This is a genomic window from Bradyrhizobium sp. USDA 376, from assembly GCF_054063675.1.
In genome coordinates this window covers 2,869,059-2,983,387 of record NZ_JBSSGN010000001.1, presented here as the reverse complement: position 1 = coordinate 2,983,387, position 114,329 = coordinate 2,869,059, and the positions used below count along the sequence as shown (strand labels likewise).

Sequence of the window (114,329 nt, the reverse complement as noted above, 5' to 3'; positions counted from 1 at the left end):
GCCGTGATCAAGCAGGCCATGTGCGGCCGCGGTCATCCGTCACCTTGGCTGTTGGCCCTGCTCAAGCGCAAGCCGCCCAAGCTCGCAGCCGTGGCGCTCGCCAACAAGAATGCCCGCATCGCCTGGAAGCTGATGGTGACGGGGGAGAGATACGACGGCGCTCGGATGCGGGCTGCATCCGCGGCTGCCGCCTAAGACAGATCAGCCGATCGGGTTCGCCCGACCGGCCGAGCCGGAGCTGCAAGAGGAGTAGATGGTAGGATCGATCGATCCGAGGTGCGAGACATCCCGTGGGACCCATCGGCCGAACCCAGGTCGCGTGGTTGATTGGAGCTCGCGTCGCGGAAACCATCTTGGCCAGCGGTTCAAATCAACCGCACCAACAGGCCGGACATATGGATGCAAGCGATCCGATCAGACCGCCAAGCCTCTTGTGCCACGGGGGCCGTCCACATATGGGTCCCGGCCTTCGCCGGGACGACGCCGAATATGAGGCGATAGCATCAACCTCGACACGTCGTCCTGGACAAGCGTCGCGAAGCGGAGCGCTGATCCAGGACCCATTACCACAGGGCGGCGTTTGACGAAGATTTGCGGTTTCGAATTTTCGCCTAACCACTTCCTGGGGTAATGGGTCCTGGCTTTCGCCAGGACGACGGTGGAGAGCCTTCGGTTTTTCCATCGACCATGTGATTGAGCGTTCACACGCCGTGAGCGGCAGTCCCCGCAAAAATTGTCGGATACTTCATAGTTCCACGAATCCTGTTGCGCTAAGCCTCCAGTCGTCTACGTCTCAGACGGAGTTTCCCAAGGAGCGAGCGGCAGGACGTGACCGACCCAGCGATTACTCTCAGTCCGCCCTCGCGGTTCAGGCCCGCCCTCAAGCGTGCGCTGAATGACATATTGGGCGGCAGCGCCGCCAGCGTCCTGACCGTCACATTCGGGCTCTCCTACGCACTGCTGATCTTCGCCGGGCCGTTGTCCCCCTATCTGTCCTACGCGATCACGGCGACCTTCATCAGCTCCGCGGTGCTGGCCGCCATCGTCGCCCTCGGCAGCTCCCTGTCCTTCGCGGTCGCCGCCCCCGACAGCTCGACCGCGGCGGTGACGGGAATCCTGGCAGCCTCGCTGGTCGAACGGATCGAGGCGGCGAGCCCGGCGGCGCCGTTGCTGTCACCGGTCCTGATCACGCTCGGCCTGTCGACGGTGCTGACCGGCGTGGCGCTGTGCGGACTGGGCCTGACGCGGATGGGCCGCGCCATCCGCTACGTGCCCTACCCCGTGGTCGGCGGCTTCCTCGGCGCCACCGGGCTCCTGATCGTCATGGGTGCGATCCGGGTCATCACCGATCACCCGGTGCAATTTGCGACGCTGCTGCGCTTCACCAACGGCACCACGCTGCTGGAGCTCGGGGCCGCCTGCGCCATGGCGCTGGTGCTGTATCTGACCTGGCATCGCTCGCGCGGCCCGTTCGGGCTGCCGATCATCCTGGTCGGCGGCGTGCTCACGGCGCATCTGGCGTTCTGGATCACGGGCGTCCCGCTCAGTGAGGCCCGCACTCTGGGCTGGACCTTCCAGCCGCCGCCGCAGGCGGCCTTCATGGTGCCCTGGCACACTGACGGCCTCGTCCACTATCCCTGGTTCGCCGTGCCGGACCTGCTTGGCAACCTCGTCGCCGTGATTTTCGTCACCGCGTCGAGCACGCTGTTCAACACCACCGGCATCGAGGTCGCCGTCCATCGTGAAGCCAATCTGGAGCGCGAGCTGAACGTCACCGGCACCGCCAACATGGTGACCGGCGTGCTCGGCGGCTATGCCGGCTGCATCTCGGTCAGCCGCTCGATCCTGAACTTCAGCAGCGGCGGCCGTGGCCGCCTGTCCGGCCTCACGGTCGCGGCGATGTCGCTGCTGATGCTCGTGGTCGCGCCGCAGCTGCTCGGCTTCATTCCGAAATTCGTGCTCGGCGGCCTCTTGCTCTATCTCGGCGCCGACCAGCTGCACAAATGGATCATCGAGTCGCGCAAGCGGCTGTCGAAACTCGAATATCTCTCGCTGATCGCCATCATCGCGATCATCGTGGTCTGGGGTTTCGTGCCGGGCATCCTCATTGGCGTGATCATCGGCTGCGCCACGTTCGCTTTCAGCGCGGCACGGGTGGAGTCGATCAAGTACAGTTTCGACGGCTCGGAATATCGCTCCTCGCTCGACCGCTCGCGCGACGACCAGGAGGTGCTGCTGGCCCATGGCGGCAAGATCCAGGGCCTCAATCTCCAGAGCTATCTGTTCTTCGGCTCCGCCAACCGGCTCTACCAGCACGTCAAGCGGCTGCTCCATGAGCGCCCGGCGTGCCGCTATCTGCTGTTCGACTTCAAGCTCGTCACCGGCGTGGATTCGTCGGCCGCCTACAGCTTTGCGCAGATCAAGCGCAGCGCGGCCGATCTCGGTGTCGAGCTGATCCTGGTGCATCTGTCGGCGGCCGCCGAGAAGGTGCTGCGCTCCAGCGATTTCATCGGCGAAGGCGTCATCATCATCCCCGAGCTCGATCACGCGCTGGAATGGTGCGAGAACGAGATCATCTCGCAGCATCAGGGACTGGCGCAGGAAGAAGCCAGCCTGCGCGACTGGTTCGCGCGCATCCTCGACAACGAGGACGACGCCGACGAGCTGATCCGCCGCTGCCAGCGCATCGAGGTCGAGGCCGGCGAGATCATCGTGCAGGCCGGCGATCCCGCCGATTCCATGCATTTCATTCTCGACGGCCGCGTCGGCATCATGGTCCCCGCCGAAGACGACCGCACCACGCGCGTGCGCAGCCTCGGCCGCTACACAACGATCGGCGAGATGGGCCTGGTATCGAATACGCCGCGCAGCGCCACGATCCAGGCCGAGGTCGACAGCGTGCTCTACGTGCTCAACACGCATCAGTTCGACGCGATCAAGACCGAGGCCCCCGCGCTCAGCCACAAGCTGCTGACCTATTTCGTGTCGGTCATGGCCGAGCGGCTGACGTTCGCGAACCGGACGATCGCGGTGCTCAGGCGGTAACGGTTTGCGCGACCAAGCCCTATGATGAGGCAGTTGGCGTGACCCATTGCGGTGCGTTGGGACGATAGCTCCCGGCGCCGATTTCCAATATGATCCTGCGTATAATCGGCTCTCCGAGCACGACCGGGCGTGCTTCCGATGAAGCTTCTTCTATCGCAAACGCCAATGCCGCCGCTTGCGCTGAGCGCAAACGGCTTCGGTTGCACGCCGCTCCAGACCAGCGCGAGCAAGACTCCAGGGACCGCGCAGCGGCCCCTGGATCGCGAAAGCGCATTTGGAAGACAGCCATGGAGACGAAACATGACACGGACACGTGCGACAAGAATTGCAATAGCAGTCTCGACGTTCACCTGCGCGGCGTTGTTCTCCTTCGCCTGGTCTGAGGAGCACGGCGTCTCGATGTCGGTCGACAGTGCACAGGCGCGGGTCGGCCGCCCGCTGACTCCCGTGAGCGGTGCCGGCGTGGTGCGTCGACAGACACGGCGAGCCGCATACGGATACGGTGCCGCCGCAGTCGGGGCAGGTGCCGCAGCAGTCGGCACGGCCGCCGCGGTTGCCGCGACCTCACCTTACAGGGGATGGGGGACCGGAATGGGCTATTATGGCGGTGGCGGTCCTTACGCCGCTTACGCCTACTCGCCGGAGGACTGGCGCAAGCGAAACGGCATAGTCTGCACGCCCGGTACGATGACCAAGATGGAAGACGGCCGGATGTATCGCTGTCAGTAAAGTCGCAGACGCAGCAGCGGGAGGCGGCTTTCGAGCCGCCTCCTGCCGGTTAGACCCCCGCCATCATCACGCATTTGATCTCGACATATTCTTCCATGCCGTGCCGCGAGCCTCCGCGCGCATACCGTCTCGGCTCAGATGAGCTCCGCGGACCAGGGCTCATGACGCATTTCGAACGACTGTCCCTTCTTCGACAGCCGCGCGAACCCGGGGAAATTCAGGTGCATTCCGGCGACGAGTTCTCCGGTCGCGGACACTCTCTCCAACATTTTCTTTCGGCTTTCTGCGGCCGCCTGCGGATCCACGTCGAACGCGATCGTCACTTCGGGTCTGGGCACCTGGATGTCCGGATAATGAACGATGTCACCCCAGATGAGCAGGGACGCACTGCCGCCATCGATCCGATAGCCGCTATGCCCCGGGGTGTGGCCGGGTAGATGTTCGATCACGATGCCGGGCGCAACTTGCCCTGCGCTGACCGTCCGGCGCCGGGCGCCATATGCCTCGAATACGGTGCGGGCGGCGTGAAAGAACGGCTTGACCTGATCCGGGGCCTGATTGAGGTTCGCATCGTCCGTCCAGAAGGCGAATTCGGCGTCATGCATCACGATCTCTGCGCTCGGAAACTGCGGCGCCGACGGCAAGGCTCCGACGAGACCTCCGATGTGATCCGGATGCGAGCGGGTTCACGTTGGCAGCGGCAAGCGAGGTGTGCAGTCGCCCGCCCCAACCGTTGATGCCGCCGCCACCGCCATCCACCAATATGGTCCGGCCTTTTCCCTCGATCAGATAGGTGCTGACGGTCATCGCAGATGACGAGGGACGTCCCGCCGCCACCGTCATGCTCATCGCCTCATCGGGCCCTATGCCGGACAGAAGGTCGAACGGCACGGCTACGATGCCGTCAACGATAGCGGTGACGACATAGTCGCCGATCTTCCGCCGGTTCAGGCCGGGGGCCTGCCAGTTGTTCGAATTCGTCATTCCATCACCCTTGCCTGCGTTGCGCGTCTCAAACAGTGACGACGATCTTTCCGATCTGCTCGTTCGACTCCAGGAAGCGCGTCGCCTCCTGGATCTGTTCGAACTTGAAACTTCGGGAGATCAGCGGCGTCAGGCTCCCGGATGAAAGGCCATCCGAGATGAACTGCTTCGCCCGCGCCAGCGCGTCGTCGTCAGCCACGACTTCGTTGTACAAATATCCCTTGATCGTCAGGCTCTTCCCAAGCACGGCGAATTGGGGGAACGCGCCAATGTCCGGGCTCAAGGCGCCGTATTCGAGCAAGATTCCCCGATGAGACATCGCATTCGCCAACTGCTCGACGGCAGGACCGCCGACCGGATCGAATATGACGCGCGCTCCCTTGCCGTTCGTGATCTCCATGACCCGCGAGACGAGATCCTCCTCAGTGGTTGCGACGACGTGATGGGCACCTGCATCCAACAACGCCCTGCTCTTCGCGCTGGTCCGCGTCGTCGCGATAACCGTCGCTCCCACCGCACGCGCGATCTGAAACGCCGCGGTCCCGACGCTGCTGGATGCCGCCGTGACGACCAAATAGTCGCCCGCCTTCAAGTTCGCTTGCTCGATCAATGCGCCCCACGCGGTGACGTATTTCATCCACGACGCAGCGGCTTGCTCGAAGGTGAGGTTTTCGGGATGCACCACCAGATGGCGGGCCGGAATATTGATCACTTCGCCATAGGTACCCCATCGCCCCATGTCTTCCGTCGGAATGACGCTCACCGCTTGGCCCGGACGGAAATCGCTCACCGACGAGCCAACCGCTTTGACGACACCGGCGGCCTCGTAGCCCAAACGGCTGGGCAACTGCGCCTCTCGGACATAGGCGTTGCGGCGAAACATGATCTCGGCGCGATTGAGCCCGATGGCGCGCACGTCGATCTGGACTTCATCAGCCTCGGGAGCCGCGACATCGACATCCTCGATCTTGAGAACGTCGGGGTCACCATATTCGTGAAAGCGGACAATTCGAGCCATCTGCTGCCCTTCCGGATTATTCGGAGGAGTTGGCAAATAGCCTCACCCTTTGTTCGTTAGAAGCGGCGAAATTTGAACTTGATTGTTATTCTATGTGATAACAATTGGGCGACTTGATTGACCCGGACGGAGAAGACGCGTGGATTTTCTGCAGCAGCTGAGGGTCTTCGTGACCGTGGCGGAGAACAGGAGCTTCACGCGGGCGGCGGAGGCCCTGCGCGCGACCCGTCCAACGGTCACGAACGCCGTGAACGAACTGGAAGCGTCGATCGGCGCAAGGCTGCTACATCGAACGACCCGCCAGACCTCCCTGACGAGTGAAGGGCGGTTGTTCTATGATCGCGCGGTTGCAATATTGAACGAGGTCGGGCAAGCGCGGAACCTGTTTGGCGGCGTGGGCGATGCTCCGAAAGGACGCCTGCGCGTCGACATCCCCGTCGCGATCGCGAAACCGCTGATCATTCCCAATCTTCCGGACTTCCAGGCGAAATACCCGGATATCGATCTCATTCTTGGCGTCAGCGATCAGCCGGTCGATCTGATCGCTGAGGGTGTCGATTGTGTCTTAAGGATAGGCGACCTGCCGGTCAGCAGTCTCGTCGGGCGCGTTCTCGCCAGGATGGCCATGTTGATCTGTGCATCACCGGCTTACCTCGACAGGTACGGCATTCCGGAGAGTGTCGAGGACCTGCGTGGCCATCTCGCGGTCAACTATTTTTCAGGCCGGGGCCACATCGCCATCCCTTGGCGTCTCCCGCGGGGACCTGACGAGCGCGAACTGCGCCTTGAAACCGGCATCCTCGTGAACGACACGGAAGCCTTCGTTGCATGCGCTCTCGCCGGCATGGGGCTTATCCAGGTGCCCGGTTGCGTCGTCAAAGATTACTTGAACAGCGGAGAGCTCGTGCGGGTCCTTCCGAAATTGCGGCCGGTCCATCGCCCGCTGTCGATCATGTTTCCGGCACGCGAGCATTTGGCTCCTCAAGTGCGGGTCTTCATAGATTGGGCGAAGAGCATCGTCGTCGGTGTGGACAGTCCGTGGATCAGCTCACCCTGACGGCGCGCATCACCGGCGCGAGCAGGACGAAAGTTTGCTCCTGAGAGACCAGTGTGTCCGACGCTGTTGCGCGCATCTGCGCGTACACAGCACAATCACGTGACCGCGCCCGAGCGGACGCTTCTCAGCTGCAGTCCGATCGAGACACAAATTCAACCTCTGCGGGAGATTGCTTGACTCAGGCGAGTGGGGCCGCGATACTCGATCGGCCCTCTCTCGTTCCGGCTTACGGAGCCCCTATGGCTGAGCCCGTCGACACCGCACATGACGGAACCGCTCCGCCGAACGTTCAACCTATTTCGAATCCAGAAGAGACTGCTTCCAAGCCGGCGGCAGCAATCGCAGAGAGCAACGCGTCCTGGACGGCAGTCCTAAGCGCAATGCAATTGGCTGAACAGGCCGTTTCCGACGCCGTGCAGGGCATGGCGGACACCCGCGATCCATCCGCAACCTACGATCAAAAGTAGAGGTAGTCGTTATGGCATTTCCGACAGCAGTCAATTCAGAGATCACGGATTCCGTCACGCAAGCCAACGTTCAGGTCCTCGCCGACGCACCCGCGATCGCGATGGGGAATGTCTATATGGCCGTCGCCCAGGCCTTGGCGAATTCGGCCCACAACGCCACCAATGCGCAGCAACAGAACTTCGCGCTGGCCGAAGCAGTGACAGCGAAGTGCCTGCAAGCGCTGCTGGGCTCAGCCACGACGGCATAGTCGGATTCGCCACAGCTTCCAAACAAGGCCGCGAAGATCCACGATCCGCTACAGGAAGGTATGTTATGGCGTTTCCAACATCCGTAAACGATCAAGTGACTGATTCCGTCACCCAGGCGGACGTCCAGGTTCTCGGCGACGCGCCCGCAATGGCTATGGGAAGTGTCTACCAGGCCATCGCGCTGGCGCTCGCCAGCGCGGCCCAGAACGCCACGAATGCGCAGCAACAGAACTTTGCGCTCGCCCAGGCCGTGACCACGCGCTGCGTCCAGGTTCTCTTGGGCGCCGCCGCGCCTGCGAAATTGTAGACGGCTTCGACTTCGCCGCGGGTTCGTGTTCCAGGACGACCGTCGCCGCTCGACGGAGCGGATCACAGCCGGGCGCCCCGAATTTTCGAAGGACCCTCCGAGATGACCGATACTGCCGTAGCCTCCGACGCACCGCCCGGCGAATTGAACGATCAAATCAGGGATGCCGTCGAGCAGCTGAATGCGTCGCTTAAAGACATGGCTCCCAATGTCCCGGAAGCCATTGCCTTTCAGGCGATGGCGCATGCCGTGGCGCTTGCGCTGCAGAACACGGTTCTTCAGCAGCAGCACGACCACATGCTACGTAGTTCGCTGACGACAGCCGCCGCGGTATCACTCCTCGAAGGACGCCGCGACGAAGCGGAAGCCGTGCTGAAACTGGCCGACGAGAAGCTCGGAGGCCGGCTGAACCTCAGCGAGGAGATAGCGAAGGTCGGCGAGGTCCTGAAAAGCATCGGCGAGCAATTCAAGACGCATTGACGTCTTGATGTCCCGTCGCCCGGCAAACCCGGACGACGGGATGAGGCGGCCCTACACCCCCGCCATCATCACGTATTTGATCTCAACATATTCTTCCATGCCGTGACGCGAGCCTTCACGGCCGAGGCCGCTTTCCTTGACGCCGCCGAAGGGCGCGACTTCCGTCGTGATCAGGCCGGTGTTGACGCCGACCATGCCCGACTCCAGCGCTTCGGCAACGCGCCAGACGCGGCCGAGATCACGGGAGTAGAAGTAGGAGGCGAGACCGAAGGGCGAGGCGTTGCACATCGCGATGACGTCGGCCTCGTCCTTGAAGCGGATCACAGGCGCGAGCGGACCAAAAGTCTCTTCCTGCGAGACCAGCGAGTCCGGCTTGACGTCGGCGAGCACCGTCGGCTCGAAGAAGGAACGTCCGAGCTCGCTGCGCTTGCCGCCGGTCACGACCTTGGCGCCGCGCTTCACCGCATCCGCGATGTGGCGCTCGACCTTGTCGACGGCCTTCATGTTGATCAGCGGCCCCTGCGTGACGCCGCTCTCGGTGCCGTCGCCGATCTTCATCGCCGCGACCTTCTTCGACAGCTTTTGCACGAACTCGTCGTAGATCTTGTCCTGGGCGTAGATGCGGTTGGCGCAGACGCAGGTCTGGCCCATGTTGCGATACTTGGAGACGATCGCGCCTTCGACCGCGGCGTCGATATCGGCGTCGTCGAACACGATGAACGGCGCGTTGCCGCCGAGCTCGAGGCCAAGCCGCTTCACACCGACGGAGGCCTGCTGATAGAGGATCTTGCCGACCGCGGTCGAGCCGGTGAAGCCGACGAAGCGAACCGCGGGATGCTCGCACAGCACCTTGCCGATCGGCGGCGCGTCACCGGTGATGATGTTGAGCACGCCCTTGGGGATGCCGGCCTTCTCGGCGAGCACGGCCAGCGCCAGCGCCGACAGCGGCGTCTCGTTGGCGGGCTTGAGCACCACGGTGCAGCCGGCCGCAAGCGCCGGCGAGACCTTTCGCGTGATCATCGAGTTCGGGAAATTCCACGGCGTGATCGCGCCGCAGACGCCGATCGGCTGCTTGATCGCGAGCAGCCGCGCATCGGGCCGCTGGCTCGGGATGGTCTCGCCATAGACGCGGCGAGCCTCCTCGGCGAAGAATTCGATATAGGCGGCGCCGATGTCGACCTCACCGAGCGCCTCGGAGAGCGGCTTGCCCTGCTCGGAGGTGAGGATCAGCGCGAGGTCCTCGCGGTTGGCGGTAATCAGCTCGAACCATTTGCGCAAAATGTTGGAGCGCTGCTTGGCGGTGTGCTTGGCCCAGACCGGGAAGGCACGCTCGGCGGCTTCGACCGCTTTGGTGGTCTCGTCCGCGCCAAGCTGCGGCACCTTTGCGAGATCGACGCCGGTGGCGGGATTGTTCACCGCAAAGACCGGTGTGCCGACCCAGGCACCATCGATGTAGCAGGCCTCCTTCAGCAGCGAGGGGTCCTTCAACCGGTCGCGCAGGGTGGCGGTGGCTTGCGTGGCGCGGGCGGCGGCGGTCGGGGTCATGGCGTTCTCCCTGAGGGCGATCGGATTGGCCCGGAATATAGGGACAGGCGGCGCGCAATGCACCGCCCCGCAACGCACAGCTGATGGGAGCCAGGCTGGGAGCAGCGCGTCCTTACGCCGCGCCGCTCATATAGGTTTCACGCCGGCCGATCATGCGCTCGGCGGCCGCCTTGGCGTCGGCCTTGGAGGACGTCGCGCATGTCCGGTATTCGAGGTCGGGAACGTCGGAGGTGTCGCGGCGGCCGAACCAGGATTTCGAGCCGACCGGCAGCAGCGCCAGCGCCTGCGCCAGATTGTCCACCGCGCCGAAGGAATAGAGTGCGCCGGTGCCGGCGACACGGACTTCGTAAATGCCAGGCGAGATCGGCGCCTCCAGATTGTCGCCCCGCCCGGGACGTGGATAGCGCTTCCATTCACTCCAGGTCGAAATCATCAAAGCCCCCTCGCGGCTGATGGGCAGCCGCCAAATTTGCATCAAGTCTTAAGATCAGCCCCCGATTGGGCAGAGTGCTGAACGCCGCAACGCACAAAATGTTTCAAGTGCTTCCAAACACGCGAAACATATCGCCACGCCCCATCCATGGTCACGGCTCGTTGCAGTCATCCACCGCAGATTGTGACGGAGTGTTGCAGTCCAGCCGCCTTGTCGTCCTGCGTAGGGCGCGGGGCGTCAAGTCACGACATCGCGACCCGGCGCGAAGGTGGAGGCGCTTGCCGCGCACGACCTCCGGGAGGACAATCGATCACTTCCAACAATAATCAAACCGGAGGAAACGCGCATGCAAAGCCAAGCCCAGATCGACGAGATTCTGCGCAAGACCAGCGATGCCAAGGAGATTCCCGGCGTCGTCGCGATCGCCGCGAGCGGTAGCGACGTGCTGTATCAGGGCGCGTTCGGCAAACGCGACCTCTCCAAGCCGGACGCGATGACAGCGGACAGCGTGTTCTGGATCGCCTCGATGACGAAGGCGGTGACCTCGGCAGGTGCGATGCAGCTGGTCGAACAGGGCAAGCTGTCGCTGGATGCGCCGATCGGCGACGTGCTGCCCGATCTCGCCAAGCCGCAGGTGCTGGAAGGTTTTGATGCCAAGGGCGAGCCGAAGCTGCGACCGGCCAAGGGCGCGATCACGATGCGCCAACTGATGACCCACACCGCCGGTTTTGCCTACAATGTGTGGAACGGCGATCTCGCGGTCTATTTGGAGAAGACCGGGACCCCGAACATCTTCTCCTGCCAGGACATCGCGCTGAAGACGCCGATCATGTCTGATCCAGGTACGCGCTGGGAATATGGCATCAACATCGACTTCGTCGGCAAGGCAGTGGAAGCCGTCAGCGGCAAGCGGCTCGATGCCTATCTGCGCGACAATCTCTTCACCCCGCTCGGCATGAGCGACACCGGCTTCAAGATCACCGACAACATGCGCCAGCGGCTGGTCGCCACCCATGCTCGCGGCGAGGATGGATCGCTGGCGCCGATCCCGTTCGAGATCGAGCAGAATCCGGAATTTTGCATGGGTGGAGGCGGCCTTTACGGCACTGCCGGCGACTACATCAAGTTCACCCAGATGATCCTCAACAAGGGCCGCGGCAACGGCAACCAGGTGCTGAAGCCCGAGACGGTCGCGCTGATGGGCCAGAACCACATCGGCGATCTCACCATTGGCAAGATGACGACGGTTGCGCCCATGTACACCAACGATGTCGATCTCTTCCCTGACATCGTGAAGAAGTGGGGGCTGTCCTTCCTGATCAATACCGCCAAAACGCCGGAGGGCCGCAGTGCCGGCAGCCTCGCCTGGGCTGGTCTCGCCAACACCTATTTCTGGATCGACCCGGCGCGCGATGTTGCCGGCGTGATCCTGATGCAGGTGTTGCCGTTCGTCGACGCCAAGTGCATCGAGGCCTTCACGGGATTCGAGCGCGGGATCTATGCCGGGCTTGATGCGGGGAGCGGGCAGAAGGCGGCTTGAGGCGCTGAGCCTCACACTGCTCTCACGACACGACGACTGTCATCCCCCGCGCAGGCGGGGGATCCAGTTATTCCAGAGACGGTAGTGATAAATCGAGAAGCCGCGGAGTACTGGATCGCCCGGTCACGCCGGGCGATGACAGTGTGAATGACGCGCGCGCTTGCCTTAAACCGTCAGCCCGCGCTGGCCGGCGAGCTCCTTCAGCGACACCAGCGGCCGCGCGCCGATGTGCTGGATCACTTCGGCGGCCGCGAGCGCGCCGAGCTCGCCGCACTGCTTGTACGCAAGATTGCGCGCCAGACCATAGAGGAAACCGGCGGCGAACAGGTCGCCGGCGCCGGTGGTGTCGACGACCTTGTCGACCGGGAAGGCCGGCGCCGCGACGGCGTCTTCGGACGACACCACCATGCAGCCCTTCTCGCTGCGGGTGACGACGCCGAGATTAACGTCGTTGCGCAGCTGCTTCAGCGCGGTGTCGAAGTCCGAGGTCATGTAGAGCGAGTGCAGCTCGGACTCGTTGGCGAAGACGATGTCGACGGTGCCGTTGCGCATCAAGGAGAGAAACTCGTCGCGATAGCGATCGACGCAGAAGGAATCCGACAGCGTCAGCGCCACCTTGCGCCTGGCATCATGCGCGATCTTGGCCGCCTTGACGAAGGCATCCTTGGCGTTCTTGGGGTCCCAGAGATAGCCTTCGAGATAGACGATGCCGGCGGACGCGATCTCGGCCGGGTCGATGTCGGCGGGCGACAGATCCTGCGCGGCACCGAGATAGGTGTTCATGGTGCGCTCACCGTCACCGGTGACCAGAATGTAGGAGCAGCCGGTGGCGGGACCGTCCTTGGCGGCGGGCGTGTTGAAGGCGACGCCGGCTGAGCGGATGTCGTGGACGTAGAGCTTGCCGATCTGGTCGTCCTTGACCTTGCCGACATAAGCGGCGCGTGCCCCCAGGCTGCCGATGCCGACGATGGTGTTGGCGGCAGATCCCCCCGAGACTTCCGTTGCCGGGCCCATGTCCTTGTAAATGGCGGCGGCCCGCGCCTCGTCGATCAGGGACATGCTGCCCTTGGTCATGCCGTGCTTGGCCAAAAAGGCTTCGTCGGTCCTGACCAGCACGTCGAACAGCGCGTTGCCGATCCCGAGAACGTCATATTTCACGTCAGCCATTCACCTTGATCCTGTTTGGCGGATTGCGATCCCTGCGGAAATCCGCTTCCTGTCGGCCTGAAATCCAAGCTCGCGGCCTATCACGACCGGGCCTTCGCGGGCAAGCAACGGTATTATAACGACCGATGATCCGCTCCTTCCTGACAGTTTCGACGGGAACACTGGCCTCGCGCCTGCTGGGCTTTGCGCGCGATTCCATGATTGCCGCCCTGCTCGGCACCGGCGCGGTGGCCGATGCGTTTCTGGCGGCCTTCCAGCTCGTCAACGTGGTGCGACGGCTGCTCAGCGAGGGGGCACTCAATGCGGCCCTGATCCCGGCCTGGCTGCGCGTCCGTGACCGCGACGGCGAAGCAGCGGCATCCGCCCTTCGCGGGCCGCGTGCTCGGCACGGTCAGCGTCGGCCTGATTGCAATCTCCGCCGTGATTGCGCTCGTGATGCCGCTGATCATCACGATCATCGCGCCGGGCTTTCTCGGGAGCAGCACGCTCGATCTCGCCGTCGCGAATGCACGGCTGATGCTGCCCTATCTCGCCTTCGCCGGGCCCGTCACGGTGCTGATGGGACTGCTCAACGCGCAAGCGCGCTTTGCGCTGACCGCCTTCTCGCCGCTGCTGTTCAATATCGCGTTGATCGCCGCGATCGCCGCTCTCCTCGTCGGGCATGCCGACGCGACCTTCGCGGCATGGATGCTGGCGGCCACCGTCGGCATCGCCGGCCTGCTGCAACTGTTGATGCTGCTGTCGCAGCGGAGCGGACGCCTCGCGACGCCGTTGCGCGTGAGTTTCGACAAGGAGATGCGCGGCTTCTTCGCCAAGGCCGTTCCCGGCATGATCGCAAGCTCGGGCCCGCAATGGCTGATGGTCGCCGGCGCGATCATCGCCTCCGCCACGCCCTCTGCCGTCTCCTGGCTGTATTTCGCCAACCGCCTGATCGAGCTGCCGCTCGGCATCGTCGGCGTCGCCATGGGCACGGTGCTGGTGCCGGAGCTGACGCGCGCCGTCGGAAGCGGCGACCGCGAGGCGGTGGCGCATGCGGAGTCGCGCGCGCTGGAGCTTGCGACCGGGCTCGCGCTGCCGGCGACGCTCGGCCTGATCGTGCTGGCCGAGCCGATCGTGCGGCTGCTGTTCGAGCATGGCGCCTTCGGCGCGGACGACAGCACCGCAACGGCGCATGCATTGATGTTTCTGGCGCTCGGCCTGCCGGCCCACGTGCTGATCAAGGCACTGTCGCCGGCCTTCTATGCCCGCAGCGACACCATGACGCCGCTGCTGGCCACCGCCAAAGGTTTTGTGGTCGCGGTCGCGCTCGCCGTCCTGCTCGGCCATGTCTTCGGCGCCAGTGGGATCGCGGCGAGCATCGCGGCCGGCGCCTGGAGCAGCGCGATCTCACTGCTCCGGAAGGGCACCAGCGAGTTCGGCTTCTCGGTCGACGATGCCGCGCGAAAACGGCTGCCGCGGATCGTGCTCGCCGCGGCCGCGATGGGTGCCCTGCTCTGGCTGTCCGCGGATCTGATGCCCGCCGAGGCGCACGGCCTCATCCGCTTCATCGTGCTGGGCGTGCAGATCGGGGCTGGAATCGCCGTCTATGGCCTGCTGCTGCAAACGCTCGGCGCCACCTCCTGGCGCGAGGCCGCTGCCGCCTTGAAGCGGCCCGCCTAACCCGGCTCCGGCCTGCAGTTCATCGAATTACCCTTGACGGAGCAGCGCCGCTGTTGGAAACGACGGCCAAATACCTTTGGGAAGGCTGACCATGCCATTCGTTGAACGGGTCTTTTCGGGCGTCCAGCCGACGGGCAATCTGCACCTCGGCAATTATCTCGGCGCGATCGTCAACTTCGTGAAGATGCAGGAAACCCACAACTGCATCTATTGCGTCGTCGACATGCACGCGATCACGCAAGGCGTCGATGTCTGGGGCGGACCGGCCGAGCTCGCGCGCAACACCCGCGAGGTGACGGCGGCGTTCATCGCCAGCGGCATCGACCCGAAGAAGCACATCGTGTTCAACCAGAGCCAGGTCTCGGGACACGCCGAGCTCGCCTGGATCTTCAACTGCGTCGCGCGCATGGGCTGGCTTGGCCGCATGACCCAGTTCAAAGAAAAGGCCGGCAAGGACCGCGAGAACGCGTCCGTGGGTCTGTTCGACTATCCCGTGCTGATGGCCGCCGACATCCTGCTGTACCGCGCCACCCACGTTCCGGTCGGCGAGGACCAGAAGCAGCATCTCGAGCTCTCGCGCGACATCGCGCAGAAGTTCAACAACGACTTCGGCGATTCCATTCGCGCACAGGGCACCAATGACGGCCTGTTCTTCCCGCTGCCGGAGCCCTTGATCACGGGCCCGGCGACGCGCGTGATGAGCTTGCGCGACGGCACCAAGAAGATGTCGAAGTCGGATGCCTCCGACAATTCGCGCATCAACCTGACCGACGACGCCGACACCATCGCGCAGAAGATCCGCAAGGCGAAGACCGATCCGGAGCCGCTGCCGACGGAAGAGAAGGGCCTGGAAGCCCGCCCCGAGGCAGACAATCTCGTCGGCATCTTCGCCGCACTCTCCGGCCGCCCCAAGGCCGACGTGCTCAGGGATTTCGGCGGCGGCCAGTTCTCCAGCTTCAAGAACGCGCTGGCGGAGCTGTGCGTCACCAAGCTCGCGCCGATCGCCGGCGAGATGAAGCGCCTCGTCGCCGACCCCGGCCATATCGACTCGATCCTGAACGAGGGTTCCGACCGGGCCCGCGCCATCGCCGACGAGACCATGAAGCTGTCGAAGGACATCGTCGGCTTCATCCGCCGGCGCTAAGGGGCGCTTCGCGAGACCGGCCGGCGCCACCGCGCCGGCCGCTTCGGCTCTCCCAAACATTGCGGGAGTGTGGCAGCATGCCGGCCGTGCACACGCCGGGACATGCATGACCAGCAAGCGACTTTGCTTCGAGCCGGGTCACAAGCCCAAATGCCTCGTCGTCGTCGACGACAGCGCCGAATGGGATCGCGCGGTCTATTACGCCAGCCGCTGGGCGATCCGGGCCGGCGGCGGCGTGGTGATGCTGCGCATCATTGAGCCCGAGGAGCAGACCCAGGAATGGCTGGGTGTCGCCGACATCATGCGCGCCGAGGCGCAGGAGGCGGCGGAGGCCGCGCTCGACCGCGCCGCCGGCAGAGCCAACGGCATCGCGGCGATCACGCCGGAACGGGTGATCCGCGAAGGCGCGGCGATGGAACAGCTGCTGGCGGTGATCGACGAGGACCCCGATATCGCCATGCTGGTGCTCGCCGCCAATCCCGGCGCGGAGGGTCCGGGACCGCTGGTCGCGCTGCTCGCGCATGCGCTCGGCACGTTCCCGGTGCCGGTGACGATCATCTCCGGCGCGCTGAGCGACCAAAGCGTGGATTCGCTGTCGTAGGTGGCTTCTTACCCTCCCCTGGAGGGGGAGGGTCGGCTCATGTCGAGCGAAGCGAGATATGAGACGGGGTGGGGTGACGGTCTCTCCACCTCGAACACTGCCCGTGGGGAGAGATCACCCCACCCCGCTCGCGCTTCGTGCGATCGACCCTCCCCCTCCAGGGGAGGGTAAGGGGAGACCAACCCTCTGATTTTTATGGACTAATATCCCAGCTCCCCTTGACCGTGCGTTGGCCGTCGCCATCTGCTAGTGGAGAGAGCACGCGCCGGCCTTGAACCGGCGACGTCTGGAGAAAACCATGTTCATTCAAACCGAAGCCACTCCCAATCCCGCTACGCTAAAATTCATTCCCGGCCGCGTCGTCGTCGACGGCAGCCCGATGGAGTTTGCGAGCCGCGAATCGGCGGCGCGTTCGCCGCTGGCCGAGAAGCTGTTCGAGGTGCCCGGCGTCACCGGCGTGTTCTATGGATCGGACTTCATCACCGTGACCAAGGCGAGCGGTGAATGGCAGCAGCTCAAGCCTGCGATTCTCGGCGCCATCATGGAGCACTACATGTCCGGCGCGCCGCTGCTCGCCGGCGGCGAAGCACACGCCGATGTCGATCTCGACGACGAGGACGAGTTCTTCGACGAGGCCGATGCCGAGACGGTCGACATGATCAAGGATCTGATCGAGACCCGTGTGCGGCCGGCGGTCGCCAATGACGGCGGCGACATTACCTTCCGCGGCTTCAAGGACGGCATCGTCTATCTCAACATGAAGGGCGCCTGCTCGGGCTGCCCGTCATCGACCGCAACGCTCCAGCACGGTATCCAGAACCTGCTCAAGCACTTCGTGCCCGACGTGGTCGAAGTCCGGCCGATGTGACGACGAAGTCGTCATTCCGGGGCGGTCCGCAGGACCGAACTCCGGCGCGCGGTTGCGCGCCTGAGAATCTCGAGATTCCGGGTCTGGCGCACCATCCCGGAATGACGGTTGTCATAGGGTGGCATATTGGGGGCCTGCAAATCGTGCGTGATGAATGGCGGATAGGCGCTCGGTTCGCTAGACTGCTCTCCATTCACCACTCGCCATTCGCTATCCCATGCTGATCCTTGCCATCGATACTGCGCTCGAGGCGTGCGCGGCAGCCGTGCTCGACACCGACGCCGGCGAGCTCCTTGCGCAGGAGCAGCTTCTCATGAAGCGCGGTCACGCCGAGGCGCTGATGCCGATGATCGCGCGGGTGATGCAGTCTGCCAATCTCGCCTTCACCTCGCTCGACCGCGTCGCCGTCACAGTCGGCCCCGGCAGTTTCACCGGCCTCCGCGTCGGCATCTCGGCGGCGCGCGGCCTTGCGCTTGCGGCGAAACGGCCGGCGGTCGGACTGACGACGCTGTCGGCCTATGCCGCCACCGTCGTCGGCCAGAGCAAACCGGCGCCCGTGATCTCTGCAATCGACGCCCGGCACGATCACGTCTATTTCCAGATCGTCGCCGGCGACGGCAGCCAGCTGGTGCGGCCGGGAATCGCGCCCATCGACGAGGCGATCGCGGCCTCGCAATTCGGCGCGCCGCATCTGGTCGGCAATGCCGCGAACATCCTCGCCGATCGCTGGCCAAAGGATATGCCGCCGCCGGTCGCGGTCGACGCGCAGCCCGCGCCCGACATCGGCTGGGTCGCATGGCTTGGCGCTGCGGCCGATCCCGAAACGAATCCGGCGCGGCCGTTCTATCTGAAGGCGCCCGACGCAAAGCCGGCCGCAACTCCGCCGCTCGCACAAGCCGCAAGCTCATGATGAGATGGCTGTCGGAATGGTGGCGCGGCGGCACGGCCGCCGTCGAGCCGGCTTCGTTGCGCGATGCCGCGCGGCTGGCGCAGCTGCACGGCGCCTCCTTCGCGCATGGCTGGGGCGAAGGCGAGTTCGAGAGCATGATGAGCGAGCGCAACACGCTCGTGCATCGGCTGCGCCTCGGCCGCAAGATCATCGGCTTTGCCGTCTCGCGGATCGGCGCGGACGAGGCGGAGATCCTCTCGGTCGCGGTCGACCAGGCCCATCGCGGCCGCGGCCTGTCCCGCACGCTGCTGATGACCCATCTCGGCCATCTCGCGGGGCGCGGCGTACGCACGATATTTCTCGAAGTTGAGGAAAATAACCAGCCGGCGCGGCGACTGTACGACCGGGCCGGATTCATGGTGGTCGGACGCCGCGAACGCTACTATAAGCAGCCGAACGGGGAACAATTGAACGCCCTTCTGATGCGACGTGACTTGTCGTAACATCGATGGCAGAAAGCGCCCCGTCAGGCAGACAAATCATGACCGCACTGAAACCCTCTTCCGCATCCAAGGCGTCCGGCATCGAGGCGCGCTGTGCCGCCACCGGCATGCGCATGACCGAGCAGCGCCGCGTCATCGCCCGCGTGCTCGCGGAGGCAGTCGACCATCCCGACGTCGAGGAATTGTACCGGCGCTGCGTTGCCCGTCGACGACAAGATCTCGATCTCGACCGTGTATCGCACCGTCAAGCTGTTCGAGGATGCCGGTATCATCGAACGCCATGATTTTCGCGAGGGCCGCGCGCGCTACGAGACGATGCGCGACAGCCACCACGATCATCTCATCAATCTGCGCGACGGCAAGGTGATCGAATTCACCTCCGAAGAGATCGAGAAGCTTCAGGCGGAGATCGCCCGCAAGCTCGGCTACAAGCTGGTCGATCACCGGCTCGAGCTCTATTGCGTCCCGCTCGACGACGACAAGCCGACGTCTTAAGTTTCGTGCCGATAGACCTCATCATCTTCGATTGCGACGGCGTGCTCGTGGACAGCGAGGTGATCTCCTGTCGCGCGCATGCGGATGTGCTGACCCGGCACGGCTATCCGATCACGTCGGAGCAGGTGTCCGAGCGCTTCCTTGGCCGCTCTACAAAACAGGCCAACCTCGAGATCGAAACCGAACTCGGCCGCAAGCTGCCCGAGGCCTATCACGGCGATCTGCAGGACGAGCTGTTTCGCGCATTCGAAGCCGACCTCGAAGCCATCCGCGGCATCCACGACGTGCTCGACATCGTGACGCAGCGCGTCTGCGTTGCCTCGAGCGGCTCGCATTCACGCATGCGGGTGAGTCTCGGAAGCACGGGGCTCTATGAGCGCCTGACGCCGAACATCTTCTCGGCCTCGCAGGTGAAGAACGGCAAGCCGGCGCCGGACCTGTTCCAGTTCGCCGCCAGGGAAATGGGCGTGCCGCCCGAGCGCTGCGTCGTCATCGAGGACAGCCTGGCCGGCATCGCCGGGGCGCGGGCAGCCGGTATGATCGTGTTCGGCTTTTGCGGCGGCAGCCATTGCGCGGACGGCCATGCCGAGACCCTGCGGCAGGCGGGCGCCAACCTGACCTTTTCCGACATGCATGAGCTCCCGGAGCTGGTCCGGCGGGTCGAGGCAAAGGCCTTGGCGGGCTGATTCCATCCCCTCGCAGTCATTCCGGGGCACGCGCAGGCGCGCGTGAACCCGGAATCCAGAGGAATTAGCGCGAGATTCCGGGTTCGCGACTGCGTCGCGCCCCGGAATGACGGGGTTCAGCCCCCCATTTGCTGGATTTTCGCCCCTCCAACCTATATCTGAGGGCCGTCCTCCACCGCCATTTTCGGGTTCCATGACGCCGCCGCGCAAGCTGCACATCAAATCATATGGCTGCCAGATGAACGTCTACGATGCCCAGCGCATGGTGGATACGCTGGCTCCGGAAGGATTCGTCGAGACGGCGAGCGCGGAGGACGCCGACCTCGTCATCCTCAACACCTGCCATATCCGCGAGAAGGCCTCCGAAAAGGTCTATTCCGAGCTCGGGCGGCTGCGCGTCGCCAAGGACGAGGCCGCGCGCGGGGGCCGCGCGATGCAGATCGCGGTCGCCGGCTGCGTGGCGCAGGCCGAGGGCGAGGAGATCGTGCGCCGGGCGCCGGTGGTCGACGTCGTGGTGGGACCGCAGAGCTATCATCATCTGCCGGAGCTCTTGAAGCGTGCCGGCAACGAAGGCCGCGCCATCGAGACCGAATTTCCGGCCGAGGACAAGTTCGGCTTCCTGGCCCAGCCGAAGCCCGCCGCGATCCGCGCGCGCGGCATTTCCGCCTTCGTCACCGTGCAGGAAGGTTGCGACAAGTTCTGCACCTTCTGCGTCGTGCCCTATACGCGGGGCTCGGAAGTCTCTCGCCCCGTGGCGAAGATCGTCGACGACGTGAAGCGGCTCGCCGACAATGGCGTGCGCGAGCTCACCTTGATCGGGCAGAACGTGAACGCCTATCACGGCGAGGGGCCGGACGGAAAAACCTGGCCGCTCGGCCGGTTGCTCGAGCATCTGGCGGCGATTCCGGGGATCGCGCGGCTGCGCTATTCGACCAGCCACCCCCGCGACGTCGATGACAGCCTGATCGCGGCCCATCGCGATCTCGATGCCCTGATGCCGTTCGTGCACCTGCCGGTGCAGTCCGGCTCGGACCGGATTCTCGCCGCCATGAACCGGAAACATACCGCCGATGATTATCGGCGTGTCATCGACCGTTTCCGTACCGCGCGCCAAGACATTGCTTTTTCATCAGATTTTATCGTCGGCTTCCCCGGTGAAAACGAGCAAGATTTTCTCGCCACCCTCGCGCTTGTCACGCAAATCGGCTACGCTGCGGCTTATTCGTTCAAATACTCCGCCCGGCCGGGAACGCCGGCCGCGGACATGCAGGAGACGGTGTCCCCCGCCGAGATGGACCAGCGATTGGAGCGGCTCCAGGAACTGATCGACAGCCAGCAATCGGCCTTCAACAAGGCTGCGATTGGCTCAACGGTCGACGTGCTGTTCGAGCGTCCGGCGCGCAAGGATGGCCAGATCGTCGGCCGCACCGCTTTTCTCCAGCCCGCGCATGTGATGGCCTCGCCCGACATCATCGGACAAATCCTGCCTGTCAGGATCGACAGCCTCGAGCGCTACAGCTTTCTCGGCGAGCTCGCCACAACGCACACCGCGCGCGAGCCCGTTTTATCGCAAGCCACTGGAGCCTGAACCCTTGCCAAAAAGCGCATCGGATTCGTCTTCTATCGCTCCCAGCCGCAAATTTGACCGCGACATGCAAGTTCCGCCCGAAACCCAGGTCGTCATCGATTTCGACGACAACCGCGCCGCTTCCGCCCTGGTCGGCCCCTATGGCCAGAACCTTGCGCAGATCGAGCGACGCCTGGGCGTCATCGTCGATTCCAAGGGCAACCACATCACCATCGGCGGCACGCGGGACGGCTGCGACGCCGCGCGCCGTGTGCTGGAGATGCTCTACGCGCAGGCCCTGAAGGGGCAGGACCTCGACCAGGGCGAGGTCGAAGGCTCGATCCGCGCCGTGATCGCGCAGGGCTCGCTGTTCGAGTTCGATGCCAAGTCGGCGAAATCGACCTTCGACAGCATCAACCTGCGCAAGCGCCCGGTGCGCGCGCGTACCGCCGCGCAGGACTCCTACATCCGCGCGCTGAAGCGCCACGAGCTGGTGTTCGGCATCGGCCCCGCCGGTACCGGCAAGACCTGGCTCGCGGTCGCGCATGCCGCGCAGCTGTTCGAGCGCAAGGAGGTCGACAAGATCATCCTGTCGCGCCCGGCGGTGGAAGCCGGCGAGCGCCTCGGCTTCTTGCCCGGCGATCTCCGCGAGAAGGTCGATCCTTATCTCCGCCCGATCTACGACGCGCTCTACGACCTCATGGATGCGCGCATCGTCGAGCGCGCGCTGCAGACCGGCGAGATCGAGATCGCGCCGCTCGCCTTCATGCGCGGCCGCACGCTCACCAATGCCGCCATCATCCTGGACGAAGCGCAGAACACCACGTCGATGCAGATGAAGATGTTCCTGACGCGTTTGGGCGAGAACAGCCGCATGATCGTGACGGGCGATCCCTCGCAGATCGACCTGCCGAACGGCCAGACCTCGGGTCTTGCCGAGGCAACGCGCCTCCTGAGCGGCGTCGAGGGCATTGCACAAGTTCATTTCAAAGCCGAGGACGTGATCCGCCACGAGCTCGTGGCGCGGATCGTCGCCGCCTATGAAGGTTCGCCGCAGCGGCCGGCCGCCGATAAATCCTGACGGGACAACAACCGGATCATACGGACGCGGACACGGCGCCTTATCGTTCCGAACAAAGACAATGTCACATCCGAACCTTCCCATGACCGAGGTCCTCGTCGTCGCCGATTGCTGGCAGCGCGAGCCCGATTCCGAAGCCGTGATCCAGCGCGCGGTCGCCGCCGCCGCCGAGAGCGTCGACGAAGATGTTGCCGACGCGGAAGTGGCGGTGATGCTGACCGATGATGCCGGCATCCGCACCCTCAACAGCAACTGGCGCGGCATCGACAAGCCGACCAACGTGCTGTCGTTTCCCGCGCTCCAGCCGGAAGGCGAATGGAAGGAAGGCGATGCGCCGCGCATGCTCGGCGACATCGCGATCGCCTACGAGACCATGCGGCGCGAGGCGGACGAGGAGCACAAACCGTTCGACCATCATTTGAGCCACCTCGCCGTGCACGGCTTCCTGCACCTGATCGGCTACGACCACGAGAACGACGACGACGCCGAGGAGATGGAAGCGCTGGAAACTGAGATCCTCGCCCATCTCGGCATCCCCGACCCCTATGCCGACCGCCCGGGGACGCACTGAGATGCCCGACTCCGAGCCTACCCACGACAATCCTCGCAACACGCCCAACCTGCCGGCCGTGGTGACGCCCGGCGAGGTGCTGCGCCCGACCGCCGAAAGCTGGTTGCTGCGCGCGATCCGCACGCTGTTCGGCTGGAAGGCGGGATCGGTGCGCGACGATCTCCAGGTCGTGCTCGACGCCACGACGCCCGACGACACCGGCTTCTCCGCCGTCGAGCGCACCATGCTGCGCAACATCCTCGGCTTGCACGAGCGCCGCATCGCCGACGTCATGGTGCATCGCGCCGACATCATCGCGGTGAAGCGCGACATTCCGCTCGGCGAATTGATGGACCGCTTCGAGAGCGCCGGCCATTCCCGCCTCGTCGTCTACAACGAGACGCTCGACGATCCCGTCGGCATTGTCCACATCCGCGACCTGCTCGCCTTCATGACCGCGCGGGCGCGCGTGCCGGAAGCCACCAAGACCAAGCGCAAGAAACCGCTGCCGGCCGGCCTCGACCTGCGCGCGGTCGATCTCGCGATGCCGCTCGAGGACGCGCGCATCATCCGCAAGCTGCTCTACGTGCCGCCGTCGATGCGGGCGATCGACCTGCTCGCGCAGATGCAGGCGACGCGCATCCACCTTGCGCTGGTCGTCGACGAATATGGCGGCAGTGACGGACTGGTCTCGATCGAGGACATCGTCGAGCAGATCGTCGGCGAGATCGACGACGAGCACGACAGCGACGAGCCGCCCTCGATCGTGCGGCTGCCGGACAACGCCTTCATCGCCGACGCCCGCGCCAGCCTCGACGACGTCCGCACCGTGATCGGCGCGGACTTCGTCACCGGCGAGGCCGGTGAGGAGGTCGAGACGCTGGGCGGCTATCTCGTCAGCTTCGTCGGACGCCTGCCGGTGCGCGGCGAGGTGATCTCGGGTCCCGGCAATTACGAGGTCGAGGTGCTCGATGCCGATCCGCGCCGCGTCAAGCGGCTGCGCATCTCGACGCGGAAGGAACGTCCGGCGCCGCGTACCCAGCGCGAGAGCCGGCGCCGCGAGGCCGCGCCGGAGAGCAGCCCGCCGCCGGCCAGTGACACGCCGACCCCGCCGCCGAGCGACGGGACCGGCCCTCAGTGAGCGTGTTGCAGCGGCTTCGGCAGATCGCGCTTGCCATCATCCTCGCCTGGGGATGGAAGCGCGCCGTCATCGCCATGGCCGCCGGCGCGCTGTCGGTGCTGGCGCTGGCGCCGTTCAATTTCTTTCCAGTGCTGTTCGTCACCTTCCCGGTGCTGGTCTGGCTGATCGACGGCACCGGCGGCGGACGATATGGCGGCCTCCCCGCCGCGGCGCTGACCGGCTACTGGTTCGGGCTCGGCTATTTCGTCCCCGGCCTCTACTGGATCGGTTATGCCTTCTTCGTCGAAGCCGACATCTTCGCCTGGCTGACGCCGTTCGCCGTGCTGGGCCTGCCGGCCTATCTCTCCATCTTCACGGCGATCGGATTTGCGCTGGCGCGCCTGCTCTGGACCAAGAACGCCACGCGCGTGCTTGCGCTCGCGGCAAGCCTCACCATCGCCGAATGGCTGCGCGGTCACGCGCTGACCGGCTTTCCCTGGAACGCGTTCGGCTATGCGCTGTCCGAGCCGCTGCCGCTGGCGCAGACCGCCTCGCTGATCGGCCTGTGGGGCATGACCTTCCTGACGGTTGCGATCTTTGCCAGCCCTGCGACGCTGATCGACCGCACGTCCGATCGCCGCGTGGCGTGGCGCGCACCGGCCGCAGCGATCGCGCTTCTGATCGTCATGAGCATCTTCGGCGCGATCCGCCTGTCGCTGCATCCGACCACGATGGTGTCAGGCGCCAAGCTGCGCCTGATGCAACCGAACCTGCAGCAGGACGCGAAGTTCAACTACGCCGCCAAGGCGGAGGTGATGAAGAAATACCTCGCGCTGTCGGACCGCGCCTCCGGGCCGCAATCGACCGGCGTGCGCGATGCCACCATCCTGATCTGGCCGGAATCCGCCTTCCCGTTCTTCCTCACTCGCGAAGCCGACGCGATGGCGCAAATCGCCGATCTGTTGCCGAAGGGCACGGTGCTGATCACGGGTTCAGTGCGCGCGCCCGACCTGCCGCGTGGAACGCCGATCACGCGCGCCTACAATTCGATCTACGTGATCGATCACGACGGCAGCGTGCTCGCGGTCTACGACAAGCTGCATCTGGTGCCGTTCGGAGAATTTCTTCCCTATCAGGAGCTGATGGAGAAGCTCGGTTTCGAGCAGCTGACGCGTGTGCGCGGCGGCTTCATCGCCGGCAGCGTGCGGCATGCGCTGCCGGTCGCCGGCGCACCATCGGCGCTGCCGCTGATCTGCTATGAGGCCATCTTTCCCGGTGAGGTGGCAGGACGCAACGAACGTCCGGGTTGGATCGTCAACCTCACCAATGACGGCTGGTTCGGCATCTCGACTGGCCCCTATCAGCATCTGGAGCAGGCGCGCATGCGCGCGATCGAGCTCGGATTGCCGCTGGTCCGCTCCGCCAATACCGGCATCTCCGCGGTGATCGATCCGGTCGGACGAACCGTCGCCAGCCTCGGTCTCGGCATCGAAGGCATTTTGGATGCAAGCCTGCCCGTTGCAATACCGCCGACCGTCTACGCGCAACTGGGCGATGTGCCCGCGGCCATGCTCGTCGCGCTCGGCGTGATACTCGCAGTCCGCCGGCGTGTTGCCAAACGGCACCCCTGATCGCGCCGTCGCCAGCGAGGCGGCCGGAATCCTTTGACAACCGTAGTCCCACGGTTGACAGATTGCAGGCGGGTTCCTCATTCTGCACCCGCTGCGAAAGACAGTGGGCATTGCTAAATTTCTCCGCAATGTTTCCCAATAACAGGGTTTGATTTTTACGCTGCTGGCACCTGGGGCATTCTGGTCGATTGCGCTGAGGGTGGTGTTTGGAGGCTGAGGAAATGTCGAAAGCGCCCAACCCTGTTGACAAATATGTCGGCAGCCGCGTGCGCATGCGCCGCATCATGTTGGGCATGAGCCAGGAAAAGCTCGGTGAAGCTTTGGGCCTGACGTTCCAGCAGATCCAGAAATACGAGAAGGGCACGAACAGGGTCGGCGCGAGCCGCATCCAGCAAATTGCCGAGATTCTCCAGGTGCCGGTGTCGTTCCTGTTCGAGGGCGGCCCGAGCGGCGTGGCCGGCCCGGACGGCTTCGCTGAAGGTGCTTCGCCCTCTTATGTTTCCGACTTCCTCGCGACCTCCGAAGGTCTCGCTCTGACCAAGGCGTTCACCCGCATCACCGATTCGAAGATGCGCCGCTCGATCGTCGATCTCGTCGAGCAGATCGCGGCCCGCGAAGGCCCCGACAAGCGCTGAGGCGCCCCAGCCCGATCCGATTTGAGGCTGCGCCAAATCTGGCCTATGTCGTCATTTGCGGCCGCGCGTTGACGCGCTTCCTCCCGAATGATGCGATTCAAAGGCATAGATGCGCCCATGACGAACTCCAACTGGTTCGATACCCAAACTATTCTCGACGGCATCCGGCGCTGGGTGGAGATCGAGACGCCGACAGAGGCGCCTGAGCAGGTCAACAAACTCGTGTCGCTGGTCGCGGATCAACACCGCGATCTGCCCGTCACGCTCGAGCGCGTCGCCGGCGTCGACGGCTGCGGCGATCATCTGCTGGCCCGCTCGACCTGGGGGCGGGAGCAGCCGGGCATCCTGGTGCTGAGTCACCTCGATACGGTTCATCCGCTGGGCTTCATCGAGCGCCTGCCGTTCAAGGTCGAAGGCGACAGCGCGTTCGGTCCCGGCATCTACGACATGAAGGGCGGCGCCTACATCGCCCATCACGCCTTCGCCGCGCTCTGCGCCGACGGCAAGCGTCCGCCGCTCGGCATCACCCACATGTTCACCTCCGACGAGGAGATCGGCAGCCCCACCTCGCGCGCGTTGATCGAGCAGGAAGGACGCAAGGCCAAATACGTGCTGGTGACGGAGCCGGCGCGCGACGGCGGCAAGATCGTCACCGGACGCAAGGGCGTCGGACGCTTCGAGGTGTTCATCAAGGGCGTGCCGGCGCATGCCGGCTCGCGGCCCGAGGACGGCCGCAGCGCCATCCGCGAGCTCGCCAACATCATCCACGCACTGGAGGGAATGAACGACCTGAAGCGCGGCGTCACCGTCAATGTCGGCGTGGTGCGCGGCGGCACGCGCCCCAACGTGACACCGGAAGAGGCCTATGCCGAAATCGACCTGCGCGTTCCGAGCTTCACCGACGCGGACGAATTCGTCGGCAAGATCCTCGGGCTGAAATCGAAGACGGACGGCGTCACCGTCACGGTCACGGGCGAGCTCAATCGTCCGCCTTACGAGAAGGGCAATGCAGGCGCCTCGCTCTACGAGCATGCCAGGACGCTCGCCACCGAGATCGGCTTCGAGCTGATCGACACCTATACTGGCGGCGGCTCGGACGGCAATTTCACCGCTCCCCACACCGCCACGCTCGACGGGCTCGGCGTCGACGGCAAGGGCGCACACACCCATTATGAGCAGCTTTATGTCTCCTCGCTCGAACCGCGCGCGCGGCTGCTCTATCGCCTGTATCAGACGCTGCGATGAGCGAGCGCAAGTCAGATCCCGATCGCGACGACAGCGAGCGCGCCTTCTTCGGAAGGCGCAAGGGCCACAAGCTCAGGCAGCACCAGGCCGAGCTGATCGATCATCTGCTGCCGCATCTTGCGCTCGACATCGATCGTGAGGCGCCGGCGGATGCAAGCGAGATCTTCGATCCTGAAGCGGATGACGTGCGGCTCGAGATCGGCTTCGGCGGCGGCGAACATCTCGCGGCCGAGGCGCAGGCTTTCGCCACCACCGGCTTCATCGGCTGCGAGCCCTATGTCAACGGCATGGCAAAAATCCTCGCGCAGATCGAGGCGGCCAACATCGGCAACATCCGCCTGTTCGCCGGCGACGCCGCCGAGCTGGTGGCGTGGCTGCCGAAGGCCTCGCTGTCGCGGATCGACCTGATCCATCCGGATCCCTGGCCGAAGCGGCGGCACTGGAAGCGGCGCTTCGTCCAGGACAGGACGATCGCCGCAATGGCGCGCGTGCTGAAGCCGGGCGGCGAATTCCGCTTCGTTTGCGATATCGACGATTACTGCGCCTGGACGCTGTCGCATCTTGCGCGCTCGCCGGATTTCGTCTGGCTCGCGGAACGCGCCGACGATTTCCGGCAACCATGGGCCGGCTACACCATGACGCGCTACGGCCGGAAGGCGGCGCGCGAAGGCCGCAAGGCGGCTTACTTGCGGTTCAGGCGGAAATGATTTGTCGTTCCGGGGCGTGCGAAGCGCGAACCCAGAACCTCGAGGTTCTCAGGTGCGCAATTGCGCACCATAGTTCGATGCTGCGCATCGCCCCGGAACGACAGAATCTTAGATCGTCTGCCGGTTGCGCCAGAAATTGACGACGCGCTCGGCCGTCGTCGGCATCAGGCGCGTGAAGTTCACGCGCGCCTGCTCGAGATCGGCATCGGCCGGCATGCGATTCGGGCCGTACCACATCAGGATGAGCGCACGCACCGTGGGCCAGCCCAGATTCAGCAACCGCCCCAGGATCAGGATCGGATCATAACGGTCGCCCGCGATCAGACGGTCGAGGATCGAGATGCGGATGCCGGCCATCGCCGAGAGCGAGGCGATCGATTCCTCGTATTTGTGCGCCTTGGCGAAGCCAAGCAGCGCGCTCTCGCCGAGATGGCCCTCGCGATGCAAGGTGAGCACCGTGCGCTGGGCCGCGGAGAAATCGCGTCGCGGCCCCGGCGGCAGCGCAGCCTCTTCGATCGCCGCCATCGCACGCTTGATCTCGACCTGGCGCACAGGATTGACCACGGTGGAGAGACGGCGGCGGATGACGTCGAGCGTGCCATCGAGAAGCTGTTTCAGGTGCTCGCCGGAGAGATCGGTGCGCTGGCCGATCTTGAGCGTCAGCACGCCGTCCTGCGCGGAACGCTTGATTAGCTCGGAATAGCTGGCAGGCGAAAACACTGCACCGGCATTGCCCGCGGCGCGGCGCACGACATCGCGATCGCCGCGCTCGACCAGCACGTCGGTGACGACGGCCGGCAAGACGGGGCGTTCCGTCATCGCGAGCAGATGACCCTGCCCCTTCAGACGCGCGATCTCGACCAGCGCGGCCTCGTCGAGCACGGGCGAGCGGCGCAGCACGGGGCCTGCGACCATGATCTCGTTTTCGCGCGCCAGCTGATTCACCAGATGCGGCGGCGCATTGTTCAGGCGCGAGAAGCGCTCGGCGAGATCGACGCGCGAGGCAAGCTCGGCATGCGGGACAAGATCGATCAGGAGATTGTCGAAGAGATCGATGAGCTCGGGACGGAGTCTCGCGGGATCCTGGAAGTAAAGGTTGGCGATGGCGCGCGCGATCTCACCGCGACGGCGGGGGTCGCCGCGTTTGACGATATCGTCCAGTCCGGGAATGAGCGACGTGGCAGCGGTCATGAAAACACAAACTCGTACAGGGCACGCCGCGGGTGCGCCCTCGGTCCAAGCCGCCCCACAATCAAGGAATTTAGGCCTCGGAAATGAAGGAAGCGTTGCGCGGGGAGCCGCGAATCGGGCGCAAAAAGCCTCATCCGGCCTCCGATGGGCCTTGTCCGGGAGGGCGGAAAGGGCTATATCAGCGCCAATTCATCTTCTCATACGATCCGCGTAGTGAGAGTGGGCCCGAAAGGACCCGCTCTTTTTTATTACCTGAACGCGGGTTGGCGGAAGATCCGGCCCGACGCGCTGTCGGGAGAGTTCCGAAGCGGGCTTTGAAGTCTTAACCAAGCCTTAACCCAAGCGTTAACCAACGAGCGCCTTGACCGCTGATATGACCGAACCGAACACTGGTTCCACCGATGCCGAACTGCTGGCCGAGCCGAGGCTCGTAGTCGAGCCGGGCGTGGCGGCACGGGTGTCTGCGGTCGCGGCTCCCGTGCTCGAGGGCATGGGTTACCGCCTGGTCCGGATCCGCATCTCCGGGGAAGCCGGCTGTACCGTGCAGATCATGGCCGAACGGCCGGACGGTTCGATGCAGCTCGAGGATTGCGAGGCAATCTCGCGGGCGCTGTCGCCCGTGCTCGATGTCGCCGACCCCATCGACCGCGCCTACCGGCTGGAGATCTCCTCGCCGGGAATCGACCGCCCCCTGGTGCGGCGCTCCGACTTCGAGCGTTATTCCGGCCATCTGGTGAAGGTCGAGATGGCGGTCGCCCACGAGGGACGCAAGCGGTTCCGCGGCACGCTCGGTGCCGTCGAAGGCGACGGCGTCCATCTGCATCGCGACGACGTCAAGGCGGGTGACGATGCCGACGTTCTCCTGACCATGGAGGATATCGGCGAGGCCCGGCTGGTGCTGACCGACGAGCTGATCGCCGAATCCATGCGCCGCGGCAAGGCCGAAGAGCGCCAGATGCGCAGGGATCTCGGCCTCGCGCCGCCGCAGGCGCCGCACGCGAAAATCAGCGAAAAAACCACCAAGAACACCAAGCCGAAAAAGAAGCCGGCCCCGACCAATACCAAGAAACATCGCCTTGCCGCCGAACGCGCGCGGCGCGGCGAGATCGAGCCTGACCAAGGAGACTAGCCATGGCAGTCAGCGCCAATCGACTTGAATTGCTTCAGATCGCCGATGCCGTTGCCCGCGAGAAATCGATCGACCGCGGCATTGTCATCGCGGCGATGGAAGACGCCATCGCCAAGGCTGCGCGGGCCCGTTACGGCAGCGAGACTGACGTTCACGCCGAGATCGACCCCAAGAAGGGCGAGCTGCGGCTGTCGCGGCACATGCTGGTCGTCGACAAGGTCGAGAATCACTCCAACCAGATCTCGCTGGTGGACGCGCAGCGCGCCAATCCCGGTGCCCAGGTCGGCGACACCATCGCCGACACCCTGCCGCCGCTGGAATATGGCCGCATCGCCGCGCAGTCGGCCAAGCAGGTCATCGTGCAGAAGGTGCGCGAGGCCGAGCGCGACCGGCAGTACCAGGAATTCAAGGATCGCATCGGCGACATCGTCAACGGCGTCGTCAAGCGCGTCGAATATGGCAGCGTGATCGTCGATCTCGGCCGTGGTGAAGCCATCATCCGCCGCGACGAGATGCTGCCGCGCGAAGTGTTCCGCAACGGCGACCGCGTCCGCGCCTACATCTTCGACGTCCGCCGCGAAACCCGCGGCCCGCAGATCTTCCTGTCCCGCACCCATCCGCAGTTCATGGCGAAGCTGTTCGCGCAGGAAGTCCCCGAGATCTATGACGGCATCGTCGAGATCAAGGCGGTGGCCCGCGATCCCGGCTCGCGCGCGAAAATCGGCGTGATTTCCCGGGATTCCTCGGTGGATCCGGTTGGCGCCTGCGTCGGTATGCGCGGCTCGCGCGTGCAGGCCGTGGTGAACGAGCTGCAGGGCGAGAAGATCGACATCATTCCCTGGTCGCCCGACATCGCGACCTTCGTGGTCAACGCGCTGGCGCCGGCCGAAGTCTCCAAGGTCGTCATCGACGAAGACCGCGAACGCATCGAGGTCGTCGTCCCCGACACCAACAACCAGCTCTCGCTGGCGATCGGCCGCCGCGGCCAGAACGTGCGTCTGGCCTCGCAGCTCACCGGCTGGGACATCGACATCCTGACCGAGCAGGAGGAATCGGAGCGCCGCCAGGCCGACTTCGAGAATTCCACCCGCGTATTCATGGAATCGCTCAACGTCGATGAGGTGGTCGGCCAGCTGCTGGCGTCCGAAGGCTTCACCTCGGTCGAGGAACTCGCGATGGTGGACGTCAAGGAGCTCGCCGGCATCGAAGGTTTCGACGAGGAGACCGCGCAGGAGCTCCAGAACCGCGCCCGCGAATATCTTGAGCAGCAGGAAGCCGAGCTCGAGGCAAGGCGCAAGGAGCTCGGCGTCGAGGACGCCCTCAAGGACGTGCCCGGCGTCACCTCGAAGATGCTGGTGAAGTTCGGCGAGAACGACATCAAGACCGTCGACGACCTCGCCGGCTGCGCCACCGACGATCTGGTCGGCTGGACCGAGCGCAAGGAAGGCGGCGAGCAGACCAAATATCCGGGCGCGCTCGACGGTATCGACATCTCCCATGACGATGCCGAGGCGATGATCATGCAGGCCCGCGTCAAGGCCGGCTGGATCACCGAGGCCGATCTCGCCAAGCCCGCTGAAGAGGCTGAAGCGACCGAAGATCAGCCGGCTTAAGGGCGACGGAGGATGTCGCCCGGATGCTCGCCAGCACTGACAGCGAACTCGATCATGGGCCGCGGACCGAAAGGTCCGCGACCATGCGGATGTGCGCGGTCAGCCGGCAGGTCCGGCCGATCGACGAGCTGATCCGCTTCGTCGTCTCGCCACAAGGCGACATAGTTCCCGATCTCAAGCGCAAGCTGCCCGGACGCGGCATGTGGGTCACCGCCTCGCGCGAGGTGGTTGCGGAAGCCGTGCGGCGTCACCAATTTAACAAAGCCTTCAAGCGCGAGCTGCGCGTTCCCCAGACGCTTCCCGCCGACATTGAGGCGCTCCTCGTCAGGAGCGTGACGGAAGCCCTTGGGATCGCCGCCAAGGCGGGCCAGGTCGTGGCCGGCTTCGGCAAGGTCGAGAGCGCCCTGCGGGAAGGCACGGCCGAGGTCCTGATCCACGCCAGTGACGGGGCTGCGGACGGAATCCGCAAATTGGACATGCTGGCGCGTCAAAATGCCGGAAATCGCGGCGCCAAGCCGCAGATTCCCGTCGTCACCGCACTGAAATCGTTAGAATTGGATTTGGCACTGACCCGGTCAAATGTGATACATGCTGCGCTGCTCGCGGGCCCGGCGAGCAGGTCATTCCTGTCACGTAGCCAGATGCTGGTCCGATACCGGATGGCGGACGATGACAAGACTGCCGAAAAGCACGGCCAGGATTTCTGAGAGACACCGACGAACCGATCTGACGGTGCGGCAACGCACAACACTGATAAATCAGGATTAGGACTGCTGAATGGTTGATACCAAGACCCCTGGCGACAAGAAGCTGAGCGTTCCGAGCAAGACGCTATCGCTCAAGCCGCGCGTCGAAACGGGCACCGTGCGCCAGAGCTTCAGCCATGGCCGCAGCAAGCAGGTCGTGGTCGAGAAGCGCGGCAAGCGCCGGATCGACGGAACCCCTGAGCCGCAGGCTGCCGAGGTTGCGAAGCCCGCACCGGCCGCCCCAGCGCCTGCTCCGGCCCGTCCGGCACCGCCGCGCAATGCCGGCTCCGGCGTCGTGCTGCGCACGCTGACAGAGGACGAACGTTCCGCCCGCGCCAGCGCGCTGGCCGATGCCAAGGTGCGCGAAGTCGAAGAGCGCCGCCAGGCCGAGGAAGAGGCCCAGCGCCGCGCCGTCCGCGAAGCGGCCGAACGCGCCGAGCGCGAAGCCGCCGAATCCCGCCGCAAGGCCGAGGAAGAGCGCCACCGTCACGAGGACGAAGCCAAGCGCAAGGCCGAGACCGAGGCCAAGAAGCGTTTTGGCGAGGGCGAGCAGCCGCAATCTGCTCCGCGCCCTGCAACTGCGGCCCCGGCCGCTCCTGCGCCGCGGCCCGGCGCCCCCGCAGCGCGCCCCGGAACCACCACGACGGCTCGCCCGGGAACCACGACAGCACGCCCCGGAACGACCACGCCACGGCCGGCCGGCGGGCCGGTGGGCCGCGCGCCCGCGGTCGCGGCCGGACCCGACGAGGATGATGGTCCGCGCCAGATCCGTCGCGGTCCCGGCGGCGCCGCGCGTCCTGTGGTGGCCCCCAAGCCCACCCACAAGCCCGGCCCGCAGAAGGAACGCGGCCGCCTGACGGTCGTCACCGCGCTCAATGCCGACGAGGTCCGCGAGCGCTCGATCGCCTCGTTCCGCCGCCGCACCCAGCGCCTGAAGGGCCATGCCGCGAACGAGCCGAAGGAAAAGCTCATCCGCGAGGTGGTCATTCCGGAAGCGATCACCATCCAGGAGCTCGCCAACCGCATGGCTGAGCGCGCGGTCGACGTCATCCGCATGCTGATGAAGCAGGGCGCGATGCACAAGATCACCGACGTGATCGACGCCGACACCGCGCAGCTGATCGCCGAAGAGCTCGGTCACACCGTCAAGCGCGTTGCCGCGTCCGATGTTGAAGAAGGCCTGTTCGACGCCGTCGACGATTCCAACGACACCGAGACGCGTTCGCCCGTGGTGACCGTGATGGGTCACGTCGACCACGGCAAGACCTCGCTGCTCGACGCGCTTCGTCACGCCAACGTGGTGTCCGGCGAAGCCGGCGGCATCACCCAGCATATCGGCGCCTATCAGGTGACCTCGCCCGAAACCGGCAAGAAGATCACGTTCATCGACACGCCCGGCCACGCCGCGTTCACCGCGATGCGCGCCCGCGGCGCCAAGGTCACCGACATCGTCGTGCTGGTGGTCGCGGCCGATGACGGCGTGATGCCGCAGACGGTCGAAGCCATCAATCACGCCAAGGCGGCAGGCGTGCCGATCATCGTTGCCATCAACAAGATCGACAAGCCCGATGCCAAGCCCGAGCGCGTGCGCACCGAGCTGCTCCAGCATGAGGTGCAGGTCGAATCCTTCGGCGGCGAAGTCGTCGACGTCGAGGTGTCCGCCAAGAACAAGACCAATCTCGACAAGCTGCTCGAGATGATCGCGCTGCAGGCCGAAATCCTCGACCTGAAGACCAATTCGGAGCGCCCGGCGGAAGGCACCGTGATCGAAGCCAAGCTCGATCGCGGCCGTGGTCCGGTTGCCACCGTGCTGGTCCAGCGCGGCACGCTCCGTGTCGGCGACATCATCGTCGCCGGCGCCGAGATGGGCCGCGTCCGCGCACTGATCTCGGATCAGGGCGAGACCGTGCATGAGGCAGGTCCCTCGGTTCCGGTCGAGGTGCTCGGCTTCAACGGTCCGCCGGAAGCCGGCGATCGTCTCGCCGTGGTCGAGAACGAAGCCCGCGCCCGCCAGATCACCAGCTACCGCGCGCACCAGAAGCGCGAGAACGCGGCGGCCTCGATCTCCGGCATGCGCGGCTCGCTCGAGCAGATGATGTCGCAATTGAAGACGGCGGGCCGCAAGGAATTCCCGCTGATCGTTAAGGCCGACGTGCAAGGCTCGCTGGAAGCCATCCTCGGCTCGCTGGAGAAGCTCGGCACCGACGAAGTCGCCGCCCGCATCCTGCATGCCGGCGTCGGCGGTATCTCGGAATCCGACGTGACGCTCGCCGAAGGCTTCAACGCCGCGATCATCGGCTTCTCGGTTCGTGCCAACAAGGAAGCCGCCGCGGCCGCCAAGCGCAACGGCATCGAAATCCGCTACTACAACATCATCTACGACCTCGTGGACGACGTGAAGAAGGCCATGAGCGGCCTGCTCGCGCCGACCTTGCGCGAAACCATGCTGGGCAATGCCGAGATCCTGGAGATCTTCAACATCTCCAAGGTCGGCAAGGTCGCCGGCTGCCGCGTCACCGACGGCACCGTGGAACGCGGCGCCAATGTGCGCCTGATCCGCGACAACGTCGTCGTGCACGAAGGCAAGCTGTCGACGCTGAAGCGCTTCAAGGACGAAGTGAAGGAAGTCCAGTCCGGTCAGGAATGCGGCATGGCCTTCGAGAACTATCACGACATGCGTGCCGGTGACGTCATCGAGTGTTATCGCGTGGAGACGATCCAGCGCTCCCTGTAAGTCCAAATCTTACCGAAGCGCCCGGATCTTTTTGAGCTAAAATTGCGGGAGTGCGATGGCCGGATTTTTCCGGCCATCCACGCCTCATTCGTTTCAACAGGACAAATGACAATGCTCGTGTCCCAAACGCGGGCACGACGAGGTGATTTTCGACCATGCCACGGCACCATCAGAAAAAGAGTTCCGCGCCCGGCGGCTCGCAGCGACAGTTGCGCGTCGGCGAGCAGGTTCGCCATGCGATGGCCGAGATTCTGGCGCAAGGCAACGTGCATGATGCGGACCTCGAAGGTCACATCATCACCGTGCCGGAGGTACGGATGTCGCCTGACCTGAAGCTTGCGACAGTCTACGTGATGCCGCTTGGTGGCCGCGACACCGAGATCGTCATCGCTGCGCTCGAGCGCAACAAGAAATTCCTGCGCGGCGAAGTCGCGCGGCGCGTTAACCTGAAATTTGCACCTGACATTCGTTTCCGCGTCGACGAACGATTCGACGAAGCGGAACGGATCGAGAAGCTTTTGCGAACACCTGCGGTGCAGAAGGACCTGGAACAGGATCCGGATTCGGATCGGGAAGAAGAGCAATGACGATGGACCCGGCTCACGGCACGATCGACGGCAACGACGCCGATCAGCGCGATGTGCAGAAAAATAATTTTGCGGAGATGGGCGGCAATTCTCAGCCGCATCAGGAGCCGCGCCGCGTCAACAACGATCCGCGCGCCAAGCAACAGAAGGGCAACCAGGTTCGGCGCGACCGCCGCGACGTCCACGGCTGGGTCGTGCTCGACAAGCCGATCGGCATGACCTCGACGCAGGCGGTTGCCGTGCTCAAGCGCCTGTTCAACGCCAAGCGCGCGGGACATGCCGGCACGCTCGACCCGCTCGCCTCCGGCGGCCTGCCGATCGCGCTCGGAGAGGCCACCAAGACCGTTCCCTTTGTGATGGACGGCCGCAAGCGCTACCAGTTCACCGTGTGCTGGGGCGAGGAGCGCGACACCGACGACATCGAGGGCCGGGTGACCGCGACCTCCGACCAGCGCCCGACCCGGGAAGCCATCCTGGCCCTCCTGCCCCGCTTCACCGGGGTGATCGAGCAGATCCCGCCGCGCTATTCCGCCATCAAGGTCCAGGGCGAGCGCGCCTACGACCTCGCCCGCGACGGCGAGGTCGTGGAGCTGGCCCCCCGCCCGGTCGAGATTCACCATTTAACCCTTGTAGATCAACCAGATAACGACCGGGCCGTATTCGAGGCCGAGTGCGGCAAGGGCACCTATGTCCGGGCGCTCGCCCGCGATATGGGCCGGATTCTCGGCACTTACGGCCATATTTGCGCGCTCCGGCGGACCCTGGTGGGCCCATTTGGCGAAAACGACATGATTCCGCTGGATCAGCTGGAGGCTTTGTGCGATAGAGCCGCGTCCGGCGAGGGCAGCCTCGCCGACGCGCTTTTGCCCGTTGAGACCGCGCTGGACGACATCCCGGCACTGGCCGTCACTCGGGCTGATGCGGCAAGGCTCCATCGGGGCCAAGCCGTTTTGTTGCGCGGACGGGATGCGCCCACTTGTAGCGGCACAGTCTATGTCACGGTGGCAGGCCGTCTTTTGGCGCTTGCCGAAGTTGGCAATGGCGAAATCATCCCCAAGCGTGTGTTCAACCTGACCGGCCTGACTGCCAGCCCCGGTCGCAACGAGAGAAATTGACGATGTCGATTGCCGCAGAACGCAAAGCGGAAGTCATCAAGACGAATGCCACCAAGGCCGGCGACACCGGCTCGCCCGAGGTTCAGGTCGCGATCCTGTCGGAACGCATCAACAACCTCACCAACCATTTCAAGACCCACGTGAAGGACAACCATTCGCGTCGCGGCCTCTTGAAGCTGGTCTCGACCCGCCGCTCGCTCCTCGACTACCTGAAGAAGAAGGACGAGGCGCGTTACAAGGCGCTGCTCGAGAAGCACAACATTCGTCGCTAAGAGTTCTTGCGCGCGCCACTGGCGCGCGTTTTTGCGCGTGGTTTCGAGCGAAAGCGCTTATTTGAAGGTTTTTGATCGAGGCTGCGTGCGCGTCGGATGCGGGCCGTTGACGGCCATCATCCGGGGCATGACCGAAGACCACGGTTCGGTGTTCGCGTTCGTGCCGACTGACAGCCCAGCAGCAATCCGGCGGCTGGGCACAACGGGCAAGGCGCCCGTATGACCCGAAAGGATGGACGCCATCCGACATCCAAAAACCATGGCAGGATCGCAGGACGCTGATCACCCGCTCCGATCAGCGTCCCGCAATCTTGCGCATGGTTTTTGTTTTTCGAAGCGTCCCTTCTTTCGAGAACCCATGAAAGAAGACCTCTATGTTCACTAAGCATTCAGTCGAGATCGACTGGGGCGGACGCCCTCTCAAGCTCGAAACCGGCAAGATCGCCCGTCAGGCCGACGGCGCCGTCATCGCCACCTATGGCGAGACCGTGGTGCTCGCCACCGTCGTCGCCGCGAAGGCGCCGCGCGAAGGCGTCGACTTCCTGCCGCTGACCGTCGACTACCAGGAGAAGACCTACGCCGCGGGCCGCATTCCCGGCGGCTATTTCAAGCGCGAGGGCCGTCCGACCGAGAAGGAGACGCTGGTCTCCCGCCTGATCGACCGTCCGATCCGTCCGCTGTTCGTCGACGGCTGGCGCAACGAGACCCAGGTGATCGCCACCGTGCTGTCGCACGACATGGAGAACGATCCTGATATCGTCGCGCTGGTGGCATCGTCGGCTGCGCTGACGCTCTCCGGCGCGCCGTTCAAGGGCCCGATCGGCGCCGCGCGCGTCGGCTTCGCCAATGACGAGTTCATCCTCAACCCGACGCTCGACGAGATGGTCGACACCCAACTCGACCTGGTCGTCGCCGGCACCGCCGACGCCGTGCTGATGGTGGAATCGGAAGCCAAGGAGCTGAACGAGGACATCATGCTCGGCGCCGTGATGTTCGGTCACCGCCACTTCCAGCCGGTCATCAACGCGATCATCGAGCTCGCCGAGAAGGCCGCCAAGGAGCCGCGCGAAGTCACCGTGATCGACAACGCCGCGCTCGAGAAGGAAATGCTCGGCCTGGTCGAGCAGGAGCTGCGCGCCGCCTACGCCATTCCGGTCAAGCAGGATCGCTACGCCGCGGTCGGCAAGGTCAAGGAAAAGGTGATCGCTCACTATTTCCCCGAAGGGCAGGAGCCGAAGTACGACAAGCTGCGCATCAGCGCCGTGTTCAAGGAGCTCGAGGCGAAGATCGTTCGCTGGAACATCCTGGACACCGGCAAGCGCATCGACGGCCGTGACAGCAAGACCGTGCGCAACATCATCGCCGAAGTCGGCGTGCTGCCCCGCGCCCACGGCTCGGCGCTGTTCACCCGCGGTGAGACCCAGGGCTTGGTCGTGACCACGCTCGGCACCGGCGAGGACGAGCAGTACATCGACGCGCTGTCGGGAACGTACAAAGAGACGTTCCTGCTGCACTACAACTTCCCTCCCTACTCGGTCGGTGAGACCGGTCGCCTCGGCGGCACCAAGCGCCGCGAGATCGGCCACGGCAAGCTGGCCTGGCGCGCGATCCACCCGGTGCTGCCGCCGCATCACGAGTTCCCGTACACGATCCGCGTGGTCTCGGAGATCACCGAATCCAACGGCTCCTCGTCGATGGCTTCGGTCTGCGGCGCCTCGCTCGCGCTGATGGACGCCGGCGTGCCGATGAAGCGGCCGACCGCGGGCATCGCGATGGGCCTGATCCTCGAAGACAAGCGCTACGCGGTGCTCTCGGACATTCTCGGTGACGAGGATCATCTCGGCGACATGGACTTCAAGGTCGCCGGCACCGAGCAGGGCATCACCTCGCTCCAGATGGACATCAAGATCGAGGGCATCACCGAGGAGATCATGAAGGTCGCCCTCGGCCAGGCCAAGGAAGGCCGCATCCACATCCTCGGCGAGATGGCCAAGGCGCTCACCAACGCCCGCGCCGAGCTCGGCGAATACGCGCCGCGCATCGAGACCTTCAAGATCCCGACCGACAAGATCCGCGAAGTGATCGGCACCGGCGGCAAGGTGATCCGCGAGATCGTCGAGAAGACCGGCGCCAAGGTCAACATCGAGGACGACGGCACCGTGAAGGTCGCCTCCTCTGACGGCGAGGCGATGAAGGCCGCGATCAAGTGGATCAAGTCGATCGCGTCCGAGCCGGAAGTCGGCCAGATCTATGACGGCACCGTCGTCAAGGTGATGGAGTTCGGCGCCTTCGTGAACTTCTTCGGCTCCAAGGACGGCCTCGTCCACATCAGCCAGCTCGCTTCGGCGCGCGTGCAGAAGACCTCCGACGTCGTCAAGGAAGGCGACAAGGTCAAGGTCAAGCTGCTCGGCTTCGACGATCGCGGCAAGACCCGCCTGTCGATGAAGGTGGTCGACCAGACCACCGGCGAAGACCTCGAGGCCAAGGACAAGGCCGCCGAGGGCGAGAAGGCTCCGCGCGAAGCGGCCGGCGAGTAAACCTCGCTACACTGCCAGCAACACGAAAGGGCGGCCGAAAGGCCGCCCTTTTTGTTTGTGGTCGCTCCGGGCGATATGCGCTCCCTCTCCCGCTTGCGGGAGAGGGCTGGGGAGAGGGTGCTTCCGCGACGAAGAACCCCCAAGAGGAGAAAGCCCTCACCCGGATCGCTGCGCGATCCGACCTCTCCCGCAAGCGGGAGAGGTGAACCGGCCTCACGCCGCGATGTCGTAGCGGTCGAGGTTCATCACCTTGGTCCAGGCCTTGGCGAAGTCCTTGACGAACTTCTCCTTGGAGTCCGAGGTCGCATAGACCTCGGCGAAGGCGCGGAGCTGCGAGTGCGCGCCGAAAATGAGATCGGCGCGGGTGCCGGTCCACTTCACCGCGTTGGTCTTGCGGTCGCGTGCCTCGTAGGTGCCGTCGGAAGCCGGTGTCCACTGCGCACTCATGTCGAGCAGGTTGACGAAGAAGTCGTTGTTCAGCGTGCCCACCTTCGCGGTGAGGACGCCATGCTTCGAGCCGTTCGCATTGGCGCCGAGCACACGCAGGCCGCCGACCAGCACGGTCAATTCAGGCCCGGTGAGCTTGAGCAGCTTCGCGCGATCGATCAGGGCTTCTTCCTGCTGCAGGAACTGATGCTTCTTGCCGATGTAGTTGCGGAAGCCATCGGCCCGGGGCTCGAGCGGCGCGAAGGACTCCGCGTCGGTCTGCTCCTGCGAAGCATCCATGCGGCCCGGCGTGAAGCCGACCTTCACGTCGACGCCGGCATCCTTGGCGGCCTTCTCGACCGCGGCGGTGCCGCCGAGCACGATCAGGTCCGCGAGCGAGACCTTCTTCGCACCGGTGCTGAACTCCTTCTGGATCGCTTCGAGCTTGCCCAGCACCTTGCCGAGCTGAGCCGGCTGGTTCACCTCCCAGTCCTTCTGCGGAGCAAGGCGGATGCGCGCACCATTGGCGCCGCCGCGCTTGTCCGAGCCGCGGAACGTCGAGGCCGACGCCCAGGCGGTCGAGACCAGCTCGGACACCGAGAGGCCCGAAGCCAGGATCTTCGTCTTCAGCGAGGCGATATCCTGGTCGCTGACCAGCTCGTGGTTCACGGCCGGAATCCGATCCTGCCAGATCAGCGCTTCCTTCGGCACCAGCGGGCCGAGATAACGCTGGATCGGCCCCATGTCGCGATGGGTCAGCTTGAACCAGGCGCGGGCGAAGGCGTCCGCGAACTGGGCCGGATTCTCCAGGAAGCGGCGCGAGATCTTCTCGTAGGCCGGATCCATGCGCAGCGACAGGTCGGTCGTCAGCATGGTCGGCCGGTGCTTCTTCGACTTGTCGAAGGCATCGGGAATGATCGCGTCGGCACCCTTGGCCGTCCACTGGTTCGCACCGCCCGGGCTCTTCGTCAGCTCCCATTCGTACTTGAACAGGTTCTCGAAGAAGTTGTTGCTCCACTTCGTCGGCGTCGTCGTCCACGTCACCTCGAGACCGCTGGTGATGGAATCACCCGCGAGGCCCGATGCGTGCTTGCTCTTCCAGCCGAGGCCCTGATCTTCCAGCGCGCCCGCTTCCGGCTCAGGCCCGACCAGCGAGGGATCACCCGCGCCGTGGGTCTTGCCGAAAGTGTGACCACCGGCGATCAGTGCGACGGTCTCTTCGTCGTTCATCGCCATGCGGGCGAAGGTCTCGCGGATGTCCTTGGCCGCGGCGAGCGGATCCGGCTTGCCGTTCGGGCCTTCCGGGTTGACGTAGATAAGGCCCATCTGCACGGCGCCGAGCGGCTCGGCCAGCTGGCGCTCACCACTGTAGCGCTCATCGCCGAGCCAGGTGCCTTCCGGACCCCAATAGAGCTCTTCCGGCTCCCAGACGTCGGCGCGGCCACCGGCGAAACCGAAGGTCTTGAAGCCCATCGATTCCAGCGCGACGTTGCCGGCGAGCACCATCAGATCGGCCCAGGAGAGCTTGCGGCCGTATTTCTGCTTGATCGGCCAGAGCAGACGGCGGGCCTTGTCGAGATTGGCGTTGTCGGGCCAGCTGTTGAGCGGCGCAAAGCGCTGCTGACCGGCGCCGGCGCCGCCGCGCCCGTCGGTGATGCGGTAGGTGCCCGCGCTGTGCCAGGCCATGCGGATCATCAAGCCGCCATAGTGGCCGAAATCGGCCGGCCACCATTCCTGCGAATCCGTCATCAGGGCGGTCAGGTCCTTGATGACCGCGTTCAGGTCGAGAGTCTTGAATTCCTTGGCGTAATCGAACTCCTTGCCCATCGGGTCCGACAGGTCGGAATTCTTGTGCAGCATCTCGATGCTGAGCTGGGTTGGCCACCAGTCGCGGTTCACGCGCGTGGGTTTTCCGCCCGAAAACGGGCACTTCGAAGTGTCGTCCATGATTACCTCCTCTGGTGGCGTCCGACGGCGCCCTTTGACCAGGTAGAACCACTCTAAGCGCCGCCTCCGATCAGGTGAAGTTGACTTTAATGATCGCTGCGATAGGATTTTCTTATGATCAATCTGACGCTGCGCCAGCTCCGGTATTTCGACGCGCTGGCGCGCCACGGCCATTTCGGCCGCGCGGCGGAAGCCTGCTCGATCTCGCAGCCGGCGCTGTCGATGCAGATCAAGGAGCTGGAGGAGACGCTCGGCGGCCTGCTGCTGGAGCGCAGCGCGCGGCAGGTCGCGCTGACCCGGTTCGGCGAGGAGCTCGCCCAGCGCGTCCGCGACATCCTGCGTTCGGTCGACGAGCTCGGCGATTTCGCCCGGGCGTCACAGGACCGCTTCGCCGGCCGCCTGCGCATCGGCATGATCCCGACCATCGCACCATATCTGCTGCCCAAGATCACCAAGAACCTCACGCGCATGCATCCGGAGCTCGACATCCGCGTACGCGAGACGATGACGCCGCGGCTGATCCAGGAGCTGGTGGAGGGACGGCTCGACACCGCCATCGTCGCGCTGCCGGTGTCGGAGCCCTCGCTCACCGAGGTCGCCCTGTTCGAGGAGAAATTCTTGCTGGTGCGACCAGGGGCAGACGAGGGAACGCCGGCGCCCTCGCGCGAGATGATGCGGGAGATGCGGCTGCTGCTGCTCGAGGAGGGACACTGCTTCCGTGATCAGGCGCTGTCGTTCTGCAACATGCAGTCGGCGCCGCCGCGCGAGATGCTGGATGCGAATTCGCTGTCGACGCTGGTGCAGATGGTCAGCGCCGGCATCGGCGTCACCTTGATTCCGGAGATGGCGGTGCCGGTCGAGACACGGTCAGCCTCGGTCTCGCTGACGCGTTTCCGCGACCCACAGCCCTCCCGCACCATCGGCATGGTCTGGCGCAAGACCAGCCCACTGGCCCGGCAGCTGTTGCAGATTTCCGAGGTAGTGTGCCTGTCGGCCGGCAAGGTGCGCACGCGGCAATCCGTGCGTAGCCAACGGGCCTAGACGGGGATTTCCTGGAGCGGCCGAGATTCGAGTGAACTCCCCGCGCAAGGCGGGCAGATCGAACCGAGAGCGCCAATGCCTGACCTGATCATCCGCCCCGCCCGCGCTGAGGAATATGACGAGGTCGGCCGCGTCTGGATGGAGAGCTGGGTCTCGACCGGGCTTGGCGAGGCCAGCGAATTCCTGCTGGCAAACCTGCGCGCGCGTATCCGGCGCGAGATCGAAGACGGCTGGAGCCTGTTCGTCGCCGACGACAACGGCACGATCGCCGCGATGCTGGCGCTGCATCTGCCAAAACTCTATCTCGATATGCTGTTCGTCGGCCCCGACTATCAGGGGCAATCGCTCGGGCGCAAATTACTCGCCTTCACGCGCACGCAAATGCCGGATGAAATGCACCTGCGTTGCGTTCGCGAGAACGAAAAGGCCTGGCGGTGGTACGAGCGCGAAGGCTTTGTGTTCGAGAAGGAAGAGATCGAGCCGTCGAACGGGTTCATGATGAAGTATTACCGGTGGAAACGGCCACATGGTGCCGGATAGGCAGTGATCGCCGGACGCAGCTTGCGGTTGTCATGATCCCAACCTAGTGTGGCGTGACCGATGACCTCCCGCCTCTGATCTCCCGGAATCCATGTTTCGAATTGCTGTCTCGCTGATCGCCCTGCTGTCCATTTTGACTCCGGCAGCCGCCCAAACCCTTCCCGCAACCGGCACGCCTCCGGCCTCAACCGCGACACCGGCGAAACCGGTTTCCAAGAAAGCGGCGCCGAAGGCCAAACCGGTTGCAAAGCAGCCTGTCGCGGTCGAGAGCGGCCCGTGCCGGCTTGGCGTGATCTCTGTGATCGGAGACCGCTACGCCGTGCAGAAATTTGGCCTCACGATTTTCGAGAATGAGGTGAACGAGGTCCCGATCGACTGGGGACTCGATGATCTCGTCTTTGCGCGCGTGCGCGCGGCAACGAACAACGATCCCGCGGTGCGCAGGATCGCTTATCCCAAGGGCGTCTTCGACCCCTTCTATAATCCGAAAACGATCCTCATCCGGGATCCCGGAGAGCGTCTGCCGGTGATCGTGCGGAGCTTTACCGCGAATGCCGGTTGCGAGCGCTATCTTGTCGCGACGACTTTCAAGGCCGAGTTGCCGAATACGCACATGACGCTGAACGGAATCGGAACCTACAATCAGGGCCTCGGCGGTCTCCTCCGGCATTCCCATCTTTTCGCCAACGTTGCGATCACGCTGATCGACGGCCGGAACTACGAGGAGATCAAGCGCCCCTTCGTGAATTTCGGCGCGAACTTCGCTGCGAGTATGCGACTGACCGAAGACCCGCTCACCAAACTCGACAACTCGTTGTTCCCTGACCCACCCGCGGCAGCTTCAGCCAGCACGGCGCTGCGCGAGAGGACGCGGGCACTCGTCGCAGACAGGCTCGACCGGGGGTTGCCGGGCTATCTCAAGGAAGACTGAGCCGAAGTCAGGATTATCTGTATCGTCGTGCATTGCGGATTCAATGCAGAGGCGTCATGAATCCGACTTGGCTCACATCGCGCCAACGAAAGGTCCCGCGCCATGATCAAGCTCTATTGGTCGCCCCGCTCGCGCTCGTTCACGACGCTCTGGCTGATGGAAGAGAGCGGCCTGCCCTATGAGCGCGTGCTGACCGACATCTCGACCGGCGCGCAGAAGGCGCCGGACTACTTAAAGATCAATCCGATGGGCAAGGTGCCGGCGCTCAGCGACGGCGATGCCGCGCTCGGCGAAGCTGCGGCGATCTGCGCCTACATCGCCGACCGCTATCCCGAGACGAAGCTTGCGCCTGCTGTGACCGACCCGCGCCGCGCGCGTTATCTGCAATGGCTGTTCTTCTCGCCGAGCTGCATCGAGCCCGCCATCATCCAGATCTTCACCAAGATCGAGATCCCGACCTCGACTGCGGCCTGGGGCAGCGCGACGCAGGTCTTTGACGTGCTGGAAGCCGCGCTCGCCAAGGGGCCGTGGATTCTCGGCGAGGAATTTTCGGCTGCCGACATCACGATCGGCTCCGGCCTGAATTTTGCGGTGCGCCTGTTCAAGATGGTGCCGTCGCGCCCGGCCTTCGATGCCTATCTCGCGCGCTGCATGGCGCGGCCGGCGTTCCAGCGCGCGGAGAAGATCGCGGCGGGCTGAAGCAGCTCTCGTAGGGTGGGCAAAGGCGCAGCGCGCCGTGCCCACCATTTGGTCGCGATTGTTGAGAGATGGTGGGCACGTCGCGCGAGGAGCGCGCCTTTGCCCACCCTACAGGGTCCGTCTATTCGGCCTTCAGATCATCCGGCCTCGGCATCAGGACGATGTTGTAACCGGAATCGACATAGTGGATCTCGCCGGTCACGCCGCCCGAGAGGTCCGACAGCAGATACAGCGCCGAGCCGCCGAGCTCGTCGAGCGTGACGCCGCGGCGGAGCGGCGCATGCTTTTGCATGTACGCGAACATCGCGCGCGCCTCGCCGATGCCGGAGCCGGCGAGCGTACGGATGGGACCTGCGGAGATCGCATTCACGCGGATGCCGCGCGGTCCGAAATCGGAGGCGAGGTAGCGTACCGAGGCTTCCAGAGCGGCCTTGGCGACGCCCATCACGTTGTAGTTCGGCATCGCGCGTTCCGAGGCGCCGAAGGTCAGCGTGATCATGCTGCCGCCCTCCGTCATCAGCTCGGCGGCGCGCTTTGCCACTTCCGTGAACGAGAAGCAGGAGATCACCATGGTGCGCGAAAAGTTCTCGCGGCTGGTGTCGGCGTAGCGGCCCTTCAGCTCGTTCTTGTCGGCGAAGCCGATGGCATGGATGACGAAGTCGAGCTTGCCCCACTTTTCGCGGAGCACAGCGAAGGTGGCATCGACGCTGGCGATGTCCTCGACGTCGCAGGGCAGCACCAGATCCACGCCAAGCTGCTCCGCCAGCGGCTTGACGCGCTTGCCCAGGGCCTCGCCCTGGAAGGTGAAGGCGAGCTCGGCGCCGTGGGCATGCAGCGTCTTCGCCATGCCCCAGGCGATCGAATGATCATTGGCGATGCCCATGATCAGACCGCGCTTGCCTTTCATCAAACCTTCCATTGCCTTGCGGCTCCTATCATTCCGACGTCATCGCCCGCGCATGCGGGCGATCCAGTATTCCAGAGACAGCAATTACAGGCCGAGAAGGCGCGGTGTGGGCTCACACATCCAGCCGGCTGAACACCAGCGTGGCGTTGGTGCCGCCGAAGCCGAACGAATTCGACAGCACGGTGCCGACCTTCACGTTGTCGATGCGCTTGCGCACGATCGGCATGTCGGCGAAGACAGGATCGAGCTCCTGGATGTGCGCGCTCTCGCAGATGAAGCCGTTGTTCATCATCAGCAGCGAGTAGATCGCCTCCTGCACGCCGGTGGCACCCAGCGAATGGCCGGTCAGCGCCTTGGTCGCCGAGATCGGCGGACACTTCTCGCCGACGCCGAACACCCTGCGAATCGCCTCGATCTCCGGCGGGTCGCCGGCCGGCGTCGAGGTCGCGTGCGGATTGATGTAGTCGACCTTGGTCTTCACCGTCGACATCGCCATGCGCATGCAGCGCTCGGCACCTTCGCCCGACGGCGCGACCATGTCGTGGCCGTCCGAGGTCGCGCCATAGCCGACGATCTCGCCATAGATGCGCGCGCCGCGCGCCTTGGCATGCTCGAGCTCTTCCAGCACCAGCACGCCGGCGCCGCCGGCGATGACGAAGCCGTCGCGATTGACGTCGTAGGGACGCGAAGCGGTGGCGGGGGTGTCGTTGTATTTGGAGGACATCGCGCCCATGGCGTCGAACAGCACCGATAGCGACCAGTCCAGCTCCTCGCAGCCGCCGGCGAAGATGACGTCCTGCTTGCCAATCTGGATCGTCTCATAGGCGTTGCCGACGCAGTGGTTCGACGTCGCGCAGGCCGAGGAGATCGAATAGTTCACGCCCTTGATCTTGAACCAGGTCGCGAGCGTCGCGGAGGCCGTCGACGACATCGCCTTCGGCACTGCAAACGGTCCGACGCGCTTCGGCCCCTTGGTGCGGGTGATGTCGGCGGATTCGACGATGGTGCGCGCGGACGGACCGCCCGAGCCCATGATGATGCCGGTGCGGATGTTGGAGACTTCGTCGGGCGACAGACCGGAATCCTGGATCGCCTGCTCCATCGCGATGTGATTCCACGCGGCGCCCTGACCGAGGAAACGCATGGCGCGGCGGTCGACCACCGTCGAGGGATCGAGCGTCGGCTCACCTTGCACCTGCGAACGGAAGCCGAGCTCGGCATATTTCTCAGCCCGCGAAATGCCCGACTTCGCCTCGTGAAGGCTCGCAAGCACTTCCTGGGTGTTGTTTCCGATGGACGAAACGATGCCCATTCCGGTGACCACAACCCGCCTCATGACAGCCTCGCCTAAATCGTTGTCTTTCTTGGTGATGCGCCTCAGCCCAGGCTCGTGCCCTGCTTGAACAGGCCGACCTTCAGATCCTTGGCGCGATAGATAATCTGGTCATCGACCGAAAGCCACCCGTCGGCGATACCGAGCACGAGCTTTGACCGCATGACGCGCTTCATGTCGACGTTGTACACAACCTTGCGGGCCTCGGGCAGCACCTGGCCGCTGAACTTCAATTCGTTGAGGCCAAGCGCACGGCCGCGACCTTCGCCGCCGATCCAGCCCAGATAAAAGCCGACCATTTGCCACAGCGCATCGAGGCCGAGGCAGCCGGGCATGACGGGATCGTTCTTGAAATGGCAGCCGAAGAACCAGAGATCCGGCTTCACGTCGAGCTCGGCGCGCACCAGGCCCTTGCCGTACTCGCCGCCATTGTCGCTGATTTCCGTGATGCGGTCGAACATCAGCATCGGCGGCAGCGGCAGCTGGGCATTGCCCGGGCCGAACATCTCGCCGCGCGCGCATGCCAGCAAATCCTCGTATTCGTAACCGTTGCGCCTGTTCAGCATGCACGAGCCTCTGTTCAAATACCGATTGAGCGGCGTTCTTTGGCGAAAATGGGCCCCGTCTCGGTCGGAGAGCAACGCCAATTGCCGTCGTGGACTGCGGACCGGGCTCCATGCCCGGTTGCGCCAAAATCGGCTAAGCGGAACCGCGGGCTCTCTAACACAGGCCATTTCAGTGGCAAAGCGCTCTCATGAAGGTAAAATGACGGGGTCCTCGCCCGGTTCCAGAGCTGATTAGAACCTCTCTAGTTGCGAGAAACTTGCATCTGCATCTTTCTATTCTTATATTGCAGAGAGATATTGTTCACGCGTGCCCGAAATCTGGAAATGAGCGAGAATACCGCGCCCCATCACGACGACGACGTCCATGCCGCCGCCCTTCTGTCCGGCCGCCAGCCGGCCCTGACCGGCTGCCCCTGGCACGACGTCAACGAAATGCTCCAGTCCGCCGGGCTGCGTCCGACGCGCCAGCGCATGGCGCTCGGCTGGCTTCTGTTTGGCAAGGGTGCGCGCCACCTCACGGCTGAAATGCTGTACGAGGAAGCGACGCTCGCCAAGGTCCCGGTGTCGCTGGCGACCGTCTACAACACGCTGAATCAGCTCACCGATGCCGGCCTGCTCCGCCAGGTCAGCGTCGACGGCACCAAGACCTATTTCGACACCAACGTCACCACCCACCATCACTATTACCTCGAGAACAGCCATGAGCTGGTCGATATCGAGGATCCGCATCTGGCGCTGTCCAAGATGCCGGAGGTGCCCGAGGGTTACGAGATCTCCCGCATCGACATGGTCGTGCGCCTGCGCAAGAAGCGCTGAGATCGACCTTAAGCTGCTGAATTCGTCGTCATGGCCGGGCTTGTCCCGGCCATTGTCGTTTGCACCGTCATTCCGGGGCGGTGCGCAGCACCGAACCCGGAATCTCGAGATCCCGGGTCCGGCGCTTCGCGCCATCCCGGGATGACCCTTCGGGTCAATTCACCTGCTCGTCCGAGTACACGCCCCAGAGGCGTTCCTGCTGGATCCAGCCGTCAAAGCCGTTGCCGGTGACGCGGCACCAGTTTGCAGTGCACTTCTTCACCTGCGTGACGACACCGGCCTGGAGCCTGGCCGCAACCGCGCTGTCGGGATCGGCCCGGTCGTAGATCGGCGCGAGGTCGTCCTTGTGCTTCATGGTGACGACCGCAGTGCGGCGGCCTGACAGCAGTGAGTGATAGACCCAGCCCTCGGCGCCCTCGGAATCGCGCACCCGGCGCCAGTTCTCGAACTCGGCGGTGATTTCGACCGGCAGGCCGGCACGGGTATAGACCCAGGCCACGTCATTGTCCTTGGTCGGACCGGCGCGGACGTTGACGTGATCGGACTTGAGACTGACATAGCGCGGCACGGGTAAGCCGCTGGCGGTCTGCGGCGTGTTGTCCTTCGCCGAATGCGAGGGGGCGACCGAGGCGCTCAACCAGGTACAAACGAGCGCCATCACCGAACAAAAACGCCCCAACGCCATCAACCCGTCTCCTGTCGAGGATCCGGCCGCGCCGAACCCTCACCCCAAACTGCAAAAACCCTGCCCTGTCGGTCCCTGACCCGCCCCACGCGGGTGTTCCGCCAAGCCTTGACCCGTGGTTCTTGTCTTGGCCCGGCCTTCTGCTAGAGAGGACGGGCACTTGAACAACCAGTTTGCCCCGATTTTCCGGCCGGAAATATCGGGAGAGCTTGAAGGAAACGCCGGGGACGACACGGCAAGGGCAGTGTCGAACAACCGGGTTAATGAGGCCTCAACGACCGGCCTTTGGCGACAGAGGCGGCGTGCGGCGCCTCATGAGAGCAGGACATGTCGGTGAAGAAAAAGCCCCTCGTCGTGGTGACGCGCAAGCTTCCGGATTCGATCGAGACGCGGATGCGCGAGCTGTTCGACGCGCGGATCAATCTCGACGATACGCCGATGTCGCCCGAGCAGATCGCGGAAGCCGCGCGGACCGCCGACGTGCTGGTTCCGACCGTGACCGACCACATCACCGCCGACGTCGTGAACCAGCCCGACTGCAAGCTGCGTCTGATCGCCAATTTCGGCAACGGCGTCGACAATATCGACGTCGAGGCCGCGCATGCCCGCGGCATCACCGTCACCAACACGCCGAAGGTTCTGACCGAAGATACCGCCGACATGACCATGGCGCTGATCCTTGCCGTGCCCCGCCGGATGATCGAAGGCGCCTCGATCCTGACGGAGGGGAAACCCTGGCCGGGCTGGTCGCCGACCTGGATGCTCGGCCACCGCATCGGGGGAAAACGCCTCGGCATCGTCGGCATGGGCCGCATCGGCCAGGCTGTCGCCCGCCGCGCCCGCGCCTTCGGCCTGCAGATCCACTATCACAACCGCCGCCCCGTGGCGCCGAAGATCGCGGAAGAGCTTGGCGCGACCTATTGGGAGAGCCTCGACCAGATGCTGGCGCGGATGGACATCATCTCGGTGAACTGTCCGCACACGCCGGCGACCTACCATCTGCTCTCGGCGCGGCGGCTGAAGCTGATTCGAAAAGACGCCTATATCGTCAACACCGCGCGCGGCGAGGTCACCGACGAGGACACGCTGATCAAGCTGATCGAGGGCGGCGAGATCGGCGGCGCCGGCCTCGACGTCTACGAGCACGAGCCGGCGGTCAATCCGAAGCTGGTGCGGCTCGCCAAGGCCGGCAAGGTGACGCTGCTGCCACATATGGGCTCGGCTACCATTGAGGGCCGTGTCGACATGGGCGAGAAGGTGATCATCAACATCCGCACCTTCCTCGACGCCCACAAGCCGCCGGACCGCGTGCTGCCGAGCATGCTCTGAGGTTTCCAACCGGCTGCGCGACAAACCCTCCGTCCTCATCCTGAGGAGCCGCGAAGCGGCGTCTCGAAGGATGGCCACGGGCGACAAGCCGGGCCTTCATGGTTCGAGACGGCGCTTCGCGCCTCCTCACCATGAGGGTCTAAGACCTCGACGTGTTTCGCCTGCGCCAGTCGGCGACGAAATCGATGAAGGCGCGTAGCGCCGGCGGCGTCTGGCGGCGGCTCGGGTAATACAGAAACGGGCCGGGAAACGGCTCGCACCAATCTTCCATCAGGCTGACCAGCGCCCCGGACCTCAAGGCATCGCCGACATAGCCATCGAGTGTCGCCCAGACACCGGCGCCGTCGAGCGCCGCGCGCATCGCAAGGTTCATATTGGTCGAGATCAGCTTTGCCGGCGGATCCACCTTCACGATTTGGCCGGCCTTCTCGAACTCCAGATCATGCATGACGCCGCTCGAGTAGCGGGCGCGAATGCAATCATGCTCGAGCAGATCCTTCGGATGAAGCGGCGTGCCGCGGCGCGCGATGTAGTCGGGCGAAGCGACGACGACGTAACTCTGCGGGCCGCTCAGCGGGACCGCCACCATGTCCTGCGCGAGATGCTCGCCATAACGCACGCCGGCGTCGTAACCCCCACTGACGATGTCGACGAAACCGCTCTCGGAAACGATATCGAGATCGACCTGCGGATGCTGGCCAAGGAACGGCCCCACCATTGGCGCCAGCACCAGATCGACCGCCGGCGGCGGCGCATTGATGCGCAGGCGGCCCGAGGCGACCTCGCGCAGGCCCCGCACCTGATCCAGGGCATCACCGACATCGCGCAGCGCCGGGGCGACGCGCGACAGCAGCAGCTCGCCCGCCTCGGTCAACGCGACGCTGCGGGTGGTGCGGTTCATCAGACGGACGCCGAGGCGCTCCTCCAGGTCCCGTAGTCGCTGGCTCAGGCTCGATACGGACACGCGCATCTCGACCGCCGCACGCCGGAAATTGCGGGTGCGGGCGACTGCCACGAAGGCATCGAGATCGCGCAGGTCAGGGTCGGCCATTGTTCGCTAATGTGAACAAGCCATTCTGGATTGTCCAGCTTATCGGCGTAATCGGCCAAGCGCATATCTGGCGTCGTCACGCGGCGCCATCCGCCGCCTTTTTTGGAGAGCCATCATGGAACAGCGCAAACTCGGTTCAACCGGCCCGACCGTCTCCGCCCTCGGGCTCGGCTGCATGGGCATGTCCGAGGTCTACGGCCCGGCCGATCGCGGCGAAGCCGTCGCCACGGTGCATGCCGCACTCGACGCCGGTATCACGCTGCTCGACACCGGTGACTTCTACGCGATGGGCCACAACGAGATGCTGGTCCGCGAGGCCTTGAAGGATGTGCCGCGCGAAAAAGTGCAGCTCAGCGTCAAGTACGGCGCGCTGCGCGGTCCCGCCGGCGAATTCGCCGGCATGGACACAAGGCCGGCCGCGACCAAAAACTTCCTCGCTTATTCGCTGCAGCGGCTCGGCACCGACTACATCGACGTCTACCGCCCGGCGCGGCTCGATCCCAACGTTCCCATCGAGGAGACGATTGGCGGTATCGCCGATCTCGTGAAGGCCGGCTACATCAGGCATATCGGCCTCTCCGAGGTCGGCTCCGACACCATCCGCCGCGCGCATGCGGTGCATCCGATCGCCGATCTCCAGATCGAATATTCGCTGATCGAGCGCGGCATCGAGCGCGACATTTTGAAGACCTGCCGCGAGCTCGGCATCGCCATCACCGCCTATGGCGTGCTGGCGCGCGGGCTGATCAGCGGCCATTGGTCGAAGGAGTCAGGCAAGGCCGGCCGCGACTACCGGCTGATGACGCCGCGCTTCCAGGGCGCGAACCTCGATGCCAATCTCGCGCTGGTGGAGCAGCTGCGCGCCATCGCCGGCGAGGTCGGCGCCACGCCGGCGCAGGTCGCGATCGCCTGGGTGGCGGCGCAGGGCCGGGAGATCGTGCCGCTGATCGGTGCGCGCACGCGCACCCGTCTCAGCGAAGCACTGGGCGCAACCAAGGTGACGCTGACGCAGGCGCATCTTGCGGCGCTGGCAAAAGCCTTCCCGCCGAATGTCGCCGCCGGCACGCGTTACGCGGCCGAGCAGATGGCGCATCTCGACAGCGAGAAACCGGCGACGACGTAACCGTCGCAATCAGGTGCGATGGGCGCTGAGGTCGGTCATCACAGGCCCGTCGCCATTGAGCGGATTGGCCGGATCGCGGGCATAGCGCAACGTCTCGAAGCGCATCGCACGTGCATCGATCATCAGGAGGCGGCCGACGAGGCCGTCGCCAAAGCCGACGATCTCGCGGATCGCCTCCAGCGCCATCATCGAGCCGAGCACGCCGGCGAGCGCGCCCATGACGCCCGCTTCCGCACAGGCAGGCACGGTGCCCGGCGGCGGCGCCTCCGGGAACAGGCAGCGATAGGTCGGATTGAATTCGCCCTGCTCATTCGTCTCATGCGCGCGGATGGTGGTGAGCGAGCCGTCGAAGGTGCCGAGCGCCGCCGTGATCAGCGGCCGCTGCGCGAAGAAGCAGGCATCCGAGACGAGATAGCGCGTCGAGAAATTGTCGGAGCCGTCGAGCACGAGATCGTAGCCGCCGATCAGGCTGAGCGCGTTGTCGGCGTTGAGCCAGGTGGCGTGGCCGACGAAACGGACATGCGGATTGAGCGCGGCGATCCGCTCGGCGGCGCTCTCGACCTTGTGCCGGCCGATATCGGGCGTCGTGTGGATCACCTGGCGCTGCAGGTTGGACAGCGACACCACGTCGTCATCGACCACGCCAAGCGTGCCTACGCCGGCGGCGGCCAGATACATCAGAGCGGGCGCACCGAGCCCGCCGGCGCCGACCACCAGCACGGAAGCACGCTTCAGCGCAGCCTGGCCGGGACCTCCGACATCGCGCAGCACGATATGGCGGGCATAGCGTTCGAGTTCGTCCGGGCTCAGCATCGTCGTACGTTCCTCTCAACCCTCATGGTGAGGAGGCGCAAAGCGCCGTCTCGAACCATGAAGGCCCCGATCTCGCCTGTGGCCATCCTTCGAGACGCGGCCTTCGGGCCGCTCCTCAGGATGAGGACTTGAGTTCGCGGCCGCTCTCACCGGCCTGAACCACCGCAACAATGTTCGCGACCAACGAGATGTGCTTGAATGGCATTGCGTTCAATGGGCTGGCTGGATTTGTCATGAGATCGATGCTTGCGGCAACACTGATGTTGGCTTCCGCCACGGGCGCGAACGCCCAGATGACGGCGCCGCAGGTCCCCGGCACCAAGCCGAAACCGGTCCAGACCGTTCCAGTCCGCCCGCCAGCAGTCCAGACGGCGTCGGAAACGGCCGATGCCATGGCGCAGGCCGAGCGCCTGTCGCTGCAGTCCGACCTCGCCTGGGTCGGCCAATATAACGGCGCCATCACCGGCGACGTCAGCGAGCGCATGGTCAACGCCATCAAGGAATACCAGAAAGCCAAGGGCGGCAAGCCGACCGGCGTGCTCAATCCGCAGGAGCGCGCCGCGCTCGCCGAGACGGCGCGGCGGAAGCAGGACAGCGTCGGCTGGAAGATCGTGATGGAGCCGACCAGCGGTGCGCGGCTCGGCATTCCCTCAAAGCTGGTGCCGCAACAGGCGAGCGACGCCAACGGCTCGAAATGGACCTCGCCGACCGGAACCGTGCAGGTGCTGCTCAGCCGCCGCAAGGAGGCGAATCCGACCACGGCAAAGCTCGCGGAGGCCGAAAAGAAGGAGCCCGCGGGGCGCAAGGTCGACTACACCGTGGTGAAGCCCGACTTCTTCGTGCTGTCGGGCTTGCAGGGTCTGAAGAAATTCTACGTGCGCGGCACCTTCAGGGGCGACGAGGTCCGCATCATGACGATCCTCTACGACCAGGCGATGGAGAATACGGTCGAGCCGGTCGTGATCGCGATGTCGAGCGCATTCAACGCGTTTCCGTCGACCCCGATGGCCGGACCGCCGCCGCGCAAGAATGTCGAATACGGCACCGGCATCGTCGTCAGCGACGACGGCGCGATTCTGGCCGACCGCCTCGTCACTGACAGTTGCCTTGCGATCACCATCGCAGGCTTCGGCAGCGCCGACCGTCTCGCCGAAGACAAGGAGCACGATCTGGCGCTGCTGCATATCTACGGCGCGCGCGGCCTCAAGCCGCTCAGCCTCGCTGGCGGAACGGCGAAGACCAATGTCGATGTCATCGGCATCGCCGATCCGCAGAGCCAGGGCGGCGCGGCCGGCGTGTCGAGCGCCAAGGGCACACTCGCGCCGGTCACATCGAGCGATTCCGCGCTCTCACCGCCACCGGCGGTCGGCTTTTCCGGTGGTCCGGCGATCGATGGCGACGGCAAGTTCGCCGGCGTCGCGCTGCTGAAGCCGGCAATGGTCGCGGGCCCCGCGACAGCGGTGCCGGCGTCGCAGGCGGTGATGATCTCGGCGGAAACGGCGCGCAATTTCCTGAAGGCGAATGGCGTTGCCGCGAACGGCACATCGGCGGATGCGAAAGCCGCCGTCGTACGCGTGATCTGCGTGCGGAAATAGGGCGGGCGCGGACGGTGCGCTCCCTCTCCCGCTTGCGGGAGAGGGTTGGGGAGAGGGTGCCTCGACAAACGAGACTCCCCCAGAGGACAGAGCCGTCACCCGGCGCTACGCGCCGACCTCTCCCACAAGCGGGAGAGGTGGAGCCCGCGGTTAGCTAAGCGAACTCCATCAGGACCTAGCTCAGCCTGAACCTCACCCCGGCCTTCGCCAGCCCTCCCGAAATCCCCACCGGCGTGCCGTCCGCGCGCCAGCAGGCGGCGCCGGTCATGGTGCCGTCGTCGTGGAATGCGATCGCATTCATGCCGCCGGCGACCGTTGCGACGGGCTGCACCTTGTGGCCGAGCGCCGCGAGCTTCACCCGCACGCCCTCCGGCACCTTCTGCTCGACCTCGAGCGCATTGCCCTCGGTCCAGACCCTGGGCGCCTCGACCGCTTCCTGCAGGCTCATGCCGTGGTCGATCAGATTGACCAGCGCCTGCAGCGCGCTCGGGAAGATGCGCTTTCCGCCGGGCAGCCCGAGCGCGTAGCGCAGCTTGCCGTCACGCAGCGCCATCATCGGCGACATTGAGGTCGTCACACGCTTGCCCGGCGCCAGCGACAGCGCGTGCCCGGGACGCGGATCGAACAGGTTCATGTAGTTGTTGGCGATGGCGCCGAGGCCCGGGATCATGATCTTGGCGCCGAACAGATTGTTTATGGTCTGCGTGGTCGCGACCACGTTGCCGAAGCTATCCGCCGCCGTCATGTGCGTGGTGTGCGCGCCTTCGAGCTGGGACACGCCGGCACCCCAGGCCTGCGCCCGGGCCGGATCGATCGCACGGCGGCGTTCCTCGGCATAGGCTTTCGACGTCAGCTTCTCCACGGGCACTCCGACATAATCAGGGTCGCCGCTGGCCGCAGCGCGATCGGCGAAGGCGATCTTCAGGACCTCGGCGAGATAGTGGATCATCTCTGATGTGCCGAAGCCGAGAGCTTCGATGTCGTAGCCCTCCAAAATGTTCAGCATCTGCGCGATATGCACGCCGGACGCAGCCGGCGGCGGCGGCCCCAAAATGGTCCAGCCGCGATAGTCCGCACGGATCGGCTGCCGCTCGACCGTCCTGTAGTTCGTGAGATCGTTGCGGCGGATGAAGCCGCCGGCTTTCTCCATGTAGTCGGCGAGGATGTCGCCGAGCGGTCCCTCGTAGAGCGCCGTCTCGCCGTGATCGGCGATGTAGCGCAGCGTCTCGGCATATTCTGATTGCACCACGCGCTCGCCGACCTTCAGCGGCTCGTCATTCGGCAAGAAGATCGCCGCGATCGGCTTGTCCTTCCGCATCTCGGCGGCGCACTCGCTGACGCATTCGTGCAAGTAGGGCGTCGCCGCATAGCCGCGCGCCGCGTGCTTGATCGCGGGCTGCATGACGTCGGCCAGCGACATGCTGCCGAACCGGCGCAGCGTCTCGCACCAGGCCTTCAGCGAGCCCGGCGTGGCAACTGCTTTCGGGCCGTTGAGGTTCTCATTGCCGACGGTGTCGAACACGTCATGCGCCGAGCCGGGCTTCGAGGTGTAGGTGGTGTCGCGCACCGCCGATGGGACCGTGCTCTGGCCATCGATGAAGCGGTGGCTGCCGTCAGCCAGACGTATATGCGCCATGCCGCCGCCGATGATGCCGACCATCATCGGCTCGACCACGGTCAGCGTGAACAGGGTTGCGATCGCGGCATCGATGGCGTTGCCGCCGGCGGCCAGCATCTCGGCGCCGGCACTGGAGGCCAGCGGATGATTGCTGACCACCATGCCGCGGCTCGAGACCGCCGGCATTTTCTGGCAGTCAAAGGTCGTTGCCGTCCGGTCGCGCCAGTTGCCGCTCATCTCGCCTGCCCTTTCTATTCAAGGTGGCGAGCACATCACACGCGCAATTACGGGTCCAGTATTGGTACGGATTAGCTGGCATTCCCGATTCTGCCATCATCGTTACCGTTGATTCGGACATCCGCGGTCCTCTTTGGATCGGGCAGGGCACGTCCTGAGCGAGAAGAGCTCAGCATCGAGAAGCGATGCACGTTCGCGTGGCGTTATCCCGAGACCCAGCACTCCAAAGGATTGATCTTCAAATGCATACGATCGTACTGGCCACCCAAAAGGGCGGCAGTGGCAAGAGCACGCTCGCCATCGGCCTCGCGCTGGCGGCCAAGCAGGCCGGCTTCACCGTCCGACTGATCGAGACCGACCCGCAGGGCACCCTCTCCAACTGGCAGCGCCGCCGCACCACCGACGATCTCGTGGTCGAGCCGATCTATCACGCCGCCGATATCGCGCCGCGCCTGAAGATGCTGGCCGACAGCGGCCTCCAGCTCGCGATCGTCGACACCGCGGCCGGCCTTTCCGCCGCCACCACCGCCGCGATCCGCCATTCCGATCTCTGCCTGATCCCGGCCCGTCCGAGCGTCGCCGACATCGAGGCGACCGTCTCGACGCTGAGCGTCGCGCGCGCCTGGAAGCGTCCGTACAGCTTCGTGCTGAACCAGACACCGATCCGCGGCCAGCGCATCGACAATGCCGCGGGCGCGCTCGCCGAGGAAGCGGCGCTCGATCTTGCTGACGTGCTCGCGCGTCCGCTGATCGTGATGCGAAACGACCACCAGGATTCACTCGCCAACGGCCTCGCGGTGAGCGAATTCGCGCCGAACAGCAAATCGGCGGACGAGATCCGCGGCCTCTGGCGCTGGATCGAGACCCGGCTCGAGCTCGAAGCCACGACCAATCTGCTGATCGACCAGGACATCTCGGCTGCGGACGGCATGCTGCATGGCGCCACCGAGCTTGCTGTAGACGAGACCACGACCCTGGCGTCCTGAGCGGGGCGATAGTTCGGACGACCGCCGGCCCTTCTCCATCCGTAAGGGCCCCAACGACGAAGCAATCCGGCCCCCAGCCCGGCCGGATTGCTTCGCTTCGCGTTTTCACTTGAGGAAAAGACGGTGCGGCTTGCTCACCTCTCCCGCTTGCGGGAGAGGTCGGCGCGCACCGGGAGATGCGAAGCATCGTCCCGAGCACGCCGGGAGAGGGCTCTCTCCCCACGGGGAGCCTCTCTGCGGATGCACCCTCACCCCAGCCCTCTCCCGCAAGCGGGAGAGGGAGCGCACTGTCGCTTGGTTTCTCTATCTCCGACTAGCAGCGGCCTTGACCTTTGCTCACTTCTGACATTTCGGGCACCAGAAGGTGGAGCGGCCGTTCTGGGTGAAGCGCTTGACCGTGCCGCCGCAGCGCGGCGTCGTGCATTTCTGGCCTTCGCGGTCATAGACCTTGAACGAGTGCTGGAAATAGCCGAGTTCGCCGGTGGTCTGGCGATGATCGCGCAGTGACGAGCCGCCGGCCTTGATCGCATCGTTCAGCACGGTGTGGATCGCACCGACCAACCGCTTCGCATGATCCGTCGGCTCGCCCTTCTTCGTCGACAGTGTCGCGGCAATGCGCCGCGGCGACAGATGCGAGCGGTGCAGCGCTTCGCAGACATAGATGTTGCCGAGACCAGCCACCACGCGCTGGTCGAGCAGCGCCGCCTTCAGATTCGTCTTCTTGCCCTCGCATGACCGTGCCAGCATCGCGGCGTCGAACTCGTTGCCGAGCGGCTCGGGGCCGAGCCCGCGCAATAGCGGCTCGTCTTCGATCGCGTTACGCGCGATCACTTTCATGTAACCGAAACGGCGCGGATCGTTGAACACGATGTCCGCGCCGGAGGACATCCGAAACAGCACGTGGTCGTGCGCTGAATCCTTGCCCTTCGGATAGTGAAACTCGCCGGGAGCCGCATCGTTGCCCGGCTTGATGACGCGGAACGAGCCCGACATGCCCAGATGCATCAGCAGCACGTCGCCGGAGGCGAGATCGGCCATGAGATATTTTGCACGGCGGCCAAGCCCCGTGACGACCTGCCCCTGGAGCCGGGCCACGAAATCGGGCTGGAAGGGGAAGCGCAGATCCGGCCGGCGGGCCTCCGCATTGAGGATTTTCGCACCCTCCATGACGGGCTGAAGGCCGCGGCGGACGGTCTCGACTTCGGGCAATTCAGGCATGGTCAGGCATTCACCTTATGAGGGCGGTGTGATAGCGCCATTGCGGCGGGCAGGCTATGGTCCGCCTCGTGGAGTAGAGTAATGGATCGGCCGGGCGAAACCACGCATTTTGGCTTCAAGGACGTCCCCCTGGGGGACAAGCAGACGCTGGTGAACGATGTGTTTCACAGCGTGGCGTCGCGCTATGATTTGATGAACGATTTGATGTCCGGTGGCCTGCACCGGGTCTGGAAGGACATCATGATCAACGCGCTGGACCCGCCGCGGAGCGACCGGCCGTTCGCCCTGCTCGATGTCGCCGGCGGCACCGGCGACATTTCGTTCCGTGCCGCCAAGGCGGCCGGCCCCGGCTTCCACGCCACGGTCTGCGACATCAATTCCGGCATGCTCGCCGTGGGGCGCGAGCGCGCCGCCAAGCGCCATCTCGAGACCCAAGTCGACTTCGTCGAAGGCAATGCCGAGGCGCTCGCCTTCGCCGACCGCAGCTTCGACGCATATACGATCGCCTTCGGCATTCGCAACGTGCCGCGGATCGACCTTGCGCTGCGCGAGGCCTATCGCGTGCTGAGGCCCGGCAGCCGCTTCCTGTGCCTGGAGTTCTCCACCGTCGAGATGCCCGGCCTCGACAAGCTCTATGATCTGTTCTCGTTCAAGGTGATCCCGCCGCTCGGCCGCATGGTCACGGGCGACGCCGAATCCTACCAATATCTCGTCGAATCGATCCGCAAGTTTCCGAAGCCTGCCGCCTTCGCCGACATGATCCGCGAGGCCGGCTTTTCCCGCGTGAGCTGGCAGACACTCTCCGGCGGCATCGTCGCACTGCATTCGGGCTGGCGTTTGTGATCTCTGCTTTCACCCACATTACGCGCCTGATCCGCGCCGCGCTCGTGTTCGCGCGCGAAGGCGTGTTCGGTTCCGTCGATCCGAGCCTGGTGCCGCCGCCAGGCCAGCTCGCCCTGAAGCTTGCGCGCCTCGTCGAGCGGCGTGGCCCAAAGCACGGACCGCGGCTGACGCGCGCGCTGACCCGCATGGGCCCGGCCTATCTCAAGCTCGGGCAGTTTCTGGCCACGCGTCCCGACGTCGTCGGCGTCGTCATCGCGCGTGATCTGGAAAGCCTCCAGGATCGCTTGCCGCCGTTTTCGCAAGCCGAAGCGGAAGCCGCGATCGCGAGCTCGCTGGAGCGGCCGCTGAAGGACGTATTCGCGAGCCTCGGCCCGCCGGTCGCGGCAGCCTCGATCGCGCAGGTGCATCGCGGCGAAGTCTTGCGCGACGGCATCCGCAAGCCGGTCGCCGTAAAAGTGCTGCGGCCCAACGTGGCCTTGCGATTCCGCCGCGACCTCTCCGATTTCTTCTACGTCGCGCACAAGGCCGAGACTTATTCGGCCGAGGCGCGGCGGCTGCGCCTGATCGAGGTCATCAACACCATGTCGCGCTCGGTCGCGATGGAGATGGACCTGCGGCTTGAAGCGGCTGCAATGTCGGAGATGGCGGAGAACACAGGCGACGATCCTGATTTTCGCGTGCCGACCGTCGACTGGGACCGCACCACGCACAACGTGCTGACGATGGAGTGGATCGACGGCATCGCACTGAACGATCACAAGCGCCTGGCAGAGGCGCAGGTCGACCTGCCTGATCTCGGCCGCAAGGTGATCCAGAGTTTCCTGCGCCACGCGCTGCGCGACGGCTTCTTCCACGCCGACATGCATCCGGGCAATCTGTTCCTCGATGACGCCGGACGCCTCGTCGCGGTCGATTTCGGCATCATGGGCCGGTTGGGGATGAAGGAACGGCGTTTCCTCGCCGAAATCCTGCTCGGCTTCATCACCCGCGACTATCGCCGCGTCGCAGAGGTGCATTTCGAGGCGGGCTACGTGCCTGCGCATCATTCGGTCGAGAATTTTGCGCAAGCGATCCGCGCCATCGGCGAGCCGATTCACAACCGCACCGCCGAAGAGATCTCGATGGCGCGGCTGCTGACGCTGCTGCTCGAGGTCACCGGCCTGTTCGACATGACGACGCGGCCCGAGCTGATCCTGCTGCAGAAGACCATGGTCGTGGTCGAAGGCGTGGCGCGCGGCTTCAATCCCAAGCTCGACATCTGGAAGGTCGCCGACCCCGTGGTGCGCGAATGGATCGAACGCAATCTCGGGCCGATCGGCCAGGTGCAGGGCGCGCTGTCCGGCACCGGCGAGCTCGCGCGCGTGCTGATGCGCCTGCCCGACATCGCGCAGCGCTCCGTCGTGGTGCTCGAGCAATTGGAGACCATGACGCGGGAGGGCCTGCGGCTATCGCCGGAGAGCATCGCGGCGATGGGCCGCAGCGAGGGCCGCAAGAACCGCTGGCGCACCGTGGCGCTCTGGATCATCGCCGCGACCTTCATCGGAATCCTGATCGCCGTCCGGAATTTGTGATTGCACTGCAATCATGCGGATGATAGCATCGCTATCATTCCGTGCTGGAGGGGCGTCATGGCAAGCCTGACCATCCGCAAGCTCGACGACGCCGTCAAAACCTATTTGCGGCTGCGCTCGGCCAAGAACCACCGGTCGGTCGAGGAAGAGGTCCGGGTCATCCTGCGGGAGCTGATCGAGGGCCGCGAGGAGCCGCTGACGCCGTTTGCGGTACCGCCGGCATCGTCCACCGCTCCTACGCCTCAGCGCACCGGCGCCGTCCCCGAGGCCAGCGTCACCCTGATCATCGGCGGCGGGATCGCGGCCTATAAGTCGCTCGACCTGATCCGAAGGCTGAAGGAACGGCGCATCGAGGTCCGCTGCGTGCTGACCAAGGCGGCGCAGCAATTCGTCACGCCGCTCGCGGTCAGCGCGCTCTCGCATGAGCGCGTCTACACCGACCTGTTCGACCCCCAGAGCGAGTTCGACGCCGGCCATATCCGTCTCGCGCGCGACTGCGACCTGATCGTGGTGGCGCCCGCAACGGCCGATCTGTTGGCGAAGATGGCGAACGGCCACGCCGACGATCTCGCCAGCGCCATCCTGCTCGCCACCAACCGAAAAATCCTGCTGGCGCCGGCGATGAATCCACTGATGTGGAACAACGTGGCGACCCGGCGCAACGTCGGGCAACTCCAGCGCGACGGCGTGGTGCTGATCGGTCCTAATTCCGGCGAGATGGCCGAGGCCGGCGAAGCCGGAACCGGCCGCATGTCCGAGGCGATCGAGATCGCCACTGCCGCCGAGCGCCTGCTGCGGCAGCCTGTGCCAAAGCCGCTCGCCGGCAAGCGCGTGCTGATCACCGCAGGTCCGACCCACGAGCCGATCGATCCGGTGCGCTACATCGCCAACCGCTCCTCCGGCAAGCAGGGCTTTGCCATTGCCGCCGCCGCACAGGCCGCAGGTGCCGAGGTGATTCTGGTGAGCGGCCCGGTCGATCTCGGCGATCCCGCCGGCGTCACCGTGAAGCACGTGGAATCGGCACGGCAGATGCTGGAGCAGGTCCAGGCGGCGCTGCCCGCCGACATCGCGATCTTCGCCGCCGCCGTCGCCGACTGGCGCGTCGCCAACGAGGGCGAGCAGAAGCTGAAGAAGACCTCGGCCGGCATGCCGCCGCTTCAGCTGGTCGAGAACCCCGACATCCTCGCCACAATCTCGAAGCTCGCCGACAAGCGCCCGCCGCTGGTGATCGGCTTCGCCGCCGAGACCGAGCACCTCATCGACAACGCCAAATCAAAACTCGCGCGCAAGGGCTGTGACTGGATTGTCGCCAACGACGTCTCGCCCGCCACCGGCGTGATGGGCGGCGATCGCAACACGGTGCATCTCATCAGCCGCAAGAATGGTGCTGAGAACGGCGAGATCGCAGTTGATTCCTGGCCCGTGATGACCAAGGAACAGGTCGCCATCGAGCTCGTCGCGCATGTCGCAAAAAGCGTGACCGGCAAATCCCTGGAGTCCGCATCTTGAGCACGAAGGTCACCGTCGAACTGCAACGCCTCGCCCATGCCGAGGGCCTGCCGCTGCCGGCCTATCAGACGGCGGAGGCTGCCGGCCTCGACCTGATGGCCGCGGTGCCGGACGCCGAGCCGATGACGCTCGCGCCCGGTCAATACGCGCTGGTGCCGACCGGCCTTGCGATCGCCCTGCCGCCCGGGCACGAGGCGCAGGTGCGGCCGCGTTCGGGACTTGCCGCCAAGCACGGCGTCACCGTGCTGAACTCGCCCGGAACCATCGACGCCGACTACCGCGGCGAGATCAAGGTGATCCTGATCAACCACGGCGCAGTGCCGTTCGTGATCAAGCGCGGCGAACGCATCGCGCAGATGGTGATCGCACCGGTGCTGCAGGCCGCACTGATTCCGGTGGCGACCTTGTCCGCGACCGATCGCGGCGCCGGCGGCTTCGGTTCCACCGGCCGCTAGTTTCTTACCTCTCCCGCTTGCGGGAGAGGTCGCGCCGAAGGCGCGGGTGAGGGTTCTATCCTCTTGGGGTTCTCGCTTGCGGAACCACCCTCTCCCCAACCCTCCCCCGCGAGCGGGGGAGGGGGCGCAGCTACTTCGCGGTGGCGCTCTCGCCCGATCTCATCGTCAACTAACGTACGGCAGCTCCAGCCGAATCACCCGCAGAATTACGTGAGCCTGGAACCGCGCGGCGGCACTTTTTTTGGGGCCGCGTTTGCGTTCACGATCTGGACTCTTACCGGTGGAGTCGCGGTGGGGGTATTGTCTTTTGATTCGCGTGCGGCGGGGGTCGCCGCGCGTAAATCCGTGCGGTCTTGGGGCAACTATGTCAGGCGTGATCGTGTCGATGCGTCGGACGCTGTTGTCGTGCACATCGTTGGCGCGCAACAGCTTGTTGGGAGGCGCTTTCGCAGCGCTGCTGCCGGCTGCGCCGGCCGAGGCCGCCGACCTCGTCGACACGCTCTCCATATTGCTGGACTTCAACCGGCAGGAACTCGCGGTGCTCGCCACCGCGCTGGCCCTGCTCGGCTTCTCGGTCGTGGCCGCGATCCTCTTGATGCGCACGCGCGTGCGCACGGCGAAGAACGAGGCGCGGCTGCACGCGCGGATCGGGGAGCTGCAGCTCCAGGCCGACCGCTTCGGCGCGCTGCTGTTCGCCGAGCCGCAGATCCTGATCTCCTGGCCGGCCGGCGACAACCGCGCGCAGATCTCCGGCGACATCTCGATGGTGCTGCCGCGCGATTCCTCGCCGCAGCGCGTGCTGGCGTTCGGAACCTGGCTGCCGCCGGAACCCGCGCTGCAAATGGATCATGCCGTCGACGGGCTGCGCGACCGCGGCGACGGGTTCCAGCTGACGCTGACCACCGCACATGGCCATACGCTGGAAGCCATCGGCCGCGCCATCGGCGGCCAGGCCATCGTCCGGATTCGCGAACTCTCCGGACTCCGGCGCGATCTGGCCGAGACCCATCTGCGCTACAAGGCGCTCTCGGACGAAACCGAGATGCTGCGCGGCTTCGCCGCCGCCGCGCCGTGGCCGATCTGGGCCAAGGCCGAGAACGGCGCGCTCACCTACGCCAATCCGGCCTATGTCCGCGCCACCGAGGCGACCAGCATCACCGACGCCCATGAGCGCAAGCTCGAGCTGCTCGACAGCGCCGATCGCACCGCGATGGAGCGGGGGCTGAAGGACGCGGCCAATTTCACCTCGCGGCTGCCGATCGTGATCGGCGGCGAGCGGCGCATGTACGACGTCCGTGCCGTCAATGTCGGCAGCGGCAGCGTCGGCGTCGCCATCGATGCCAGCGAGGCGGATGCGTTGAGCTCGGCGCTGGTGCGGATGGCGGAGGCGCATCGCCGCACGCTCGACCAGCTCTCCTCCGGCGTTGCCGTGTTCGACGGCCAGCGCCGTCTCGCCTTCTACAACGATTCCTACCGCCGGCTGTGGGACCTCGACCGCACCTTCCTCGACGCCGATCCCGATGATTCCAGCGTGCTCGACCAGCTCCGCGCCGCGCGCAAGCTGCCGGAGCAGCCGGACTTCCGCGCCTGGAAGGCCAAGCTGCACGAGGCCTATCGCGCAGTCGAGACCGCCAAGGACACCTGGTACCTGCCCGACGGCCGCGCGCTCTCCGTCGTCACCACGCCGAACCCGGAAGGCGGCGTCACCTATCTGTTCGACGACGTCACCGAGAGCCTCGAGCTGGCCCGCCGCTTCGACGGCATGATCCGGGTCCAGCGCGAGACGCTGGACAGCCTCGCCGAGGGCGTCGCGGTATTCGGCAGCAACGGCAAGGCGCAGCTGTTCAACCCGGCCTTCGTGCGGATGTGGAAGCTGTCGAGCGATGCTATGCGCGACGAGCCGCACATCCAGACCGTCGAAGGCTGGTGCCATCAGCTGTTCGACGACCCGCAGGTCTGGCGGCAGATCCGCGAGGCCATCACCTCGATCGAGAACCGCGCCGACGTGCCGCTGAAGCTGGAGCGCAAGGACGGCAGCGTGCTCGACGGCATGATCCGCCCGCTGCATGACGGCGCGACCATGCTGACGTTCCAGGACATCACCGACACCGAGAATGTCGAGCGCGCACTGCGCGAGCGCAACGAGGCGCTGGAAGCCGCCGACCAGATGAAGGTGGATTTCGTCCACCACGTCTCCTACGAGCTGCGCTCGCCGCTGACCACCATCATCGGCTTCGCGCATTTCCTCAGCGACCCCTCGACCGGGCCGCTGACGCCGAAGCAGGCCGAATATCTCGACTACGTCACCAAATCGACCAACGCGCTCTTGGCGCTGACCAACAACATTCTCGATCTCGCCACCATCGACGCCGGCGCGATGAAGCTGGAACTCGGCCCCGTCGACGTCAGCAAGACCATCGAGCTCGCGGCCGAGGGCATCCAGGACCGCCTCGCCACCGATCGCATCCGCCTCAAGGTCGAGATCGCGCCCGATGTCGGCAGCTTCATCGGCGACGAGAAGCGCGTGGTGCAGGTGCTCTATAACCTCCTCGCCAACGCCGTCGGGTTTTCTCCACAGGATTCCACCGTCGGGATCAGCGCGCGGCGAACCGAACGCAGTGTGGTCTTCACTGTGACAGATTCCGGGCCTGGAATACCTGCCGACATGAAGGACAAGGTGTTCAACTGGTTCGAAAGCCGCTCGCAGGGCTCGCGTCACCGCGGCGCCGGGCTCGGCCTGTCGCTGGTGCGCTCCTTCGTCGAGCTGCATGGCGGCAAGGTGCGGGTGGATTCGATCGTCGGCCGGGGCACGGTCGTGATCTGCGACTTCCCGACCGACCAGGCGGCGCATCGCGACGCCGCCGAATGACTGAACCAACCACATTCTCCGTCGCGCTTCATAACGAGACGGCCACCGCACAACTGATGGCCGATCTCGCCCTGCTGGTCGGACCGGGCGATGTCATCACCCTCACTGGCGATCTCGGCGCCGGCAAGACCGCCGCCGCCCGCGCGCTGATCCGCTACCTCGCCAGCGACGACGAGCTGGAAGTGCCGAGCCCGACCTTCACCCTGGTGCAGGGCTACGAGCTGCCGCCTTTCGCGGTGATGCATGCCGACCTCTACCGCGTCGAGGACGAGGGCGAGCTCGAGGAGATCGGGCTGTCGCCGCTCCCCGAGGCGACGCTGGTTCTGATCGAATGGCCGGAGCGCGCACCGTCGGCCATGCCCGCGGATCGCATCGACATCGCACTCACTCACCGGCCGGCGCTGGGCTCGAATGCGCGCGCGGCCGACATCACCGGCTATGGCAAGGGCGCCGCGCAGGTCGCGCGGCTGCAGGCGCTGCGGGAATTCCTCGATGCATCCGGCTACATGGATGCAACGCGCAAGCGCATGGCCGGCGATGCCTCGACGCGCTCCTATGCGCGGCTGCTGCGTGACGATGAGATCGTCATCCTCATGAACTTCCCGCAGCGCCCGGACGGCGCTGCCCTCTACAATGGGAAGTCCTACAGCGCCGCGGTGCATCTCGCCGAGAACGTGAGGCCGTTCGTCGCCATCGACGAGGGCCTCCGGGGGCAAGGAATCTCCGCGCCCGCGATCCATCATTTCGATCTCGACCACGGCTTTCTGATCAGCGAAGATTTCGGCAGTGAAGGCGTCATCGAGGGCGATCCGCCGCGCCCGATCGCCGAGCGCTACGAGGCCGCGATCGACGTGCTGGCGATGCTGCACGGCAAGGCGCTGCCGGAGACGCTGCCGCTCGACGGGCAGACCTACGACATCCCGGTCTTCGACACCGAGGCACTCCTGGTCGAAATCGGATTGATGCCGGAATGGTATCTGCCCGATCGCAACGCGCCGCTGAGCGATGAGAAGCGCGCGGAATTTTTTGCAATGTGGCGCGAGCTGCTGAGGAAGCCCCTTGCGGCGCCGAAGACGTGGATCATCCGCGACTACCACTCGCCCAATCTGATCTGGCTCGCTGACCGCTCGGGTATCGAGCGCGTCGGCGTCATCGATTTCCAGGACACCGTGCTCGGGCCGCAGTCCTACGACGTGGTGTCGCTGCTTCAGGACGCCCGCATCGACGTCCCTGAAAACATCGAGCTGACGCTGCTGTCGCGCTACATCAAGGCGCGGCGCGCGGATGATGCGAGCTTCGATGCCGCAGGCTTCGCCGAGCTCTACGCGATCATGTCGGCGCAGCGGAACACGCGTCTGCTCGGCACCTTCGCCCGGCTCAACCGCCGCGACGGCAAGCCGCATTATCTGCGCCACCAGCCGCGGATCTGGACCTATCTCCAGCGCTCGCTGGCGCATCCCGCGCTCAGTCATTTGCGCGACTGGTATCTCGCCAACGTGCCGCCGCCCCAAGGGCCGCCAAAGGCCTGATTCGGGCTCGATTTACCGGCTGTTAGCCAAGACGTCGCTATTCTGGCGGCGAGGCAGCCGGATAAATACGGGGCTGGAGCGGGGCAGATGGCGGTAAAGACGGATCAGCGCGGCAACAGCCGGGTTGTTTTCGAGCGCGGGATACCGGCCCAGATGATGGGAATCGACGGCACCTGGCGGCGCGACTGCACCATGGAGGACGTCTCCGAGAGCGGCGCCAAGCTGACCATCGACGGTTCGGTCGAAGGCCTGCATCTGAAGGAATTCTTTCTCCTGCTGTCGTCCACGGGACTTGCGTACCGGCGCTGCGAACTGGCCTGGGTCAATGGCGACCAGATCGGCGTCAATTTCCTCAAGATCGGCGACAAGAAGAAAAAGGCGCGTTCCAACGCCGTTGGAGCGTAACGGCAACACCCGTCGTACAACCGTCACGGCGGGTGGTTAAGGCGGTTGAGACGCGGTGCAGCTGATGCAGTCCCGTGCTAAGATTTGCTGCAATCGCAAAACCAGTGGGTCCGAGACAGAAGAGTTCTGAGAAGGCAAAGGATGTCCGTCACGCCGACCAAAGCCATGGTGCTCGCCGCAGGGTTCGGCCTGCGCATGCGTCCGTTGACGGACAAGATGCCGAAGCCGATGGTGCCGGTCGCAGGCCAGCCGCTGCTCGACCACGTGCTCGACAAGCTCGGCCGCGCCGGCGTGACCGAGGCGGTGGTCAACGTGCACTACCTGCCGGACCAGATCATCAACCACGTCGCATCGCGCCAGCTACCGCGCGTGACCATCTCGGACGAGCGCGACCAGGTGCTCGGCACCGGTGGCGGGGTGGTCAAGGCGCTGCCACTGCTCGGCAATGCGCCGTTCTTCCACGTCAATTCCGACACGCTGTGGATCGACGGCGTGCGCTCCAATCTGACGCGCCTTGCCGAAAACTTCGACCCTGACCGCATGGACATCCTGCTGCTGATGGCGCCGACCGCGACCAGCATCGGCTATAGCGGCCGCGGCGATTACGGCATGCTGCCCGACGGCGCCCTGCGCAAGCGCAAGGAAAAGGAAGTCGTTCCGTTCGTCTATGCCGGCGCGGCGATCCTCTCGCCGTCGATCTTCGCCGGCGCGCCGCAGGGCGAGTTCTCGCTGACGAAAGTGTTCGACCGCGCCAACGAGCAGGAGCGGCTGTTCGGCCTGCGGCTCGACGGCGTCTGGATGCATGTCGGCACGCCCGATGCCGTGCACGCCGCGGAAGAGGCGTTTCTGGAGAGCGTGGCGTAGGGCCACTCCCAAATACGGTGCCGTAGGGTGGGCAAAGGCGCCCTTGCGCCGTGCCCACCATCTCTTTCGATCGCAAAAATGCGTGGGCACGCTTCGCTTTGCCCACCCTACGGCACCTGTGCCGGCCCGCGAACAACGGGGACGACTTCGTTCCCACCCATGACCATTCGATCCCGTCTGCCTATATTGGCGCCTGATCCCGAATCAGGCAGCCCATGCGCGTTTTCAGCGTTCCCATCTCAGTTCCGTTCCTGCGCACGGTCGTCACGGCCCTGCTCGACGGCCGGCTGGTCGAGGGATTCGAGGCGCGCAAGGAACCGGCGCGACTGGCCGATGCCACGCTGTACCTGCCGACCAGGCGCGCGATGCGCGTCGTCCGCGAGATCTTCCTCGATGAGATGAATGCGGACGCGGTGGTGCTGCCGCGCATCGTCGCGCTCGGCGACATCGACGAGGACGAGCTCGCCTTCGCCGACGAAGGCGAGCGGTTCTCCAGCGTGACGCCGCTCGACATTCCGCCGCGGCTCGACGAGCTCGAACGGCGGCTGACGCTGGCGCAGCTCGTCGCGGCCTGGGCCAAGGGCCCGGTGCTGGCGCCGCTGGTGGTCGGCGGCCCCGCCTCGACGCTGGCGCTCGCCGGCGACCTCGCCCGGCTGATCGACGACATGGTGACGCGCGGCGTCGACTGGAGTGCGCTCGACGGGCTCGTGCCTGATAACCTCGACCGCTACTGGCAGCACTCGCTGGAATTTTTGCGCATCGCGCGCATCGCCTGGCCCAATCATCTCGCCGAGATCAACCGGATCGAGCCGGCGGCGCGACGCGACCTCTTGATCGCGGCGGAGGCAAAACGGTTGACCGCGCATCCCCATGGCCCCGTGATCGCGGCCGGCTCGACCGGCTCGATGCCGGCGACCGCGAAATTCCTGCATGCCGTCGCCGCGCTGCCGCATGGCGCCGTGGTGCTGCCGGGCCTCGATACCGATCTCGACGATGACGCCTGGCGAACCATCGGCGGCGTGCGCGATTCGCTCGGCAAATTCGCCGAGCATCCGGCGTCGAACCATCCGCAATATGCCATGCACGCGCTGCTGCAGCGCTTCGGCATCAAGCGCAGCGACGTTGAGATTCTTCACCCGCCGACCGAAGGCGGCCGCGATCTGCTTGCATCCGAATCGATGCGGCCCTCCTCCAAGACGGAGGTCTGGCACGACCGGCTGAAGCAGCCTGACGTCGCCGTGAAGATCGCCGGCGGCATGAAGAATCTCGCGGTCGTCGAAGCGCCCAATCCCGAAATGGAAGCGCTCGCGATCGCCATCGCGATGCGCGAAGCGCGGCACCTCGACAAATCAGCGGCGCTGGTGACGCCTGACCGCGCCCTGGCGCGGCGGGTGATGGCTGCGCTGACCCGATGGGATCTCGCCTTCGACGATTCCGGCGGCGACGTCCTGATGGAAACCTCTGCCGGCGTTTTTGCGCGCCTTGCCGCAGGGGCAGCGACCAAGGGCCTGGAGCCGCCGACGCTGCTGGCAATGCTGAAGCATCCGCTGTGCCGGCTCGGCCGCGCACCCGGCGCGTGGAAGGCGGCGATCGAGGGACTCGAACTTGCCGTGCTGCGCGGTACGCGCCCGCCTGCGGGCACGGCCGGCCTGTTGCGCGAGTTCAACCGTTTTCGCGAGGAGCTCGCAAAGCTGTGGCGCAGCGAAGTCTCCGCGCTCCACAAAGCCGAGCCCCGTGCGCGTCTCAAAGCCGAGGATCTCGATCGCATCCAGGCGCTGATCGATACGCTGCAAAAAGCATTGGCGCCGATCGAGAGCCTGCCGCCGTCGAAGCCGTATGACTTCGCCGAGCTCGCACACCGGCATCGCGAGATCATGATCGAACTGTCGCGCGACGAGCAGGGCATTCCGCTCGCCTTCGAGGAGCGCGAAGGTCTTGCGCTCGCTGGCGCCTTCGACGATCTCCTGCGCGGCGGCACGACCAGCGGATTGATGGTGCCGCTGCCCGACTACGCGGACGTGTTCCAGACCGCCTTCGGCGATCGCGCGGTGCGGCGGCGCGACAGGCCGGGCGCGCGCCTGCAGATCTACGGTCCGCTGGAATCGCGCCTGATGCAGGCCGACCGCATCATTATCGGCGGCCTGATCGAAGGCGTCTGGCCACCGGCGCCACGCATCGATCCCTGGCTCAGCCGGCCGATGCGGCATGAGCTCGGGCTCGATCTGCCGGAACGGCGTATCGGCCTCTCCGCACATGACTTCGCACAGCTGCTCGGCGGCGACGAGGTGATCCTCACCCATTCGGCCAAGGCCGGCGGCGCGCCGGCCGTTGCTTCGCGCTTCCTGCATCGGCTGGAGGCGGTGGCGGGCGACGAGCTCTGGAAGACGGCCATTCGTGCCGGCGAAAAATACGTGCAGTTCGCAGGCGCGCTGGACCAGCCCGAGGAGGTCACGCCGATCAAGCAACCCGAGCCGCGCCCACCGCGCGCGACGCGGCCGACAAGCATGTCGGTCACCGCGGTCGAGGACTGGCTGCGCGATCCCTACACGATCTACGCAAAGTATATCCTGAAGCTCGCTGCGCTCGATCCCGTCGACATGCCGCTCTCGGCCGCCGACCGCGGCTCGGCGATCCACGATGCGATCGGCGAGTTCACGGAAACCTACGCTGCACATCTGCCTGACGATCCCGCGCGCGTGCTGCATGCGATCGGCAAAAAATACTTTGAACCGCTGATGGAGCGCCCTGAGGCGCGTGCGCTGTGGTGGCCCCGCTTCCAGCGTATCGCGCGCTGGTTCGGCGAATGGGAGACCGCGCGGCGCGAAGCGATCGAGGGGATCACGGCGGAGACGCGCGGCGAGATCTCGATCAGGCTCGACAATGAGCGCAGCTTCTCTCTCTCCGCCCGCGCCGACCGCATCGAGCGACGCCAGGGCGGCAGCTATGCCATCCTCGACTACAAGACCGGCCAGCCGCCGAGCGACAAGCAGGTCCGCATGGGCCTGTCGCCACAGCTCACGCTGGAAGCTGCGATCCTGCGCGAAGGCGGTTTCCCCGATATCGACGCAGGCGCGTCGGTGAGCCAGCTCGTCTATGTCCGTCTCAGCGGCAACAATCCGCCGGGCGAGGAGCGTATACTCCAGCTCAAGGTCAACAAAGGCGACGAGCTCATTCCGCCGGATACGGCAGCTGCCGATGCCCGCCAGAAGTTGGAAGCGCTGATCCGCGCCTTCGAGGACGAGAACCAGCCCTATACCTCGCTGAACCTGCCGATGTGGGCGAACCGCTACGGCACCTATGACGATCTCGCCCGGATCAAGGAATGGTCCGCGGCCGGCGGTTTGGGAATCGAGGAATGGTGAAGCTGCCGCGCCCGATCCCCGATGAAGTGCGCGCGCGGCAGGCGCGCGCATCCGATCCGACCGCGTCGGCCTTCGTGTCGGCCAATGCCGGCTCGGGCAAGACGCATGTGCTGGTGCAGCGCGTGATCCGCCTCTTGCTGTCGGGCGTGCCGCCGGAAAAGATCCTCTGCATCACCTTCACCAAGGCCGCCGCCGCCAACATGGCCGAGCGCGTATTCACCACGCTTGGCCATTGGGTGACGCTGGACGATGACGCGCTCAAGAAGGCGATTGTCGCGGTCGGCATTCCGCACCCGAACGCAAAGCTGTGCCGTGAAGCGCGAAAGCTGTTCGCCTGCGCGCTGGAGACGCCGGGCGGGCTGAAGGTGCAGACCATCCACGCGCTTTGCACCCGTCTGCTTCAGCAATTTCCGTTCGAGGCCAATGTCCCCGCGCGCTTCTCGGTCATCGACGAGCGCGACCAGACCGACATGATGGAGCGCGCCAATCTGAAGGTGCTGCTCGAGGCCGCGCGCGATCCGGACAGTATCACCGGCCGGGCGCTCCTGACGGCAATGGCGAGCGCCGCCGATGCCACCTTCAAGGAGGTCGTGCGCGAGGCCTGCCTCAGCCGCGATCACTTCATGGCCTGGACCGACGAGGCCGGCAACGCGGAGGCGGCTGCGGCGCAGATGGCTGCGGTGCTGGGTGTCGATGCGAGCGACCGCATCGAGGACGTCGAGACGGAGATTCTGGATGGTCCATTTCTGCCCCGATCGCGCTGGGACGACATCGCCTTTGCGCTGGAAGACGGCAGCAAATCCGACAACGACCAGGCAGGCCGGCTGCGCGAAGCGAAGGTGTTTTCCGGCAGCGCGCAGGTCGATGCCTATCTGTCCGTCTTCCTCACCGACGACAAGCTGCCGCGCAAGGCGGTTCTGACCAAGAAGTTTTGCGACCACAACCCGTCCGTCGCACGCCTGTTCGAGGCGGAAGTCCAACGCCTCGGGGAATTGATCGAGAAGCGCCGCGCGGTGACGATGCGCGACCGCACCGCGGCCTTGCTGCACATCGCGACGGCCGCCGCGGCGAACTACCGCCGCGAGAAGCAGGAACGCGGGCTGCTCGACTACGACGATCTCATCGACAAGACGCTGGCGATGCTCAACCGCGTCTCCTCGGGCTGGGTGCATTACAAGCTCGACCGCGGCGTCGACCACGTGCTGATCGACGAGGCGCAGGATACGAGCCCGCGGCAATGGGACATTGTCGCGCATATCATCTCCGAGTTCACCGCCGGCGAAGGCGCGCGCGAGGGACTGAACCGCACCGTCTTCGCCGTCGGCGACGAGAAGCAGTCGATCTTCTCGTTCCAGGGCGCTGACCCACACGAATTCGACAAGCGCAAGCGGGAGCTGGACCGCAAGTTCAGATCTGCCGGCCTGAAGTTCGATCCGGTTGCCTTCACCTATTCGTTCCGCTCGGGTGCCGCGATCCTGCATTCGGTCGATCACGTCTTCCGCGAGCCCGCGATCTACAAGAGCATCCATTCGATCGATATCGGTCACCCGCTGCACAATGCGCTCGCCGATGCCGGCCCGAGCGTGATCGAGCTGTGGGATCTGGCGGAGGTCGACGACCGGCAGGAGATCGAGGGCTGGCGCGCGCCGTTCGACGGCGTCGCCGTCACCAGTCCCGAAGTCAAACTCGCCCGCCGCATCCAGGCCGAGATCAAGCGGCTGGTCGAGAGCGGCACGCTGACGGGGCACGAGGGCGAGCGCCGCCCCCTGCGCTATGGCGACATGCTGATCCTGGTGCGCCGGCGCGGCAACGCGTTCGACGCGGTGATCCAGGCGCTCAAGCACGCCAACATCCCGGTCGCCGGTGCCGACCGGCTCAAGCTCACCGAACACATCGGCATCATCGACCTGATGAACCTTGCGGACGCGCTGCTGCTGCCACAGGACGATCTCGCGCTGGCGGTGGCGCTGAAGAGCCCGCTGTTCGGGCTCGACGACGACGACCTGTTCCAGCTTGCCTGGGATCGCAAGGGCTCGCTGCGCCGCGCGCTCGGTGAGCATGCGGCCACAAGCGAAAAATTCGCCACGGCGTTGCGACGCCTGGAGGCCTGCGAGATCCGTGCCCGCGAGGAGACGCCGTTCGCCTTCTACGCCTGGCTGCTCGGGAGCGACGGCGGCCGCGCGCGTATCCTGCGCCGGCTCGGCCACGAAGCCAACGACGCGCTCGACGAATTCCTCGAGCTGGCGCTGAACTACGAGCGCAAAGCGCCGGCCTCGCTGCAGGGTTTCATGGCCTGGCTGCGCTCGGCCGACACCGAGGTGAAGCGCGACATGGAGATCTCGCGCGACGAGGTGCGCGTCATGACGGTGCACGGCGCCAAGGGCCTGGAGGCCTCGGTCGTGTTCATGGTCGACACCACGTCCTCGCCGGCGGACTCGCAACGGGTCCGGCTGATCCACGTGCCGCGCGGCAATGGCGGCGAGATCGTGGTCTGGGCCGGGCGCAAGGCGGACGATCCCAAGCCCGTCGCCGATGCACGCAAGGCGATGATCGAGGAGACCGAGGACGAATATCGCCGCCTGCTCTATGTCGCGATGACGCGGGCGGCCGACCGGCTGATCGTCGGCGGCTGCATGCCCGGCAACATGAGGACGGTGCGCAAGCTGAGCTGGTACGACCTCATCGACACCGGGCTCACCGGCTCGGGCCTCGACAAGCAGACCATCGAGACGCCGCTCGGCAAGGTCACCCGATTCGCCCGGCCGGAGGATGTCGCGGCGCTGGGCACGCCGGCGACTTCGGTGGACCAGACCATCGCGCTGCCGGACTGGCTGCGGACACCGGCGCCGCGCGAGACCATCGACGTCGATGCCGTGCGTCCGTCCGGCCAGTCGGCCGAGGACGGCCGCAGCGTGTGGACAGGCGAATCGGTTCAGTCGCGCGCCCTGGCGCTGCAACGCGGCACGCTGGTGCACCGCCTCCTGCAGTCCCTGCCCGACATCGCCGCCGAGCGCCGGCGGGAGGCCGCGCTCGGCTTCATGACGCGCAACGCCTCGGACTGGCCGGAGGCTGACCGCACCGCGCTGGCCGACAAGGTGCTCGCCTTGATCACCGAACCGCGTTTTGCCCGGGTCTTTGCCGCCGGCAGCCGGGCGGAGGTCGCCGTTGCCGGCCGGCTAGAGCGGCCCGGCCGACCGCCGGCGCTGGTGTCGGGGCAGATCGACCGGCTGGTCGTTCGTCCGGACGAGGTTTTGATCGTCGATTTCAAGACCAATCAGGCCACGCCGAAGAGCGCCGCCGAGGCGCCGGCGGCCTATGTCCGGCAGCTTGCGCTGTACCGGGCGGTGCTGGCGCGGCTTTATCCCCAAAGGGCGATCCGGGCCGTCCTGCTCTGGACCGAGGCCCTTGAATATATGGAGATTTCGCCCCCCGCGCTGGACGCGGCGCTGGCATCCCTTCATCTCGGTGTGAGCGTCCTTGACCCGGCAAGGAGCCGTTCATAGGTTCACCCCATGATCCCGGGCGCGATTCCCAAGCGCGCCGATTCTCTTTCAACCGAGTGAGGTACTCCAATGGCCGTTAGCAAGGTTTCCGACGCCGATTTCGAAGCCGAAGTGCTCAAGGCGAACGGCCCCGTGGTCGTCGATTTCTGGGCCGAGTGGTGCGGCCCCTGCCGCATGATCGCGCCCGCTCTCGACGAGATCGCCGGCGCGATGGGCGACAAGGTCAAGATCGTGAAGCTCAATGTCGACGAGAGCCCGAAAACGGCCTCCAAGTACGGCGTGATGTCGATCCCGACCCTGATGATCTTCAAGGGCGGCGAGATGGCCTCCCGCCAGGTCGGCGCGGCGCCGAAGGCGAAGCTGCAGCAGTGGATCACGTCGGCGGTCTGATCCGCGGCGCGGTCTACTGAGATTTTTGGAACGGCCGGCGAAACGCCGGCCGTTTTATTTTGCTCTACTTGATCCAGCCTGTCGCCAGCGCATTCGCCAACTCCGACTGATTGTTGCGACGCGCCAACTCCGCCATCGCCTCGTGATCGTAGGCTACGTGACGAAACGTCACCTGCCACCCGCCAACTGTTGGCTCAAGAATCGCGTAGCGCGCATCTGGCGTGCCGGCTTCGACGACATGCGGAAACGGATGCTTGTCGCGATAGCCGGGGCTGCCGACGCTGCCGGGATTGACGATCAGCCTTCCGTCGCGCAGCCGCACCGCGCGGGCGAGATGGGTGTGGGCGCAGAGGATCAGCGATTGCGTGATGCCTTGCGCGAGCTGCTCGATGCGGTCGAGCGGCGACAGCGCGACGGTGCCGTCGGGATGCACGGTGTCGAGCCAGTAGACTTCATCGTTCGCGGGCGTGGCGTGGCAGAGGAACACCTGGTCGCGGAACACGCGCGTCATCGGCTGCGCGCGCAGCCAGTCGAGCTGCGCAGCATCGAGCGCCGCGTGGGCGGGACGATCCCACGAGCCCATCTTCTCCGGGGGGCGATCGAGCAGATAGCGGTCGTGATTGCCGAGCACGTGCACGGCATCGAGCTGCATCAGGATTTCGACGGTGCGGCGCGCATCGAGCGGGCCGCTCAGCATGTCGCCGAGATTGACGATGTCGGCGATGCCCTGTGCGCGGATATCGGCGAGCACCGCCTCCAGCGCGAGATGGTTTCCGTGGACGTCGGCGATTGCGGCAAAACGCATCGGCAGTCTCTCTTTCGTGCCCCGGACGCAGCGCAGCGCTACTTCAGCGGTGCGCTGCAGAGCCGGGGCCCATGTCGCGGCATTCTGGGTCCCGGCTCTGCGGCCCATCGCTCGCGCGATGCGCCTTGTCCGGGACACGAAAACTCATGCAGGAGGCGTGCCGTTAAGCCCGAGCACATGGCCGGCGAGATAGAGCGAGCCGGTGATCAGGATGCGCGGCGGCACTTCGTAGGCCAGCTTCGACAGCGCGCGCAGCGCGGCCTCGACGCCGGGGGCGGTCTCGACCCGCATGCCGAGGCTGCGCGCGGCGTCGGCGAGGCGGTCGACCGGCATCGCGTTCTCGGTGTCGGGGATCGACACCGCGACGATGTGGCGGGTGAGGCCGGCGAAATTGGCCAGAAAGCCTTGCGCATCCTTGTTGGCCATCATGCCGGCGATGACGACCAGCGGCCGCGACACCCGCTCCTCGAGATCGCCGAGCGCGGCCGCCGCGACGCGGCCGCCTTCGGCATTGTGGCCGCCGTCGAGCCAGATCTCCGAGCCCTGAGGCCCCCACGAGAGCAGCTCGCCCGAGGTGATGCGCTGCATCCGCGCCGGCCATTCGGCACTGACGATACCGGCTTCGAATGCGGCCTGGTTGACCTTGAAGGCCGGAATCGCGCGCAGCGTCGCGATTGCAAGGCCGGCATTGTCGAACTGGTGGCGGCCGAACAGGCGCGGCGCGGCGAGATCCATCAGGCCGCGGTCGTCGGAATAGACGAGACGCCCGTGCTCGACATTGACGTGCCAGCTCTCGTTCGCGGCAAACAGCGGCGCGCGCATGCGTTTTGCCTGCGCCTCGATCACGGCCAACGCCTCCGGCAGCTGCTCGGCGCAAATCACGGGCACGCCGCGCTTGATGATCGCCGCCTTTTCGCCGGCAATCGACGTCAGGGTGTTCCCGAGAAAATCCATGTGGTCCATGCTGACGGGCGTGATCACGCAGGCCGCAGGTGTGTCGACCACATTGGTCGAATCGAGCCGGCCGCCGAGACCGACTTCCAGCAGCACGGCATCGGCGGGCTTCTGCGCGAACAGATGAAACGCCGCAGCGGTCTTCAGCTCGAACACGGTCGCCGGCTCGCCGGCATTGATGCGCTCGACCTCCTCCAGCGCGGCGCGCAGCTCGTCGTCGCTGACGAGAACGCCGCCACCGACGCGGCCAAGGCGAAAACATTCGTTGATGCGGACCAGATAGGGCGAGGTGTAGGCGTGGACGCGCAGGCCCGCGGCCTCCAGCGTTGCGCGCAGATAAGCGAGCGTCGAACCCTTGCCGTTGGTGCCGGCGATATGGATCACCGGCGGCAGCTTGCGTTCGGGATGGCCGAGCCGCTCGAGCAGGCGGTGCATCCGCTCGAGCCCGAGATCGATGCGCTTCTGATGCAGGGCCGACAGCCGCCCGATCACTTCGTCGAGCAGTGTCTTTGCACTGTCAGAGGAAGCGTTCACGCGTGCGGCGCGGCCGGCGCCGTCTCGGCGGCCGATACGATCTGCGCCGGGCTCGTCACCGGCTGCGTCGGCTTCGATGCGCCTTCCTGCGCCGGCGCCTTGGTCAGCAGGCGGCAGAGCCGCGCCAGGGTCGGGCGCAGATCGTGGCGATGCACGACCATGTCGACCATGCCGTGCTCCTTGAGATATTCGGCGCGCTGGAAACCTTCAGGCAGCTTCTCGCGGATGGTCTGCTCGATCACGCGCGCGCCGGCAAAGCCGATCAGCGCGCCGGGCTCGGCGATCTGCACGTCGCCCAGCATCGCGTAGGACGCGGTGACGCCGCCGGTGGTCGGATTGGTCAGCACGACGATGTAGGGCAGCTTTGCCTCGCGCAGCATCTGCACCGCGACGGTGGTGCGCGGCATCTGCATCAGCGACAAGATGCCTTCCTGCATGCGCGCGCCGCCGCTAGCCGCGAACACGATGAAGGGCGACTTCTTCTCGACCGCGAGCTCCAGCCCGCGCACGATGGCTTCGCCCGCGGCCATGCCGAGCGAGCCGCCCATGAAATCGAAATCCTGCACGGCGACGACGACGGCGGCGCCTTCGAGCTTGCCGTAGCCGACCTTGATCGCATCGTTGAGATTGGTGCGCGCGCGGGCATCCTTGATGCGGTCGGCGTATTTCTTCTCGTCGCGGAACTTGAGCGGATCGGGCGTGACGTCGGGCAGCGCGACATCGAACCAGGTCTCGTTGTCGAAGATCGACTTCAGACGCGCCACCGCGCCCATGCGCATGTGATAGTTCGAGCCGGGGATGACGAACTGGTTGGCCTCGACGTCCTTGTAGAACACGAGCTGCCCGGAATCCGGGCACTTGATCCACAGATTCTCCGGCGTCTCCCGCCGCAGCATGTTGCGGATCTTCGGCCGGACCACGTTGGTAAGCCAGTTCATGGTTTGCTCCGATGTGCGATCCCGCTGGGAATCGCCTGAAGGAATATATGGCGGCCGGGCCCCTGCCCGGCAAGCCGCCGTGTGGTCCGCCCCGGAAGCGGAATTATGGCCTATTCGGCCGCTTGTTTCGCGCCCTTGACGCCCTGGGCCAGGGCCGCCGTCAGCTCGGCCACGGCGTTAACGGTCTTGGCGGTTGCCCGGCCCTCGGCATCGAGGCTGTTCTTGAGCGCGTCGACCAGCGCGGTGCCGACCACCGAACCGTCGGCCTTCTCGGCAATGGCGCGCGCCGCCTCCGGCGTGCGGATGCCAAAACCAACGCAGATCGGCAGCTTGGTATGCCGCTTGATGCGCGCGACAGCTTCGCCAACGGCATTGGCATCCGCCGCTGCCGCACCGGTGATGCCGGCGATAGAGACGTAATAGACAAAGCCTGACGTGTTCGCGAGCACCGCGGGCAGGCGCTTGTCGTCGGTGGTCGGGGTCGCGAGGCGAATGAAGTTCAGGCCCGCCTTCAGCGCGGGAATGCAGAGCTCGTCGTCTTCCTCCGGCGGCAAATCGACGATGATCAGGCCGTCAACGCCGGCCATCTTGGCATCAGCCAAAAACTTGTCGACGCCGTAGATATAGATCGGATTGTAGTAACCCATCAGCACCAGCGGCGTGACGTTGTCGTCCTTGCGGAAGTCGCGCACCAGTTCCAGCGTCTTCTTCAAGGTCATGCCGTTCTTGAGCGCGCGCAGACCTGCGGCCTGAATCGAGGGACCATCCGCCATCGGATCGGTGAAGGGAATGCCGAGTTCGATGACGTCGGCGCCTGCCTTGGGCAGCGCCTTGACGATATTGAGCGACGTCGTGAGATCGGGATCGCCGGCCATCACATAGGTGACAAAGGCCGAGCGGCCCTGCTTCTTCAGCTCGGCAAAACGGGTGTCGATACGCGTGGTCACTTCTTGCCCCTCAGGATGTCGCCGACCTGCGGGACGTCCTTGTCGCCGCGGCCGGAGAGATTGACGACCATCAGGTGGTCCTTCGGCCGCTTCGGCGCGAGCTCCATCACCTTGGCGATGGCATGCGCCGGCTCAAGCGCGGGGATGATGCCTTCGAGCTTCGACAGCAGCTGGAATGCGGCGAGCGCCTCGTCGTCAGTCGCAGAGAGATAGTTGACGCGACCGACCTCATGCAGCCAGGAATGCTCGGGGCCGATGCCGGGATAGTCGAGACCGGCGGAGATCGAATGCGCATCCTGGATCTGGCCGTCCGCGTCCATCAACAGATAGGTGCGGTTGCCGTGAAGCACGCCCGGACGGCCGCCCGCGATCGAGGCCGCATGCAGCTGCGTGAGGCCATGGCCGGCGGCTTCAACGCCGAAGATCTCGACCGAGGGATCATCGAGGAAGGGATGGAACAGGCCCATCGCGTTCGAACCGCCGCCGATGCAGGCGACCAGCGAATCCGGCAGGCGTCCCTCGACCTCCTGCATCTGCGTCTTGGTTTCGTTGCCGATGACCGACTGGAAGTCGCGCACCAGCGTCGGATAGGGATGCGGCCCCGCCACGGTGCCGATGCAATAGAAGGTGTTGTGCACGTTGGTGACCCAGTCGCGCAGCGCCTCGTTCATGGCGTCCTTCAGCGTGCGCGTGCCCGACTGCACCGGGACCACCGTTGCACCCCAGCATCTCCATGCGGATGACGTTGGGCTGCTGCCGCTCGACGTCGACCGCGCCCATATAGACCACGCATTCGAGGCCAAAGCGCGCGCACAGCGTCGCAGTGGCGACACCGTGCTGGCCCGCGCCGGTCTCGGCGATGATGCGCTTCTTGCCCATGCGCCGCGCCAGCATGATCTGGCCGAGCACGTTGTTCACCTTGTGCGAGCCGGTGTGGTTGAGCTCTTCGCGCTTGAGATAGATCTTTGCGCCGCCGAGATGCTCGGTCAGACGCTCGGCGAGATAAAGCGGCGAAGGCCGGCCGACATAGTTCTTGAGATAGCCGTTCATCTCGGCCTGGAAAGCCGGATCGGCCTTGGCCGCGGTGTAGGCCTTTTCCAGATCGAGGATCAGCGGCATCAGCGTTTCGGCGACGAAGCGTCCGCCGAAAATGCCGAAATGGCCGCGCTCGTCGGGGCCGCTGCGATAGGAATTGGGTTTGGCGATGTTCATCGGACGCTCAACTCTTGACTTGCATCTTGGGTGGCGCGCGCGGCGCGAATGAAGGCCTGGATCATCTCGGGGTCCTTGACGCCGGGGGCGCTCTCGACACCCGAGGACACGTCGACGCCGCCGGCGCCGGTGACCCGGAGGGCCTCCGCGACGTTGTCGGCGTGCAGCCCGCCCGAGACCATGTAGGGCAGCTTCAGATCGAGGTTTTCGAGCAGGTGCCAGTCGAAGGGTTCACCCAGGCCGCCGGGCCGCGTCGCATCCTTGGGCGCACGGGCGTCGAACAGGATACGGTCGGCGACCGCGGCATAGCCGGGCAGCACGGCAAGATCGGCGGCGCTTGCGACCGGCACGGCCTTCATCACCGGGCGGCCGAACTTCTGCTTGATGTCGCGCAGCCGGGCGACGCTCTCCTTGCCATGGAGCTGGAAAATGTCCGGCGACAGCGCATCCATGATGTTGTCGAGCGTGGCGTCGTCGGCATCGACCGTGAGCGCCACCTTAAGCGCGCGCTGCTTCACCTGGCGGCCGAGGTCACGGCCAAGCTCCAGAGAGAGATGCCGCGGCGAGGGCGGAAAGAACACGAACCCCACCATGTCGGCACCCGCGTCGAGCGCCGTTTCGAGCGTCTCGCGCGTGGACAGGCCGCAGATCTTGACGAGCAGGGACATGATCTCAAAGCAGATGGAGGCCGCGGGGCCGCGGCCGGAAAACAGGGTTTTTCGGTCGGGGCCGCTTCTACAACGTCGCGCGCTGCTTGTCTCGCCCGATGGGCCCGTAAAGGCCGACCCCGGAGGGAACGGGGAGGCGCTGCGGTTCGGACCTTGCCGCGGCCACCTGGGCCCGCAGATCGGCCAGTTCGCCCCTGGCGGCCCGGGCGTCGGCCTCTTGCCGGCGCGCGGCGCGCCGCCAGTGCCGCTGGCCGAGCCAGACCGCGCAGCCGCCCGCCACGACACCCAGCCCCGCCACCAGGATCAGGAGCAGGAACAGCGGCATCGTGGCCGAGAATGAGGGGTCGTCGGAAACAAGGGGATCGAAGGAGACCGTGACGAAATGCCGGTTGGCCACCGCAAACGTCACCAGGATCAAGCCCAGCGGAATCACGATCAGCGCGGTCAGGAACTTTCGCATCGCTTCGCTCGCCTTGAATCAAGCTTCCGGCCGCATCCTGAGCGACCGCGGAAAACCCTGGCGCCGACCTCAGTCTGCCGCGCCGGGATCCGGATGGTCGCGGTTCAACCGCTCGCGCATTTCCTTGCCGGTCTTGAAGAACGGAACGCTCTTCTGGTCGACGGGCACATGGGCGCCGGTGCGCGGATTACGCCCGGCGCGTGCTGGGCGATGCTTGACCGAGAAGGCACCGAAGCCGCGCAGCTCGACGCGATCACCGCGTGCGAGGGCCGCTACGATCTCTTCGAGAATCGCATTCACAATGTTCTCGACATCCCGCTGGTACAGATGCGGGTTGTGCTCGGCGATACGCTGAACAAGTTCGGATTTGATCATCGAGAGATAGGACCCGGAAGCGTGCGGATGACCATTTCCGTGAAAATACTGTGATCTGTCAAGACGCTAAATCAAGGTTGAGCGTCGGGAAAATGCGTGACAAATGCCGAAAAAGCGGGCTGCCCCGACACTCGCAGCGCGAGAAAACCGTCGGGAACTCGCCCGGCCCAGTCAGTTCGATGCGGCCGGCTGCCACAACGCCAGCATTCCATCCATTCCGAGCCGGTCGACGGCCTGCGCGACGCCGGTTTGCCCGATTTGATGCGCGATCGAGCCCAAACCAAGCGCTTCCAGCGTCACGGCGGCGGCGGTCTTGAGGAACGGCAGATCGCCAAAGCGCGGCTGGAGCTTGTAATCGCGAACGGGAAGTCCCTTCTTGACGCCCTTCTGCTCGACCAGCCAGGTCACTGCAGTCTTCTCGTCGCCGATCTGGTCGATCAGCTTGAGATCCATTGCCTGGCGTCCGGTGAAGACGCGACCGTCGGCCACTTTCTCGAGCTGCGTGTCATCCATGCCACGCCGTTCCTTCACCAGCCCCTTGAACCAGGCGTAGGAATCCTTCACCAGCGCATCGAGCGCAGCGCGCGCTTCGGGACTTGTCGGCTCGTATCCGTTGGGCGCAGCCTTCAGCGGCGAGGATTTCACCTCCTCGACCTTGACGCCGATGGTCTTCAAGAGCTCGGTGACGTTGGGATACTGAAACAGAACGCCGATCGAGCCGACCAGCGAGCTCTGCTGGGCGACGATGTGATCGCTCGCGATCGCGGTGATGTAGCCGCCGGAGGCAGCCAAGCCTTGCACCACGACGACGAGGGGCTTCTTCGCCTTCAGCCGCACGAGCGAGTCATAGAGCTGCTCGGAGCCGGCGGTGGTGCCGCCCGGCGAGTTGATGTGAACGATGACCGCGGCGGCCTGCGAATTCTCCAGCCGCTCCAGCGCCTGCGTGCGATCGGAATCGCTGCGTATCAGTCCCTCGATCTGGACCCGCGCGATCGAGCCGGCGGACGCGAACGTGCCGCGTGCACCGGGTGTCGCGACCAGCGCAAAGCTCGCAATCGCCACGATCGCGATCAGCGCCGCCATGACGCGCCAGAACGTCAGCTTGCGGCGGATCCTGCGGCGATCGACGATGATGTCCGAATCGAGTGACATCGGAATATCTCCAAATGAAAGGCCAGTGGCGTTGTGCCGTCACAACGTAAGCATTGGCTTGTCTGGATACATCAATTGCGGCGCAATTTGAAGAAATGAAGGCTGGGCCTGGTGGAGGCCGAGCCCCTGTCACACACTCCTCGTCATCCCGGACAAGCGCAGCAAGCGGAGCGCTGATCCGGGATCCATACCCACAGGATTGAGTTTGGCGAAGACTTGGAGTTACCAGCCCGCGCCAAGCAGCTCCCTGGGAGTATGGGTCCCGGATCTACGCGCGCTTTGAGCGCGCTTGTCCGGGACGACAGCGGAGTTCGTGGAGACAGCAACAAAAAAGCCCCGGCTTGCGCCGGGGCTTCGATGCAGCAAAATGGAAGTTTCGCTTACTTGTTGTCGCGGTTCTTGAGCGCGGTGCCGAGGATGTCGCCGAGCGTCGCACCCGAATCCGAGGAGCCGTACTGCGCGATGGCTTCCTTCTCTTCGGCGACTTCGAGCGCCTTGATCGACACCTGGACCTTGCGGGCCTTCTTGTCGAACTGGATCACGCGGGCATCGACCTTCTCGCCGACGGCGAAGCGTTCGGCGCGCTGGTCGTTGCGGTCACGGGCGAGCTCCGAGCGCTTGATGAAGGTGGTGAAGTCGGTACCGGCGATCTTCACCTCGATACCGCTCTCTTTCACCTCGAGCACTTCGCAGGTCACGACCGCGCCCTTCTTGACATCGCCCGGCTCGGCGAAGGGGTCGCCTTCGAGCTGCTTGATACCGAGCGAGATGCGCTCCTTCTCGACGTCCACATCGAGCACCACGGCCTTCACCATGTCGCCCTTCTTGTAGTTGTCGATCACCTGCTCGCCCGGAAGCTTCCAGTCGAGGTCGGAGAGGTGGACCATGCCGTCGACGTCGCCCTCGAGACCCAGGAACAGACCGAACTCGGTCTTGTTCTTGACCTCGCCCTCGACCACCGAACCGGTCGGGTGACCTTCGACGAAGACCTCCCAGGGGTTGCGCATGGTCTGCTTGAGGCCGAGCGAGATGCGGCGCTTGACGGAATCGACTTCCAGCACCTGCACGTCGACTTCCTGCGAGGTCGACACGATCTTGCCGGGGTGCATGTTCTTCTTGGTCCACGACATCTCGGAGACGTGGATCAGGCCTTCGATGCCCGGCTCGAGCTCGACGAACGCACCGTAGTCGGTGATGTTGGTGACGCGGCCGGTGAAGCGGGCACCCAGCGGGTACTTGGCTTCGATGCCCTGCCACGGATCGTCCAGCAGCTGCTTCATGCCCAGCGAGATGCGGTGCGTCTCGTGGTTGATCTTGATGATCTTGACCTTCACGGTCTGGCCGATCGAGAGCACCTCGGTCGGGTGGTTGACGCGGCGCCACGCGATGTCGGTGACGTGCAGCAGGCCGTCGATGCCGCCGAGGTCAACGAACGCACCGTAATCGGTGATGTTCTTGACCACGCCGTCGATGACCTGACCCTCTTCGAGGTTCTGCACCAGCTCCTGACGCTGCTCGGCGCGGGTCTCTTCGAGAACCGTGCGGCGGGACACGACGATGTTGCCGCGGCGGCGGTCCATCTTGAGGATCTGGAACGGCTGCGAGTTGTTCATCAGCGGCGCAACGTCGCGGATCGGACGGATGTCGACCTGCGAGCGCGGCAGGAAGGCCACGGCACCGTCGAGGTCGACGGTGAAGCCGCCCTTGACCTGGTTGAAGATGACGCCGTTGACCTTTTCGTTGTTCTGGAACGCCTTCTCGAGCTTGCCCCAGCTCTCTTCGCGGCGCGCCTTGTCGCGGGACAGCACGGCTTCGCCGAGGGCGTTCTCGATGCGATCGAGGAACACTTCCACCTCGTCGCCGACCTTGAGTTCAGAGTCACGGCCCGGGCCGGAAAATTCGCGAAGGGCAACGCGGCCCTCGGTCTTCAGGCCGACGTCGATGACGGCCATGTCCTTTTCAATTGCAACCACCTTGCCCTTGACGACGGAGCTTTCCTGCAGGTTGCCACCTGCGAAGGACTCGTCGAGCATCGCGGCGAAATCGTCACGCGACGGGCTATAGGTATCAGCAGAAGTCGAAGCCATTTGTTCTCCAGTTGCGGAAGTCTTGCCGGCCGTTGGGTTCATGGGCGCATCGCACACGCAGTGTCGGAAGGTCCGCAAAACCTTCGAGCGACCGCTCGCTGCTCCGGCCTGAAGGCGGAACAGCGGAAGCGGGCCGGCTGAGGCCCGCGCGTTCGATACGTGAAAATCTTATGTCCGGAGCCGGGATCGCGCCGGTCCCCGAAACAGGGACCGAGAGTATCGACCTCAAAGAGCGGGAGCGGGCGCTTCCTCCAATGACGGCGGCGGCTTAACCCCGCGACCGGCCCGCTCGGACGGCCTCGATAATGTCGATGGCGGCCCGGACGCCGCCTTCTATATCCAGTTGGGAGTTATCTAGCAAGTAAGCATCCGGGGCCGGTTTTAAGGGCGCAATCGGCCGGTTCTTGTCACGTTCGTCGCGCCGGATGATGTCGGCGAGCACGGCCGCCTCGTCGGCCTCCTCGCCCCTCGCCCTCGCCTCCATGGTGCGGCGGCGGGCGCGAACCTTGGGGTCGGCGACAACGAAGATCTTCACGTCGGCATGGGGGCAGATCACGGTTCCAATGTCCCGACCGTCCAGCACGGCCCCCGGCGGATCGGCGGCGAATTGTCGCTGGAAATTGACCAGGACCTCGCGAACCCTGGGGATCGCCGAGACGATCGAGGCGCCCTCGCCGGTCTCCTGGGTCTTCAGCGCGGGATTGCCGAACTTTTCGGGATCGAGCTCCAATGCGGCCTGCACCGCGGCCGCCTCGTCGCGGAGATCCTGGCCGGACTGCATCAAGGCATAGGCCACCGCGCGATAGATCACGCCGGTATCGAGATGACGAAAGCCGTAATGGTGAGCGAGACGCTTGCCGAGCGTCCCCTTGCCCGAGGCCGCGGGCCCGTCGATGGCGATAATCATGAAAACTCGGCCCCTAGCGAACGCATCATCGGAATGAAATCCGGGAAACTGGTGGCGATGAAGGCGGTGTCGTCCACGGTCACCGGCTGATCGGAGGCGCAGCCCATCACCAGCGCGGACATCGCGATACGGTGGTCCATGTGGGTGGCGACGGTGCCGCCGCCGGGGACATGGCCGCGGCCCTCGACGATCAGATCATCGCCGGAGATCTCGACCTTGACGCCGTTGACGCGAAGCATGGCGGCCGTGGCCTCCAGGCGATCGGATTCCTTGACGCGCAGCTCCTGCAGGCCTCGCATGATCGTCGTGCCTTCGGCGAAGGACGCCGCCACCGCCAGCACCAGATATTCGTCGATCATCGAGGGCGCGCGCTCCGGCGGCACCTCGACGCCGCGCAGTTTTGAGGCGCGCACGCGCAAGCGCGCCATCGGCTCGCCGGCATCGCGGCGAACTTCGCTCTCCTCGATGAAGGCGCCCATTTCGCGCAGCGTGGTGAACAGGCCGGTGCGCAGCGGATTGGTCATGACGTCGGACAGCACGACGTCGGAGCCCCCGACGATCAGCGCCGCGACGACGGGGAAGGCGGCCGACGAGGGATCGGCCGGCACCACGACATTGGCGCCATGCAGCTCGGGCTGGCCGACCAGCGTGATGCGGCGGCCGTGCTGGCCTTCCTGCACCGACGTGATGTCCGCGCCAAAATGCTTCAGCATCAGCTCGGTGTGGTCGCGGCTGGCCTCGCTCTCGATCACGGTCGTGGTGCCGGGCGCGGCCAGGCCCGCCAGCAGCACGGCCGATTTGATCTGGGCCGAGGCGACCGGGGTCTTGTAGGTGATCGGCAGCGGATCGCGCGCGCCCTGGAGGGTCAGCGGCAGACGCCCGCCCTCGCTGCCGGAGGTGACCTTCGCGCCCATCTTCTCAAGCGGATCGAGGATCCGGCGCATGGGACGGCTGCGTAGCGAGGCGTCGCCGTCGAACACCGCCGAGATCGGGCAGCCGGCGACGGCGCCCATGACCAGCCGGCAGCCGGTGCCGGAGTTGCCGAAATCCAGCGGCGCCTTGGGCTCGGCGAAGCCTCCGACGCCTACTCCGTTTACCTTCCAGGCGAAATCACCGGTGCGTTCGACCCTGGCGCCCAGCGCCTGCATCGACTTGGCGGTGTTGAGGACGTCCTCGCCCTCGAGCAGGCCCGAAACCTTGGTCTCGCCGACCGCGAGCGCGCCCAGGATGAGGGCGCGATGGGAGATCGACTTGTCCCCGGGCACCCGTACTTTTCCGGTCAGGGGGCCGCTGGCGCGAGACTGGAGTGGCCTCGGTTGGTCGGAATGGGTCAAGATTGTGTCCTTGGATAGGCCCTGTGGGCTGGCGCGCAGGTACCACATGGTCCGCGCCCCGTCACGGGCATGTCTTTCTCCCGTAATGCGCTATTGACAGCGGGCCGCCAACTAGCCAAGTGAAGCACCGCTTTTCAGACATTCCCAGGATTCCTGCCGTGGCCAAGTCCGAACTCGGAACCAAACGTATTTGCCCGACCACGGGCAAGAAGTTCTACGACCTCAACAAGAATCCGGTGATCTCGCCCTATACCGGCGAAGTCGTGCCGATCGCGCCCGTGGCGCCCGCGCGCGTACCGCGCGGCGCAGAAGCCCGGCATGCGGCGACAGCGGATACCGCGCCGGAGCCGGCAGAGGTCGAAGAGGTCTCCCTCGAGGAGGCCGATGCCGAGGAGAACACCGGCAAGGTCAAGGCCGCCGTGCCCGAATCGGAGGACGATATCGAGGTCGACGAGACCCTCGACGACGATGATGACGATGATTCGACCTTCATTGCCGACGAGGAAGAAGGCGATGAGGACGTGACCGACATCATTGGTGATGTCGGAGGTGATGAAGAGACTTGAGATCAGTCCTGATCTGTGAAAAAGGGTGCACCGCGCGAGTCACCAGGCTCGCCGGTCTGTGGGGATCCTCCGGGATCGTCCCATTTAAGGACTAAGGGGCCATAGCTCAGCTGGGAGAGCGCTTGCATGGCATGCAAGAGGTCGGCGGTTCGATCCCGCCTGGCTCCACCAGCCTTCGCTCGCTTCGCGAGCTTCGGCTGGGCAAGCCTAGGGAAGTCCCTCGTAGCGAAGTGAGCGAAGGCTGTCCCGCCATAGCCCGAAGGGCGACGGCGGACTCTATCCGCAATCGCCAACAAACCCCCGGACTGGTTCCAACCTGCTATCCTGCCCTCTGGGGAGGAAGCAGAATGAAATACGTCTATATCCTCGAAAGTCTTGATTCCGAGCACTTCTACGTCGGCATCACGGACGACCTGCGGGCCCGCTTGGAGAAGCACAATGCTGGCGAGGTACCGCACACCTCGAAATACGGGCCTTGGCGAATGCGGACCTATTTCGCCTTCGACGACGCCGCACGCGCCGTCGCGTTCGAGCGATACCTGAAATCGGGCTCCGCCGCGCTTTCGCGAAGAAGCACTTCTGATCGGCCGCCCCCTACTCCCCAATCACCGCATTCAACCGATCCCTCAGCGCGACGATCTCGTCTTTCATCGTCACCAGCTCCGATACCGAGCAGTCCGAGGCCGCCAGGATCGACTGCGGCACGCTGCGCGCTTTCTCCTTCAGCGCATGGCCCTGCGACGTCAGCGCGATCAGGACCTGGCGCTCGTCCTCGCGCGAGCGGGTGCGCTTGACCAGATGGGCGGCTTCGAGGCGCTTCAGCAGCGGCGTCAGCGTACCCGAATCCAGGAACAGCTTTTCGCCGATCTCCTTGACCGGCACGTCGTCGCGCTCCCACAGCACCAGCATGACCAGATATTGCGGATAGGTCAGGCCGAGCCGGTCGAGGAGCGGCTTGTAGACGCGGTTGAAGGCGTGCGCGGCGGAATAGACCGCGAAGCAGATCTGGTTGTCGAGGCGCTGCGGGTCCAGCGCCGATAGTTTTCGGGGCATAGCGAATCTCACGACGTTTCTCCCATTCTGGGGCCGCCCGGGGGGACATTCAATTGCGGACAATTAAATGTGAGGCATGCAAATTTCAATTGCGCGCAATCTAATTGTCTGCGATATGGATCGGGTCCCAACCCGGAACCCCAAGGGAGACGAAAATGTCCGTGAACGTGCTCTACAAGACCAGCGCAAAAGCCACCGGCGGCCGCGACGGCCATGCTGCGACCCTCGACGGCGCGCTCGACGTCAAGCTCACCACGCCGAAGGAGCTCGGTGGCGGCGGCGGCGCCGGCAACAATCCCGAGCAGCTGTTCGCGGCCGGCTATGCCGCCTGCTTCATCGGCGCGATGAAGTTCGTGGCCTCGCAGGGCGGACCGAAGGTCCCGGCCGACGCCTCCGTCACCTCGACCGTCGGCATCGGCCCGCGTTCGGCCGGCGGCTTCGGTCTCGACATCGACCTCGCCGTCTCGCTGCCGGGCCTTGCCCGCGCGGAAGCCGAGGCGCTGGTCGCGAAGGCCCACCAGGTGTGCCCGTACTCCAATGCCACGCGCGGCAATGTCGACGTTCGCCTGACGGTCGTCTGATCCTACGGCGGATTGGCTGGCCCGAGATCCCCCTCGGGCCGGCCGCTTCTGTTTCATTTTGCCACGCTGCGGGATGGACGTGCGACAGCGCATGCGGCCCTACGCAGCAAGCCATTGCTGGCACAAAAAAACCTCGCTAGGCCTGTGATCAAACGACGACACAGGGGAAGCGAAGGCATGACTGAAGCAGCATTGGGCGCAATGAGCGGACTGCGCGTCATCGATCTCACGCGCGTGCTCGGTGGTCCCTACTGCACCCAGATTCTCGCCGACCACGGCGCCGACGTGATCAAGGTCGAGCCGCCAGCGGGCGACGAGGTGCGCGAATGGGGCCCTCCCTTCCACGAGGAGGATGCGGCCTATTTCGTCGGCATCAACCGCAACAAGCGCTCGATCGGCCTCGACCTCGCCTCTGAGGGCGGTCGCGTCGTGCTGCTCAAGATGCTGGAGACGGCCGACGTCCTGATCGAGAATTTCAAGCCGGGCACGCTGGAGAAATGGGGCATCGGCAACGACGTGCTGCGCGAAAAATTCCCGCGCCTCGTGCATTGCCGGATCTGCGGCTTCGGCGCCGACGGGCCGCGCGGCGGCAACCCCGGCTATGACGCCATCATCCAGGCCATGACCGGCATGATCGCGGCGACCGGCTCGCCCGAGAGCGGGCCGATGCGGATCGGCGTGCCGCTGGTCGACATCACCACCGGCCTTTATGCCGCGATCGGCATCCTGATGGCCCTGTCGGAGCGGCAGCGTTCGGGCAAGGGCCAGTTCCTGGAGACCACGCTGTACGAGACCGGCCTTGCGATCATGCATCCGCACACCGCGAACTATTTCATGCATGGCAAGCCGCCGGGCCTCACCGGCAACGAGCATCCCAACCTCGTGCCTTATGCGATCTTCCCGACGAAGACCGACAACATCTTCATCGGCGTCGGCAATGACGGCACCTTCCGCAAGCTCGCCAAGGAGATCGGCAAGCCCGAGCTCGGCACCGATCCGCGCTTTGCCCGCAACAAGGACCGCATCGCCAATCGCGAGGCACTGCGCGCCGAGCTGGCCGCCGTGTTCAGCCAGCACGAGGCCGAGCCGCTGTGCAATCGCCTGCTCGCGGCCGGCCTGCCCGCAGGTCCGGTGCAGAAGATCGACCAGGCGTTGACGAACCCGCATACGATCGCGCGCGGCGATATTATCGAGAAGGACTGGTACAAGGGCGTGGCCTCGCCGATCCGGCTCGACCGCAGCAAGCCGAGCCTGCGCCGCCTGCCGCCGAAATTCAGCCAGCACGCAGCCGAGGTGCTGGGCGAGTTCGGCTACTCCAAGTCCGAGATCGACGCGATGGTCGAAAAGGGCACGGTCTGCGGCCCCGAGCGGAAGCGCTAGACGGTGCGCTCCCTCTCCCGCTTGCGGGAGAGGGTCGGGGAGAGGGTGTCTCCGCAACGGGACAATCCCCGAGAGGATAGAACCCTCCCCCGGCGCTACGCGCCGACCTCTCCCGCAAGCGGGAGAGGTTAAGGGAGACCGGAGCTGCACCGGTTCTACCCAACGCCCAGAGCCGATCACCCGCCTCACACAAATCCAATGCCGCACTGCGGCGCGCCCACGCGTGTGCAGCGCGAACGGCTGCTTCTGTCCGCGGCGCATTCGCCTATTTGACGGCTTCCCTTTTCCAGCGCTTGCCGCTTTCGTTTCGGCCGCTTACACAGTCATGTGAACGTCATATGGCGCTGCTAGCGCAAGCGCTTCTTTAGTGACGGGCAAGGGAGGTTTTCTTGATGGCTCTTCGACATTTTGGCGCGGCTGCAGCTGTTGCACTCACGGTTGGTCTCGGCGCTTCGCCCGCCCTGGCCGTGACCGAAATCCAGTGGTGGCATGCGATGACCGGCGCCAACAACGACGTCATCGTCAAGCTCGCCAACGACTTCAACGCGTCGCAGACCGACTACAAGGTGATCCCGACCTACAAGGGCAACTACCCCGACACGATGAACGCCGGCATCGCCGCCTTCCGCGCCGGCAACGCCCCGCACATCATGCAGGTGTTCGAGGTCGGCACCGCGACCATGATGGCCGCGACCGGCGCCGTGAAGCCGGTCTACAAGCTGATGGCCGAGACCGGCGAGAAGTTCGATCCGAAGAACTACCTGCCCGCGATCACCGGCTACTACTCGACCTCGAAGGGCGAGATGCTGTCGTTCCCCTTCAACTCGTCGTCCACGGTCATGTGGATCAATCTCGACGAGCTGAAGAAGGCCAATGTCGAGATCCCCAAGACCTGGCCTGAAGTATTCGAGGCCGGCAGGAAGCTGAAGGCGGCCGGTCACGACACCTGCGGCTTCTCCGGCTCCTGGATCACCTGGGTCAATCTCGAGCAGCTCTCCGCCTGGCATAACGTGCCGCTCGCCAGCAAGGCCAACGGCCTCGACGGCTTCGACACCGTGCTCGAATTCAACGGCCCGCTCCAGGTCAAGCACCTCGAAAACCTGGTCGAGCTGCAGAAGACCAAGGTCTACGACTATGCCGGCCGCACCAACACCGGCGAAGGCCGCTTCACCTCGGGCGAATGCCCGATCTACCTGACCTCCTCGGCGTTCTTCGGCAACGTCAAGGCGCAGGCGAAGTTCAACTTCACCGCGGTGCCGATGCCGTATTATCCGGACGCCAAGGGCGCGCCGCAGAACTCGATCATCGGCGGCGCTTCGCTCTGGGTGATGGGCGGCAAGCCGGCCGACGACTACAAGGGCGTCGCGAAGTTCCTGACCTTCCTCTCCGACACCGATCGCCAGGTCTACATCCACAAGGCCTCGGGCTACCTGCCGATCACGAAGGCGGCCTACGCCAAGGCGAAGGAAGAGGGCTTCTACAAGGACCAGCCCTATCTCGAGACCCCGCTGCTCGAATTGACCAACAAGGAGCCGACCGAGAATTCGCGCGGCCTGCGCCTCGGCAACATGGTGCAGCTGCGTGACGTCTGGTCGGAGGAGATCGAGCAGGCGCTCGCCGGCAAGAAGACCGCCAAGCAGGCGCTCGATGCCGCCGTCGAACGCGGCAACACCATGCTGCGGCAGTTCGAAAAGACCGCCGTGAAGTAAGGCGACTGGCGGCAGGCCGGTCACCCGGCCTGCCGCTTCCGGGGCATCATGCAAAAGCAATCCATTTTCCAGTCAAAGCTGTTGCCCTATGCGCTGGTTGCGCCGCAGCTCGCGATCGTCCTGATTTTCTTCTATTGGCCGGCCTTGCAGGCGGTGATCCAGTCCTTCCTGCTCCAGGACGCTTTCGGTCTCTCCACCACCTTTGTCTGGTTCGACAATTACATCGAGCTGTTCAAGGACCCCGCCTATTTCGAAGCGGTCGTCCGCACCTTCTTCTTCTCGTTCGCGATCGCGATCTCGTCGCTGTCCTTCGCGCTGCTGCTCGCCGTGATGGCGGACAAGCCGCTGCGCGGCTCGATGCTCTACCGCACGCTGCTGATCTGGCCCTATGCGGTCGCGCCGCCCGTGGTCGGCGTGCTCTGGATCTTCATGCTGCATCCTTCGCTCGGCGTGATCTCGCGCTATCTGCGCGCCGCCGGCATCGACTGGAATCCGTTGCTCGACGGCAACCAGGCCGCCGGCCTCATCATCCTCGCCGCCGCCTGGAAGCAGATCTCCTATAATTTCCTGTTCTTCCTCGCCGGCCTGCAGGCGATCCCGAAAAGCGTATTCGAGGCCGCTGCGATCGACGGCGCGCGCCCGATGCGACGGTTCTGGACCGTGACCTTCCCGCTGCTGTCGCCGACCATCTTCTTCCTGCTCGTCGTCAACATCGTCTACGCCTTCTTCGACACGTTCGGCATCATCGACACCATGACCCGCGGCGGTCCCGGCACGTCGACCGTGACGCTGGTCTACAAGGTCTATTCGGACGGCCTGCTCGGCGGCAATCTCGGCAGCTCCGCGGCGCAATCTGTCATCCTGATGATCATGGTCATCGTGCTCACCGGAATCCAGTTCCGTTTCGTCGAACGCAAGGTGACCTACTGATGGTCGAGGACGAGGGCATCAGGCGCTACGTCGCCCATTTCATCCTCTGGATCGGGATCGCGATCGTCGCATTCCCGGTCTACATCGCGATCGTCGCCTCGACCCAGGACAACGCGCTGATCGCGAACGGGCAGATGTCGCTGCTGCCGGGCGGCCATTTCTTCGAGGTCTACTACCAGACCATCTTCGTCGGCACGAGCGGCTCGACCCGCGAGCCCGTCGGCAACATGATGCTGAACTCGCTGGTGATGGCGCTGGCGATCGCGATCGGCAAGATCGCGATCTCCATCATCTCGGCCTATGCGATCGTGTATTTCCGCTTCCCGTTCCGGATGTCGATCTTCTGGATCATCTTCATCACCCTGATGCTGCCGGTCGAGGTGCGCATCTATCCGACCTACAAGATCGTCGCCGACCTGCACATGCTCGACAGCTATGCGGGCCTCGCGCTGCCGCTGATCGCCTCCGCCACCGCGACGCTGCTGTTCCGCCAGTTCTTCATGACCGTGCCGGACGAGCTATTGGAAGCATCGCGCATCGACGGCGCCGGCCCCTTGCGCTTCTTCTGGGACACGCTGCTGCCGCTGTCGCGCACCAACATGGCGGCGTTGTTCGTGATCCTGTTCATCCTCGGCTGGAATCAATATCTCTGGCCGCTGCTCATCACCACCCGCGACGACATGCAGACCATCCAGGTCGGCATCCGCAAGATGATCACCACCACCGACGCGCTGACCGAATGGCCGATCGTGATGGCGACCGCCGTGCTGGCCATGCTGCCGCCCGTGTTCGTCGTCGTCGCCATGCAGAAACTGTTCGTGCGCGGCCTGGTCGAGACGGAAAAGTAAGAAGCGAGTTTCCATGGCTAACGTCACCCTGCGCAACGTCCGCAAGACCTACACCGGCGGCTTCGAGGCCATCAAAGGCGTCAACGTCGATGTCGCCGACGGGCAGTTCTGCGTGCTTGTGGGCCCCTCCGGCTGCGGCAAGTCCACGCTGCTGCGCATGGTCGCAGGCCTCGAGACCGTCACCGGCGGCGAGATCGACATCGGCGGTCGCGTCGTCAACCAGATCGAGCCCGCCGATCGCGACATCGCGATGGTGTTCCAGAACTACGCGCTCTATCCGCATATGAGCGTCTACAACAACATGGCCTACGGCCTGCGCAACCGCGGCATGGCGGAGGCCGAGATCAAGACCCGCGTCGAGGAAGCCGCGCGCGTGCTCGAGCTCTCCGCCATGCTCGAACGCAAGCCGCGCCAGCTCTCCGGCGGCCAGCGCCAGCGCGTCGCCATGGGCCGCGCCATCGTGCGCCAGCCGAAGGTGTTCCTGTTCGACGAGCCGCTCTCCAATCTCGACGCCAAGCTGCGCATCGCGATGCGGGTCGAGATCCGCAAATTGCAGCGCCGGCTCAACACGACGTCGATCTACGTCACCCACGACCAGCTCGAGGCGATGACGCTCGCCGACGTCCTCGTGGTGATGAACGGCGGCCAGGTCGAGCAGGTCGGCAATCCCCTTGCGATCTACGAGAAGCCGGCGACGACCTTCGTCGCCTCCTTCATCGGCGCGCCGCCGATGAACCTGATGTCGACGCGCCCCGACGAGATCAAGTCCCAGCTCGGCAGCGCCGCGAGCGAGGCCGGCATCGTCGGCATCCGCCCGGAGGATTTTGTCATCACCGACCAGACGCCCGCCGGCGGCGTGGCATTGCCGCTCACCGTGGAGGCCATCGAGCGCGTCGGTGCCGAAACCTTCGTCTACGGCTCCCGCGAGCAGGAGGACCAGCGCGTCGCCGCCACCCCGGGCGAGCTGCCGCCCGGCGAGGTCATCGTCCGCATCCCCGGCACCGACGCCCCCGCCATCGGCCAGAAAATCCGGGTCGCGGCAGTGCGCCAAAAGCTGCACCTGTTCAACGGCGACGGGCGGAAGCGGATCGAGGCCTGACGGGTTCCGGCGCCTGCTCTATCAAAAAGCGCGAAAACAACCCCATGCACCGTAGAAGGGGGTCTGTTTTCATTGGGATAAATCGTCCCGGAGATTCGCCTGTCTGCGCTTCACGGAGCGATGACGAATTGTAAGCATTTTGTGCGATGGCAGAGCGGGTTAGCGGCAAGGCGACCCATCCACAGCCCTCCGCTACGTCCTTGAACCCACAAGCGGATATGCCCATATTGCTGACCAAGGGGTGCCTTGATCGGGCCCCGAAACACCAAAGTCGCTTCGAGAGGACTTTGTAAACTATGTCTCGTGTTCCCACGTTATCCAGTCCGTTCCTTCTGGGCTTCGACGAGATCGAGCGCGTGCTCGATCGGGTCGTCAAAGGCGCCGACGGCTACCCTCCCTACAATATCGAGAGGTGTGACCGGTCGGACGGCCAGCCCGAACGCTTACGCATCACGCTGGCGGTCGCCGGATTCACCCGCGACCAACTCGATGTAACCATTGAGGAAAACCAGCTCGTGATCCGCGGGCGTCAGCAGGACGACAAGACCCGGCAATACATCCATCGCGGCATCGCCGCGCGCCACTTCCAGCGCACCTTCGTGCTGGCGGAGGGGATGCTGGTGCTGGGTGCGGATCTGAAGAACGGGTTGTTGTCGATCGACCTGGCCCGGCCTGAACCGGAGCGGATCGTTAAGACAATCGCTATCAATGAGCACGAATAATGGAACGAGTAGCGGACTCGACCGCTTAGTTTCTGTGAAGGAGTCGAGACCATGAGTGAAGGTCACGTTGCGTTCGAATACGAAGCCAAGAACGTCTCTCCGGAGACGCTGGCAACCCTGGGCGAAGGCCATATCGCCTATGTGAAGCAGATCCGTTCCGAGGACGTGCCGGACCTGTTCCCCGAGGCGCCCAAAATCGCGCCGGGCCTCAAGCTCTTCGCGCTCCACGCCGCCGACGGCACGCCGATCATGCTGACCGACAGCCGCGAAGCCGCGGTCGCCAACGCCTGGAGCAACGAGCTGCAGGCCGTCAGCGTGCACTAAAGCGCACGCGTCGTACGGATAGAGTTTTGACGGGCATGCCTTCGCACGAAGGCGTGCCCGTTTTCATTTTGATGCGATGATGTTTCCGCGTCGTCATTGCGAGCGCTCGCTCTCGTGTCCCGGACAAGCAGCAACGCGCAAGCGTTGCTGCGCAGAGCCGGGACCCAGTGCCACACGGATAGCAGTCGGCCGCATGGCCCCGGCTCTGCAGCGCACCGCACCGGACGATGCTTCGCATCGCCGGGAGCGCTGCGCTGCGTCCGGGGCACGAGCGCGGAGATGCACGCTGATTCGAAATTGTCATTTCAGAAACCCGAGCCCCTCGCGCGCGGTGTCGACGGCCCATTTGTCGGTCGGCGGCAATGCGAGCACGCTGTTGAAATCTGCGCGCGCATGCTTGGCGTCGGACATCAGCATGTAGAGAAGGCCGCGATTGGCCAGGGCATCCTGGCTTTTGGGATCGAGTCGAAGCGCCTGGTTGTAGTCGGCGAGCGCGCGCTCGTGCTGTCCCATGTCCCGAAACACACCGGCGCGATCTTTGTAGGCGTCCATATTCCCCGGCTGTAACCGAATCGCTTCGTCGAGATCGGCAAGGGCGCGCTTGTCGTCGCCCTTCCTGTGCAGGACGACGCCTCGAACGAGATAGGCTTTCTCGAAGGACGGCATGATCCTGGTAACGTCATCCAGCTCCCGGATGGTGCCGTCGGCATCGTCCTGTTTCAGGAACACCATGGCCCGGCAATAGTGGCCACCGGCACTTCCGGGCTCCAGACGGACGGCGCTGTCGCAGTCAGCGAGAGCTGCATCGATCTCGTTCTTGTTGAGATGGATGTTACTACGCAGCTCATAGGGCCACGCGGCCGCCGGATTGCGCTGCATCGCCTCGGTGTAATCGGCGACGGCGCGATCGGTGTCGCCCTTCGCCGCATACACCTGTCCCCGCATGACGAGCGCGCGGTAAGCCTGCTTGGGGCTGCGCTCGATGGCCTCGGTGAAGCCCGCGATCGCGAGGTCGAAATTGCGCTTGTTGAAATATTCCTCTGCGCGCGAGGTGTAGGACGGTTCGTAGCCGGGATCGAGGCGAATGGCTTCGTTGTAGTCGGCCATGGCGTGATCGCGATCGCCTTTGGCGGAATAGGCGCGCCCGCGGCAATGATAGGCGCGGCCGAAATTCGGATCGATCCGGATTGCGGCGCTGCAATCCTCGAACGCGCGATCCTTGTCGCGCTTCATGTAATACGCTTCGCCACGCAACTCGTAAGCCGCGGCATTGGTCGGGTCAGCCGCAATGATCTCGGTCTTCTCGGCGATGACACGATCGTTCGTCGCGTCGTCAGCATGGGCCACGACCGTGGCAGCAATGGTGACAGAGCAGAGCAGACCAAAGGCCCGGCCAATCGAACCGCAAATCATGTGGCAAAATCCCCGCGCCGAAACTGTGCCGGTCGCAGGTGAGCATGGTGACGAAATATCGCAGCGTCCGGCTGCAAATAAGTCGCAGACGGCGCGGCGCGGGTTCGAACGGGCGGAAGGGGTCTTAAGCCGCGGTCGCCGGCGGCAGGGCCAGCACCGAATAGATCGCCTGGGCGTCGCGCGAGGCGCGGAGCTTCTTGGCGATGTCCTGGTCGCGGAGCAGGCGGGCGATGCGGGCGAGCGCCTTCAGATGGTCGGCGCCGGCGCCTTCGGGCGCGAGCAGCAGGAAGACGAGGTCGACCGGCTGGCCGTCCATCGCCTCGAAATCGATCGGGCGATCGAGGCGCGCGAACAGGCCGAAGATCTTCTCCAGCTTGGGCAGCTTGCCGTGGGGAATGGCGACGCCATAGCCGACCGCGGTGGTGCCGAGCTTCTCACGCTGCAGCAGCACCTCGAACACCGAGCGCTCGTTCTGCCCGGTGAGCTCAGCGGCCTTGGCCGCAAGCTCCTGCAGGGCCTGCTTCTTGCTGTTGACCTTCAATGCCGGGAGAATCGCCTCGGGTGCGACCAGATCGGTAATCGGCATGGAAGGTTTCCGAGGTGAATTAAACCGACAGGTTCCGAATTGGCCGGCTTGGAAAGAAACCACGCCGGGCCGGCGTCAAGAAGGTGAAGCAGGAGGGGGACTTAGCCCCGATCCTGATGTGGGGCGCTTCTACTCCAACGCAATCCCGGTGCCAACTGCTGCGTGCGGCTTTGCCCCGGTCATTGTTAAGGCCTGTGGTTGATACGGGGCCCGATTTTCGGCCCTAACCGCCCGCCTTGCCGTCGGCCTTGGCCCCGGGCGGGTCGATCCAGCCCACATTGCCGTCGGCGCGGCGGTAGATGATGTTCACCCGGCCGCTAGAGCCATGCTGGAATACCAGGCAGGGTGCCCCGCTGAGGTCGAGTTCCATGACGGCTTCGCTGACCGAGAGCTGCTTCAGCGAGGTGGTTGCCTCGGCGATGATCACGGGGCTGTAGCCGGTAATCTCCTCCTCGTCCTCACCTTCGCCAGGCGCCTCCAGGACGTAAGCCGTGGCGTCGAGCGCGGCCAGCGCCGCACTGGCGACATGGGCCTTGCGGGCCGAACGATCCTTCAGCCGGCTCTTGTAGCGCTTGAGGCGCTTCTCGATCATCAGGAGCGCCTGGTCGGCGCTGGCATAGGCGTCGGGCGCGTTCGAATCGGCCTCCAGCGTTATTCCTGAATCCAGATGCAGCGCGCAGTCGGTGCGGAAGCCGAAGCCATCCTTCGAGAGCGTGATGTGGCCGGAATAATTGCCGTCGAAATATTTGCGCAGGACCTCTTCGGTCCGGTCGGTAACGCGGCCGCGCAGGGCCTCGCCGACGCTGACACTCTTTCCCGAAATTCGAAGGGTCATGTGATGCCTCGCTTGGTTACGCCGAGCTGCGATGACGCGTCATCGCCGCTGGGGTTGTTCCCTGCGCATGGTCCGCTCGGAAACCCGCGGTGCACTTTTCCGGATCATGCGCATGCTTGGACCGGTCTCGATGGGGGGATTGAGAGTAGCGCGATTTGGCGCGAGCGCAATCAGGCCGGCTCGGTGTTACGGGAGCGATCGGACAGTGCGGTGGAGAGGACGTTACCAAGAGCGCTCTGCTTGTCGCGGCGGCGTTGCACCGAGGAGGGAATGCGCATGGCTTCGCGGTACTTCGCGACCGTGCGGCGGGCAATATCAATGCCCGAGGCGCGCAACCGTTCCACGATGGTGTCGTCCGACAGGATCGCGGAGGGCGCCTCCGAATCGATCAGCTGCTTGATGTGGTGCCGCACGGCTTCGGCCGAATGCGCCTCGCCGCCGTCGGCCGAGGCGATCGAGGCGGTGAAGAAATATTTCAATTCGAATGTGCCGCGATTTGTCGCCATGTACTTGTTGGCGGTGACGCGCGACACCGTGGATTCGTGCATCTGGATGGCGTCGGCGACGGCTTTCAGATTCAGCGGCCGCAGGTGCGCCACGCCGTGGGTGAAGAAGCCGTCCTGCTGGCGCACGATCTCGGTTGCAACTTTCAGGATGGTGCGGGCGCGCTGGTCGAGCGCGCGCACCAGCCAGGTGGCGCTCTGCAGCGCATCGGTGAAGTAGGACTTGTCGCCGTCCTTGCCGATCTTCTTCGACAGTTCGGAATAGTAGGTCTGGTTGACCAGCACACGCGGCAGGGTGTCGCTGTTGAGCTCGACGTGCCAGCCGCCGTCAGGACCCGGACGGACATAGACGTCGGGCACCATGGTCTGCAGCCGCGCCGAGCCGAACTTCATGCCGGGCTTGGGATTGAGGCGGCGGATCTCGCCGATCATGTCCGCGATGTCCTCGTCATCGACGCCGCAGAGCTTGCGCAGGGCGGCGATGTCGCGCTTGGCGAGCAGGTCGAGATGCTCGACGAGGGCCTGCATCGCCGGATCGTAGCGGTCGAGCTCGCGAAGCTGGATCGCCAGGCATTCGCTGAGAGAGCGCGCGCAGACGCCGGGCGGATCGAATTTTTGCAGCACGGCAAGGACGTCCTCGACCTCCTGCTGCGACGCGCCAAGACGTTCAGCAGCCTGGCCGAGATCGGGCGGCAGATAGCCGGCCTCGTCGACGAGGTCGATCAGGTACTGGCCGATCATGCGCTGCGCGGGTGCGGTGAAGGCAACCGAGAGCTGCTCGGCAAGATGGTCCGACAGCGTCGTCTCGGCCGCGACAAAAGCTTCGAGATTGTAGTCTTCGTCACCCGAGGCGCCGCCGCCCCATTCGGTATAGGTGGTCGGCGCGGCGTCCTGGGCGTTGCGCGCCGCGGCCTCGGCCGGCTCCTCGGAGAAGACGTTGTCCAGGCCCGTATCCAGGGTCTGCTCGATCTCGGCGCGGGTGCCGAGATCCTTGCTCATCCATTCTTCCTGGCCCGGCTCGAAGGCCTCGCCCGAACCACCACCCGGCTCGTCGCCGTTGCTGCCGCCGAAATCATCGCCGTCGCTGAACTGGCCGGCCTCGGCCGGAGCCTCGGTGGGGGCCTCGTCACTGGCCCGTTCCAGCAGCGGGTTACGCTCGAGTTCCTCTTCCACGAAGGTCGTGAGATCGAGATTGGACAATTGCAGCAGCTTGATCGCCTGCATCAGCTGCGGCGTCATGACCAGCGACTGCGATTGCCGGAACTCTAATCTCTGCGTAAGCGCCATGAAGCAAGAACCGATCCCGAAAAGTTGGTCCGATTTTTGCTTATCCTAGTCTCAGCCCGATGTACACGGCTTGACGAATTGGAAAAAAGGGCTAGAGGCGGAATTCCTCGCCAAGGTAAAGGCGGCGAACGTCCGGATCCGCGACGATTTCATCCGGGCTGCCCTCGGTCAAGATTTCACCGGCATAGACGATATAGGCACGATCGGTGAGGCCGAGCGTCTCGCGCACATTGTGGTCGGTGATGAGCACGCCGATGCCGCGGTTGGTGAGATGGCGAACGAGATCCTGGATGTCGCCGACCGCGATCGGATCGATGCCGGCGAAGGGCTCGTCGAGCAGCATGTAGTTCGGACGCGTCGCCAGCGCGCGTGCGATCTCGACGCGGCGACGCTCACCGCCCGACAGCGCGATGGATGGTGATTTCCGCAGGCGCGTGATGTTGAATTCGTCGAGCAGCGAGTCGAGCTGCTGCTCGCGCTTCTTGCGCGAGGGCTCGACCACTTCGAGCACGGCGCGGATATTCTGCTCGACGGTGAGGCCGCGGAAGATGGAGGCTTCCTGCGGCAGATAGCCGATGCCGAGCCGCGCGCGCTGATACATCGGGAGTTTCGTGACGTCGTGGCCGTCGAGCTCGATCGCGCCGCGGTCGGCCTTGATCAGGCCGGTGATCATGTAGAACACGGTGGTCTTGCCGGCGCCGTTCGGGCCGAGCAGGCCGACCGCCTCGCCGCGGCGCACATAGATGCTGACGCCGCGCACCACCTGGCGGCTGCCGAAGCTCTTTTCCACGCTATGCACAGCCAGGAAGCCCGGGCGCTTCAGGAGCTGCGGCCCGCCGGCGCCGTTCGGCTTGGCGGCCGCCCTGACCGGGTGGACCGGCTGGGCCCGCGGTGCCTCGGCCTGATAGTCGGCCTGGTAATCGACCTGATAATCCCCTTGGAACTGGTCGGGCGCACGCATCGGCTGGTCACGGGCGATCGGCGGCGCATCCCGCACCGGGCTCGGCACGAGGCCACCGACGCTGTCACCGAGGGCGGTGATGTCCTGGCGTGCAAATCCTGGCCGGCCGCGCTTGGCGGGGCGCCGACGGAACATGCTGAAGAGATCGACCATCCCCGCCTTCTAACTTTTCGCGGCATTCGCGCGATCTGCCGCCCCGGCCTTATCGATTCGCCGACGCAGCATGAGTGAAGGGATGTCTCATGCCCAATGAAACACGCCCGGTAAGCGGCGGACCCCGCTTCGAAAGCCCTTCGCGCTAGATACAGTCTCGCCGGGCAAGCTTCAACCTCGGATCGGGAGCTTCCAGAGCAAGTCGTTGAATTTACTTCGGTTTACTTGCACCAGGCAGTTGCAGAGGCGACCCTGCGGCGGGCTTGCCCCCTTGGCCCCCCGGGCCGCAATCACTGCCGCCACCCTGCGGCAGCAGGGCCTGCACCCTGCCGGTGTCCGACTCCACCCGCGAGACGCCCGTGGTCATGTCGACCATCAGGCGGTCGCCGCGCAGCACGTTCTTGCACTGCGTCAGGACCACCTGGCCGCCGCTGCCACCGAGCATGGTGATGAGGTTGGTCTTTGTGTCGAACACGGCGGTCTCGCCGGTCACCACCTGGTCCTTCTGGGTGACCACCACATTGCCGCGCGCCTCCAGCCGCTTGATCGACGAGGCGCCGCCGGGCCCTGGTGTCGCCGACTGCATCGGCGCGCCGGTGCTGCTGTTCTTGGCCCCCTTCGCCGCCGGCTGCGCCGTCGCGGGCTTGTCACCGCTCGACTCGTAGAACACCACCAGCGTCTTCGAGGTCATGGTGGTGTCACCCTGCACGACCTTCACGTTGCCGGCGAAGGTCGCCTCCTTCTTCTTGTCGCGCATCTCGAGCGAAGCGGCCTCGATCTGGATCGGCTGGTCGCGGTTCTGCGAGAAACCCTGCATCGCGTTCGGGACGCCCTGCATCGTGCTCTGCGCGATGGCCGCACCGGCAGCGATCAGCGCGACGCCGAAGGCCAGCGCGGCCGCAGCGCTGATGGCGCACCGCTTGTCCTCGTTGCGCGGAAAAATCCTGATCATGAAAATCACTTCGAATTCGCAGACTTGTTCTTTGACTTGGCCGGCGGCGGCGCTGGCTCGGGCGGCGCAGGTTGAGCGGCGGCACCGTCGTCCAGCTTGTCCAGATGCATCACCACATTGCCTTCGAAGCGGATGACATCGCCGCCTTCCGTGATTCGCAGGCGATCGGCGGTCAGCGTGCCGTTGGTCAGCTTGACGTCGACACGTTCGTCCGAGGAGACCGTGCCCTTGCCCATGTCGACGAAGGCGGAATTCAGCCGCGCCTCATAGCCGGTCGAGGTGCGCAGGAAGATGTCCTTGTGCAGGTCGAGCTGCTGCTGCTTGTTGTCGAAACGGCCGGTGCGCGCATCGAGAAACAGGGTGGACTGATCCTCCATCAGCACCTTCGCGCGCAGATCGGCGAGATCGACATGATCAGGGTCGGTGATGTCCTGCGTTGCCGTCTTGGCCCAGAGCTCGTAGGGCCGCCGGTCCGGCGTGAAGCCGGACATATGTGGCGATTCCATCGTGATCTTGGTGCCCGTCACCACGAGATTTCCGGAGTCGAGCTTGATGGGGATCGTGAAGGGATTGAGGAAGGTCGAGACGGCGACGATCACGGCGATGGACGCGGCCACCGCCGCCGGCACCGCGACGCGCAGAATCCGCACCAGGCGGCTGTGGCGCGCCGCGCTGGCAAACTTCGCCGCAAGCGCGGCGTCGTAGGTGGGATTCTGGGCCGAATTCACCGCTGCTCCAGAGGGTCGCTCGCCTTGTCCGGTTGAAGGCCGCGCCATTGTACCCGGCGGCGACCGAATGTGCAGCCCGCGAGAGGCCGCAGGAAAGTGTCCGAAACGGGGCGCCAGCCCACCCTATTGTTTGCGCATGATCTTTTCCGGAAAACCGCTTCGCACTTTGCGCTAGCGCGGCCCTTCGGGTCCGGATCATGCTTTAGAGGCCCGCTCAGGCCTCAGGAATGCGCAAAGATGTCCTCTTCCTCCCAGCCCTGGAGGTCGAGCAGAGCGCGGGTCGGCAGGAAGTCGAAACAGGCCTTTGCCAGCTGGGTGCGGCCCTCCCGGACCAGCATGGCGTCGAGCCGCTCGCGTAAGCCATGCAGGTGCAGCACGTCGGAGGCGGCGTAGGCGAGCTGCGGCTCGGTCAGGCTGTCGGAGCCCCAGTCGCTGGACTGCTGCTGCTTGGAGAGGTCGACATTGAGCACCTCGCGCACGAGGTCTTTCAGGCCGTGGCGGTCGGTATAGGTGCGGGTCAGGCGGGAGGCAATCTTGGTGCAATAAATCGGCCCGGTCATGACGCCGAAGGTCTGGTACAGCACCGCGACGTCGAACCGCGCGAAGTGGAAGATCTTTGTGATGTCCGGATTGGCCAGCAGCGCCTTCAGGTTCGGCGCGTCGGTGTGGCCCTTGGGGATCTGCACCACGTCGGCGCTGCCGTCGCCGGGCGAGAGCTGCACCACGCAGAGCCGGTCACGGTGGGGATTGAGTCCCATGGTCTCGGTGTCGATCGCCACGGCTCCGGTATAGCGGGACAGGTCGGGCAGGTCGCCGCGGTGCAGGCGTACGGTCATGGTGTTTCAGAACCTCGGGTCGAATCGGTCTCTTGGAACAATAGGCTCATTTCGGATTGCCCGCGATGTATCCACTCGGGGCAGGCTGCGCAAGCGCCCGCTCAGATCGCGGCCAGCATGATGCAGATCATCGCCGCCACCGCGGTGCGGCTCGGGCCGTCGCGGAAGGCGTAAAGAATCGGATCATCCGGCATCTCGCGGCGATGCGCCATCATCAGGGCCCGGCCGAACCAGTACAGCAGCAGCGGGGTCATGAGCCACAGCATCCAGGGGCGGCTGTACAGCGGCGTCACCGCGGACGAGGACACATAGAGCGAGAACACGGTCACCGCGTTCATGGCGCTCGCCGCCGCCATCGCGGCGATGACATGCAGATCGGTGACCCGGTAGTCGCGGTTGGAGGGATCGGCGAGACCGGCACCCTCGCGCATGCTGAGCTCGCTGAAGCGCTTGATCAGCGCCAGCGAGGTGAACACGAACAGCGAGAAGATCAGCAGCCACTCCGACAGCACGACGCCGACACCGACGGCACCGGCGACGATGCGCAAGCTGTAGAGCCCGGCGAGCGTGACGACGTCGACCAGCATCTTGCGCTTGAGCGCGAGCGAATAGGCGATCGTGGTGGCGAGATAGGCGCCGAGCACGCCGAGAAACAGCGGCGAGATGAAGAGGGAAGCTGCGACCGCAAACAGCCACAGCGCGGGGATCGCCGTCAGCGCGGACGAGATCGGCAAATCGCCGGCCGCGAGCGCGCGGTGGCGCTTGGTCGGATGCTGCCGGTCGGCGGCGAGATCGAGCAGGTCGTTCATCAGATAGGCGCCGGAGGCGCAGGCCGAGAACGCCAGGAACGCCAGCAGTGCGTAGCCGAGCGTCGAAAGATTCATCTGGTGCGCGGTGATAACAGGCACGAACACCAGCGTGTTCTTGGCGTATTGGTAGACGCGCAGCGCGTTCGCCCAGGTCTTGAGGCTCGCGCGGTTGCCGCTGCGTGCACTGACGCGCTCGATCGCGGCCCGATCGAACGGCAGATTGCCGGCGGCGAGATCGGCCGGCGTGACGACGCCATCGAAGCCGAGATGCGCCGCGATGCCGGCGGCGTGCGCGGCGAACCGCCCTGCGACGAGATAGATCTTCTCGCCCCGCGCCCGCGCCGCTAGCGCCCGGTTCAGCACATCGGAATCATAGGGCAGATGGGCGTAGTCGATCCTGGCCCGCGCCAGGATCGCCGTGAGCGCCGCCATCCCGGCGCGTCCGCCGGCGCCGAAGCGGGCCAGCATGCGGCCGGGGCTGGAGAACAGCGCCTCCATCAGCAGCTCGGACCGCAGCAGGGCGCCCTCGAGATCGATCACGAGCGTCCGCGCCGCCGCCGGGGTTGCCGACGGCTCGGGCACGCCAGGATCGTACTGCCAGGCAGGCTGCTCCATCCGAAAACGCTCTTACTTGCCGCGACTTGACCGGCCCCAAGAACCGGGGAGCAGGGGAAATGGATGGCCGGAACCCTATGCGAGCATTCGCTAAAGGCGGCTTAATCGGCCGGATTCGGCCGGCTCGCCACTTGATGGAAAAGCCGCTCAATAATAGTTATTAAAGCGGATATTGGCAGAGAGGCGCAACATGGCGGTCAGTGCAGATCTCGGCGAAGCCCTTGAAAACTTTGTAACAAAACTCGTCGCGTCGGGTCGCTATCACTCCAAGAGCGAGGTGCTGCGGGAGGGCATACGGCTGATCCAGGAGCGCGAAGCGCGGCTCGCCGCGCTGGACGCCGCGATCGCGCGCGGGCTCGACGATGCGGACGCCGGCCGGACCAAGCCGAGCTCGGAGGTTTTTGACCGGTTGGAGGCGAAACTCGCGGCCAAGACGGGCCGGACGTGAACGTCGTCGTCACCGCAGAAGCCGAAGCCGATCTCGAGGACATCGCATCCTACGTCACCGAGCAAAGCCCGCGGAGCGCGCTCACGCTCATCCGGGGGCTGCGCGAGAAGTGTGAAACCCTTGCCGACGCGCCGCGCGCCTATCCGCTGGTCCCGCGCTATGAGCACCGCGGCATTCGCAGGCGCCCGTTCGGAAACTATTTGATTTTCTATCGGGTCGGTCTCGATGTGATCGAGGTGATCCACATCCTTCACGGCGCGCGAGACTACGAGCCGCTGCTCTTTCCGGAGAACTAGGCTTTCCTGGAAGGCGTCCGCCGAGAGGCGATTACGACACACTCACGGAACTTGTGGCAGGCGCCCCGTGAAAATCGTCCGCGCATACCTATCTGTTGCGAGTTTCCCGCACCGCCTGCCCCGCTCACTGCGAATGAAATGTGATGACCGAACAAACGCTCGCCGCGCCGATCGACGACCAACAGGAACGCCAGCGCGGGTTCTCGCGCTACCAGGCGCTCCTCATCGCGCTGCTGGCGTTCACGCAGTTCACGATCATCCTCGACTTCATCATCATGTCGCCGCTCGGCGCCATCCTGATGCCCGCGCTCAACATCACGGCCGCCCAATTCGGCGTCGCGGTGTCGGCCTACGCGTTCAGCGCCGGACTATCGGGCATCCTCGCCGCGGGCTTTGCCGACCGCTTCGACCGCAAGCGCCTGCTGCTGTTCTTCTATGTCGGCTTCACGCTCGGCACCCTGCTCTGCGCAATGGCGCAGAGCTACCATGTGCTGCTGGTCGGCCGGATCGTGACCGGATTGTTCGGCGGCGTGATCGGCTCGGTGGTGCTGGCCATCATCACCGATCTGTTCGCGCTGCATCTGCGCGGCCGCGTGATGGGCTTCGTGCAGACCGCGTTCGCCGCGAGCCAGGTGCTCGGCATTCCCGCCGGACTGTTTCTCGCCAATCACTGGAGCTGGCAGGTCTGCTTCGTCGCGATCGTCGTTCTGTCGATCGTCACGATCGCCATCATCGCCTTCGTCATGGAGCCGGTCGACGCGCATTTGCGGCTCAAGCAGGACAGAAACCCGTTCCACCATCTGATCGCGACGGTCTTCGAGCCGCGCTATACGCTGGCCTTCGCGGTCACGACGCTGCTCGCGACCGGCGGCTACATGCTGATGCCGTTCTCCAGCGCCTACACCGTGCACAATCTCGGCATCGACATGCTGCATCTGCCGACGATCTATCTCGTCTCCGGCCTGTTCAGCATCATCACCGGGCCGCTGGTCGGCCGTGCCAGCGATGCCTTCGGCAAATATCCGACCTTCGTGTTCGGCTGCGCGATGACCGTCGTCATGGTGCTGATCTACACCCATCTCGGCCGCGTCTCGCTCACGACCGCGATCATCGTCAACGTGCTGATGTTCGTCGGCATCTTCTCGCGCATGATCCCGTCGCAGGCGCTGATGTCGGCGATCCCCGACGCGAGCCAGCGCGGCTCGTTCAGCGCGGTCAGCGCCTCGCTCCAGCAGCTCTCCGGCGGTCTCGGCTCGGTGCTCGCCGGCGCGATCATCGCGCAAGCGCCTGACGGCGCGCTGATCCATTTCGACCGGATCGGCTACGTCGTCGTCATGACCACGATCGTCACGCTGGTCGCGATGTATTTCGTGCAGAAGGCGGTGTCGGAGCGGACGGGGAAGCGAGTGGTGTGAGGAAGCGGGCGGATTTGGCGACAGGAGCCCCGGCGCAACCGCAGCGCACGCCCTGTTACCTTCACTGATCGGAAGCAGCCCAGGGTCCGATTCCGGGCGCGGCCCTTTCTTGATCTGCGTCAACGCAACTGGTTCCGGAAGGAGGACGAGTCCCAGTCTCATCTGCATTGGTGGAGAGACGATTATGCTCACGAAACGAGGCTTTCTCGGATCCGCCGCGTGGGGCCTGATTGCCGCTACTGCGATCGAACCGAAGCCGGCCCTGGCGCGCACCGACCGCCCGGGGTTCTTCAAGGCCAAGGACATTGCCGAAGCGGGGTTCATCTATGGCCTGCCAATCGTGATGGCCTACGGCATCATGTACGAGTACGCCGTCGACAAGAACTCGGGCCAGTACAAGGCGCCGTTCAACGAGCTCTACAACAACGAGCGCGTCTACACCTACGAAGACACGGCCGTGATCACCCCCAACAGCGACACGCCATACTCGTTCGCGTGGATGGAGCTGCGGGCCGAGCCGATGGTGATCTCGGTGCCGGCGGTCGATCCAAAGCGTTACTATTCGCTGATGCTCACTGACGCCAACACCTACAATTTCGGTTATGTGGGCAGTCGCGCGACAGGCAGCGATCCCGGCAGCTACATGGTTGTCGGTCCCGACTGGACCGGCACGACACCGGCAGGCATCAACAAGGTGTTCCGCTCGACCAGCGATTTCGCTGCCGCTACGTTCCGAACTCAGCTTTTCGAGCCGGCCGATATCGAAAACGTCAAGAAGGTTCAGGCCGGCTACAGAGTGCAGCCGCTCTCGGGCTTCCTCAAGCAGCCCGCGCCTGTGGCGGCCCCCACGCTCGCATTTCCGAAGTTCGAAAAGGATCTGGTTCGCACCGAGTTTTTCGAGTACCTCGACTTTGCCCTTCAGTTCGCCCCTGCGCTTCCGGACGAACGCTGGATCAGGGATCAACTTGCAAGGATCGGCGTCGGTCCCGGAAAGACGTTCAACTTCCGCGACCTTTCGGTCGAGGATAAGGCCGAGATAGTGGTCGGCATGAAGGAAGGGCAGCGCAAGGTCACCGAAGCGGTTGCCAATTTGGGCAAGGGGATCAATGGCTGGCGCGTCGGCTCGGCGTTTGGTGACGCGGCATTCTTCCACGGAGATTGGCTGCTTCGAGCGGTTGGCGCGCAAGCCGGTATTTTTGGCAACGACGCAGTGGAAGCCATGTATCCCATGGCCAAGCTCGATGCCGGCGGACAGCCGCTCGACTGCGCGAAGTCGAGCTACACGCTGACGTTTCCTGCCGGACAACTGCCGCCGGTCAACGCCTTCTGGTCCCTCACAATGTATGACGGCAAGACCCAACTGCTCGTCAAGAATCCGATCAATCGATACCTGATCAATTCTCCCATGTTGCCCAATCTCAAGCTCGGCAAGGACGAGTCGCTGACGATTTACATTCAGAACAAGTCGCCGGGTCCTGACAAGGAGGCGAACTGGCTGCCAGCTCCAGATGGTCCGATCTATGTCGTGATGCGGCTCTACTGGCCGAAGGCCACCCCGCCTTCCATTCTGCCGCCCGGTGAAGGAACGTGGCAGCCTCCCGGCGTGCTGCGGGTCGTCTCCTAGCGTATCCGTTCACTTGCCGCTGTCCGACAGGTGCGCCGCGCATGAAGCTGTGCGGCGCATTCGGAGCTTTTTAGGGATGAGGTCCGTTTGGGGAGCAAAGCCGAACGCCAGCGTCGGGCGGGCTGACCGTAGCTTAGTTACAAACTTCAACACTTTCGCCGGTGTGGGTGTTCGCACTACCGCCGCCCCTGCGGAATTCCAATCGACAACCTTTGGACACCGGCCGGCAGCCGGCGCTATTGCAAACAATCTGTCCGCTCGACTGTGGCTTCGCGGGCGTAGCCTCGACCCCCTTGCGCTCCGCATCCCGCTTCGTCACATCCTCACGCGCGGCGACCGGCTTCTTGTCCTGAACCTTCTCGCATTCATTATCGTCGTTGACGCGATAACCAGCCCGACATGCGATCTTCACGCAGGTATCGCCATCGGCCTTGAAACCGTGATCGCAGACCAACGGGCAGACCCGCCCTGGCTTGGCCTTGATCGCATCGAGCGCATCGAAGCTCGCGAGGTTGGTGTCGAGCTTCGTGCCCGCGTACTTGTTGAACAGTGTCAGGGAGCGCTGCGACTTTGCGGTCCATTCACCGTTCCCCTCATTGGCAAGACAGCCGACGCGGCGAAGTTCGGATTGCACCGACTTGGCAAGTTCTTGCGGAGACCGCGCCGGTTCAGGCGAAGCAGTAGGTGAGGGCAGGGCCGCAACCTTCTGGTCCGCTTCGGGGGTACCTTTCTTCTCTGCTGCCTGCTTATCAGCCAGAGCCTTCGCAACAGCGGCCTCGATCTCCTTGCGCCGTTGCTCGGCTGCGGCGGCCCTTGTCTCCTCGACCTGCTTGGCCTTCTCGGCGGCGAGCCGTGCATCCTCAGCTGCTCTGGCCGTAGCGGCTGCCTTGTCCTGTTCGGCCTTCTTTGCACGGTCGGCGGCAAGCCGTGCCTTGTCCTCTTCCGCCTGCCGCGCCTTCTCTGCGGCCACTGCGCGAGCTTCTTCCGCCGCGATCTTGTTGAGTTGACCCTTTGCGAGGCCTGCGTAGAAGCCTTCAGGATACTGAGCGAGGAAAACCGTCCAGCCATCCCGAGTGCCGAGCTGCAGGGCAAGCTCATAGTTCCGGCGAATAGCGTCGTCCGGGCTTGCCTGAGGGCCGGTTGCCGTCGGCTTCGCTGCCACAAGCGGCACGTCATCGCCGCCAAGCGAGCCGTAGACATAGGGTTCCTGCCTGTAGCCAGTGTTCTTCAGGACATCATCGCGGACAAAGCCAAACGCCTTGCGTAGGTCGAGACCGGGCATCGGCAGCCGCTCGACAAGCGCTGCGGCGAATGGGCTGTTCCTGGCATCCCCGTCCGAAGCTGTTGATCCAGCCTTGGCGGCGAAGGCGATCATGGTGTTGGGGCTTGTCGGCTCGACCTTGGCCAGACCGCGTCCGACAGCGCGGGAGGCCATGGTGCGCTTCATGGTTTTGGCGAAAGGGTTGTCCCGGCACGCATCGAGGATCACGAGGCGAAGCTGCTTCGCAGGCTCAACAGCGATCAGAGCCCGGTCCAGCGCGACGGTTTCATCGAAGACGTCGCTGTCGGTCTCCAATGCTGCGTCCGTCGGGATCAGATAGTTGGTCCCGTCCAGCTCAATGCCATGACCGGCGTAGTAGATGACCGCGACCTCCGCATCACGAACGCGGCTGCCAAACTCGCGCAGGGCCTTCCGCATCTCCGCGGCATTGAGATCGGTCCTGACGTCAACCAGGTCGAACCCGGCCTTTTTGAACATGCCTCCGACCAGGGCGGCATCGTTGGCGGGGTTGGCG

102 protein-coding genes, 1 tRNA gene and 4 pseudogenes (2 of these 107 cut by a window edge) are annotated in these 114,329 nt (G+C 65.0%); 68 read left to right on the top strand and 39 right to left on the bottom strand.

The window, feature by feature from the left end:
- The 3 genes from ACVJ19_RS14065 to ACVJ19_RS14055 all read left to right on the top strand — a co-directional run.
- Nucleotides 1–195, top strand: the 3' portion of a protein-coding gene (locus tag ACVJ19_RS14065) for an IS110 family RNA-guided transposase (RefSeq protein WP_453948226.1). 846 nt of this gene lie to the left of the window's left edge; the window shows 195 of its 1,041 coding nt (coding positions 847–1,041); its start codon lies beyond the left edge, outside the window; the stop codon is at nt 193–195.
- A gap of 633 nt (nt 196–828) precedes the next feature.
- A complete protein-coding gene (locus ACVJ19_RS14060) occupies nt 829–3,045 on the top strand; it encodes an SLC26A/SulP transporter family protein (RefSeq protein ID WP_453948630.1) in 2,217 nt (738 codons plus the stop codon).
- Nucleotides 3,046–3,345: 300 nt separating this feature from the next.
- Complete coding sequence (locus ACVJ19_RS14055) at nt 3,346–3,774, top strand: hypothetical protein (protein ID WP_453948631.1); 429 nt, start codon at nt 3,346–3,348, stop codon at nt 3,772–3,774.
- A 134-nt stretch (nt 3,775–3,908) separates the two neighbouring features.
- Here ACVJ19_RS14055 and ACVJ19_RS14050 read toward each other — a convergent pair whose 3' ends face one another.
- Genes ACVJ19_RS14050 through ACVJ19_RS14040 form a run of 3 tightly spaced genes read right to left on the bottom strand, consistent with a single transcriptional unit; the run spans nt 3,909 to nt 5,776 of the window.
- On the bottom strand, nt 3,909–4,418 hold the full coding sequence (locus ACVJ19_RS14050; RefSeq protein ID WP_453948632.1) for an MBL fold metallo-hydrolase: 510 nt from the start codon (nt 4,416–4,418) through the stop codon (nt 3,909–3,911).
- Nucleotides 4,372–4,758, bottom strand: a complete 387-nt coding sequence (locus tag ACVJ19_RS14045; RefSeq protein ID WP_453948633.1) for a hypothetical protein — start codon at nt 4,756–4,758, stop codon at nt 4,372–4,374. Before ACVJ19_RS14045 ends, ACVJ19_RS14050 begins: the two co-directional genes overlap by 47 nt.
- Before the next feature lie 28 nt (nt 4,759–4,786).
- Nucleotides 4,787–5,776, bottom strand: a complete 990-nt coding sequence (locus ACVJ19_RS14040) for a zinc-dependent alcohol dehydrogenase family protein (RefSeq protein ID WP_453948634.1) — start codon at nt 5,774–5,776, stop codon at nt 4,787–4,789.
- A 139-nt stretch (nt 5,777–5,915) separates the two neighbouring features.
- Between ACVJ19_RS14040 and ACVJ19_RS14035 the strand changes: the two genes are divergently transcribed.
- From ACVJ19_RS14035 to ACVJ19_RS14015, 5 genes are all read left to right on the top strand, one after another.
- Nucleotides 5,916–6,833, top strand: coding sequence for a LysR family transcriptional regulator (locus ACVJ19_RS14035; RefSeq protein WP_453948635.1), 918 nt, complete (start codon nt 5,916–5,918; stop codon nt 6,831–6,833).
- A gap of 239 nt (nt 6,834–7,072) precedes the next feature.
- The gene (locus tag ACVJ19_RS14030; RefSeq protein ID WP_453948636.1) at nt 7,073–7,300 is read left to right on the top strand and encodes a hypothetical protein; all 228 of its coding nucleotides are present in this window, start codon (nt 7,073–7,075) and stop codon (nt 7,298–7,300) included.
- 11 nt (nt 7,301–7,311) lie between these two features.
- Nucleotides 7,312–7,548 (top strand): RebB family R body protein, encoded by a 237-nt coding sequence (locus ACVJ19_RS14025; protein ID WP_453948637.1) that lies wholly within the window; start codon nt 7,312–7,314, stop codon nt 7,546–7,548.
- Between the two features lie 95 nt (nt 7,549–7,643).
- Nucleotides 7,644–7,856, top strand: a complete 213-nt coding sequence (locus ACVJ19_RS14020) for a RebB family R body protein (RefSeq protein ID WP_211411218.1) — start codon at nt 7,644–7,646, stop codon at nt 7,854–7,856.
- Nucleotides 7,857–7,958: 102 nt separating this feature from the next.
- Nucleotides 7,959–8,336 (top strand): RebB family R body protein, encoded by a 378-nt coding sequence (locus ACVJ19_RS14015; protein ID WP_453948638.1) that lies wholly within the window; start codon nt 7,959–7,961, stop codon nt 8,334–8,336.
- 51 nt (nt 8,337–8,387) lie between these two features.
- Here ACVJ19_RS14015 and ACVJ19_RS14010 read toward each other — a convergent pair whose 3' ends face one another.
- On the bottom strand, nt 8,388–9,881 hold the full coding sequence (locus ACVJ19_RS14010) for an NAD-dependent succinate-semialdehyde dehydrogenase (protein WP_453948639.1): 1,494 nt from the start codon (nt 9,879–9,881) through the stop codon (nt 8,388–8,390).
- Nucleotides 9,882–9,993: 112 nt separating this feature from the next.
- A complete protein-coding gene (locus ACVJ19_RS14005) occupies nt 9,994–10,314 on the bottom strand; it encodes a hypothetical protein (protein WP_157337101.1) in 321 nt (106 codons plus the stop codon).
- A 346-nt stretch (nt 10,315–10,660) separates the two neighbouring features.
- Here ACVJ19_RS14005 and ACVJ19_RS14000 point away from each other — a divergent pair, with 346 nt between their 5' ends.
- Nucleotides 10,661–11,854, top strand: a complete 1,194-nt coding sequence (locus ACVJ19_RS14000; protein ID WP_453948640.1) for a serine hydrolase domain-containing protein — start codon at nt 10,661–10,663, stop codon at nt 11,852–11,854.
- Nucleotides 11,855–12,019: 165 nt separating this feature from the next.
- Here ACVJ19_RS14000 and ACVJ19_RS13995 read toward each other — a convergent pair whose 3' ends face one another.
- Complete coding sequence (locus tag ACVJ19_RS13995; protein ID WP_453948641.1) at nt 12,020–13,021, bottom strand: adenosine kinase; 1,002 nt, start codon at nt 13,019–13,021, stop codon at nt 12,020–12,022.
- A gap of 125 nt (nt 13,022–13,146) precedes the next feature.
- Here ACVJ19_RS13995 and murJ point away from each other — a divergent pair.
- From murJ to trmB, 16 genes and pseudogenes are all read left to right on the top strand, one after another.
- Nucleotides 13,147–14,680, top strand: a pseudogene (gene murJ, locus ACVJ19_RS13990) (murein biosynthesis integral membrane protein MurJ).
- Nucleotides 14,681–14,771: 91 nt separating this feature from the next.
- Nucleotides 14,772–15,824 (top strand): tryptophan--tRNA ligase, encoded by a 1,053-nt coding sequence (trpS, locus tag ACVJ19_RS13985; protein WP_453948643.1) that lies wholly within the window; start codon nt 14,772–14,774, stop codon nt 15,822–15,824.
- Between the two features lie 106 nt (nt 15,825–15,930).
- On the top strand, nt 15,931–16,425 hold the full coding sequence (locus ACVJ19_RS13980) for a universal stress protein (protein ID WP_211403446.1): 495 nt from the start codon (nt 15,931–15,933) through the stop codon (nt 16,423–16,425).
- A 298-nt stretch (nt 16,426–16,723) separates the two neighbouring features.
- Nucleotides 16,724–17,293, top strand: a complete 570-nt coding sequence (locus ACVJ19_RS13975; protein ID WP_453948644.1) for a NifU family protein — start codon at nt 16,724–16,726, stop codon at nt 17,291–17,293.
- A 217-nt stretch (nt 17,294–17,510) separates the two neighbouring features.
- Complete coding sequence (gene tsaB, locus ACVJ19_RS13970; protein ID WP_453948645.1) at nt 17,511–18,203, top strand: tRNA (adenosine(37)-N6)-threonylcarbamoyltransferase complex dimerization subunit type 1 TsaB; 693 nt, start codon at nt 17,511–17,513, stop codon at nt 18,201–18,203.
- Nucleotides 18,200–18,685 (top strand): ribosomal protein S18-alanine N-acetyltransferase, encoded by a 486-nt coding sequence (rimI, locus tag ACVJ19_RS13965; RefSeq protein ID WP_453948646.1) that lies wholly within the window; start codon nt 18,200–18,202, stop codon nt 18,683–18,685. Before tsaB ends, rimI begins: the two co-directional genes overlap by 4 nt.
- Nucleotides 18,686–18,723: 38 nt before the next feature.
- Nucleotides 18,724–19,180: pseudogene (locus tag ACVJ19_RS13960) on the top strand (Fur family transcriptional regulator).
- A 5-nt stretch (nt 19,181–19,185) separates the two neighbouring features.
- A complete protein-coding gene (locus ACVJ19_RS13955; protein WP_453948647.1) occupies nt 19,186–19,866 on the top strand; it encodes an HAD family hydrolase in 681 nt (226 codons plus the stop codon).
- Between the two features lie 193 nt (nt 19,867–20,059).
- Nucleotides 20,060–21,454 carry a tRNA (N6-isopentenyl adenosine(37)-C2)-methylthiotransferase MiaB gene (gene miaB, locus ACVJ19_RS13950; RefSeq protein WP_453948648.1) on the top strand — a complete coding sequence of 465 codons (1,395 nt, stop codon included), beginning with the start codon at nt 20,060–20,062 and terminating at the stop codon, nt 21,452–21,454.
- 64 nt (nt 21,455–21,518) lie between these two features.
- The gene (locus ACVJ19_RS13945; protein WP_453948649.1) at nt 21,519–22,514 is read left to right on the top strand and encodes a PhoH family protein; all 996 of its coding nucleotides are present in this window, start codon (nt 21,519–21,521) and stop codon (nt 22,512–22,514) included.
- An 82-nt stretch (nt 22,515–22,596) separates the two neighbouring features.
- Nucleotides 22,597–23,085: an rRNA maturation RNase YbeY gene (gene ybeY / locus ACVJ19_RS13940; protein ID WP_453948650.1), complete on the top strand. Its 489-nt coding sequence runs from the start codon at nt 22,597–22,599 to the stop codon at nt 23,083–23,085.
- Nucleotide 23,086: 1 nt separating this feature from the next.
- On the top strand, nt 23,087–24,205 hold the full coding sequence (locus tag ACVJ19_RS13935; protein WP_453948651.1) for a hemolysin family protein: 1,119 nt from the start codon (nt 23,087–23,089) through the stop codon (nt 24,203–24,205).
- Nucleotides 24,202–25,815 carry an apolipoprotein N-acyltransferase gene (gene lnt / locus ACVJ19_RS13930; protein WP_453948652.1) on the top strand — a complete coding sequence of 538 codons (1,614 nt, stop codon included), beginning with the start codon at nt 24,202–24,204 and terminating at the stop codon, nt 25,813–25,815. The genes ACVJ19_RS13935 and lnt overlap by 4 nt, the downstream gene beginning before the upstream one ends.
- Before the next feature lie 221 nt (nt 25,816–26,036).
- Nucleotides 26,037–26,450 carry a helix-turn-helix domain-containing protein gene (locus ACVJ19_RS13925; RefSeq protein WP_008131807.1) on the top strand — a complete coding sequence of 138 codons (414 nt, stop codon included), beginning with the start codon at nt 26,037–26,039 and terminating at the stop codon, nt 26,448–26,450.
- 87 nt (nt 26,451–26,537) lie between these two features.
- Nucleotides 26,538–27,695, top strand: coding sequence for a M20 family metallopeptidase (locus tag ACVJ19_RS13920; RefSeq protein ID WP_453948653.1), 1,158 nt, complete (start codon nt 26,538–26,540; stop codon nt 27,693–27,695).
- Complete coding sequence (trmB, locus tag ACVJ19_RS13915) at nt 27,692–28,402, top strand: tRNA (guanosine(46)-N7)-methyltransferase TrmB (protein WP_453948654.1); 711 nt, start codon at nt 27,692–27,694, stop codon at nt 28,400–28,402. The genes ACVJ19_RS13920 and trmB overlap by 4 nt, the downstream gene beginning before the upstream one ends.
- Nucleotides 28,403–28,510: 108 nt before the next feature.
- Here trmB and ACVJ19_RS13910 read toward each other — a convergent pair whose 3' ends face one another.
- A complete protein-coding gene (locus tag ACVJ19_RS13910) occupies nt 28,511–29,593 on the bottom strand; it encodes a DUF2336 domain-containing protein (RefSeq protein WP_453948655.1) in 1,083 nt (360 codons plus the stop codon).
- 373 nt (nt 29,594–29,966) lie between these two features.
- Here ACVJ19_RS13910 and rimP point away from each other — a divergent pair, with 373 nt between their 5' ends.
- From rimP to pnp, 8 genes are all read left to right on the top strand, one after another.
- Nucleotides 29,967–30,722, top strand: a complete 756-nt coding sequence (gene rimP / locus ACVJ19_RS13905; protein WP_453948656.1) for a ribosome maturation factor RimP — start codon at nt 29,967–29,969, stop codon at nt 30,720–30,722.
- 2 nt (nt 30,723–30,724) lie between these two features.
- Nucleotides 30,725–32,335 (top strand): transcription termination factor NusA, encoded by a 1,611-nt coding sequence (gene nusA / locus ACVJ19_RS13900; RefSeq protein WP_453948657.1) that lies wholly within the window; start codon nt 30,725–30,727, stop codon nt 32,333–32,335.
- A gap of 23 nt (nt 32,336–32,358) precedes the next feature.
- Nucleotides 32,359–33,042, top strand: coding sequence for an RNA-binding protein (locus ACVJ19_RS13895; RefSeq protein ID WP_453948658.1), 684 nt, complete (start codon nt 32,359–32,361; stop codon nt 33,040–33,042).
- Between the two features lie 70 nt (nt 33,043–33,112).
- The gene (gene infB, locus ACVJ19_RS13890; protein ID WP_453948659.1) at nt 33,113–35,815 is read left to right on the top strand and encodes a translation initiation factor IF-2; all 2,703 of its coding nucleotides are present in this window, start codon (nt 33,113–33,115) and stop codon (nt 35,813–35,815) included.
- A gap of 155 nt (nt 35,816–35,970) precedes the next feature.
- Nucleotides 35,971–36,402 carry a 30S ribosome-binding factor RbfA gene (rbfA, locus tag ACVJ19_RS13885; protein ID WP_025032909.1) on the top strand — a complete coding sequence of 144 codons (432 nt, stop codon included), beginning with the start codon at nt 35,971–35,973 and terminating at the stop codon, nt 36,400–36,402.
- Nucleotides 36,399–37,517, top strand: a complete 1,119-nt coding sequence (gene truB, locus ACVJ19_RS13880) for a tRNA pseudouridine(55) synthase TruB (RefSeq protein ID WP_456739388.1) — start codon at nt 36,399–36,401, stop codon at nt 37,515–37,517. The genes rbfA and truB overlap by 4 nt, the downstream gene beginning before the upstream one ends.
- A 2-nt stretch (nt 37,518–37,519) precedes the next feature.
- A complete protein-coding gene (gene rpsO / locus ACVJ19_RS13875) occupies nt 37,520–37,789 on the top strand; it encodes a 30S ribosomal protein S15 (protein WP_008540131.1) in 270 nt (89 codons plus the stop codon).
- Between the two features lie 374 nt (nt 37,790–38,163).
- A complete protein-coding gene (gene pnp, locus ACVJ19_RS13870) occupies nt 38,164–40,326 on the top strand; it encodes a polyribonucleotide nucleotidyltransferase (protein ID WP_453948660.1) in 2,163 nt (720 codons plus the stop codon).
- A gap of 213 nt (nt 40,327–40,539) precedes the next feature.
- Here pnp and katG read toward each other — a convergent pair whose 3' ends face one another.
- Entirely contained in the window at nt 40,540–42,699 is a 2,160-nt protein-coding gene (gene katG, locus ACVJ19_RS13865; protein ID WP_453948661.1) for a catalase/peroxidase HPI, read from the bottom strand.
- A 114-nt stretch (nt 42,700–42,813) separates the two neighbouring features.
- On the opposite strand from katG, the gene ACVJ19_RS13860 reads away from it, so the two are divergent.
- The 4 genes from ACVJ19_RS13860 (at nt 42,814) to ACVJ19_RS13845 (ending at nt 45,910) form a co-directional block, all read left to right on the top strand.
- The gene (locus ACVJ19_RS13860) at nt 42,814–43,740 is read left to right on the top strand and encodes a LysR substrate-binding domain-containing protein (protein WP_453948662.1); all 927 of its coding nucleotides are present in this window, start codon (nt 42,814–42,816) and stop codon (nt 43,738–43,740) included.
- A 75-nt stretch (nt 43,741–43,815) separates the two neighbouring features.
- The gene (locus tag ACVJ19_RS13855; RefSeq protein ID WP_453948663.1) at nt 43,816–44,280 is read left to right on the top strand and encodes a GNAT family N-acetyltransferase; all 465 of its coding nucleotides are present in this window, start codon (nt 43,816–43,818) and stop codon (nt 44,278–44,280) included.
- A gap of 355 nt (nt 44,281–44,635) precedes the next feature.
- Entirely contained in the window at nt 44,636–45,211 is a 576-nt protein-coding gene (locus ACVJ19_RS13850; RefSeq protein WP_453948664.1) for a hypothetical protein, read from the top strand.
- Nucleotides 45,212–45,313: 102 nt separating this feature from the next.
- The gene (locus ACVJ19_RS13845) at nt 45,314–45,910 is read left to right on the top strand and encodes a glutathione S-transferase family protein (RefSeq protein ID WP_453948665.1); all 597 of its coding nucleotides are present in this window, start codon (nt 45,314–45,316) and stop codon (nt 45,908–45,910) included.
- 121 nt (nt 45,911–46,031) lie between these two features.
- Here ACVJ19_RS13845 and fabI read toward each other — a convergent pair whose 3' ends face one another.
- From fabI to fabA, 3 genes are all read right to left on the bottom strand, one after another.
- Complete coding sequence (fabI, locus tag ACVJ19_RS13840) at nt 46,032–46,829, bottom strand: enoyl-ACP reductase FabI (RefSeq protein WP_453948666.1); 798 nt, start codon at nt 46,827–46,829, stop codon at nt 46,032–46,034.
- Nucleotides 46,830–46,929: 100 nt separating this feature from the next.
- On the bottom strand, nt 46,930–48,153 hold the full coding sequence (gene fabB, locus ACVJ19_RS13835; RefSeq protein ID WP_018644179.1) for a beta-ketoacyl-ACP synthase I: 1,224 nt from the start codon (nt 48,151–48,153) through the stop codon (nt 46,930–46,932).
- Nucleotides 48,154–48,194: 41 nt separating this feature from the next.
- Entirely contained in the window at nt 48,195–48,716 is a 522-nt protein-coding gene (fabA, locus tag ACVJ19_RS13830) for a bifunctional 3-hydroxydecanoyl-ACP dehydratase/trans-2-decenoyl-ACP isomerase (protein WP_453948667.1), read from the bottom strand.
- Nucleotides 48,717–49,040: 324 nt separating this feature from the next.
- Here fabA and irrA point away from each other — a divergent pair, with 324 nt between their 5' ends.
- Entirely contained in the window at nt 49,041–49,532 is a 492-nt protein-coding gene (irrA, locus tag ACVJ19_RS13825; protein WP_027546833.1) for an iron response transcriptional regulator IrrA, read from the top strand.
- Nucleotides 49,533–49,686: 154 nt separating this feature from the next.
- Here irrA and ACVJ19_RS13820 read toward each other — a convergent pair whose 3' ends face one another.
- Nucleotides 49,687–50,217, bottom strand: a complete 531-nt coding sequence (locus ACVJ19_RS13820) for an SH3 domain-containing protein (RefSeq protein ID WP_453948668.1) — start codon at nt 50,215–50,217, stop codon at nt 49,687–49,689.
- 327 nt (nt 50,218–50,544) lie between these two features.
- On the opposite strand from ACVJ19_RS13820, the gene ACVJ19_RS13815 reads away from it, so the two are divergent.
- Nucleotides 50,545–51,546 carry a 2-hydroxyacid dehydrogenase gene (locus tag ACVJ19_RS13815; RefSeq protein ID WP_453948669.1) on the top strand — a complete coding sequence of 334 codons (1,002 nt, stop codon included), beginning with the start codon at nt 50,545–50,547 and terminating at the stop codon, nt 51,544–51,546.
- Nucleotides 51,547–51,685: 139 nt separating this feature from the next.
- On the opposite strand, the gene ACVJ19_RS13810 is transcribed toward ACVJ19_RS13815, so the two are convergent.
- The gene (locus ACVJ19_RS13810; protein WP_453948670.1) at nt 51,686–52,597 is read right to left on the bottom strand and encodes a LysR family transcriptional regulator; all 912 of its coding nucleotides are present in this window, start codon (nt 52,595–52,597) and stop codon (nt 51,686–51,688) included.
- A gap of 115 nt (nt 52,598–52,712) precedes the next feature.
- On the opposite strand from ACVJ19_RS13810, the gene ACVJ19_RS13805 reads away from it, so the two are divergent.
- Nucleotides 52,713–53,720 carry an aldo/keto reductase gene (locus ACVJ19_RS13805; protein WP_453948671.1) on the top strand — a complete coding sequence of 336 codons (1,008 nt, stop codon included), beginning with the start codon at nt 52,713–52,715 and terminating at the stop codon, nt 53,718–53,720.
- Between the two features lie 9 nt (nt 53,721–53,729).
- Here ACVJ19_RS13805 and ACVJ19_RS13800 read toward each other — a convergent pair whose 3' ends face one another.
- A complete protein-coding gene (locus ACVJ19_RS13800; RefSeq protein ID WP_453948672.1) occupies nt 53,730–54,533 on the bottom strand; it encodes a HesA/MoeB/ThiF family protein in 804 nt (267 codons plus the stop codon).
- Between the two features lie 233 nt (nt 54,534–54,766).
- Here ACVJ19_RS13800 and ACVJ19_RS13795 point away from each other — a divergent pair, with 233 nt between their 5' ends.
- Nucleotides 54,767–56,128 carry a serine protease gene (locus tag ACVJ19_RS13795; RefSeq protein ID WP_453948673.1) on the top strand — a complete coding sequence of 454 codons (1,362 nt, stop codon included), beginning with the start codon at nt 54,767–54,769 and terminating at the stop codon, nt 56,126–56,128.
- Nucleotides 56,129–56,303: 175 nt separating this feature from the next.
- On the opposite strand, the gene ggt is transcribed toward ACVJ19_RS13795, so the two are convergent.
- On the bottom strand, nt 56,304–57,983 hold the full coding sequence (gene ggt, locus ACVJ19_RS13790; protein ID WP_453948674.1) for a gamma-glutamyltransferase: 1,680 nt from the start codon (nt 57,981–57,983) through the stop codon (nt 56,304–56,306).
- Between the two features lie 242 nt (nt 57,984–58,225).
- On the opposite strand from ggt, the gene ACVJ19_RS13785 reads away from it, so the two are divergent.
- Entirely contained in the window at nt 58,226–58,969 is a 744-nt protein-coding gene (locus tag ACVJ19_RS13785; RefSeq protein WP_453948675.1) for a nucleotide-binding protein, read from the top strand.
- Between the two features lie 336 nt (nt 58,970–59,305).
- Here the strand turns inward: ACVJ19_RS13785 and mutM are convergent, their stop codons facing one another.
- Nucleotides 59,306–60,187: a bifunctional DNA-formamidopyrimidine glycosylase/DNA-(apurinic or apyrimidinic site) lyase gene (gene mutM, locus ACVJ19_RS13780; protein ID WP_453948676.1), complete on the bottom strand. Its 882-nt coding sequence runs from the start codon at nt 60,185–60,187 to the stop codon at nt 59,306–59,308.
- 81 nt (nt 60,188–60,268) lie between these two features.
- On the opposite strand from mutM, the gene ubiE reads away from it, so the two are divergent.
- The 11 genes from ubiE (at nt 60,269) to trxA (ending at nt 77,487) form a co-directional block, all read left to right on the top strand.
- Complete coding sequence (gene ubiE, locus ACVJ19_RS13775) at nt 60,269–61,030, top strand: bifunctional demethylmenaquinone methyltransferase/2-methoxy-6-polyprenyl-1,4-benzoquinol methylase UbiE (RefSeq protein ID WP_453948677.1); 762 nt, start codon at nt 60,269–60,271, stop codon at nt 61,028–61,030.
- Nucleotides 61,027–62,601 carry a 2-polyprenylphenol 6-hydroxylase gene (ubiB, locus tag ACVJ19_RS13770; RefSeq protein WP_453948678.1) on the top strand — a complete coding sequence of 525 codons (1,575 nt, stop codon included), beginning with the start codon at nt 61,027–61,029 and terminating at the stop codon, nt 62,599–62,601. The genes ubiE and ubiB overlap by 4 nt, the downstream gene beginning before the upstream one ends.
- A 57-nt stretch (nt 62,602–62,658) precedes the next feature.
- A complete protein-coding gene (coaBC, locus tag ACVJ19_RS13765; protein WP_453948679.1) occupies nt 62,659–64,110 on the top strand; it encodes a bifunctional phosphopantothenoylcysteine decarboxylase/phosphopantothenate--cysteine ligase CoaBC in 1,452 nt (483 codons plus the stop codon).
- The gene (gene dut, locus ACVJ19_RS13760; RefSeq protein WP_453948680.1) at nt 64,107–64,565 is read left to right on the top strand and encodes a dUTP diphosphatase; all 459 of its coding nucleotides are present in this window, start codon (nt 64,107–64,109) and stop codon (nt 64,563–64,565) included. Before coaBC ends, dut begins: the two co-directional genes overlap by 4 nt.
- Nucleotides 64,566–64,929: 364 nt before the next feature.
- Complete coding sequence (locus ACVJ19_RS13755; RefSeq protein WP_453948681.1) at nt 64,930–67,434, top strand: ATP-binding protein; 2,505 nt, start codon at nt 64,930–64,932, stop codon at nt 67,432–67,434.
- Nucleotides 67,431–68,963 carry a tRNA (adenosine(37)-N6)-threonylcarbamoyltransferase complex ATPase subunit type 1 TsaE gene (gene tsaE / locus ACVJ19_RS13750; protein ID WP_453948682.1) on the top strand — a complete coding sequence of 511 codons (1,533 nt, stop codon included), beginning with the start codon at nt 67,431–67,433 and terminating at the stop codon, nt 68,961–68,963. Before ACVJ19_RS13755 ends, tsaE begins: the two co-directional genes overlap by 4 nt.
- 87 nt (nt 68,964–69,050) lie before the next feature.
- Nucleotides 69,051–69,368: a PilZ domain-containing protein gene (locus ACVJ19_RS13745; protein ID WP_453948683.1), complete on the top strand. Its 318-nt coding sequence runs from the start codon at nt 69,051–69,053 to the stop codon at nt 69,366–69,368.
- A gap of 141 nt (nt 69,369–69,509) precedes the next feature.
- The gene (locus ACVJ19_RS13740; protein ID WP_453948684.1) at nt 69,510–70,232 is read left to right on the top strand and encodes a nucleotidyltransferase family protein; all 723 of its coding nucleotides are present in this window, start codon (nt 69,510–69,512) and stop codon (nt 70,230–70,232) included.
- A gap of 215 nt (nt 70,233–70,447) precedes the next feature.
- Nucleotides 70,448–73,594, top strand: a complete 3,147-nt coding sequence (addB, locus tag ACVJ19_RS13735; protein ID WP_453948685.1) for a double-strand break repair protein AddB — start codon at nt 70,448–70,450, stop codon at nt 73,592–73,594.
- Entirely contained in the window at nt 73,588–77,097 is a 3,510-nt protein-coding gene (addA, locus tag ACVJ19_RS13730; protein ID WP_453948686.1) for a double-strand break repair helicase AddA, read from the top strand. The genes addB and addA overlap by 7 nt, the downstream gene beginning before the upstream one ends.
- Before the next feature lie 69 nt (nt 77,098–77,166).
- Nucleotides 77,167–77,487: a thioredoxin gene (gene trxA / locus ACVJ19_RS13725; protein ID WP_008540017.1), complete on the top strand. Its 321-nt coding sequence runs from the start codon at nt 77,167–77,169 to the stop codon at nt 77,485–77,487.
- A 64-nt stretch (nt 77,488–77,551) separates the two neighbouring features.
- Here trxA and ACVJ19_RS13720 read toward each other — a convergent pair whose 3' ends face one another.
- The 12 genes and pseudogenes from ACVJ19_RS13720 to aroA form a co-directional block, all read right to left on the bottom strand.
- The gene (locus ACVJ19_RS13720) at nt 77,552–78,292 is read right to left on the bottom strand and encodes a metallophosphoesterase family protein (protein ID WP_453948687.1); all 741 of its coding nucleotides are present in this window, start codon (nt 78,290–78,292) and stop codon (nt 77,552–77,554) included.
- A 144-nt stretch (nt 78,293–78,436) separates the two neighbouring features.
- The gene (locus tag ACVJ19_RS13715; RefSeq protein WP_453948688.1) at nt 78,437–79,780 is read right to left on the bottom strand and encodes a bifunctional folylpolyglutamate synthase/dihydrofolate synthase; all 1,344 of its coding nucleotides are present in this window, start codon (nt 79,778–79,780) and stop codon (nt 78,437–78,439) included.
- A complete protein-coding gene (accD, locus tag ACVJ19_RS13710; protein ID WP_453948689.1) occupies nt 79,777–80,718 on the bottom strand; it encodes an acetyl-CoA carboxylase, carboxyltransferase subunit beta in 942 nt (313 codons plus the stop codon). The genes ACVJ19_RS13715 and accD overlap by 4 nt, the downstream gene beginning before the upstream one ends.
- Nucleotides 80,719–80,828: 110 nt before the next feature.
- The gene (gene trpA, locus ACVJ19_RS13705) at nt 80,829–81,665 is read right to left on the bottom strand and encodes a tryptophan synthase subunit alpha (protein ID WP_453948690.1); all 837 of its coding nucleotides are present in this window, start codon (nt 81,663–81,665) and stop codon (nt 80,829–80,831) included.
- A pseudogene (gene trpB / locus ACVJ19_RS13700) lies at nt 81,662–82,877 on the bottom strand (tryptophan synthase subunit beta). Before trpB ends, trpA begins: the two are co-directional and overlap by 4 nt.
- Nucleotides 82,874–83,545: a phosphoribosylanthranilate isomerase gene (locus ACVJ19_RS13695; RefSeq protein WP_453948692.1), complete on the bottom strand. Its 672-nt coding sequence runs from the start codon at nt 83,543–83,545 to the stop codon at nt 82,874–82,876. The pseudogene trpB and the gene ACVJ19_RS13695 overlap by 4 nt, the downstream one beginning before the upstream one ends.
- A gap of 67 nt (nt 83,546–83,612) precedes the next feature.
- Nucleotides 83,613–84,005, bottom strand: coding sequence for a lipopolysaccharide assembly protein LapA domain-containing protein (locus ACVJ19_RS13690; protein ID WP_453948693.1), 393 nt, complete (start codon nt 84,003–84,005; stop codon nt 83,613–83,615).
- Nucleotides 84,006–84,074: 69 nt separating this feature from the next.
- Entirely contained in the window at nt 84,075–84,380 is a 306-nt protein-coding gene (locus ACVJ19_RS13685; protein WP_008539997.1) for an integration host factor subunit beta, read from the bottom strand.
- Between the two features lie 171 nt (nt 84,381–84,551).
- Entirely contained in the window at nt 84,552–85,532 is a 981-nt protein-coding gene (gene sppA, locus ACVJ19_RS13680) for a signal peptide peptidase SppA (protein ID WP_453948694.1), read from the bottom strand.
- A gap of 380 nt (nt 85,533–85,912) precedes the next feature.
- A complete protein-coding gene (gene rpsA / locus ACVJ19_RS13675) occupies nt 85,913–87,619 on the bottom strand; it encodes a 30S ribosomal protein S1 (protein WP_453948695.1) in 1,707 nt (568 codons plus the stop codon).
- Between the two features lie 268 nt (nt 87,620–87,887).
- Nucleotides 87,888–88,526 (bottom strand): (d)CMP kinase, encoded by a 639-nt coding sequence (gene cmk, locus ACVJ19_RS13670; protein WP_453948696.1) that lies wholly within the window; start codon nt 88,524–88,526, stop codon nt 87,888–87,890.
- Nucleotides 88,523–89,860: a 3-phosphoshikimate 1-carboxyvinyltransferase gene (gene aroA / locus ACVJ19_RS13665; RefSeq protein ID WP_453948697.1), complete on the bottom strand. Its 1,338-nt coding sequence runs from the start codon at nt 89,858–89,860 to the stop codon at nt 88,523–88,525. Before aroA ends, cmk begins: the two co-directional genes overlap by 4 nt.
- A gap of 158 nt (nt 89,861–90,018) precedes the next feature.
- Between aroA and ACVJ19_RS13660 the strand changes: the two genes are divergently transcribed.
- From ACVJ19_RS13660 to ACVJ19_RS13650, 3 genes and pseudogenes are all read left to right on the top strand, one after another.
- Nucleotides 90,019–90,426 (top strand): TIGR02300 family protein, encoded by a 408-nt coding sequence (locus tag ACVJ19_RS13660; protein WP_183250106.1) that lies wholly within the window; start codon nt 90,019–90,021, stop codon nt 90,424–90,426.
- A gap of 95 nt (nt 90,427–90,521) precedes the next feature.
- Nucleotides 90,522–90,597: transfer RNA gene (locus tag ACVJ19_RS13655), tRNA-Ala, on the top strand.
- A pseudogene (locus ACVJ19_RS13650) lies at nt 90,558–90,968 on the top strand (GIY-YIG nuclease family protein); the annotation flags it as partial. The gene ACVJ19_RS13655 and the pseudogene ACVJ19_RS13650, both read left to right, overlap by 40 nt.
- A gap of 52 nt (nt 90,969–91,020) precedes the next feature.
- Here ACVJ19_RS13650 and ACVJ19_RS13645 read toward each other — a convergent pair.
- Nucleotides 91,021–91,479: a MarR family winged helix-turn-helix transcriptional regulator gene (locus tag ACVJ19_RS13645; RefSeq protein WP_453955094.1), complete on the bottom strand. Its 459-nt coding sequence runs from the start codon at nt 91,477–91,479 to the stop codon at nt 91,021–91,023.
- A 155-nt stretch (nt 91,480–91,634) separates the two neighbouring features.
- Here ACVJ19_RS13645 and ACVJ19_RS13640 point away from each other — a divergent pair, with 155 nt between their 5' ends.
- The 8 genes from ACVJ19_RS13640 to ACVJ19_RS13605 all read left to right on the top strand — a co-directional run bounded on the left by ACVJ19_RS13640 (nt 91,635) and on the right by ACVJ19_RS13605 (nt 99,072).
- Nucleotides 91,635–92,060: an organic hydroperoxide resistance protein gene (locus ACVJ19_RS13640; protein ID WP_453948698.1), complete on the top strand. Its 426-nt coding sequence runs from the start codon at nt 91,635–91,637 to the stop codon at nt 92,058–92,060.
- 177 nt (nt 92,061–92,237) lie between these two features.
- Complete coding sequence (locus tag ACVJ19_RS13635; RefSeq protein ID WP_453948699.1) at nt 92,238–93,440, top strand: CaiB/BaiF CoA transferase family protein; 1,203 nt, start codon at nt 92,238–92,240, stop codon at nt 93,438–93,440.
- 392 nt (nt 93,441–93,832) lie between these two features.
- Entirely contained in the window at nt 93,833–95,149 is a 1,317-nt protein-coding gene (gene ugpB / locus ACVJ19_RS13630; protein WP_453948700.1) for a sn-glycerol-3-phosphate ABC transporter substrate-binding protein UgpB, read from the top strand.
- 48 nt (nt 95,150–95,197) lie between these two features.
- Nucleotides 95,198–96,079 carry a sn-glycerol-3-phosphate ABC transporter permease UgpA gene (gene ugpA / locus ACVJ19_RS13625; protein WP_453948701.1) on the top strand — a complete coding sequence of 294 codons (882 nt, stop codon included), beginning with the start codon at nt 95,198–95,200 and terminating at the stop codon, nt 96,077–96,079.
- Nucleotides 96,079–96,927 carry a sn-glycerol-3-phosphate ABC transporter permease UgpE gene (ugpE, locus tag ACVJ19_RS13620; RefSeq protein ID WP_063685706.1) on the top strand — a complete coding sequence of 283 codons (849 nt, stop codon included), beginning with the start codon at nt 96,079–96,081 and terminating at the stop codon, nt 96,925–96,927. The genes ugpA and ugpE overlap by 1 nt, the downstream gene beginning before the upstream one ends.
- Before the next feature lie 13 nt (nt 96,928–96,940).
- On the top strand, nt 96,941–98,026 hold the full coding sequence (locus ACVJ19_RS13615; RefSeq protein WP_453948702.1) for a sn-glycerol-3-phosphate import ATP-binding protein UgpC: 1,086 nt from the start codon (nt 96,941–96,943) through the stop codon (nt 98,024–98,026).
- A 296-nt stretch (nt 98,027–98,322) separates the two neighbouring features.
- Nucleotides 98,323–98,748, top strand: a complete 426-nt coding sequence (locus tag ACVJ19_RS13610) for an Hsp20 family protein (RefSeq protein WP_011083554.1) — start codon at nt 98,323–98,325, stop codon at nt 98,746–98,748.
- Between the two features lie 51 nt (nt 98,749–98,799).
- Complete coding sequence (locus ACVJ19_RS13605) at nt 98,800–99,072, top strand: BQ00720 family protein (RefSeq protein WP_018645064.1); 273 nt, start codon at nt 98,800–98,802, stop codon at nt 99,070–99,072.
- Nucleotides 99,073–99,372: 300 nt separating this feature from the next.
- Here ACVJ19_RS13605 and ACVJ19_RS13600 read toward each other — a convergent pair whose 3' ends face one another.
- The 9 genes from ACVJ19_RS13600 to ACVJ19_RS13560 form a co-directional block, all read right to left on the bottom strand.
- On the bottom strand, nt 99,373–100,485 hold the full coding sequence (locus tag ACVJ19_RS13600; protein WP_453948703.1) for a tetratricopeptide repeat protein: 1,113 nt from the start codon (nt 100,483–100,485) through the stop codon (nt 99,373–99,375).
- A gap of 124 nt (nt 100,486–100,609) precedes the next feature.
- On the bottom strand, nt 100,610–101,071 hold the full coding sequence (gene ptsN / locus ACVJ19_RS13595; protein ID WP_008141251.1) for a PTS IIA-like nitrogen regulatory protein PtsN: 462 nt from the start codon (nt 101,069–101,071) through the stop codon (nt 100,610–100,612).
- Nucleotides 101,072–101,294: 223 nt separating this feature from the next.
- Nucleotides 101,295–101,906, bottom strand: coding sequence for a ribosome hibernation-promoting factor, HPF/YfiA family (gene hpf, locus ACVJ19_RS13590; protein WP_453948704.1), 612 nt, complete (start codon nt 101,904–101,906; stop codon nt 101,295–101,297).
- Nucleotides 101,907–102,076: 170 nt separating this feature from the next.
- Nucleotides 102,077–103,696 carry an RNA polymerase factor sigma-54 gene (rpoN, locus tag ACVJ19_RS13585; protein ID WP_453948705.1) on the bottom strand — a complete coding sequence of 540 codons (1,620 nt, stop codon included), beginning with the start codon at nt 103,694–103,696 and terminating at the stop codon, nt 102,077–102,079.
- A gap of 91 nt (nt 103,697–103,787) precedes the next feature.
- Nucleotides 103,788–104,810: an LPS export ABC transporter ATP-binding protein gene (gene lptB, locus ACVJ19_RS13580; protein ID WP_453948706.1), complete on the bottom strand. Its 1,023-nt coding sequence runs from the start codon at nt 104,808–104,810 to the stop codon at nt 103,788–103,790.
- Between the two features lie 211 nt (nt 104,811–105,021).
- Nucleotides 105,022–105,762: an LptA/OstA family protein gene (locus tag ACVJ19_RS13575; RefSeq protein WP_453948707.1), complete on the bottom strand. Its 741-nt coding sequence runs from the start codon at nt 105,760–105,762 to the stop codon at nt 105,022–105,024.
- Nucleotides 105,763–105,767: 5 nt separating this feature from the next.
- A complete protein-coding gene (gene lptC, locus ACVJ19_RS13570) occupies nt 105,768–106,490 on the bottom strand; it encodes an LPS export ABC transporter periplasmic protein LptC (protein WP_453948708.1) in 723 nt (240 codons plus the stop codon).
- 221 nt (nt 106,491–106,711) lie between these two features.
- Nucleotides 106,712–107,326 (bottom strand): ribonuclease D, encoded by a 615-nt coding sequence (locus ACVJ19_RS13565; protein ID WP_453948709.1) that lies wholly within the window; start codon nt 107,324–107,326, stop codon nt 106,712–106,714.
- A gap of 101 nt (nt 107,327–107,427) precedes the next feature.
- Nucleotides 107,428–108,750 carry a UbiA family prenyltransferase gene (locus tag ACVJ19_RS13560; RefSeq protein WP_453948710.1) on the bottom strand — a complete coding sequence of 441 codons (1,323 nt, stop codon included), beginning with the start codon at nt 108,748–108,750 and terminating at the stop codon, nt 107,428–107,430.
- Between the two features lie 190 nt (nt 108,751–108,940).
- Between ACVJ19_RS13560 and ACVJ19_RS13555 the strand changes: the two genes are divergently transcribed.
- From ACVJ19_RS13555 to ACVJ19_RS13540, 4 genes are all read left to right on the top strand, one after another.
- On the top strand, nt 108,941–109,198 hold the full coding sequence (locus ACVJ19_RS13555) for a type II toxin-antitoxin system ParD family antitoxin (RefSeq protein WP_453948711.1): 258 nt from the start codon (nt 108,941–108,943) through the stop codon (nt 109,196–109,198).
- On the top strand, nt 109,195–109,494 hold the full coding sequence (locus ACVJ19_RS13550; protein WP_453948712.1) for a type II toxin-antitoxin system RelE/ParE family toxin: 300 nt from the start codon (nt 109,195–109,197) through the stop codon (nt 109,492–109,494). The genes ACVJ19_RS13555 and ACVJ19_RS13550 overlap by 4 nt, the downstream gene beginning before the upstream one ends.
- Before the next feature lie 143 nt (nt 109,495–109,637).
- Entirely contained in the window at nt 109,638–110,909 is a 1,272-nt protein-coding gene (locus ACVJ19_RS13545) for an MFS transporter (RefSeq protein ID WP_453948713.1), read from the top strand.
- 184 nt (nt 110,910–111,093) lie between these two features.
- Nucleotides 111,094–112,533, top strand: coding sequence for a DUF1254 domain-containing protein (locus ACVJ19_RS13540; protein WP_453955095.1), 1,440 nt, complete (start codon nt 111,094–111,096; stop codon nt 112,531–112,533).
- A 133-nt stretch (nt 112,534–112,666) separates the two neighbouring features.
- Here ACVJ19_RS13540 and ACVJ19_RS13535 read toward each other — a convergent pair whose 3' ends face one another.
- Nucleotides 112,667–114,329, bottom strand: the 3' portion of a protein-coding gene (locus ACVJ19_RS13535; RefSeq protein ID WP_453955096.1) for a caspase family protein. Its footprint extends 122 nt past the window's final position; only the last 1,663 of its 1,785 coding nucleotides appear in the window; its start codon lies beyond the right edge, outside the window — the gene reads right to left on this strand; it ends in the stop codon at nt 112,667–112,669.

Bases quoted from the DNA above. Each gene is read 5' to 3' on its own strand.
- ACVJ19_RS14055 (WP_453948631.1), top strand. From the start codon at position 3,346: ATGACACGGACACGTGCGACAAGAATTGCAATAGCAGTCTCGACGTTC.
- ACVJ19_RS14045 (WP_453948633.1), bottom strand. From the start codon at position 4,758: ATGACGAATTCGAACAACTGGCAGGCCCCCGGCCTGAACCGGCGGAAG.
- ACVJ19_RS14040 (WP_453948634.1), bottom strand. From the start codon at position 5,776: ATGGCTCGAATTGTCCGCTTTCACGAATATGGTGACCCCGACGTTCTC.
- ACVJ19_RS14030 (WP_453948636.1), top strand. From the start codon at position 7,073: ATGGCTGAGCCCGTCGACACCGCACATGACGGAACCGCTCCGCCGAAC.
- ACVJ19_RS14025 (WP_453948637.1), top strand. From the start codon at position 7,312: ATGGCATTTCCGACAGCAGTCAATTCAGAGATCACGGATTCCGTCACG.
- ACVJ19_RS14015 (WP_453948638.1), top strand. From the start codon at position 7,959: ATGACCGATACTGCCGTAGCCTCCGACGCACCGCCCGGCGAATTGAAC.
- ACVJ19_RS14010 (WP_453948639.1), bottom strand. From the start codon at position 9,881: ATGACCCCGACCGCCGCCGCCCGCGCCACGCAAGCCACCGCCACCCTG.
- ACVJ19_RS14005 (WP_157337101.1), bottom strand. From the start codon at position 10,314: ATGATTTCGACCTGGAGTGAATGGAAGCGCTATCCACGTCCCGGGCGG.
- ACVJ19_RS14000 (WP_453948640.1), top strand. From the start codon at position 10,661: ATGCAAAGCCAAGCCCAGATCGACGAGATTCTGCGCAAGACCAGCGAT.
- ACVJ19_RS13995 (WP_453948641.1), bottom strand. From the start codon at position 13,021: ATGGCTGACGTGAAATATGACGTTCTCGGGATCGGCAACGCGCTGTTC.
- trpS (WP_453948643.1), top strand. From the start codon at position 14,772: ATGCCATTCGTTGAACGGGTCTTTTCGGGCGTCCAGCCGACGGGCAAT.
- ACVJ19_RS13980 (WP_211403446.1), top strand. From the start codon at position 15,931: ATGACCAGCAAGCGACTTTGCTTCGAGCCGGGTCACAAGCCCAAATGC.
- ACVJ19_RS13975 (WP_453948644.1), top strand. From the start codon at position 16,724: ATGTTCATTCAAACCGAAGCCACTCCCAATCCCGCTACGCTAAAATTC.
- tsaB (WP_453948645.1), top strand. From the start codon at position 17,511: ATGCTGATCCTTGCCATCGATACTGCGCTCGAGGCGTGCGCGGCAGCC.
- rimI (WP_453948646.1), top strand. From the start codon at position 18,200: ATGATGAGATGGCTGTCGGAATGGTGGCGCGGCGGCACGGCCGCCGTC.
- miaB (WP_453948648.1), top strand. From the start codon at position 20,060: ATGACGCCGCCGCGCAAGCTGCACATCAAATCATATGGCTGCCAGATG.
- ACVJ19_RS13945 (WP_453948649.1), top strand. From the start codon at position 21,519: ATGCAAGTTCCGCCCGAAACCCAGGTCGTCATCGATTTCGACGACAAC.
- ybeY (WP_453948650.1), top strand. From the start codon at position 22,597: ATGACCGAGGTCCTCGTCGTCGCCGATTGCTGGCAGCGCGAGCCCGAT.
- ACVJ19_RS13935 (WP_453948651.1), top strand. From the start codon at position 23,087: ATGCCCGACTCCGAGCCTACCCACGACAATCCTCGCAACACGCCCAAC.
- ACVJ19_RS13925 (WP_008131807.1), top strand. From the start codon at position 26,037: ATGTCGAAAGCGCCCAACCCTGTTGACAAATATGTCGGCAGCCGCGTG.
- ACVJ19_RS13920 (WP_453948653.1), top strand. From the start codon at position 26,538: ATGATGCGATTCAAAGGCATAGATGCGCCCATGACGAACTCCAACTGG.
- trmB (WP_453948654.1), top strand. From the start codon at position 27,692: ATGAGCGAGCGCAAGTCAGATCCCGATCGCGACGACAGCGAGCGCGCC.
- ACVJ19_RS13910 (WP_453948655.1), bottom strand. From the start codon at position 29,593: ATGACCGCTGCCACGTCGCTCATTCCCGGACTGGACGATATCGTCAAA.
- rimP (WP_453948656.1), top strand. From the start codon at position 29,967: ATGACCGAACCGAACACTGGTTCCACCGATGCCGAACTGCTGGCCGAG.
- nusA (WP_453948657.1), top strand. From the start codon at position 30,725: ATGGCAGTCAGCGCCAATCGACTTGAATTGCTTCAGATCGCCGATGCC.
- ACVJ19_RS13895 (WP_453948658.1), top strand. From the start codon at position 32,359: ATGCTCGCCAGCACTGACAGCGAACTCGATCATGGGCCGCGGACCGAA.
- infB (WP_453948659.1), top strand. From the start codon at position 33,113: ATGGTTGATACCAAGACCCCTGGCGACAAGAAGCTGAGCGTTCCGAGC.
- rbfA (WP_025032909.1), top strand. From the start codon at position 35,971: ATGCCACGGCACCATCAGAAAAAGAGTTCCGCGCCCGGCGGCTCGCAG.
- truB (WP_456739388.1), top strand. From the start codon at position 36,399: ATGACGATGGACCCGGCTCACGGCACGATCGACGGCAACGACGCCGAT.
- rpsO (WP_008540131.1), top strand. From the start codon at position 37,520: ATGTCGATTGCCGCAGAACGCAAAGCGGAAGTCATCAAGACGAATGCC.
- pnp (WP_453948660.1), top strand. From the start codon at position 38,164: ATGTTCACTAAGCATTCAGTCGAGATCGACTGGGGCGGACGCCCTCTC.
- katG (WP_453948661.1), bottom strand. From the start codon at position 42,699: ATGGACGACACTTCGAAGTGCCCGTTTTCGGGCGGAAAACCCACGCGC.
- ACVJ19_RS13860 (WP_453948662.1), top strand. From the start codon at position 42,814: ATGATCAATCTGACGCTGCGCCAGCTCCGGTATTTCGACGCGCTGGCG.
- ACVJ19_RS13855 (WP_453948663.1), top strand. From the start codon at position 43,816: ATGCCTGACCTGATCATCCGCCCCGCCCGCGCTGAGGAATATGACGAG.
- ACVJ19_RS13845 (WP_453948665.1), top strand. From the start codon at position 45,314: ATGATCAAGCTCTATTGGTCGCCCCGCTCGCGCTCGTTCACGACGCTC.
- fabI (WP_453948666.1), bottom strand. From the start codon at position 46,829: ATGGAAGGTTTGATGAAAGGCAAGCGCGGTCTGATCATGGGCATCGCC.
- fabB (WP_018644179.1), bottom strand. From the start codon at position 48,153: ATGAGGCGGGTTGTGGTCACCGGAATGGGCATCGTTTCGTCCATCGGA.
- fabA (WP_453948667.1), bottom strand. From the start codon at position 48,716: ATGCTGAACAGGCGCAACGGTTACGAATACGAGGATTTGCTGGCATGC.
- irrA (WP_027546833.1), top strand. From the start codon at position 49,041: ATGAGCGAGAATACCGCGCCCCATCACGACGACGACGTCCATGCCGCC.
- ACVJ19_RS13820 (WP_453948668.1), bottom strand. From the start codon at position 50,217: ATGGCGTTGGGGCGTTTTTGTTCGGTGATGGCGCTCGTTTGTACCTGG.
- ACVJ19_RS13815 (WP_453948669.1), top strand. From the start codon at position 50,545: ATGTCGGTGAAGAAAAAGCCCCTCGTCGTGGTGACGCGCAAGCTTCCG.
- ACVJ19_RS13810 (WP_453948670.1), bottom strand. From the start codon at position 52,597: ATGGCCGACCCTGACCTGCGCGATCTCGATGCCTTCGTGGCAGTCGCC.
- ACVJ19_RS13805 (WP_453948671.1), top strand. From the start codon at position 52,713: ATGGAACAGCGCAAACTCGGTTCAACCGGCCCGACCGTCTCCGCCCTC.
- ACVJ19_RS13800 (WP_453948672.1), bottom strand. From the start codon at position 54,533: ATGCTGAGCCCGGACGAACTCGAACGCTATGCCCGCCATATCGTGCTG.
- ACVJ19_RS13795 (WP_453948673.1), top strand. From the start codon at position 54,767: ATGAGATCGATGCTTGCGGCAACACTGATGTTGGCTTCCGCCACGGGC.
- ggt (WP_453948674.1), bottom strand. From the start codon at position 57,983: ATGAGCGGCAACTGGCGCGACCGGACGGCAACGACCTTTGACTGCCAG.
- ACVJ19_RS13785 (WP_453948675.1), top strand. From the start codon at position 58,226: ATGCATACGATCGTACTGGCCACCCAAAAGGGCGGCAGTGGCAAGAGC.
- mutM (WP_453948676.1), bottom strand. From the start codon at position 60,187: ATGCCTGAATTGCCCGAAGTCGAGACCGTCCGCCGCGGCCTTCAGCCC.
- ubiE (WP_453948677.1), top strand. From the start codon at position 60,269: ATGGATCGGCCGGGCGAAACCACGCATTTTGGCTTCAAGGACGTCCCC.
- coaBC (WP_453948679.1), top strand. From the start codon at position 62,659: ATGGCAAGCCTGACCATCCGCAAGCTCGACGACGCCGTCAAAACCTAT.
- ACVJ19_RS13755 (WP_453948681.1), top strand. From the start codon at position 64,930: ATGTCAGGCGTGATCGTGTCGATGCGTCGGACGCTGTTGTCGTGCACA.
- tsaE (WP_453948682.1), top strand. From the start codon at position 67,431: ATGACTGAACCAACCACATTCTCCGTCGCGCTTCATAACGAGACGGCC.
- ACVJ19_RS13745 (WP_453948683.1), top strand. From the start codon at position 69,051: ATGGCGGTAAAGACGGATCAGCGCGGCAACAGCCGGGTTGTTTTCGAG.
- ACVJ19_RS13740 (WP_453948684.1), top strand. From the start codon at position 69,510: ATGTCCGTCACGCCGACCAAAGCCATGGTGCTCGCCGCAGGGTTCGGC.
- addB (WP_453948685.1), top strand. From the start codon at position 70,448: ATGCGCGTTTTCAGCGTTCCCATCTCAGTTCCGTTCCTGCGCACGGTC.
- addA (WP_453948686.1), top strand. From the start codon at position 73,588: ATGGTGAAGCTGCCGCGCCCGATCCCCGATGAAGTGCGCGCGCGGCAG.
- trxA (WP_008540017.1), top strand. From the start codon at position 77,167: ATGGCCGTTAGCAAGGTTTCCGACGCCGATTTCGAAGCCGAAGTGCTC.
- ACVJ19_RS13720 (WP_453948687.1), bottom strand. From the start codon at position 78,292: ATGCGTTTTGCCGCAATCGCCGACGTCCACGGAAACCATCTCGCGCTG.
- accD (WP_453948689.1), bottom strand. From the start codon at position 80,718: ATGAACTGGCTTACCAACGTGGTCCGGCCGAAGATCCGCAACATGCTG.
- ACVJ19_RS13695 (WP_453948692.1), bottom strand. From the start codon at position 83,545: ATGTCCCTGCTCGTCAAGATCTGCGGCCTGTCCACGCGCGAGACGCTC.
- ACVJ19_RS13690 (WP_453948693.1), bottom strand. From the start codon at position 84,005: ATGCGAAAGTTCCTGACCGCGCTGATCGTGATTCCGCTGGGCTTGATC.
- ACVJ19_RS13685 (WP_008539997.1), bottom strand. From the start codon at position 84,380: ATGATCAAATCCGAACTTGTTCAGCGTATCGCCGAGCACAACCCGCAT.
- sppA (WP_453948694.1), bottom strand. From the start codon at position 85,532: ATGTCACTCGATTCGGACATCATCGTCGATCGCCGCAGGATCCGCCGC.
- rpsA (WP_453948695.1), bottom strand. From the start codon at position 87,619: ATGGCTTCGACTTCTGCTGATACCTATAGCCCGTCGCGTGACGATTTC.
- cmk (WP_453948696.1), bottom strand. From the start codon at position 88,526: ATGATTATCGCCATCGACGGGCCCGCGGCCTCGGGCAAGGGGACGCTC.
- ACVJ19_RS13645 (WP_453955094.1), bottom strand. From the start codon at position 91,479: ATGCCCCGAAAACTATCGGCGCTGGACCCGCAGCGCCTCGACAACCAG.
- ACVJ19_RS13640 (WP_453948698.1), top strand. From the start codon at position 91,635: ATGTCCGTGAACGTGCTCTACAAGACCAGCGCAAAAGCCACCGGCGGC.
- ACVJ19_RS13635 (WP_453948699.1), top strand. From the start codon at position 92,238: ATGACTGAAGCAGCATTGGGCGCAATGAGCGGACTGCGCGTCATCGAT.
- ugpB (WP_453948700.1), top strand. From the start codon at position 93,833: ATGGCTCTTCGACATTTTGGCGCGGCTGCAGCTGTTGCACTCACGGTT.
- ugpA (WP_453948701.1), top strand. From the start codon at position 95,198: ATGCAAAAGCAATCCATTTTCCAGTCAAAGCTGTTGCCCTATGCGCTG.
- ugpE (WP_063685706.1), top strand. From the start codon at position 96,079: ATGGTCGAGGACGAGGGCATCAGGCGCTACGTCGCCCATTTCATCCTC.
- ACVJ19_RS13615 (WP_453948702.1), top strand. From the start codon at position 96,941: ATGGCTAACGTCACCCTGCGCAACGTCCGCAAGACCTACACCGGCGGC.
- ACVJ19_RS13610 (WP_011083554.1), top strand. From the start codon at position 98,323: ATGTCTCGTGTTCCCACGTTATCCAGTCCGTTCCTTCTGGGCTTCGAC.
- ACVJ19_RS13605 (WP_018645064.1), top strand. From the start codon at position 98,800: ATGAGTGAAGGTCACGTTGCGTTCGAATACGAAGCCAAGAACGTCTCT.
- ACVJ19_RS13600 (WP_453948703.1), bottom strand. From the start codon at position 100,485: ATGATTTGCGGTTCGATTGGCCGGGCCTTTGGTCTGCTCTGCTCTGTC.
- ptsN (WP_008141251.1), bottom strand. From the start codon at position 101,071: ATGCCGATTACCGATCTGGTCGCACCCGAGGCGATTCTCCCGGCATTG.
- hpf (WP_453948704.1), bottom strand. From the start codon at position 101,906: ATGACCCTTCGAATTTCGGGAAAGAGTGTCAGCGTCGGCGAGGCCCTG.
- rpoN (WP_453948705.1), bottom strand. From the start codon at position 103,696: ATGGCGCTTACGCAGAGATTAGAGTTCCGGCAATCGCAGTCGCTGGTC.
- lptB (WP_453948706.1), bottom strand. From the start codon at position 104,810: ATGGTCGATCTCTTCAGCATGTTCCGTCGGCGCCCCGCCAAGCGCGGC.
- ACVJ19_RS13575 (WP_453948707.1), bottom strand. From the start codon at position 105,762: ATGATCAGGATTTTTCCGCGCAACGAGGACAAGCGGTGCGCCATCAGC.
- ACVJ19_RS13565 (WP_453948709.1), bottom strand. From the start codon at position 107,326: ATGACCGTACGCCTGCACCGCGGCGACCTGCCCGACCTGTCCCGCTAT.
- ACVJ19_RS13560 (WP_453948710.1), bottom strand. From the start codon at position 108,750: ATGGAGCAGCCTGCCTGGCAGTACGATCCTGGCGTGCCCGAGCCGTCG.
- ACVJ19_RS13555 (WP_453948711.1), top strand. From the start codon at position 108,941: ATGGCGGTCAGTGCAGATCTCGGCGAAGCCCTTGAAAACTTTGTAACA.
- ACVJ19_RS13545 (WP_453948713.1), top strand. From the start codon at position 109,638: ATGACCGAACAAACGCTCGCCGCGCCGATCGACGACCAACAGGAACGC.
- ACVJ19_RS13540 (WP_453955095.1), top strand. From the start codon at position 111,094: ATGCTCACGAAACGAGGCTTTCTCGGATCCGCCGCGTGGGGCCTGATT.